This window comes from Azospirillum sp. UENF 111221, assembly GCF_058780625.1.
Genome location: NZ_JBSNCH010000003.1, coordinates 7,501 through 118,795 on the forward strand (window position 1 = coordinate 7,501; position 111,295 = coordinate 118,795).

At 67.7% G+C, this 111,295-nt stretch carries 109 protein-coding genes and 2 pseudogenes (1 of these 111 cut by a window edge); 66 read left to right on the top strand and 45 right to left on the bottom strand.

Annotation, left to right across the window (positions count from 1 at the left end):
- Positions 1-53: 53 nt before the first annotated feature.
- A complete protein-coding gene (gene edd / locus ACWPN3_RS08495; RefSeq protein WP_492242971.1) occupies positions 54-1,892 on the bottom strand; it encodes a phosphogluconate dehydratase in 1,839 nt (612 codons plus the stop codon).
- A 29-nt stretch (positions 1,893-1,921) separates the two neighbouring features.
- Here edd and ACWPN3_RS08500 point away from each other — a divergent pair, with 29 nt between their 5' ends.
- From ACWPN3_RS08500 to pqqE, 10 genes are all read left to right on the top strand, one after another.
- On the top strand, positions 1,922-2,131 hold the full coding sequence (locus ACWPN3_RS08500; protein ID WP_492242972.1) for a hypothetical protein: 210 nt from the start codon (positions 1,922-1,924) through the stop codon (positions 2,129-2,131).
- Positions 2,128-3,045: an SIS domain-containing protein gene (locus tag ACWPN3_RS08505; RefSeq protein WP_492242973.1), complete on the top strand. Its 918-nt coding sequence runs from the start codon at positions 2,128-2,130 to the stop codon at positions 3,043-3,045. Before ACWPN3_RS08500 ends, ACWPN3_RS08505 begins: the two co-directional genes overlap by 4 nt.
- Before the next feature lie 238 nt (positions 3,046-3,283).
- Positions 3,284-3,745 carry a cytochrome c-550 PedF gene (gene pedF, locus ACWPN3_RS08510; protein ID WP_492242974.1) on the top strand — a complete coding sequence of 154 codons (462 nt, stop codon included), beginning with the start codon at positions 3,284-3,286 and terminating at the stop codon, positions 3,743-3,745.
- A 172-nt stretch (positions 3,746-3,917) separates the two neighbouring features.
- Entirely contained in the window at positions 3,918-4,568 is a 651-nt protein-coding gene (locus ACWPN3_RS08515; RefSeq protein ID WP_109048675.1) for a response regulator transcription factor, read from the top strand.
- Complete coding sequence (locus ACWPN3_RS08520) at positions 4,565-5,191, top strand: rhodanese-like domain-containing protein (RefSeq protein ID WP_492261254.1); 627 nt, start codon at positions 4,565-4,567, stop codon at positions 5,189-5,191. Before ACWPN3_RS08515 ends, ACWPN3_RS08520 begins: the two co-directional genes overlap by 4 nt.
- Positions 5,192-5,327: 136 nt before the next feature.
- Positions 5,328-5,408 (top strand): pyrroloquinoline quinone precursor peptide PqqA, encoded by an 81-nt coding sequence (gene pqqA / locus ACWPN3_RS08525; RefSeq protein ID WP_014249839.1) that lies wholly within the window; start codon positions 5,328-5,330, stop codon positions 5,406-5,408.
- A 113-nt stretch (positions 5,409-5,521) separates the two neighbouring features.
- On the top strand, positions 5,522-6,454 hold the full coding sequence (gene pqqB / locus ACWPN3_RS08530) for a pyrroloquinoline quinone biosynthesis protein PqqB (protein WP_492242976.1): 933 nt from the start codon (positions 5,522-5,524) through the stop codon (positions 6,452-6,454).
- Complete coding sequence (pqqC, locus tag ACWPN3_RS08535) at positions 6,451-7,227, top strand: pyrroloquinoline-quinone synthase PqqC (RefSeq protein ID WP_492242977.1); 777 nt, start codon at positions 6,451-6,453, stop codon at positions 7,225-7,227. Before pqqB ends, pqqC begins: the two co-directional genes overlap by 4 nt.
- Positions 7,224-7,520 carry a pyrroloquinoline quinone biosynthesis peptide chaperone PqqD gene (gene pqqD / locus ACWPN3_RS08540; protein WP_492242978.1) on the top strand — a complete coding sequence of 99 codons (297 nt, stop codon included), beginning with the start codon at positions 7,224-7,226 and terminating at the stop codon, positions 7,518-7,520. The genes pqqC and pqqD overlap by 4 nt, the downstream gene beginning before the upstream one ends.
- A gap of 37 nt (positions 7,521-7,557) precedes the next feature.
- Entirely contained in the window at positions 7,558-8,676 is a 1,119-nt protein-coding gene (gene pqqE, locus ACWPN3_RS08545) for a pyrroloquinoline quinone biosynthesis protein PqqE (protein ID WP_492261255.1), read from the top strand.
- Positions 8,677-8,734: 58 nt separating this feature from the next.
- Here pqqE and ACWPN3_RS08550 read toward each other — a convergent pair whose 3' ends face one another.
- Positions 8,735-8,911 (bottom strand): hypothetical protein, encoded by a 177-nt coding sequence (locus ACWPN3_RS08550; protein WP_492242980.1) that lies wholly within the window; start codon positions 8,909-8,911, stop codon positions 8,735-8,737.
- Positions 8,912-9,088: 177 nt separating this feature from the next.
- Here ACWPN3_RS08550 and osmF point away from each other — a divergent pair, with 177 nt between their 5' ends.
- The 6 genes from osmF to ACWPN3_RS08580 all read left to right on the top strand — a co-directional run bounded on the left by osmF (position 9,089) and on the right by ACWPN3_RS08580 (position 14,532).
- Positions 9,089-10,021, top strand: a complete 933-nt coding sequence (gene osmF, locus ACWPN3_RS08555; protein WP_492261256.1) for a glycine betaine ABC transporter substrate-binding protein OsmF — start codon at positions 9,089-9,091, stop codon at positions 10,019-10,021.
- A 9-nt stretch (positions 10,022-10,030) separates the two neighbouring features.
- Positions 10,031-11,215, top strand: a complete 1,185-nt coding sequence (locus ACWPN3_RS08560; protein ID WP_492242982.1) for an ABC transporter permease — start codon at positions 10,031-10,033, stop codon at positions 11,213-11,215.
- Positions 11,212-12,186, top strand: a complete 975-nt coding sequence (locus ACWPN3_RS08565; RefSeq protein ID WP_492242983.1) for an ABC transporter ATP-binding protein — start codon at positions 11,212-11,214, stop codon at positions 12,184-12,186. Before ACWPN3_RS08560 ends, ACWPN3_RS08565 begins: the two co-directional genes overlap by 4 nt.
- The gene (locus tag ACWPN3_RS08570; RefSeq protein ID WP_247873316.1) at positions 12,183-12,941 is read left to right on the top strand and encodes an ABC transporter permease; all 759 of its coding nucleotides are present in this window, start codon (positions 12,183-12,185) and stop codon (positions 12,939-12,941) included. Before ACWPN3_RS08565 ends, ACWPN3_RS08570 begins: the two co-directional genes overlap by 4 nt.
- Before the next feature lie 94 nt (positions 12,942-13,035).
- Positions 13,036-13,575 (top strand): hypothetical protein, encoded by a 540-nt coding sequence (locus ACWPN3_RS08575; RefSeq protein WP_492242984.1) that lies wholly within the window; start codon positions 13,036-13,038, stop codon positions 13,573-13,575.
- A gap of 76 nt (positions 13,576-13,651) precedes the next feature.
- Positions 13,652-14,532 (top strand): IS5 family transposase gene (locus ACWPN3_RS08580; RefSeq protein ID WP_492241211.1). Its coding sequence is split into 2 segments (ribosomal slippage): positions 13,652-14,026 and positions 14,029-14,532, totalling 879 coding nucleotides; the frame shifts between segments, so codons are not numbered across the junction.
- Here the strand turns inward: ACWPN3_RS08580 and ACWPN3_RS08585 are convergent.
- The 3 genes from ACWPN3_RS08585 to ACWPN3_RS08595 are packed head-to-tail and all read right to left on the bottom strand — an operon-like array spanning position 14,529 to position 18,185.
- Positions 14,529-15,119 (bottom strand): PqiC family protein, encoded by a 591-nt coding sequence (locus tag ACWPN3_RS08585; RefSeq protein ID WP_247873315.1) that lies wholly within the window; start codon positions 15,117-15,119, stop codon positions 14,529-14,531. The two genes, ACWPN3_RS08580 and ACWPN3_RS08585, sit on opposite strands and share 4 nt — an antisense overlap.
- Before the next feature lie 29 nt (positions 15,120-15,148).
- The gene (locus tag ACWPN3_RS08590) at positions 15,149-16,867 is read right to left on the bottom strand and encodes a PqiB family protein (protein ID WP_492242985.1); all 1,719 of its coding nucleotides are present in this window, start codon (positions 16,865-16,867) and stop codon (positions 15,149-15,151) included.
- Positions 16,860-18,185, bottom strand: coding sequence for a paraquat-inducible protein A (locus tag ACWPN3_RS08595; RefSeq protein WP_492242986.1), 1,326 nt, complete (start codon positions 18,183-18,185; stop codon positions 16,860-16,862). Before ACWPN3_RS08595 ends, ACWPN3_RS08590 begins: the two co-directional genes overlap by 8 nt.
- Positions 18,186-18,467: 282 nt before the next feature.
- On the opposite strand from ACWPN3_RS08595, the gene hutC reads away from it, so the two are divergent.
- The 13 genes from hutC (at position 18,468) to ACWPN3_RS08660 (ending at position 30,797) form a co-directional block, all read left to right on the top strand.
- Positions 18,468-19,226: a histidine utilization transcriptional repressor HutC gene (gene hutC / locus ACWPN3_RS08600; protein WP_247873313.1), complete on the top strand. Its 759-nt coding sequence runs from the start codon at positions 18,468-18,470 to the stop codon at positions 19,224-19,226.
- A gap of 65 nt (positions 19,227-19,291) precedes the next feature.
- Positions 19,292-20,122 (top strand): transporter substrate-binding domain-containing protein, encoded by an 831-nt coding sequence (locus ACWPN3_RS08605; RefSeq protein WP_247873312.1) that lies wholly within the window; start codon positions 19,292-19,294, stop codon positions 20,120-20,122.
- Between the two features lie 111 nt (positions 20,123-20,233).
- Positions 20,234-20,881: an amino acid ABC transporter permease gene (locus ACWPN3_RS08610; protein ID WP_492242987.1), complete on the top strand. Its 648-nt coding sequence runs from the start codon at positions 20,234-20,236 to the stop codon at positions 20,879-20,881.
- A 4-nt stretch (positions 20,882-20,885) separates the two neighbouring features.
- Positions 20,886-21,590, top strand: coding sequence for an amino acid ABC transporter permease (locus tag ACWPN3_RS08615; protein ID WP_492242988.1), 705 nt, complete (start codon positions 20,886-20,888; stop codon positions 21,588-21,590).
- A complete protein-coding gene (locus ACWPN3_RS08620) occupies positions 21,590-22,417 on the top strand; it encodes an amino acid ABC transporter ATP-binding protein (protein WP_492242989.1) in 828 nt (275 codons plus the stop codon). Before ACWPN3_RS08615 ends, ACWPN3_RS08620 begins: the two co-directional genes overlap by 1 nt.
- Before the next feature lie 264 nt (positions 22,418-22,681).
- Positions 22,682-23,317, top strand: a complete 636-nt coding sequence (locus ACWPN3_RS08625) for a lysozyme inhibitor LprI family protein (RefSeq protein ID WP_109451763.1) — start codon at positions 22,682-22,684, stop codon at positions 23,315-23,317.
- Between the two features lie 252 nt (positions 23,318-23,569).
- On the top strand, positions 23,570-24,244 hold the full coding sequence (locus ACWPN3_RS08630) for an energy-coupling factor ABC transporter ATP-binding protein (protein WP_109451761.1): 675 nt from the start codon (positions 23,570-23,572) through the stop codon (positions 24,242-24,244).
- Positions 24,244-24,894, top strand: coding sequence for an energy-coupling factor transporter transmembrane component T family protein (locus ACWPN3_RS08635; protein WP_492242990.1), 651 nt, complete (start codon positions 24,244-24,246; stop codon positions 24,892-24,894). The genes ACWPN3_RS08630 and ACWPN3_RS08635 overlap by 1 nt, the downstream gene beginning before the upstream one ends.
- A gap of 27 nt (positions 24,895-24,921) precedes the next feature.
- Positions 24,922-25,470: a biotin transporter BioY gene (locus ACWPN3_RS08640; RefSeq protein ID WP_109451757.1), complete on the top strand. Its 549-nt coding sequence runs from the start codon at positions 24,922-24,924 to the stop codon at positions 25,468-25,470.
- Entirely contained in the window at positions 25,463-26,974 is a 1,512-nt protein-coding gene (locus ACWPN3_RS08645; RefSeq protein WP_492242991.1) for a class I adenylate-forming enzyme family protein, read from the top strand. The genes ACWPN3_RS08640 and ACWPN3_RS08645 overlap by 8 nt, the downstream gene beginning before the upstream one ends.
- The gene (locus ACWPN3_RS08650; RefSeq protein WP_492242992.1) at positions 26,971-28,140 is read left to right on the top strand and encodes a thiolase family protein; all 1,170 of its coding nucleotides are present in this window, start codon (positions 26,971-26,973) and stop codon (positions 28,138-28,140) included. Before ACWPN3_RS08645 ends, ACWPN3_RS08650 begins: the two co-directional genes overlap by 4 nt.
- Complete coding sequence (locus tag ACWPN3_RS08655) at positions 28,141-29,376, top strand: MFS transporter (RefSeq protein ID WP_492242993.1); 1,236 nt, start codon at positions 28,141-28,143, stop codon at positions 29,374-29,376.
- 242 nt (positions 29,377-29,618) lie between these two features.
- Positions 29,619-30,797, top strand: a complete 1,179-nt coding sequence (locus ACWPN3_RS08660; protein ID WP_492242994.1) for a calcium-binding protein — start codon at positions 29,619-29,621, stop codon at positions 30,795-30,797.
- Between the two features lie 51 nt (positions 30,798-30,848).
- On the opposite strand, the gene purT is transcribed toward ACWPN3_RS08660, so the two are convergent.
- Complete coding sequence (gene purT / locus ACWPN3_RS08665) at positions 30,849-32,018, bottom strand: formate-dependent phosphoribosylglycinamide formyltransferase (protein WP_492242995.1); 1,170 nt, start codon at positions 32,016-32,018, stop codon at positions 30,849-30,851.
- 225 nt (positions 32,019-32,243) lie between these two features.
- Here purT and ACWPN3_RS08670 point away from each other — a divergent pair, with 225 nt between their 5' ends.
- Positions 32,244-32,675 carry a hypothetical protein gene (locus ACWPN3_RS08670; protein ID WP_492242996.1) on the top strand — a complete coding sequence of 144 codons (432 nt, stop codon included), beginning with the start codon at positions 32,244-32,246 and terminating at the stop codon, positions 32,673-32,675.
- A gap of 23 nt (positions 32,676-32,698) precedes the next feature.
- Here ACWPN3_RS08670 and ACWPN3_RS08675 read toward each other — a convergent pair whose 3' ends face one another.
- From ACWPN3_RS08675 to ACWPN3_RS08695, 5 genes are all read right to left on the bottom strand, one after another.
- Positions 32,699-32,974, bottom strand: coding sequence for a DUF5985 family protein (locus ACWPN3_RS08675; protein ID WP_109048699.1), 276 nt, complete (start codon positions 32,972-32,974; stop codon positions 32,699-32,701).
- The gene (locus ACWPN3_RS08680; protein WP_492242997.1) at positions 32,974-33,243 is read right to left on the bottom strand and encodes a DUF5985 family protein; all 270 of its coding nucleotides are present in this window, start codon (positions 33,241-33,243) and stop codon (positions 32,974-32,976) included. The genes ACWPN3_RS08675 and ACWPN3_RS08680 overlap by 1 nt, the downstream gene beginning before the upstream one ends.
- Positions 33,244-33,328: 85 nt before the next feature.
- On the bottom strand, positions 33,329-33,703 hold the full coding sequence (locus ACWPN3_RS08685) for a hypothetical protein (protein WP_492242998.1): 375 nt from the start codon (positions 33,701-33,703) through the stop codon (positions 33,329-33,331).
- Between the two features lie 66 nt (positions 33,704-33,769).
- A complete protein-coding gene (locus ACWPN3_RS08690) occupies positions 33,770-36,172 on the bottom strand; it encodes a response regulator (RefSeq protein ID WP_492242999.1) in 2,403 nt (800 codons plus the stop codon).
- Complete coding sequence (locus tag ACWPN3_RS08695; protein WP_492261257.1) at positions 36,169-42,063, bottom strand: HAMP domain-containing protein; 5,895 nt, start codon at positions 42,061-42,063, stop codon at positions 36,169-36,171. Before ACWPN3_RS08695 ends, ACWPN3_RS08690 begins: the two co-directional genes overlap by 4 nt.
- Before the next feature lie 271 nt (positions 42,064-42,334).
- On the opposite strand from ACWPN3_RS08695, the gene ACWPN3_RS08700 reads away from it, so the two are divergent.
- The 3 genes from ACWPN3_RS08700 to msrQ all read left to right on the top strand — a co-directional run bounded on the left by ACWPN3_RS08700 (position 42,335) and on the right by msrQ (position 44,584).
- Positions 42,335-42,748, top strand: a complete 414-nt coding sequence (locus tag ACWPN3_RS08700) for a hypothetical protein (RefSeq protein ID WP_492243000.1) — start codon at positions 42,335-42,337, stop codon at positions 42,746-42,748.
- Between the two features lie 127 nt (positions 42,749-42,875).
- Entirely contained in the window at positions 42,876-43,823 is a 948-nt protein-coding gene (gene msrP / locus ACWPN3_RS08705; protein ID WP_492243001.1) for a protein-methionine-sulfoxide reductase catalytic subunit MsrP, read from the top strand.
- A gap of 2 nt (positions 43,824-43,825) precedes the next feature.
- Positions 43,826-44,584 (top strand): protein-methionine-sulfoxide reductase heme-binding subunit MsrQ, encoded by a 759-nt coding sequence (gene msrQ / locus ACWPN3_RS08710; RefSeq protein ID WP_492243002.1) that lies wholly within the window; start codon positions 43,826-43,828, stop codon positions 44,582-44,584.
- On the opposite strand, the gene ACWPN3_RS08715 is transcribed toward msrQ, so the two are convergent.
- Together ACWPN3_RS08715 and ACWPN3_RS08720 are read right to left on the bottom strand one after the other, a co-directional pair.
- Entirely contained in the window at positions 44,496-45,173 is a 678-nt protein-coding gene (locus ACWPN3_RS08715) for a dienelactone hydrolase family protein (protein WP_492243003.1), read from the bottom strand. The two genes, msrQ and ACWPN3_RS08715, sit on opposite strands and share 89 nt — an antisense overlap.
- Positions 45,170-47,368 (bottom strand): methyl-accepting chemotaxis protein, encoded by a 2,199-nt coding sequence (locus tag ACWPN3_RS08720; protein ID WP_492261258.1) that lies wholly within the window; start codon positions 47,366-47,368, stop codon positions 45,170-45,172. The genes ACWPN3_RS08715 and ACWPN3_RS08720 overlap by 4 nt, the downstream gene beginning before the upstream one ends.
- 398 nt (positions 47,369-47,766) lie before the next feature.
- Between ACWPN3_RS08720 and ACWPN3_RS08725 the strand changes: the two genes are divergently transcribed.
- From ACWPN3_RS08725 to ACWPN3_RS08755, 7 genes and pseudogenes are all read left to right on the top strand, one after another.
- Positions 47,767-48,540: an amino acid ABC transporter substrate-binding protein gene (locus tag ACWPN3_RS08725; protein WP_423320013.1), complete on the top strand. Its 774-nt coding sequence runs from the start codon at positions 47,767-47,769 to the stop codon at positions 48,538-48,540.
- Positions 48,541-48,647: 107 nt separating this feature from the next.
- Positions 48,648-49,328 carry an amino acid ABC transporter permease gene (locus tag ACWPN3_RS08730; RefSeq protein ID WP_492243005.1) on the top strand — a complete coding sequence of 227 codons (681 nt, stop codon included), beginning with the start codon at positions 48,648-48,650 and terminating at the stop codon, positions 49,326-49,328.
- Positions 49,325-50,092 (top strand): amino acid ABC transporter ATP-binding protein, encoded by a 768-nt coding sequence (locus ACWPN3_RS08735; RefSeq protein WP_492243006.1) that lies wholly within the window; start codon positions 49,325-49,327, stop codon positions 50,090-50,092. Before ACWPN3_RS08730 ends, ACWPN3_RS08735 begins: the two co-directional genes overlap by 4 nt.
- Before the next feature lie 344 nt (positions 50,093-50,436).
- A complete protein-coding gene (locus tag ACWPN3_RS08740) occupies positions 50,437-52,299 on the top strand; it encodes a right-handed parallel beta-helix repeat-containing protein (protein ID WP_492243007.1) in 1,863 nt (620 codons plus the stop codon).
- Between the two features lie 187 nt (positions 52,300-52,486).
- Positions 52,487-52,660, top strand: a pseudogene (locus tag ACWPN3_RS08745) (CopG family transcriptional regulator); the annotation flags it as partial.
- Between the two features lie 97 nt (positions 52,661-52,757).
- Positions 52,758-52,907 carry a hypothetical protein gene (locus tag ACWPN3_RS08750; protein ID WP_492261417.1) on the top strand — a complete coding sequence of 50 codons (150 nt, stop codon included), beginning with the start codon at positions 52,758-52,760 and terminating at the stop codon, positions 52,905-52,907.
- Between the two features lie 56 nt (positions 52,908-52,963).
- Positions 52,964-54,205, top strand: coding sequence for an extracellular catalytic domain type 1 short-chain-length polyhydroxyalkanoate depolymerase (locus ACWPN3_RS08755; protein WP_492243009.1), 1,242 nt, complete (start codon positions 52,964-52,966; stop codon positions 54,203-54,205).
- Between the two features lie 47 nt (positions 54,206-54,252).
- On the opposite strand, the gene ACWPN3_RS08760 is transcribed toward ACWPN3_RS08755, so the two are convergent.
- The 7 genes from ACWPN3_RS08760 to ACWPN3_RS08790 form a co-directional block, all read right to left on the bottom strand.
- Complete coding sequence (locus ACWPN3_RS08760; protein WP_492243010.1) at positions 54,253-54,996, bottom strand: TlyA family RNA methyltransferase; 744 nt, start codon at positions 54,994-54,996, stop codon at positions 54,253-54,255.
- 106 nt (positions 54,997-55,102) lie between these two features.
- Positions 55,103-56,146, bottom strand: a complete 1,044-nt coding sequence (locus tag ACWPN3_RS08765) for a sensor histidine kinase (RefSeq protein ID WP_492261259.1) — start codon at positions 56,144-56,146, stop codon at positions 55,103-55,105.
- A 173-nt stretch (positions 56,147-56,319) separates the two neighbouring features.
- A complete protein-coding gene (gene dxs / locus ACWPN3_RS08770; RefSeq protein ID WP_109448695.1) occupies positions 56,320-58,233 on the bottom strand; it encodes a 1-deoxy-D-xylulose-5-phosphate synthase in 1,914 nt (637 codons plus the stop codon).
- 25 nt (positions 58,234-58,258) lie between these two features.
- Entirely contained in the window at positions 58,259-59,125 is an 867-nt protein-coding gene (locus ACWPN3_RS08775; RefSeq protein ID WP_109452966.1) for a polyprenyl synthetase family protein, read from the bottom strand.
- Positions 59,126-59,162: 37 nt separating this feature from the next.
- Positions 59,163-59,441, bottom strand: coding sequence for an exodeoxyribonuclease VII small subunit (locus ACWPN3_RS08780; RefSeq protein ID WP_109448697.1), 279 nt, complete (start codon positions 59,439-59,441; stop codon positions 59,163-59,165).
- A 174-nt stretch (positions 59,442-59,615) separates the two neighbouring features.
- Complete coding sequence (locus tag ACWPN3_RS08785) at positions 59,616-60,545, bottom strand: histone deacetylase family protein (protein ID WP_085086121.1); 930 nt, start codon at positions 60,543-60,545, stop codon at positions 59,616-59,618.
- A 205-nt stretch (positions 60,546-60,750) separates the two neighbouring features.
- On the bottom strand, positions 60,751-60,978 hold the full coding sequence (locus tag ACWPN3_RS08790; RefSeq protein ID WP_109448699.1) for a sulfurtransferase TusA family protein: 228 nt from the start codon (positions 60,976-60,978) through the stop codon (positions 60,751-60,753).
- A gap of 336 nt (positions 60,979-61,314) precedes the next feature.
- Between ACWPN3_RS08790 and ACWPN3_RS08795 the strand changes: the two genes are divergently transcribed.
- A complete protein-coding gene (locus ACWPN3_RS08795; protein WP_109448701.1) occupies positions 61,315-61,704 on the top strand; it encodes an ArsR/SmtB family transcription factor in 390 nt (129 codons plus the stop codon).
- Between the two features lie 70 nt (positions 61,705-61,774).
- Here the strand turns inward: ACWPN3_RS08795 and ACWPN3_RS08800 are convergent, their stop codons facing one another.
- Positions 61,775-62,182 carry a DUF423 domain-containing protein gene (locus tag ACWPN3_RS08800; protein ID WP_109448703.1) on the bottom strand — a complete coding sequence of 136 codons (408 nt, stop codon included), beginning with the start codon at positions 62,180-62,182 and terminating at the stop codon, positions 61,775-61,777.
- Positions 62,183-62,290: 108 nt separating this feature from the next.
- On the opposite strand from ACWPN3_RS08800, the gene ACWPN3_RS08805 reads away from it, so the two are divergent.
- Positions 62,291-63,058 carry a glycosyltransferase family 2 protein gene (locus ACWPN3_RS08805; RefSeq protein ID WP_492243012.1) on the top strand — a complete coding sequence of 256 codons (768 nt, stop codon included), beginning with the start codon at positions 62,291-62,293 and terminating at the stop codon, positions 63,056-63,058.
- On the opposite strand, the gene ACWPN3_RS08810 is transcribed toward ACWPN3_RS08805, so the two are convergent.
- A complete protein-coding gene (locus ACWPN3_RS08810) occupies positions 63,049-63,276 on the bottom strand; it encodes a hypothetical protein (RefSeq protein ID WP_109448707.1) in 228 nt (75 codons plus the stop codon). The two genes, ACWPN3_RS08805 and ACWPN3_RS08810, sit on opposite strands and share 10 nt — an antisense overlap.
- A 186-nt stretch (positions 63,277-63,462) precedes the next feature.
- Here ACWPN3_RS08810 and ACWPN3_RS08815 point away from each other — a divergent pair, with 186 nt between their 5' ends.
- The 9 genes from ACWPN3_RS08815 to ACWPN3_RS08855 all read left to right on the top strand — a co-directional run bounded on the left by ACWPN3_RS08815 (position 63,463) and on the right by ACWPN3_RS08855 (position 72,476).
- On the top strand, positions 63,463-63,828 hold the full coding sequence (locus ACWPN3_RS08815) for a hypothetical protein (protein WP_492243013.1): 366 nt from the start codon (positions 63,463-63,465) through the stop codon (positions 63,826-63,828).
- Positions 63,829-63,950: 122 nt separating this feature from the next.
- Entirely contained in the window at positions 63,951-64,418 is a 468-nt protein-coding gene (locus ACWPN3_RS08820; RefSeq protein WP_247872736.1) for a hypothetical protein, read from the top strand.
- A 154-nt stretch (positions 64,419-64,572) separates the two neighbouring features.
- On the top strand, positions 64,573-65,760 hold the full coding sequence (locus ACWPN3_RS08825) for a phosphoserine transaminase (protein ID WP_492261260.1): 1,188 nt from the start codon (positions 64,573-64,575) through the stop codon (positions 65,758-65,760).
- A 499-nt stretch (positions 65,761-66,259) separates the two neighbouring features.
- Positions 66,260-67,204 (top strand): SDR family NAD(P)-dependent oxidoreductase, encoded by a 945-nt coding sequence (locus ACWPN3_RS08830; protein ID WP_492243015.1) that lies wholly within the window; start codon positions 66,260-66,262, stop codon positions 67,202-67,204.
- Positions 67,205-67,292: 88 nt separating this feature from the next.
- Positions 67,293-67,853 carry a hypothetical protein gene (locus ACWPN3_RS08835; protein ID WP_492261261.1) on the top strand — a complete coding sequence of 187 codons (561 nt, stop codon included), beginning with the start codon at positions 67,293-67,295 and terminating at the stop codon, positions 67,851-67,853.
- 306 nt (positions 67,854-68,159) lie between these two features.
- A complete protein-coding gene (locus ACWPN3_RS08840; protein ID WP_109095631.1) occupies positions 68,160-69,557 on the top strand; it encodes an amidase in 1,398 nt (465 codons plus the stop codon).
- Between the two features lie 73 nt (positions 69,558-69,630).
- Positions 69,631-70,068 carry a drug/metabolite transporter permease gene (locus tag ACWPN3_RS08845; protein WP_492261262.1) on the top strand — a complete coding sequence of 146 codons (438 nt, stop codon included), beginning with the start codon at positions 69,631-69,633 and terminating at the stop codon, positions 70,066-70,068.
- A gap of 11 nt (positions 70,069-70,079) precedes the next feature.
- Positions 70,080-70,604 (top strand): EamA family transporter, encoded by a 525-nt coding sequence (locus tag ACWPN3_RS08850; protein ID WP_492261263.1) that lies wholly within the window; start codon positions 70,080-70,082, stop codon positions 70,602-70,604.
- Positions 70,605-70,682: 78 nt separating this feature from the next.
- Entirely contained in the window at positions 70,683-72,476 is a 1,794-nt protein-coding gene (locus tag ACWPN3_RS08855) for an ABC transporter ATP-binding protein/permease (RefSeq protein WP_492243017.1), read from the top strand.
- A 1-nt stretch (position 72,477) separates the two neighbouring features.
- Here the strand turns inward: ACWPN3_RS08855 and gcvA are convergent, their stop codons facing one another.
- Positions 72,478-73,383, bottom strand: coding sequence for a transcriptional regulator GcvA (gene gcvA, locus ACWPN3_RS08860; RefSeq protein WP_109095633.1), 906 nt, complete (start codon positions 73,381-73,383; stop codon positions 72,478-72,480).
- Positions 73,384-73,510: 127 nt separating this feature from the next.
- Between gcvA and ACWPN3_RS08865 the strand changes: the two genes are divergently transcribed.
- Together ACWPN3_RS08865 and amaB are read left to right on the top strand one after the other, a co-directional pair.
- Entirely contained in the window at positions 73,511-75,169 is a 1,659-nt protein-coding gene (locus tag ACWPN3_RS08865; RefSeq protein WP_492261264.1) for a thiamine pyrophosphate-binding protein, read from the top strand.
- 78 nt (positions 75,170-75,247) lie between these two features.
- Positions 75,248-76,744 (top strand): annotated as a pseudogene (amaB, locus tag ACWPN3_RS08870) (L-piperidine-6-carboxylate dehydrogenase).
- A 77-nt stretch (positions 76,745-76,821) separates the two neighbouring features.
- On the opposite strand, the gene ACWPN3_RS08875 reads toward amaB, so the two are convergent.
- From ACWPN3_RS08875 to ACWPN3_RS08885, 3 genes are all read right to left on the bottom strand, one after another.
- The gene (locus ACWPN3_RS08875) at positions 76,822-77,655 is read right to left on the bottom strand and encodes an anti-sigma factor family protein (RefSeq protein WP_492261265.1); all 834 of its coding nucleotides are present in this window, start codon (positions 77,653-77,655) and stop codon (positions 76,822-76,824) included.
- Positions 77,652-78,125, bottom strand: a complete 474-nt coding sequence (locus tag ACWPN3_RS08880; protein WP_492243021.1) for an RNA polymerase sigma factor — start codon at positions 78,123-78,125, stop codon at positions 77,652-77,654. Before ACWPN3_RS08880 ends, ACWPN3_RS08875 begins: the two co-directional genes overlap by 4 nt.
- Positions 78,126-78,333: 208 nt before the next feature.
- Positions 78,334-78,891, bottom strand: a complete 558-nt coding sequence (locus tag ACWPN3_RS08885; protein WP_492243022.1) for a tetratricopeptide repeat protein — start codon at positions 78,889-78,891, stop codon at positions 78,334-78,336.
- 203 nt (positions 78,892-79,094) lie between these two features.
- Between ACWPN3_RS08885 and ACWPN3_RS08890 the strand changes: the two genes are divergently transcribed.
- The 11 genes from ACWPN3_RS08890 (at position 79,095) to ACWPN3_RS08940 (ending at position 87,511) form a co-directional block, all read left to right on the top strand.
- Entirely contained in the window at positions 79,095-80,153 is a 1,059-nt protein-coding gene (locus ACWPN3_RS08890; RefSeq protein WP_492243023.1) for a type III polyketide synthase, read from the top strand.
- The gene (locus ACWPN3_RS08895; protein ID WP_492243024.1) at positions 80,150-80,692 is read left to right on the top strand and encodes an isoprenylcysteine carboxyl methyltransferase family protein; all 543 of its coding nucleotides are present in this window, start codon (positions 80,150-80,152) and stop codon (positions 80,690-80,692) included. The genes ACWPN3_RS08890 and ACWPN3_RS08895 overlap by 4 nt, the downstream gene beginning before the upstream one ends.
- 238 nt (positions 80,693-80,930) lie before the next feature.
- A complete protein-coding gene (gene atpD, locus ACWPN3_RS08900; protein WP_492243025.1) occupies positions 80,931-82,394 on the top strand; it encodes a F0F1 ATP synthase subunit beta in 1,464 nt (487 codons plus the stop codon).
- Complete coding sequence (locus tag ACWPN3_RS08905) at positions 82,391-82,849, top strand: F0F1 ATP synthase subunit epsilon (RefSeq protein ID WP_492243026.1); 459 nt, start codon at positions 82,391-82,393, stop codon at positions 82,847-82,849. The genes atpD and ACWPN3_RS08905 overlap by 4 nt, the downstream gene beginning before the upstream one ends.
- Complete coding sequence (locus tag ACWPN3_RS08910; protein WP_492243027.1) at positions 82,846-83,124, top strand: AtpZ/AtpI family protein; 279 nt, start codon at positions 82,846-82,848, stop codon at positions 83,122-83,124. Before ACWPN3_RS08905 ends, ACWPN3_RS08910 begins: the two co-directional genes overlap by 4 nt.
- A 1-nt stretch (position 83,125) precedes the next feature.
- On the top strand, positions 83,126-83,440 hold the full coding sequence (locus tag ACWPN3_RS08915; protein ID WP_492243028.1) for an N-ATPase subunit AtpR: 315 nt from the start codon (positions 83,126-83,128) through the stop codon (positions 83,438-83,440).
- A complete protein-coding gene (locus ACWPN3_RS08920) occupies positions 83,437-84,111 on the top strand; it encodes a F0F1 ATP synthase subunit A (protein ID WP_492243029.1) in 675 nt (224 codons plus the stop codon). The genes ACWPN3_RS08915 and ACWPN3_RS08920 overlap by 4 nt, the downstream gene beginning before the upstream one ends.
- Before the next feature lie 5 nt (positions 84,112-84,116).
- Entirely contained in the window at positions 84,117-84,356 is a 240-nt protein-coding gene (locus ACWPN3_RS08925; RefSeq protein ID WP_012977203.1) for a F0F1 ATP synthase subunit C, read from the top strand.
- Positions 84,357-84,379: 23 nt separating this feature from the next.
- Complete coding sequence (locus ACWPN3_RS08930; RefSeq protein ID WP_492243030.1) at positions 84,380-85,168, top strand: F0F1 ATP synthase subunit B family protein; 789 nt, start codon at positions 84,380-84,382, stop codon at positions 85,166-85,168.
- A complete protein-coding gene (locus ACWPN3_RS08935) occupies positions 85,116-86,672 on the top strand; it encodes a F0F1 ATP synthase subunit alpha (RefSeq protein ID WP_492243031.1) in 1,557 nt (518 codons plus the stop codon). Before ACWPN3_RS08930 ends, ACWPN3_RS08935 begins: the two co-directional genes overlap by 53 nt.
- Entirely contained in the window at positions 86,669-87,511 is an 843-nt protein-coding gene (locus ACWPN3_RS08940) for a F0F1 ATP synthase subunit gamma (RefSeq protein WP_492243032.1), read from the top strand. Before ACWPN3_RS08935 ends, ACWPN3_RS08940 begins: the two co-directional genes overlap by 4 nt.
- On the opposite strand, the gene xdhC is transcribed toward ACWPN3_RS08940, so the two are convergent.
- The 15 genes from xdhC to ACWPN3_RS09015 form a co-directional block, all read right to left on the bottom strand.
- Positions 87,462-88,331 (bottom strand): xanthine dehydrogenase accessory protein XdhC, encoded by an 870-nt coding sequence (xdhC, locus tag ACWPN3_RS08945; RefSeq protein WP_492243033.1) that lies wholly within the window; start codon positions 88,329-88,331, stop codon positions 87,462-87,464. The genes ACWPN3_RS08940 and xdhC overlap by 50 nt on opposite strands.
- Positions 88,328-90,712, bottom strand: coding sequence for a xanthine dehydrogenase molybdopterin binding subunit (gene xdhB / locus ACWPN3_RS08950; protein ID WP_492243034.1), 2,385 nt, complete (start codon positions 90,710-90,712; stop codon positions 88,328-88,330). Before xdhB ends, xdhC begins: the two co-directional genes overlap by 4 nt.
- Entirely contained in the window at positions 90,705-92,177 is a 1,473-nt protein-coding gene (gene xdhA / locus ACWPN3_RS08955; RefSeq protein WP_492243035.1) for a xanthine dehydrogenase small subunit, read from the bottom strand. Before xdhA ends, xdhB begins: the two co-directional genes overlap by 8 nt.
- A gap of 231 nt (positions 92,178-92,408) precedes the next feature.
- Positions 92,409-93,095: a hypothetical protein gene (locus ACWPN3_RS08960; RefSeq protein WP_492243036.1), complete on the bottom strand. Its 687-nt coding sequence runs from the start codon at positions 93,093-93,095 to the stop codon at positions 92,409-92,411.
- A gap of 104 nt (positions 93,096-93,199) precedes the next feature.
- Positions 93,200-93,901 (bottom strand): hypothetical protein, encoded by a 702-nt coding sequence (locus tag ACWPN3_RS08965; RefSeq protein WP_492243037.1) that lies wholly within the window; start codon positions 93,899-93,901, stop codon positions 93,200-93,202.
- A 34-nt stretch (positions 93,902-93,935) separates the two neighbouring features.
- Complete coding sequence (cydB, locus tag ACWPN3_RS08970; protein WP_492261266.1) at positions 93,936-94,979, bottom strand: cytochrome d ubiquinol oxidase subunit II; 1,044 nt, start codon at positions 94,977-94,979, stop codon at positions 93,936-93,938.
- Between the two features lie 5 nt (positions 94,980-94,984).
- On the bottom strand, positions 94,985-96,382 hold the full coding sequence (locus ACWPN3_RS08975) for a cytochrome ubiquinol oxidase subunit I (RefSeq protein WP_492243038.1): 1,398 nt from the start codon (positions 96,380-96,382) through the stop codon (positions 94,985-94,987).
- A gap of 212 nt (positions 96,383-96,594) precedes the next feature.
- Entirely contained in the window at positions 96,595-97,308 is a 714-nt protein-coding gene (locus ACWPN3_RS08980; protein ID WP_492261267.1) for a MarC family protein, read from the bottom strand.
- The gene (locus ACWPN3_RS08985) at positions 97,289-97,981 is read right to left on the bottom strand and encodes a DUF2161 domain-containing phosphodiesterase (RefSeq protein WP_492243039.1); all 693 of its coding nucleotides are present in this window, start codon (positions 97,979-97,981) and stop codon (positions 97,289-97,291) included. The genes ACWPN3_RS08980 and ACWPN3_RS08985 overlap by 20 nt, the downstream gene beginning before the upstream one ends.
- On the bottom strand, positions 97,978-98,298 hold the full coding sequence (locus tag ACWPN3_RS08990) for a CcdB family protein (RefSeq protein ID WP_492243040.1): 321 nt from the start codon (positions 98,296-98,298) through the stop codon (positions 97,978-97,980). Before ACWPN3_RS08990 ends, ACWPN3_RS08985 begins: the two co-directional genes overlap by 4 nt.
- Positions 98,295-98,486: a type II toxin-antitoxin system CcdA family antitoxin gene (locus tag ACWPN3_RS08995; RefSeq protein WP_492243041.1), complete on the bottom strand. Its 192-nt coding sequence runs from the start codon at positions 98,484-98,486 to the stop codon at positions 98,295-98,297. Before ACWPN3_RS08995 ends, ACWPN3_RS08990 begins: the two co-directional genes overlap by 4 nt.
- A 119-nt stretch (positions 98,487-98,605) precedes the next feature.
- Positions 98,606-100,759 (bottom strand): methylmalonyl-CoA mutase, encoded by a 2,154-nt coding sequence (gene scpA / locus ACWPN3_RS09000; protein ID WP_492243042.1) that lies wholly within the window; start codon positions 100,757-100,759, stop codon positions 98,606-98,608.
- Positions 100,760-101,010: 251 nt separating this feature from the next.
- Entirely contained in the window at positions 101,011-101,610 is a 600-nt protein-coding gene (locus ACWPN3_RS09005; protein ID WP_492243043.1) for a biotin transporter BioY, read from the bottom strand.
- Between the two features lie 34 nt (positions 101,611-101,644).
- Positions 101,645-103,645, bottom strand: a complete 2,001-nt coding sequence (locus ACWPN3_RS09010) for an acetyl-CoA carboxylase biotin carboxylase subunit (RefSeq protein ID WP_492243044.1) — start codon at positions 103,643-103,645, stop codon at positions 101,645-101,647.
- Between the two features lie 11 nt (positions 103,646-103,656).
- Positions 103,657-105,189 carry an acyl-CoA carboxylase subunit beta gene (locus ACWPN3_RS09015; protein WP_109095660.1) on the bottom strand — a complete coding sequence of 511 codons (1,533 nt, stop codon included), beginning with the start codon at positions 105,187-105,189 and terminating at the stop codon, positions 103,657-103,659.
- Between the two features lie 230 nt (positions 105,190-105,419).
- Between ACWPN3_RS09015 and ACWPN3_RS09020 the strand changes: the two genes are divergently transcribed.
- Positions 105,420-106,868 (top strand): helix-turn-helix domain-containing protein, encoded by a 1,449-nt coding sequence (locus tag ACWPN3_RS09020; RefSeq protein ID WP_109095661.1) that lies wholly within the window; start codon positions 105,420-105,422, stop codon positions 106,866-106,868.
- Here ACWPN3_RS09020 and ACWPN3_RS09025 read toward each other — a convergent pair.
- Entirely contained in the window at positions 106,840-108,276 is a 1,437-nt protein-coding gene (locus ACWPN3_RS09025; protein WP_492261268.1) for a diguanylate cyclase, read from the bottom strand. The two genes, ACWPN3_RS09020 and ACWPN3_RS09025, sit on opposite strands and share 29 nt — an antisense overlap.
- Positions 108,277-108,505: 229 nt before the next feature.
- On the opposite strand from ACWPN3_RS09025, the gene ACWPN3_RS09030 reads away from it, so the two are divergent.
- Positions 108,506-109,384 (top strand): response regulator, encoded by an 879-nt coding sequence (locus tag ACWPN3_RS09030; RefSeq protein WP_109095663.1) that lies wholly within the window; start codon positions 108,506-108,508, stop codon positions 109,382-109,384.
- A 27-nt stretch (positions 109,385-109,411) separates the two neighbouring features.
- Here ACWPN3_RS09030 and ACWPN3_RS09035 read toward each other — a convergent pair whose 3' ends face one another.
- From ACWPN3_RS09035 to ACWPN3_RS09045, 3 genes are all read right to left on the bottom strand, one after another.
- On the bottom strand, positions 109,412-109,963 hold the full coding sequence (locus tag ACWPN3_RS09035; protein WP_492243046.1) for a DUF924 family protein: 552 nt from the start codon (positions 109,961-109,963) through the stop codon (positions 109,412-109,414).
- Between the two features lie 113 nt (positions 109,964-110,076).
- Positions 110,077-110,838, bottom strand: a complete 762-nt coding sequence (locus ACWPN3_RS09040) for a cytochrome c1 (RefSeq protein ID WP_109095665.1) — start codon at positions 110,836-110,838, stop codon at positions 110,077-110,079.
- On the bottom strand, positions 110,838-111,295 hold the final stretch of the coding sequence (locus ACWPN3_RS09045; protein ID WP_109095666.1) for a cytochrome b. Its footprint extends 811 nt past the window's final position; 458 of the gene's 1,269 nt are visible here — the last part of the coding sequence; its start codon lies off the right edge, out of view; it ends in the stop codon at positions 110,838-110,840. The genes ACWPN3_RS09040 and ACWPN3_RS09045 overlap by 1 nt, the downstream gene beginning before the upstream one ends.

Consider the following 111,295-nt stretch of genomic DNA (forward strand, 5'->3'; position numbering starts at 1 on the left):
GGGCCGGCATGGCCCTGTGCCAGCCCGCAGTTCCAGGATTTTGTCCTGCGGGATCACCCCAGCAGGTTGAGGACGGAGGCACCGCTCTCCGCCGGGCCGGCATTGTTGCGGAACAGGGAGAACAGCTCCCGCCCGCAGCCATGGGAAGCATCCTCGCTCGGCGGCGGGGGCGCGCCACGGCTTTCCCACTCCGCCGCATCGACAATGGCGTTCAGCGCCCCGGCCTCAGCGTCCAGCCGCAGGATGTCGCCGTCGCGCACACGGCCGAGCGGACCGCCGCCCTTCACCTCCGGCGTGACGTGGATGGCGGTCGGCACCTTGCCAGACGCACCGGACATGCGGCCGTCGGTCACTAGCGCGACCTTGAAGCCCTTGTCCTGCAACACGCCCAGCGGCGGGGTCAGCTTGTGCAGTTCCGGCATGCCGTTGGCACCGGGGCCCTGGTAGCGGACGACGACGATCACATCACGGTCGAGTTCGCCAGCGCGGAAAGCGGCCTGGACGGCCTCCTGGCTGTCGAAGACGCGGGCCGGAGCCTCGACCAGGCGATGTTCCGGCTTGACCGCCGAGGTCTTGATGACGCCGCGGCCGAGGTTGCCGGTCAGAACGCGCAAGCCCCCTTCGGCGGCGAAGGGCGCCGCGGTGGTGGCGACGACCGGCGGGTCGCCGCTCTGGTCGGTGGCAGCCCTGGTCCAGGTCAGGGCACCGCCTTCGTCCAGCCCGGGCATGCTGCGGTACGGCTCCAGCCCACCGTCGCCATGGATGGTGGAGATGTCGGTGTGGAGGAGCCCGGCGTCAATCAACTGGCCGATGACGAAGGGCATGCCGCCGGCCTGATGGAAGCGGTTCACGTCGGCGCTGCCGTTGGGATAGACGCGGGCCAGCAGCGGGACGACCGCCGAAAGCTCCGAGAAATCCTCCCAGTTCAGCTCGATGCCGGCAGCGGCGGCGATGGCCGGGATGTGCAGGGTGTGGTTGGTCGAACCGCCGGTGGCCAGCAGCCCGACGATGCCGTTCACCAACGCGCGCTCATCGACGATGCGGCCGATGGGGGTGCCGGCGCCGGGGGCGGTCATCGCCACCACCCGGCGGGCGGCGGCATCGGTCAGCGCGTCGCGCAGCGGCGTGTTGGGGTTGACGAAGCTGGCGCCCGGCAGGTGCAGGCCCATGATCTCCATCAGCATCTGGTTGGTGTTGGCGGTGCCGTAGAAGGTGCAGGTGCCGGGCGCGTGGTAGGATTGGGACTCCGCCTCCAGCAACTCCTCGCGACCGACCTTGCCCTGGGCATAGAGCTGGCGCGCCTTGGCCTTGTCGGCATTCGACAGGCCCGACGGCATCGGGCCGGCGGGGACGAAGATCGTCGGCAGATGGCCGAAGGCGAGCGAACCGATCACCAGACCGGGGACGATCTTGTCGCAGATGCCCAGGCACAGGACGCCGTCGAAGGTCGCGTGGGAAAGGGCGACGCCTGTCGCCAGCGCGATCACGTCGCGGCTGAACAGCGACAGTTCCATGCCTTCGTAACCCTGGGTGACGCCGTCGCACATGGCGGGCACGCCGCCGGCAACCTGCGCCACGCCGCCGGCCGCCCGCACCGACTCGCGGATCATCGCGGGATAGCGCTCGTAGGGCTGATGGGCGGAAAGCATGTCGTTGTAAGCGGTGACGATGCCGATCGACGGCTGTGCCTCGCCGCGCAGAGCCGCTTTGTCGTTCGCACCGCAGGCCGCGAAGGCGTGGGCGAGGTTGGCGCAGCCCAGGCGATGGCGACGCGGCTTTCCACCGGCGCTTTCCAGCCGCGCCAGATAGGCGGCACGGCGGTCGCGGCTGCGCTCCGCGATGCGCTCCGTCACGCGGGCGACGACAGAATTCAGGGGAACGGGCTTGCTCATGATCGCGTCTCGACCGTTTGTGGGAGGCGATGATTTCCGGAACGGACCATACGCCTGGGAAGACGGGGTGTGAAGAAAAATTTTTTCATAAATGGGATGGCTTGGCTGGATTTCTCGCCATCTACGGCAAAAATCTTCATAGTGACGGCAGCGCCGCTTCGGACGCCGCCGCTTTCGCGACGATCAGCGGCCGGCGCCTCGCGGAATCGGCTCTTCAGGGAAGTAACTTTACGCCATGACATCCCCGGTCAACAGCACAGCCGCCCTTCCTGCACCATTGGATATACTCGATCAGATCCGGCGGTTGCGAAGCGAGCTGAAACGGTCGGAAGGGCAGATCGCCGATCTGGTGCTGGCCGATCCGCGGCGGGTGCTCGACCTGAACGTCACGTCGCTGGCGCAGGCGGCGGAGGTCAGCGAGGCGACGGTGGTGCGTTTTTGCCGCAGCGTCGGCTGTGCCGGCTTCCCTGACTTCAAGCTGCGGCTTGCCGAATCCCAGGCACGCGATGCGTTGCGCGACGAGGTGCGCGGCGGCACCCCCTATGTCAGCAAGGATGTCGCGCCGGACGACGATGTTGGAACACTGGCGCGAAAAATTTTTTCATCGAGCGCGGCGGCTTTGACCGCGGCATCGTCCACGCTGGACGATGAGGCGCTGGGGCACGCTATCGCTCTTCTTGCGGGTGCGTCGCGCGTGCTGTGCGTCGGCACCGGCGGGTCGAGCGCGCTGGCTCAGGACGCCGCGCACAAGCTGCTGCGCTTCGGTGCCGACGCCCAGCCCTGCGCCGATCCGGTGCTGGCGCGCATGCTGCTGGTCAACATGACGGCCGGCGGGGTGCTGTTGGCGCTGTCCAACACCGGGCGCAGCGGGACGATCAACGAGCTGGCGGCGGCGGCGCGGTCGCAGGGCACCGCAGTGGTGGCGATCACAGCACCACGGTCGCCTCTGGCCGCGATGGCGAGCGTCGTCATCGCCAGCCGGCCGGTGGAGGACACCGAGATGTACACGCCGATGGCCTCGCGACTGGTGCATCTGACGCTGATCGATGTGTTGTCGACAGGGGTGGCGCTGCGGCTGGGCGATCCGGCGGTGCGGCAACTGGCGAAGGTGAAGGCGGCGATCAACGCCGGGCGGCTGCCGCCGCTGACCTGACAGCGGGTTCCCGGCAGCCTGCCCTTTGCGTCATCCGACCATAGACCAAGTTGCCACGGCGCGATTCCGACCTTGCCGGCGGGTCTTGTACCATCGTCGAATAATTTAGCGAACGAACGATTGCTATCCTTGGCCGCAATCCGGCCTCGCAACCGTCAAGCACTTCCGCAAAACACGGAATCTGCGGCACGGCACAATGCGGGAGCCCAAAGACGGATGCAGGAAGAGGACGCAAGAGATGACCCAGATCCCTGCCACGCCGCCCGACCGGCTCCCCCGCCTTGCCTCCTTCGCCACGCTTGCACTGGCCGGGCTGTTGACGGCGGCGCTGTGCGGCCCGGCTCTCGCCCATGGCGACGTTGTCCCGCAGCCGGTGGACACCACCGGACTGGAGAAGCTGGGCGAGACATGGCAGGACAGCAATCCCTACCGCGGCAACCCGCGCGCCATCGAGATCGGTGCCTCGGCCTTCAACCAGAACTGCGCGCGCTGCCATGGACTGGGTGCGGTGTCCGGCGGCATCGCCCCCGACCTGCGCTACCTGGAGAAGGGCGATGGCGGCGACGAATGGTTCAAGGAGCGCGTCACCAACGGCTCGATCCGCAACGGCGTGACCTACATGCCGAAGTTCGGCGACGCCCTGGGGCAGGAGGCGCTGTGGTCGATCCGCTCCTGGCTGGAAACCGTGCACGAAGAGTGACGGCCCGCTCCAACCGAAGGGGAGTACATCCGATGGCGGTGCGACATGTTCGCGCACAAAACAATTCGGGTCGTTCGCGTTGTTGCGCCCGTCCATTTCGCTCTGACACAATGGAGGCGGGATGCTGTCCCAGTCTTCATCTTGTCTGCCGCTGTGCAGGGAACCGCAGGCCATGACCCGGATCCTGATTGCCGATGACCATCCGATGGTGCGCGACGCCCTGCGCAGCGCGGTGCTCTATTCCTGCCAGGCCACCGACGTGATGGAGGCGGACCGGCTCGACAGCGTCATGCAGGCGCTGGAGGAGCGCGGCGACCTCGATCTGGTGCTGCTCGACGTCAACATGCCAGGCATGAACGGCCTGGGTGGGCTGCGCACATTGCGCCAGCGCTTTCCGGCGACACCGGTCGTCGTCGTCTCCGCCCATGAGGAACGCCGCTGGGTGCGCGAGGCGATGGAGAGCGGGGCCGCCGGTTTCATTCCCAAATCGACCCCGCGCGACGCCATCGCCGCCGCCCTGCGCCAAGTCCTGAACGGCGAGCTTTACGTTCCTCCCCAAGCCGCGGACGAGGCGACCGCCGACGAGGCCGAGGATGCCGAGACGGCTGAGATCGCGCGGCGTATCTCCACCTTGACCGCGCAGCAACTGCGGGTGCTGGAACTTCTGGGCACCGGCAAGCTGAACAAGGAGATCGCCTTCGACCTCAGCATCACCGAGACGACGGTGAAGGCCCATGTCTCGGCGATCCTGCAAAAGCTGAAGGTCTACAGCCGCACCCAGGCGGTGGTGATCGCCAACCGTGTGCTGGCCGACCGGCGGTGAGGGCCTGTAGGCGCTTACCCCCACCCCGCCCGGCGAGGACGACCGGCTGGGGATCCAACCTCCCAGCGGCCGCCGCTCTTCTCCTCACCCTCACCCTCACCCTCGCCTTCACCACCCCCACCCTGGCCGCCGGTATTCCACAGCCGGACGGCTACCGCCTGTCCGATTACCGCTCGCCCACGCCGGACGGGGTCGTCGGGGCGGAAACGGTCGACACGCCTGCGGTGCAGGCGCTGCTGTCGCAAGGGCGCCTCATCCCGATCTTCGTCCAGCGCCTGGAGCGCAGCACGCTGCCCGGCGGCCCCTGGCTGCAATCGAAGCCCTACCGGCAAATTCCCGGCAGCGTCTGGCTGCCCAATGTGGGGGTGGGGTCGCCCGATCCGGCGACGCTGGCATGGTTCGAGTTCCAGTTGGACCGGCTGACCGGCGGCGACCGCTCGCGCGATCTTTTGTTCTACTGCCTGTCCGATTGCTGGATGTCATGGAACGCGGCCAAGCGGGCGGTGTTACTTGGCTATGCCCGTGTCCATTGGTACCCGACGGGCATCGACGGCTGGATGGAGGCCGGTCTGCCGACGGAGGAGGCGCATCCACTGCCCCCTCCCGCCACATCCACTCCCTGATTTCGGGGGCGGGTCGGCATCGAAGGAGGTGGCGGATTACACCATGGTAGCATGGCGGCCCTCCGCCCCGGACCGCTATTCTTCATCTTGCCAACCATCCTGGTAAGCAACAGTCAGCAAGCAGGAGTATCACGCGATGAAGACCTGGCGCAAACCGAAGACCACCGAAATCGCCGTCGGCACCGAGATCAACGCCTACGCCTGCGCCGGCCTCTAAGCCGGACGAGGCGGGGCCGGGGAAGCACGGCGTGACAGCTCTTCCCCGGACCTGCCTTCCCTCAGGGCCTTTTTCTCAAGGACCGCGCCCAAGACGCGCTCAAGACGGTGGCCATGAAGATTCTCGTACTCGGTTCGGCAGCCGGCGGGGGCTTCCCGCAATGGAACTGCGCCTGCGAGGGTTGCCGCCGTGCCCGTTCCGGCGATCCGGCGGCCAAGCCTCGCACCCAATCGTCGCTGGCGGTGACCGCCGACGGCGAACGCTGGCTGCTGCTGAACGCCTCGCCCGACCTCGGCGCGCAACTGCTCGCCAACACGCAGCTTCATCCCCAAAATGGCCTGCGCGGCAATCCGATCAGTGCGGCGCTGCTGACCAATGCCGACATCGACCATGTCGCCGGCCTGCTGACCCTGCGCGAATCCCATCCCTTCGCCGTCTATGCCACACCGCGCGTCCATGGCGTGCTGGCCAGCAACAGCGTATTCAACGTGTTGAATCCCGAGCTGGTCGCCCGTCGACCGATGGCGCTGGGCGAGCCCTTCCAGCCCGCCGGCGCCGACGGTCGGCCGCTGGGGCTGGAGGTCGAGGCGTTCGCGGTGCCGGGCAAGGTGGCGCTCTATCTGGAGGACGCGTCGGCCGGACCCGGCTTCGGCTCCGTCGCCGAGGACACAGTAGCGCTGCGCATCCGCTCCAGCGACGGGTCCAGCGACGGCTTCTTCTATATCCCCGGCTGCGCCGGCATGCCGGGCTGGCTAGCCGACCGGCTGCACGGGGCGCCGCTCGTGCTGTTCGACGGCACCACCTGGACCGACGACGAGATGGTCCGCAGCGGCACCGGGGTGAAGACGGCGGCACGCATGGGCCATATGCCGATGTCGGGACCGGCCGGCAGCATGGCCGCCTTCGCGCCGCTGAACGTCGGCCGCAAGATCTACATCCACATCAACAACACGAACCCCGCCCTGCTTGAGGATTCGCCCGAACGGGCGGAGGCCGAGGCGGCCGGCTGGCGCATCGCCAATGACGGGCTGGAGCTGACCCTATGACTGAGCTGATGTCCCGCGAGGAGTTCCGCGCCGCGCTCTATGCCATCGGCGAGCGGCAGTATCACGACCTCCACCCATTCCATCAGCTGCTGCACGGCGGCAAGCTGCAGAAGGGACAAATCCAGGCCTGGGCGCTGAACCGCTTCTATTATCAGGTGTCGATCCCGCGCAAGGATCTGACTATCATGTCGCGCATGGACGACCCGGTGCTGCGCCGTGCCTGGTTGCAGCGCGTGCTGGACCATGACGGGCTGACCCAGACCGGCGGGCTGGACGAGACCAAGGTCGGCGGCATCGAACGCTGGCTGCGACTGACCGACGGGCTGGGGCTGGACCGCGAATATGTGAAGTCGCTGGAGGGGCTCCTGCCCGCCACCCGCTTCGCCGTGGATGCCTATGTCAACTTCGTGCGCGACCATTCGCTGCTGGAGGCGGTGGCATCCTCGCTAACCGAGCTGTTCGCACCGTCGATCCACCGTGAACGCATCGCCGGGTTCGAGCGCAACTACGCCTTCGCCAACGACAGCACCCTGTCCTATTTCCGCAAGCGGCTGGACGAGGCGCCGCGCGACGTGGAGTTCGGTCTGGACTATGTGCTGACCAATGCCCATACGGCGGAACAGCAGCTGCAATGCCTGCGCGCCCTGCGCTTCAAGACCGAGCTGCTGTGGGCGCAGTTGGATGCCCTGCACCATGCCTATGTCACCCCGAACCTGATCCCGCCCGGCGCCTTCGTGCCGGCGGACATGGAACCGACACGGTACAGCCGGTGAACGCCATCGCTCCCAACATTGCCGAGACCGACCGGCTGCGGCTGGCCCCCGGCGTCATGCTGCGCAACGACCGCCGCCGCGGCCAGTGGATGCTGATGGGACCGGAGCGGCTTCTGGTGCTGGACGAAATGGCGCTGGCGGTGGTGCGCGCCTGCGTCGGTAGAGAGGTCGCCGACGTGGCCGCCGGCATCGACCGGCTGACCGTGGAATACGACGCGCCGCGCACGGAGGTCGCCGCCGACGTGCTGGAGATGCTGACCGACCTGCGCAACAAGGGTTATGTCGTCACATGAGATGCCCCGGGAGGTGTGTCTCCAGGAGGTGTGTCCAATGAGCTGCGCCCTGCCCGCCTTCGCGGCATCCTCGGCCGCCGAACCGGCCCCGCCCTTCGCCGTGCTGATGGAGCTGACGCACCGCTGCCCGCTGCGCTGCCCCTACTGCTCCAACCCGGTGGCGCTCGAGTCCGCCAGCGCGGAACTGGACACCGCCACCTGGAAGCGCGTGCTCGACGAGGCGGCGGATGCCGGTGCGCTCCAGGTGCATTTCTCCGGCGGGGAACCCTGCGTCCGCAAGGATCTGGAGGAGCTGGTCGCCCACGCGACAGAGATCGGGCTCTACAGCAACCTCATCACCTCGGCCGTGCTGCTCGATCAGCCGCGGCTGGAGCGGTTGCAGCGCGCCGGGCTCCAGCATGTGCAGATCAGCCTTCAGGATGCCGAGGCGACCGGCGCCGACCGCGTCGGCGGCTTCAAGGGCGGCCACGTGAAGAAGCTGGAGGTGGCACGGGCGGTGGTCCGGCAGGGGATGGCGCTGACCATCAACGCGGTCCTGCACCGCCACAACATCGACCGGGTGAATGATGTCATCGATCTGGCGATGGATCTCGGCGCCGGACGGATCGAAATCGCCAACGTGCAGTATTACGGCTGGGCGCTCGCCAACCGCGCAGCCCTGATGCCGTCGCGCGAGCAGTTGCTGGCGATGGACGCGGCGGTGCGCGCCCGGCTGCCCGAACTGGCCGGGCGGATCGTGGTCGATTACGTCGTGCCGGATTATTATGCCCGCCGGCCGAAGAGCTGCATGGGCGGCTGGGCGCGCCGTTTCATGAACGTCACCCCGCGCGGGCGGGTTCTGCCCTGCCATGCGGCGGAGACGATTCCGGGGATGACGTTCGAGACGGTGCATGACCGCAGCCTGTCCGACATCTGGCGGGACGGCCCGGCCTTTGCGCGCTACCGCGGCACCGACTGGATGCCGGAGCCCTGCCAGTCCTGCGACCACAAGGAGGAGGATTGGGGCGGCTGCCGCTGTCAGGCCCTGGCGCTGGCGGGCAGCGCCGATGCGGCCGACCCGGTTTGCGAACTGTCGCCGGCCCATGCGGAGGTCGCCGTGCTGCGCGACCGCGACGCCGCGGCGTTGGGAACGGAATGGACCTATCGGGGACTGTAGAAGAGTTTTATGTCGGGGGGAGTATCGGCCGCGATCTCCCCCTATCTGTCCACCCTCCTCACTTGTCGTGCCCCGACCCGCCCTTCTTGCCGCCGCCATCCTGCTTGTTGACGGTCGCCCAAGCGCGGCTTTCCGCCTCATCTTTGGACACGCCGCGCTTCTCGTAACTTTCTTCGATGTGCTCGGCTTTGCGCTTCTGCTTGTCGGTGTACTTGCCCTTGTCGCCCTGGGACATCGGATCCTCCTGATTGGGCTGTTGGGGTTTCCCGGTCAACAGCTTCGCCGGATGGGAAGTTCCTCGGGGAAATAGGCGAAAACTCATATCCGGGACAGGACAGACGGAAAGCGCGGCTTGCCGTAAGCGCAGCCGTCACCCATCCTTTTCCCAATGCTTTCAGGGGGAGGTTCCGGGGTGTTCACGATCTTCAACAAGAGCCGCGCCTTCATGGGTGCGGCGGTTCTGGCATTGGGCCTCGCCGCCGGGTCGGCACAGGCGGCGGATGCGGTCCGCGTCGGCTCCAAGCTCGATGCCGAAAGCGGCCTGCTCGGCACCATGATCCTGCAGGTCTTGCAGGCGGGCGGCATCCCGACGGAAAACAAGATCCAGTTGGGCCCGACCAAGATCGTGCGCGGTGCCCTGCTGTCCGGCGAGATCGACATCTATCCCGAATACACCGGCAACGGTGCCTTCTTCTTCAACGTCGACAGCGACCCGGTTCGGAAGAATGCAGGTGCCGGCTATGACAAGGTCCGGCAGCTCGACCAGGAGAAGAACAGCATCGTTTGGCTGAAGCCGGCCCCGGCCAACAACACCTGGGCGCTGGCCGTGCGTCGCGACGTGGCCGATGCCAACAAGCTGAAGACCATGGAGGATTTCGCCAAGTGGGTCGGCAGTGGCGGCAAGGCCAAGGTCGCCGCGTCGGCCGAGTTCGTGGAGAGCCCGGCCGCCCTGCCCTCCTTCCAGCAGACCTACGGATTCGCGCTGAAGCCCGACCAGATGCTGATCCTGGCCGGCGGCGACACCGCGGCCACCATCCGCGCGGCGGCCGAACAGACGTCCGGCGTCAACACCGCGATGGTCTACGGCACCGATGGCGCCATCGCGGCGCTCGACCTCGTCGTGCTGGCCGATACCAAGGGCGCGCAGATGGTGTATGAACCGGCACCGACCGTCCGCGCCGCCGTGCTGACCGCCAACCCGAAGATCGCCGATCTCCTGAACCCGGTGTTCGCCAGCCTCGATGCCGAGACCCTGCGCGGGCTGAACGCCAAGATCTCGGTGGACGGCCAGGACCAGAAGCAGGTCGCCACCGACTACCTGAAGTCCAAGGGCTTCCTGAAGTAAGCCGGCGACGTGACCAGCCGGCTTCTCCTGCACAACCGCGTCGCCCTGCTTATGGTGCTGGCCGCGGCGGTCGCCGCCGTGGCCTTGCCCTTTCTCGGCTTCGCCCCCAACCGTCTGCTGTCGGGACGGCCGGTGCCGCTGTGGGCGGCGGCGCAGGGGTTTGACGGAGCGATAGCCCTGCTGCCGGGGCTGGCGCTGCTGGCGACGCCGTTCCTGCGGCCCACCCGTACCGGGCTCGGCCTGACCGTCGTGGCGGGAGGACTGTTCACCGCCGGGCTGGTCTGGCTGGCGGGCGCGCAGGCGGCGGCACTGGCTCAGGGAGCGTCCGCAGCGGCGCGGACCTCCTTCGCCTCCGGCTTCTGGGTGATGGCGGCGGCGGGCCTGCTGACCGCCATCGACGCGGCGCGCCGGCTGGGACTGGGCGCCATCGGCCGGATGGCGGTCGGCGGGGCGGTCGCCGCACTGGTGGCGCTGCAACTGGCGTCCGGCCATCTCGACGCGCTGTCGATCCTCAAGGAATACGCCAACCGCCGCGAGATTTTCGCCGACGCCGTGCTGCGCCACGCCATGCTGGTGGCGGCGGCGCTGGTCCCGACCCTGCTGATCGGCATTCCTCTCGGCGTCGCCGCCCACCGGGTGCAGGCGGTCGGACGCGCGGTGTTTCCGGTGCTGAATGTGGTGCAGACCGTGCCGTCCATCGCCCTGTTCGGCCTGCTGATGGCACCGCTGGCGGCGCTGGGCGCGATGCTGCCGGGGTCGGGGATCAGCGGGGTCGGACCGCTGCCGGCGGTGATCGCGCTGACGTTCTATTCGCTGCTGCCCATCGTCCGCAACACCGCGGTCGGGCTGGACGGCGTTCCCGCCCCGGTGCGGGAAGCCGCCCGGGGCATGGGGCTGACGCCGCGCCAGATCTTCCTGCGCGTCGACCTGCCGCTGGCTCTGCCGGTTTTCCTGTCGGGACTGCGCATCACCGTCGTCCAGGCGGTCGGGCTGGCGGCGGTGGCGGCGCTGATCGGGGCAGGAGGGCTGGGCGCCATCATGTTCCAAGGGCTTTTCGCCAACGCGCTGGACCTTGTGCTGCTGGGCGCCGTTCCCGTCATCCTGCTGGCGGTGGCGGCCGACGCCCTGCTTTCCATCGGCATTGCCGCCGCCACACACAGCATCGGCGTCCTGCCGGGAAGGAGTGCGCCATGATCGACTTTGAGCGCGTGACCAAGCGCTTCGGCTCCTGGACAGCGGTGGATGCCGTGTCCTTCACCGTGGCGGAGGGGGAGTTCCGCGTGCTGATCGGGCCGTCCGGCTCCGGCAAATCGACGGTGCTGCGGATGATCAACCGGCTGATCCCCGCCGACGAGGGCGCCATCCGCATCGACGGCGTGGACATCGCGTCCTTGAAGCCGGAGGAGCTGCGCCGGCGCATGGGCTACGTCATCCAGTCGGTCGGTCTGTTTCCGCATTGGACGGTGGAACGCAACATCGCCACTGTGCCAGGCCTACTCGGCTGGCCCAGGGCGCGCATCCGCGACCGGGTGACGGAACTGCTGGAATTGCTGAACCTCGATCCCCGCCGTTATCGCGGCGCCTATCCGCACCAGTTGTCCGGCGGACAGCAGCAGCGCGTCGGCGTTGCCCGCGCCCTGGCAGCAGAACCGCGCATCCTGCTGATGGACGAACCGTTCAGCGCGCTCGACCCGATCACCCGCGCCAGCCTGCAAACGGAACTGTCGGCCATCCACCGCCGCACCGGCACCACCGTCGTCTTCGTTACCCACGACATGGATGAGGCTCTGCGGCTTGGCGACAGCATCGCGGTGATGGACCATGGCAGGCTGATCCAGTGCGCCCCCCCGCTGGACATCCTGACGCGTCCGGCCAGCCCGCTGGTGCGCGACCTTGTCGGGCGCGAGGAATGGGGGCTGAAGCGGCTGGCGGTGGAAACCGTCGGCGACCGCGCCCGTCGGCAGGAGAGCGTGACCGGCGAGCCGCTGGCCGCCGGGACGCCGCTGCACCGCGCCCTGTCCGAGATGGTCGTCCGCGGCACCGAACGGCTGCCGGTGGTGGACGGCGACGGCCGGCCGGCCGGCGTGCTGCATCTGTCCGACCTCGTCCGCCCCACCTCCGCCGGAACGGTCTCCGGCGGCCCAGCCGCCAGTGGAACGGCATGACCGGCGTCGGCATGGCCCCACGGGATTTCCTGACCGACCGGCTGATGCTGGGTCTGGTGGTGCTGGTGGCGCTGGTGCTGGGCATGCCGTCGCTGAAGCCGCTGTTCGCGACGCTGTTTCCCCGCCTGGACCGGCCACTGTACGAGGCGGAGAGCTTTGTCAGCCTGACGCTCGACCACATGGCGCTGGTCGGCGTCTCCAGCCTCGCCGCGATCCTGCTGGGCGGCGGCGCCGGCATTGCCGTCACCCGTCCGTGGGGGCGGGAATTCCGTGGACTTCTGGAAACCGTCGCCACCATGGGCCAGACCTTCCCGCCGGTGGCGGTGCTGGCGCTGGCGGTTCCGGTGATGGGATTCGGCCCCGAACCGGCGCTGATCGCCCTGACGCTCTATGCCCTGCTGCCGGTGGTGGAGAACACGGTCGCCGGGTTGGACGGCGTCCCGGCCCCGGTGCTGGACTCGGCCCGCGGCCTCGGCATGGGACCGGCGGAGATGCTGTTCCGCGTCGAGCTGCCGTTGGCCGCCCCGGTGATCCTGGCCGGCATCCGCACCGCCGTCATCATCAATGTCGGCACCGCCGCCATCGCCTCCACCGTCGGCGCCAAGACCTTGGGGCTGCCGATCATCGTAGGGCTGAACGGGTCCAACCAGGCCTATGTCATCCAGGGGGCGCTGATCGTCGCCGCACTCGCCGTGGTGATCGATGCCGGCTTCGACCGGCTCGCCGGCTGGCTGACCCGCTGGTCGCAACGCTGAAGCTGGACCGGACCCAGTCATTTTTGCGAATGACTTGCATTCGCAATTTCGGCGTCCTACTCTCCGCTGACCCATCCCCCAAGCGGAGTCCGCCATGTCCAGCATGCAGTCCCATCGCCGCGCCGCCCCGTTCCGGGAACGCTTCCAGGATCTGTGCAGCGCAGAGATGCTGGTCATCTCGGTGCTGCGGCTGTGGGCGGAGCCTCTGCGCGAACCGGAGCGGCAGCATCCTCATTGGCAGGATGGAATGACCGCGGCCGGGCTGTCGAACGATGCGGCGGTGGCGTTCGACACGCTGATGCGCATCGTGCTCGCCGCCACCACCCGCCCGCTCGACCTCCATCGCCCGCCCTGCCCGGCCTTGGGCACCGACGAGGCGTTGCTGCTCGACATGGTGCGGTTGGCCCAGCAAGGGCTGCATGGCGAGGCCGGGGTGCTGATGAACGACTGGCTGTCGCTGACCGCCGTGCGCATGGCGATGGCGCCGCTGTGCGTCCTGGCCGCGGCCCTCGCCCGCGCCGGCCTGACGCTGCCTGACCCTGCGAAGACGTCGCATATGCCAGGCCGGCCGACCACCGGTCATATGGACAGGCCGCGCCCCACCGCCGACCGCGGCGCCACCCTGCTGCATTGAGGAGGAGCCGCGCGCCTGCCTAGGTCCTGTCTGACGAGCCTATTGACGTTGTGGTTTAGAGCCCAAGGTCAGTTTGATGGCTTACGATGCGACAGGGCTGCGACGCTACGAACTGAGCGATGCGCAGTGGGATCGGATCGCGGATTTGATGCCGCGGTCGAATCCGCGAGGTGGCGGTGTGTGGCGGGATCACCGTCAAGTGGTTGATGGGCTGATGTGGAAGCTGAACACCGGCGCCCAATGGCGGGACATTCCCGAACGCTACGGCCCCTGGCAGACGATCTACGAACGCTTTGTGCGATGGCGTTGCGACGGGCTGTTCGAGCGGATCCTCGACCGGCTGCGCTTGCAGCTTGATGCGGATGGTCGGATCGATGTGGACCTCTGGTGCATCGACGGCACCAGCATCCGGGCCAGTCGCTCGGCGGCTGGGGGCGGAAAAAGGGGGGCTCGGACGAGCCGGCCGACCACGCACTCGGCCGCTCCCGCGGGGGCTTCGGGACCAAAATCCATTTGGTGACCGATGGCAACGGCCTGCCGCTGGCCGCCGTGCTGAGCGCAGGTCAGCTTCAGGAAATCTCCTTCGCCGTCGCCGCCTTGGAGGCGGTCAGCTTGCCCACCCGCCGAGGGCGCCGACGCACCAAGCCTCGAAAGCTGGCTGGCGACAAGGGCTACAGCGCCAATCGCTTTCGTCAGTACCTGCGACGCCGCCACATCGAACCGGTCATTGCCATGCGCAAGGACGAACGCAGGCGAACCCACCGCGGCAGGCCGCCTCGGTTCGATCGGGAGGCATACCGGCGACGAAACGTCGTCGAGCGTGGCATCGGATGGCTCAAAGGATGCCGATCCGTTGCCACGCGACATGACAAGCTTGCCGTCAACTACATGACCTTCATCAGGCTCGCCATGATCCAGCGATGCCTGCGCGTCAGTAGGCCGTCAGACAGGACCTAACGCCGCAAGCCCGCGGCGATACGATCCGCCAGGGTCGCGACCGCCTGGCTCATCTTACGCACCTGCGCATCGGGATCGGCACCCGCCTCCGGCACCTCCACCGTCTCGCGCGTCGGCCCGATCTTGCGCCCGCCGGCGCCGCTGCCGGGCGACAGGGTCCATTGCGCATCCAGAACCACGCGCCCCGAGGCGTCGGCGTCGAAGCGCAGCACAGTGACGGCCAGCACCGGAGTGTTCTCTGCCACCGTACTGCCGGCCACCGGAAGCATCGTCGTGCCCGGCAGCCGAGCCGCAAGGTCGCCGGCGAGGGTGGAGCGCAGGCCGTCGGCCAGCGGCTCCGCCCAGCGGTCATACTCCAGAGCCTCCACCCGGTTGCCGTCGATGCGGCGGACGATCTGCGGCCGGTCGATCAGCATCGGCAGGTCGAGCGAGCCCAAGGCCAGGGTCCGGGGCATTGTCGCTGCCGGCTGCGCCGTACCGGCCGGCGGGATCACCGCCAGCGTGTAGAGCCGGCTGTCCGGCGTCGACTGGCAGGCTGCCAGCACGAAAAGCGGCAGCGCCAGCGCAGCATTCCGGAATCCGCACATCACCTTCATCCCCTCTGCTCCCCATCCCATTATTTCTTGCCTTGCAGCAGCGCTTCCGGATGGCGTTCCAGATAGTCTGCCAGCACGCGGAAGGACCGCGCGGCGTCGTTCAACTGCCGCATCACGCCCGGCAGGTCGGCCTGTCCACTCCCACCGCCCAGCAGCCCGCTGGCATTCTTCAGTGTACCTTCCGCCGCGGTCGCCACCCCTCGTAGGCTCGTCAGCAGTTGCGGCAGTTGCCGGTTGGTGTCGCGCATCAGCGCATCGGCGCTACCCAGCGCCTTGGCGAGTGCGGCCAGCGACCGCGCGAGGTCCGGCGAACCAGCGAGGCCGCCAACCGACTGCAAGGTGCCGCGCAGGTCGGCGATCAGCCCGTCCAGCGGCAGTGCGGAAACCTTCTCCATCACCACCCCGGCCGAGGCCATGATCGCATCGAGGTCGCTGGAGGCCACCGTCGGCAGCTCCGACCGCTCCGATCCCGGCGAGGGCGGCAGGCCGGGAGCGTAGTCGAAGGAGACCAGCTTCTGCCCGGTGATCAGGTTGCCCGAGGCCAACCGGGCCCGCAGACCCTTCTCCACCTGCATGGCGACCAGCTTGCGCACCGCCGCCTCGTCCATCGGCTTGCCGTCGATCACCGCATAGGTGCGAGCGACCAGATCGGGTTCAAAATCGATGTCGACGGGGATGTGCAGTTCCTCCTTGGCCTCGTCATACACCAGCCGTACGGCGGCGACATGGCCCACCGTCAGCCCGCGCATCAGCACCGGGGCGCCGGCCTGCAGTCCCTGGACCGAACCGGGGAACTCCAGTCGATAGCGCACACGCAGCCGGTCGCGGGCGGCGGCGGCGGACGCCTGATCCTCGTAAAGCGTGAAGCTGGCCCAATCCAGCGCCTGGGCTCCGGCCTCGGGATCCGCCGGGGTTTCCAGCACCACGCCGCCCAGCGCCAGCGACTTCAGCGATTCCGTCTGAAACTTGATGCCGTCGGCCCCGGCTGAGAACTGGATGCCCGACGACCGCCAGAAGCGGCTTCCCTCATGCACCAGCCCCTCATAGGGCGCACGGACAAAGATCGCCACCGACACGCTGCGGTCCTGCGGCGACAGGTTGTAGCCCATCACCTCGCCCACCTGGACACCGCGGAAATAGACGGGAGACCCCTGGGCCAGCGACCCCAGCTGCTCGGTCTTCAGGTTGAAGCTGCGGCCCGGCACGTCGGCGCGGACCACCGGCGGCTCGTCCAGCGCGTCGAACTCCCGCCGGTCATCGCCGCCGCCGGGCTCCATTTCCACATAGGTGCCGGACACCACGGTGCTGAGCCCCGACACACCGCCGAGGCCGAGGCGCGGCGCCACCACCCAGAAGCGGGTGCCGTCCTTCAGGTGGCGGGCGGCGGCGCGGTCCATCCGCGCCGTGGCGATCACCTGGGACAGGTCATCGGACAGCCGCACCGATTCGATCACGCCCAGATCGACGTTCTTGTGCTTGATGCGGGTCCGCCCGGCCTCCAGCCCGTCGCCGGACTGGAAGGTGATGACGATCTGCGGCCCGCGCTCCTCGAACCAGCGCCAGCCGAGCCAGCCGGCGATCAGCGCCGCCACCAGCGGCAGCAGCCACAGGGGCGACAGCCGCCGGCGCGGCGGTGTCGCGACCTCGGGCGGATGATCGGCAGGCGGATGGCCGCCAGACGGGTGGCTTTCCGGCGAATGGGAGGCCGGCCGGTCGTTGTCTCGGATCTCGTCAGCCATGCCGCGTCATTCCAGCCTGTTCGTTCTGCGCCGCATCGGGCGCTCCCTCTTCCGCGCGGTCCCACATCACCCGCGGGTCGAAGATGTGGCTTGCGATCATGGTCAGCACGACCACGCCGGCGAAGGCGATGGCGCCGGGATCGGCGCGGACGGAGGCGACGGCGCCGAACTGCACCAGTGCCGTGAGGATGGCGATCATGAACACGTCGATGTTGGACCAGCGCCCGATGGCGTCGATGATGCGGTACAGCCGCGTCCGGGCGTGCAGCCTGGCGGCCGAACGCCGCCACGCGGCCAGGAGGAACCAGCCGAGCCCCGCCAGCTTCAGCACCGGCACGGCGACGCTGGCAACGAAGACCAGCAGGGCCAGCGGCCACAGCCCGGCCTCCGCCAGCTCATGCACGCCACTGAGGATCGTGCTGGGGGCCCCTTGGCCGAAATTGACGACGGTCATCACCGGCAGCAGGTTGGCCGGGATGTAGAGCACGGCGCCGGCGGACACCAGCGCCGCGGTCCGCTCCAGGCTGTTCGGCTCACGCGGGTGCAGGCGGCTGTGGCAGCGGGTGCAGCGGTCCGGTGCCGGCCCATGGTCGCAGCCATGGACCCGCTGGCAGACGGTGCAGGCGACCCAGCGCCTGGGCGCCGGCGCATCGCCGGGCGGTACATGGTCGATTGCCTGCCAAACCCGGCGGCTGTCGAGCGCCAGGTCCATCAGCGTGCCGGCCAGCACGAAACCGCCCAGCGCCAGCCCGCCGGCCAGGAACTCCGCGTTGGCGAAGCCCTTCAGCCGCGAATAGCCGACCAGCAGCCCGAGCAGGAAGACGTCCAGCATCGCCCAGGGCCGCAGCTTCTCGGCCCAGGCGAACAGCCGCGCCGTCTCCCGCACGTGGGCGGGAGGGCGACCGTCATGCAGCCGCTGCAGCACGGCGATCACCGCCATGATGCGGGCGAAGGGGGCGGCCAACACCAGCACACCGACCAGCAGCGACAGCGGCCACATGCCCTGGTCGGCCAGGATCTCGACCCCGGTGGTGACAAGGCTTGTGCGGTCGTTGCCCTGGATGTTCACGCCCATCAGCGGGTTGGCGGCGATGAGCATCAGCATCAGGGCGCTGGCGACCGCCATGGGCAGCGCGTGACGGACGCCGCCGCGCCCATTCCGGAACAGCACCGCGCCGCAGCGCGTGCATTCGGCCCGGCGCCCCGGCGTCGGCAGGCGGACGCGGTGCAGGCGGCCGCAGTCGGGACAGGCGACGAGATCGTCACGACTCTCCGCCGCCGGCACCCTCAACCCTTCCTTGCCCGTTCCAACCGACATGCACGCACGCAAACCTTCCAGCCGACGAAACCCGCCCTCCAATTGGCTTTTATTAGCGTTGGCGCAAGCCCCTGCGAAGCGGATAGGCGGAATTCCGCCGCATTGCAACATGGGTTGTGTCACGTTCGGGAATTCACGATTGACCGAAAGATTATGTACATACATTATCGCCGAAACGTCACATCGCAACGCGGCGCGGAGAGCGGGGTGCAGGGGTTGGCACGGCAAGGCCTGACCGGACAGAACCGCGGTAACGGACCGGCGTCCCCGCCGGACCATCCGTTGCAAGCCGGCCTGACGCCTGACAGCACCCTCGACGGCCGCGGCCCCCTGTTCGACCAGATCAAGCGCGCGGTCGCCGGGCAGATCCTGCGGGGACGCTGGCAGGCGGGCCAGCGCCTTCCCAACGAGGCTGAATTGTCCAGCCTCTACGGCGTTTCCCGCCAGACCGTACACAAGGCCATTGCCCTGCTGGCGCGGGAGGGCTTCCTGGTCCGCCGCCGCCGTGCCGGAACCTTCGTCGCCACCAGCCGCCGCGACCGATTCGCCCTGCCCATCGAGGACATCGGCGACGTGGTGGCGCGGGATGGGCGTGTCTACGAATTCCGCATCCGCGACCGCAAGATTTTTCGCAACGGCGAGGGCATCCGCTGGCCCGACCTGCCCGACGGAACGCCGATCCTGACGCTGGAATGCCTGCATTTCAGCGACGGTACGCCGATCCAGCACGAACGCCGGCTGGTCAATCTCGACGTCGTGCCGGAGGTGGTTGACGAATCCTTCGATGTCGTGGCACCCAGCCGATGGCTGGTCGACCGGGTTCCCTGGTCATCGGCCGACCACACCGTGCGCGCGGTCAACGCGACGGCGGAGATGGCGGCCTTGCTGGGGGTGGAAGCCGGTGCGGCCTGCCTGTCGATCCGGCGGCAGACCATGCATCTCAGCAGGCCGGTGACGCTGGTTCACTTTCTCTCGGTCGGAGACCGCTTCAGCCTCAGCGGATCGTCGATCACCGACAGCGCGACCGAGTTGAATTTGTAAACACAAAAGGACCGGTGACAGGCGCCGGCCGCAACAGGGGTGACTTCATGATGGAGAGCAAGGCTATGGTTCGGACGATGTTCAAGACGGCACTGCTGGGCGCCACCCTGCTGGTCACCGGTGCCGCCGCCGGGACGGCGATGGCCGACACGCTGGCCGACGTGAAGAAGGCGGGCGTCTTCACCGTCGCCACCGAGATGCAGTTCCCGCCCTTCGATTTCCTTGAGAACAACGAGTACAAGGGCGTCGACAAGGACCTGTTCGACGAGGTGGCGAAGGAGCTGGGCGTCAAGGCCAAGTACATGGACCTGCCCTGGACCAGCGTGCTGCCGGGTCTGGAAGCCAAGAAGTTCGATCTGGTCATCGCCCCGGTCACCATCACGAAGGAGCGCATGAAGCGCTATTCCTTCACCGTTCCGATTTCGGAAGCGACCGCTGCCCTGATGAAGCGCGCCGACGACAAGACCATCAACAAGCCGGAAGACATCGCCGGCAAGAAGGTCGGCGGCGGCAAGGGCACCTCGCAGCTGGCCCAGGTGAAGGAGTTCGGCCAGACGCTGCCGACCCCGCCGGACGTTCGTGAATATGTCGACAGCAACCAGTCCTACGCCGATCTGGCCGCCGGCCGCGTCGACGCCTCGGTCAACTCGCTGCCGAACCTGAACTTCGCCGCCGCCCAGCGCAAGGAGACCTTCGCCGTCGTCCTGCCGCCCTTCGGCAAGCCCTCCTACTTCTCCTGGGTCGGCCGTCCCAGCGACGACGACAAGAGCCTGATCGAGGCGGTCAACGCCGCCCTGGTCAAGATCCAGAAGGACGGCCGCATGGCCGCCATCCAGAAGAAGTGGTTCGGCGTCTCGCAGGAGCTGCCGACCACCGTTCCGGAACCGCAGCTCTAAGGCAAACCTGCCTATTCCCTCTCTCCCGCCACCACGACTGGCGGCTCCAAGGCTCCGCCGGAGGCGGGGAGAGGGAAACAGGCTCCGGCACCGCCGACGAAGGCCCACACGATGAAGTTCAGCGTCATCATCGACGCCTTTCCCTATCTGCTGGGAGCGGCCGTCACGACCATCTGGGTCTCTCTGCTCGGCGTGCTGCTGGGGCAGGTGATCGGCGTTGTCGTCTGCGTCGCGCGCCAGTCCGGCGGCCGGGCGGCCGACATTGCCGGCGGTGTCTATGTCAGCTTCTTCCGCGGCGTTCCGCTGCTGATCCAGCTTCTGCTGATCTACTACATGCTGCCGCTGATCGGCATCGACGTGCCGCCGCTGGTCGCCTCCATCGCCGCACTCGGCCTCGCGTCCGGCGCCTATGTGTCGGAGATCTACCGCGGCGCGCTGAACGCCGTCCCGCACGGCCAGTCGGAAGCGGCGCTGGCGCTGGGCTTTCCCGGATCGTCGATCTGGACGCGCATCCTGCTGCCGCAGGCTTTCCGCATCTCGGTCCCCGCACTGGTCAACGAGCTGATCCTGCTGCTGAAGGCATCCTCGCTGATCTCCGTCGTCGGGGTGGCGGAGCTGACGCGGACCAGCCAGACCATCTCGGCCAGCAACTACCGCCCGCTCGAGATTTATCTGGCGGCCGGCATCATCTATCTGGCGATCAACGGCGCGCTGGCCCTGTTCGGCACGCTGGTCGAACGCCGCCTTCAACAGGCCTGATCCGATGTTGGACCTTTCCCTTCTCGTCCAGTACGGCCCGGCGCTGCTGCGCGGCTTCGGCATCACCATCCTGTGCTGGGGCGCCGGCTGCCTCATCGGCATGGTGCTGGGCTTCGCGCTCATGCTGCTGCGGCAATTGCCGGTGAAGCCGCTGCGCTGGGTCATCCGCGTCTATATCGAGGTGATCCGCGGCACGCCCTTCCTGATCCAGCTGTTCCTGCTCTACAGCGGCGGCCCGTCCATCGGACTGCGGCTGGAGGCGACGACCGCCGGCATCCTCGGCCTCGGCATCTACGGCAGCGCCTATTTCGCCGAGATCTTCCGCGCCGGCTATCAGGCGGTGCCGAAGGGGCAGGTGGAGGCGGCGCTCAGCCTCGGCATGTCCTATGGCGCCATCCTGCGACGGGTGATCGTGCCGGCGATGCTGGTGTCGACCATCCCGGCCATCGTCAACATGATGGCGATCCTGACCAAGGAGACGGTGGTGCTGTCCATCATCACCGTGCCGGAACTGATGTACGAGATGCAGACGATGGCGGCGGAGACCTTCGCCACCTTCGAGACCATCCTCGGGATGGCGCTGTTCTACTGGCTGCTGGTTGAGGTGGTGTCGCGCCTGGGCCGCCGGCTGGAGGCGCGCGTCACCCGTTTCCTGACCCACGCCTCGCCGCAAGGGTCTTCGTCCGAGACTGCAACCGCGAGGGCGTGATGACTGCCGTTTCCCAAACCGCCACCCCGTCGCGCAGCATGGCCCAGGGCGAGACCACGCCGATGGTCTCCATCCGCGGCGTCGGCAAGAGTTTCGGCACCAACGAGGTGCTGCGCGACATCGACCTGACCGTCAACAAGTCGGAGGTCGTCTGCCTGATCGGTCCCAGCGGATCGGGCAAGAGTACGCTCCTGCGCTGCATCAACTTCCTGGAGGTCTACGACCGCGGCGAGATCCGCATCGAAGGCAAGCTGGTCGGCTACAGCGAGGACACGCCGCGCCGCCGCCTGTCCAACCGCGACCTGCGCGATCTGCGCCGCAACGTCGGCATGGTGTTCCAGCAGTTCAACCTTTGGCCCCACATGACCGCGCTGGAGAATGTGGCCGAAGCCCTGGTGCAGGTCCGCGGCATGGACAAGGCCGCAGCATCCGCCCATGCCCGCCGCATGCTGGACCGGGTGGGTCTCGCCGCCAAGGCCGACAGCTACCCCGCCCGCCTCTCCGGCGGCCAGCAGCAGCGCGTCGCCATCGCCCGCGTCATCGCGATGGAACCCCACCTGATGCTGTTCGACGAGCCGACCTCGGCACTCGACCCGGAACTGGTGGGCGAGGTATTGCAGGTGATGCGCGATCTGGCGGCCGACGGCATGACCATGGTGGTGGTGACCCACGAGATGGGCTTCGCCGCCAACGTCGCCGATAAGGTGGCCTTCCTCGACCGCGGCCGGATCGCCGCCTTCGGCACTCCGCGCGAGGTTTTCCACGAGTCCACCGAACCGCGGGTGCAGCAGTTCCTTCAGACCTATCATGAGCGGAACAGCTTCTGATTTTTGCAACATGCGGGACGCTGACCAGCCAGCGGGCTGGCGATCCATTTCGCCAGATCGTCGCCGATGGCTGGCTCGCCCGGTTGCAGATCATCTCTGAACCAGAGCCGGCGGCCATACGTCCGGAATGCGGCAATTCCCTTGCGGCAAGCAGATGAATGCGCTTGCCACCGCACATGTATCTATAGTTGATCTGAGCCACAGCCTTCTCCGCTTCTGTAACGGTTGCGTGAGCATGCATGCTCGTGACTCAATGAGGTCGATATGCGGGTTCTAATACTGACCGCTGCCCTGACTGCAATTGGCGGCGGCAGCAGCTTCGCGGCAAGCTTCGACTGCGGTAAAGCCGGCACACCTGTGGAAAAGGCGGTTTGCTCCGACGAACGGTTGTCAAATCTCGACAGCGAGCTTGGCCGCGCCTACAAGGCTGCACTTCAGAACAGCACCGCTCCGGCGGATCTCAAGACCGAGCAGAAGAACTGGATCGCGCAGCGAAACCGTTGCACGGATGTGACTTGTCTTGCATCGGCTTATCAAACGCGGTTGGCAGCCTTGAGCGCCCCGCAGCACGCCACCCCTGCGGCAGCAACTGTTTCCGGCACCTATAAAGCCGCCGGCGGAGAGCTTCTTGTCGCTCAAGAATCCGTCAGCACCATCAAATTCAGCCTGAGCGCCATGTACAAAATGAACACGGGCGAAGTTGAGGGAGTAGCAATTCTCAACGGAAATCATGCGATATTCGCATCGAATGATGAAAGCGACTATGGAGACTGTAAAATTGAATTCACCTTTACCGAAAGCGCCGTCAACGTGAGGCAGGATGGCATTTGTGGGATGGGGTTCAATGTCAACGGAACTGGAAACTACAAACGCCAGAGCAAAGCCGCTCCCACCTTCTGATCCGCGATGCGGCGTCCAAGTACAATCAGTCCAGAAGTCGGTTTGAAGCGACGCCGATTGACCGTACCGCTCGAAGAGCCGATCACAGCGGACAACGAGGCGGCAGAATAGGGCGAGCGCGCAGTCGACCATGGATGGGAATCCAATCGAAGCCGCCACGGCCACGCTCTTCCCTGGAACGCCGCCCACAAACCGGCTAAGAACCTTTCGCACACGCAACAGAACTGCACCGCGAAGGCCCTGGCTCCGTCGATGATCGAACTCCGGTCCGTCACCCACGCCTATGGCGACCGCCCCGTCCTGCACGACCTGTCGCTGCGGCTGGCCGAGCGGCGCATCGCCATTCTCGGCGGCAACGGCTCGGGGAAGAGCACGCTGGCTCGCCTGCTGAACGGGCTGATCGTGCCGGCCGCCGGCACCGTCACGGTCGATGGTCTGGATACCCGCAGCGACGGCCGGGCCGTGCGGCAGCGGGTCGGCTTTGTCTTCCAGAATCCCGATACACAGATCGTCTACCCGACGGTGGAGGAGGACCTCGCCTTCGGGTTGAAGGCGCGCAAGCTGCCGAAGGACGAGATCGCCCGCCGCGTTGCCGGGGCGCTGGAACGCTACAACCTCGACCGCTACCGGCACCAGCCCGCCCACCAGATGAGCGGCGGCGAGAAACAGCTGCTCGCCATTGCCGGGGTGCTGGTTCTGGAGCCGGCCTACGTGATCTTCGACGAACCGACCACGCTGCTCGACCTGCGCAACCGCCGCAAGGTGATCGACCTGCTGCGCGGCCTGCCGCAGACGGTGATCGTCGTCACTCACGACCTCGACATGGTCAAGGATTTCGACCGGGCGCTGGTGCTGGAGGATGGCCGCATCGTCGCCGACGGCCCGCCGGCGGAAACCGTGCCGGCCTACATCGAGCGGCTCGGCTGATGCTGGGCCTCTACCTGCATCGGGAGTCGGTCGTTCACCGCCTGCCGGCAGGGGCGAAGCTCGGCGGCCTGCTGCTGGTGACCATCCTGGTGCTGGCCATGCCTGGTGGCTGGGGGGCGCTGGCCGCCGGACTGATCGGCGCCGCGGTTCTGGTGGCGGCAAAGCTGCCGGCCGGACGAGTCTTGTCGGAGCTGCGGGCGCCGGTGCTGATGCTGACCCTGCTGTTCGGTTTCCAGGCGCTGCTGGCCGGCGGCGGCTGGGAGGAGACGGCGGTCGCCGTCGCCCGTTTCGCCGCCCTGATCCTGCTGGCGACCCTGGTCACGCTGACCACCCGCGTCATGGACATGGTCGATCTGTTCGAGCGGCTGTTCGGCCTGCTGCGTCCGGTCGGGGTCAACCCGGCGAAGATGGCGCTGATGCTGGCCCTGACCATCCGCTTCATCCCGCTGCTGGGCGAACAGGTGCGCGAGGTGCGAATGGCCCAGCGTGCCCGCGGCGTGGAGCGCAACATAGCCGCCCTGTTCGTTCCGCTGCTGGTCAAGATCCTCACCATGGCCGATGATCTGACCGCCGCACTGGAAGCGCGCGGTTACGACCCGGCCGATGCTGGGACGAACGACAGCAAAACCAAAAACAATACTCAACGATAACGTCACCAGCCGAAGGAAGCGTCCGCCATGTTGTCCACCCGCGACCTCGTCCTCTGCGCCCTGTTCGCCGCCCTGCTGGGCGGGCTCGGCATGGCCCCGCCGATTCCGCTCGGCTTCCTGCCGGTGCCGGTCACCGCGCAGACGCTGGGCGTCATGCTGGCCGGCACCATCCTGGGCGCCAAGCGCGGCGGCATCGCGGCATTGCTGTTCGTGCTTCTGGTCGCGGCCGGCCTGCCGCTGCTGGCGGGAGGTCGCGGCGGCATCGGCGTCCTGCTGGGGCCGACCGGCGGCTTCGTGCTGTCCTGGCCGGTCGGCGCCTTCGTCACCGGCTGGCTGGCGGAGCGTTTCGCCACCACCGCCAACCCGATCCGCCTGTTCGCAGTCAGCGTACTCGGCGGCATCCTGGTCGTCTATGCCGGCGGCATTCCCTGGCTGTGGCTGGTCGCCGGTCTGCCGATCGACAAGGCCGTGTTCGGCTCGCTGGCCTTCGTGCCGGGCGACCTGATCAAGGCCGGGATCGCCGCTGTCGCCGCCTCGGGCGTCCGCCGCGCCGGCATCCTGCCCATCCATGCCTGAGAAAATGATTCCGGAGCAGCCATTGGCGACCGGCGGCTATCTGGGGGCGGACAGCCTCGTCCGCCCCTTCGTGCTGGCCACCGAACGGACGCCTGACCATCCGGCCCTGATCTTCGGTGACGAAACGCTGTCCTACGGCGCACTGCTGGAGCAGGTGCGGCGGACCGGTGCCGGTGTGGCTGCCCTGCGCCGGGATGGAGCGCCGCCGCGCGTGGCGCTCAGCCTGGGCAACCGGCCGGAACTGCTGGCGCTGTTCTTCGGCATCGTCGCGGCCGGCGGCATCGTCGGTCTGCTCGACCCGAAATGGAGCGCCGCGCAGACCGCCGCGGCCATCGAGACCTTCCGCCCCGATCTGCATCTGACGACCGAGACCGCCGCCGGCTGGATCGCGGCGCAGCCGGCGGGCTGGACCATCCCCGCCATCGATCCGAAGACGCCATTCCTGGTCGGCTTCACCTCCGGCACCACCGGCCGGCCCAAGGCCTTCATCCGCAACCAGGGCTCCTGGCTGGCGACGCTGGAGGCGAGCCGGGTGGAGTTCGGCATCGGCGCCGAGGACGTCGTTCTCGTGCCGGGTCCGCTGGTCCATGGCCTGGGCCTCTATGGCGCGGTGGAAGGGCTGTCGGCCGGCGCCACGGTGCGGGTGCAGCCGAAATTCGACGGAACCGACGCGGCGGCGCAGTTGGCGGAGTGCGGCGTCACCACGCTGGTGCTGGTGCCGACGATGCTGGTCGGCATCCTCGACGCGGCCGAGCGCGACGACCGACGCTTCCCTGCCCTTCGCCGGGTGGTCTGTTCCGGCGCCAAGCTGGCGCCCGCAGTGCATGACCGGCTGGCCGCCCTCTGCCCCGACGCCGCCGTGCTGGAATATTACGGCGCGTCCGAGCTGAGCTTCGTCAGCCTGCGCTCGTCCCGCGAAGGTGCCCCCGCCGACAGCGTCGGCCGCCCCTTCCACGGGGTTGAGCTGAGCCTGCGCGACGATGACGGCCTTCCGGTGCAGCGCGGCCGGCCCGGCACCGTCTGGGTGCGCAGCCTCATGCTGAGCGACGGCTATCTCGGCGTCACCGACGGTGCCGGCTACCGCGAGCGGGACGGCTGGGGCACGGTCGGCGATTACGGCTGGATCGACGGCGAAGGCTGGCTGCGGCTGGTCGGGCGGGCCGGCGACATGGTCATCACCGGCGGCCTGAACGTCTACCCGGCGGAGGTCGAAGCGGTCCTGCGCGCCCATCCCGCGGTGGCGGAGGCGGTGGTGTTCGGTCTGCCCGACCCCTATTGGGGCGATGCCCTGTCCGCTGTGGTGTGGTGGCGCGGGAGCGCGCGCGCCTCGCTCGCCGACCTGCGCGGCTGGTGCCAGGACCGGCTGGAGGGCTACAAGGCGCCGCGGCTGGTCTTCGCCGCGTCAGACATGCCCCTGACCGGCAGCGGCAAGATCGCCCGCGCCGATGTGCGCGAGCGGGCGAAGCTCGGCGGACCGGACGGCGGGCTGGAGGTGGTGGCGTGACCAGCCGCCCCATCATCGTCGCCGCCCGGCGGACCCCGGTCGGCCGCATCGGCGGCAGCTTGCGCGAGCTTCCCGTCGAGGATCTCGCCGCCCCGGTCATCCGCGCCGTGCTGGCCGACGCTACACTGGACCCCACGGAGGTGGATGAGGTTCTGCTGGGCAATGCGGTCGGTCCCGGCGGCAATGTCGCACGGCTGTCGGCTCTGGCGGCCGGGCTGCCGGTGTCGGTGCCCGGCGTCACGGTGGACCGGCAATGCGGATCGGGGCTGGAGGCGGTCAATCTCGCCGCCCGGCTGGTACAGTCCGGGGCCTGCGACGTCGTCCTGGCCGGCGGGGTAGAGAGCACCAGCACCGCCCCCTGGCGCATCGCCAAACCCTCCAGCCTCTACCGCAGCCCCAGCTTCTACGACCGCGCCCGCTTCGCCCCCGACGAGGTCGGCGACCCGTCGATGATCGAGGCGGCGGAGACTGTCGCCACTGTCCACGGCATCGACCGCACCCGCCAGGACCGCTACGCGCTGGACAGCCACCGCAAGGCCTTGGCTGCGCAGGCCGCCGGGCGCTTCGACCGCGAGATCGTTCCGCTGCACCTCCGCGACGGCCGCGTCGTCGCCCTCGATGAATGCCCGCGGGCCGAGACCAGCCTTGAAAAGCTGGCGGCGCTGCGCCCGATCCTCCGGCCCGACGGCACGGTCACGGCAGGCAACGCTTGCCCGGTCAATGACGGTGCCGCCGTGGTGGCGGTGGTGTCGGAGCGGAAGTTCCGCACGCTCGGCCTCACCCTTGGGTTGGCGGTGGTCGACAGCACCGCGGCGGGGGTGGATCCGAAGCTCCTCGGCACCGGCCCTATTCCGGCGGTGACCAGGCTGCTGGCCCGCAACCCCGGCCTAACAATCGCCGATATCGACCTCGTCGAATTCAATGAAGCCTTCGCCGCCCAGGTGCTGGCGAGCCTCGATGCGCTTGGCATCGACCAATCGCGCGTTTCGGTCGGCGGCGGCGCCCTGGCGCTCGGCCATCCTTATGGCGCATCCGGGGCGATCCTGGTGACGCGCCTGTTCAGCGAAATGCTGTTCCCGGCTGCGGGCCGTGCGCCCCGCCGGGGCCTCGCCACGCTCGGCATCGGCGGCGGGCTGGGGCTCGCCACACTTCTGGAGCCAGTTTGAATGACCAGCGCCCCTGCGGCCGGGGATAGTTTCCGGTCGGCCTTCCGTCATCGTGCCTTCGCCCTGTTCTGGAGCGCGCGGGTCTGTTCGATGCTTGCGATCCAGATGCAGGTGGTGGCGGTCGGCTGGCAGGTCTATGCCATGACCGGCGACCCGCTCGATCTCGGGCTGGTCGGGCTGTTCCAGTTCCTGCCCTCGCTGGCGCTGGTTCTGGTGGCCGGCCATGTGGTCGACAACAACGACCGCAAGACGGTCCTGTTTGGCGCCCTGTCGGTCGAGATGATCGCTGTCGCCGCCCTGTTCCTGCTGACCATGGCGGGCGCCCTGTCGCCCCACGCCATCTTTGCCGTGGTGGCGCTGATCGGCCTCGCCAAATCCTTCGAGGGTCCGGCCAACCAGGCGATCCTGTCCGCGACCGTTCCGGTGGAGGATTTGCCGAACGCCGTCGCTTGGCAGTCGTCGGGCGTCCAGGTGGCGCAGATCTCCGGACCGGCGCTGGGCGGCCTGCTCTACATCGCCGGTCCGGCGGCGGTCTATGGCGTCAGCACGGCGATGCTGGCGCTGTCGGTCCTGCTGATCGCCGCCTGCCGGCCGCGCCCCGTCACCATGACCAAGCGCGCCATGAGCCTGACCAGCATGCTGGCCGGCGCCGCCTTCATCCGCAGCCGGCCGGAAATTCTGGGCGCCATCTCGCTTGACCTGTTCGCGGTTCTGCTGGGCGGGGCGACGGCGCTGCTGCCGATCTATGCGCGCGATGTGCTGCATGTCGGGCCGTGGGGGCTCGGCCTGCTGCGCTCCGCCCCGGCATTGGGAGCGCTTGCCATGGCGATGGTCATCACCCGCTGGGGCGTGAAGCGCCATGCAGGGCGCTGGATGCTGATCGCGGTGGCCGGCTTCGGCGTCGCCACCGTCGCCTTCGGTCTGTCGGCCGATCCGGTTCTGTCCTTCATCGCCCTGCTGGCGGTCGGCGCCACCGATCAGGTCAGCATGTTCGTGCGCCAGACGCTGGTCCAACTGTCCGCCCCCGACGAGATGCGCGGCCGGGTCGGCGCCGTCACCTCGCTGTTCATCGGCGCGTCCAACCAGTTGGGCGAGTTCGAATCCGGGAGCGTCGCGGCGCTGGTTGGTGCGGTTCCGGCGGTGGTGCTGGGCGGCGTCGGCGCGATCGGGCTCGCCGGACTGTGGGCGGCGATGTTCCCGGCGCTGCGGCGGGTGGACAGGTTGCTGGGGAGGTAGCGTGAGGCGAGTCCTCCACACATCACTGCATATGCCCAGAAGCCGATGGGCTCAACTCTAGACTTTTTGAGAGATTCCTGCATATACTTAAAGGTGCATTCAGGTTACAAAATCCTCTTTCTGCACGATGACTGGAAATAAGGGCAGCTTTCCTCTGGATGCGACTTGGGCTGTTTTCTCGCGGAATACGGAAGTGAATGCCGACCGCGCGATGGAATCAGAAAATAGAAAGAGAGATTGATATGAGCATCGTCGTTGGAAACGTACCCTTGCATTTATGGGATGGCGGAAGTGGTACCGGTATCGATTATGACAACTCTTTTCTGTATTCAATAACTCCATCGCAGATCGTTGCCCGATTTACAAAAAACGGCGCGACCGTGATGGACGCTACAGTAAATGGCAATATCAATATAACCGGAAATAACATATCAGGAAGAATTACGTCCCTCACAGCGACGCAGCCCAGTGGAAATATCCTGCTGTCGATCAGCAATGCAAATCTGAGCTTTTCAAACGCATATGATTTTTCTAATGTATTGACAGTCCCGTCGATGCTGTCAGGTGACGACCAAATATTTGGCTCATCCCAGACGGACTATTTACAGGGATACGCGGGAAACGATTACATCAGCGGTGGTGGAGGTGACGATCAGATCTATACCAGCCCTGGTTTCGATACCATCGATGGCGGAGAAGGTATCGACACCGTCATCAATCTCCAATATACGAGCACCGCGAGGCTGATCGCCTTCAATGGGCAGGTTGCCATTCTTGATCGCAGCAATGGCAGCGACGTTCTGATGAATGTCGAATACGTCAGATATTACGACGGGATGGTGCCGACTTCGAGTGCCGCTGGTTTCGATGCCCTGGGGTATCTGGCGGCAAACCGGGATCTGGCCGCCGTTTTCGGCACCAATCAGGCCGCTGCCTTCACTCACTACATTCGGAGCGGCTATACTGAGAGCCGCGCGACCAGCTTCGATGCCGCCGGTTATCTGGCCGCCAACGCGGATCTGGCCGCGGCCTTCGGGGTGGACACTGTCACAGCGACCCGTCATTACATCACCAACGGTCGGTTGGAGGGGCGAAAGACCTCCTTCGATGCGACGAGTTATCTGGCGGCAAACCCGGATCTGATCCAGGCCTTCGGATCCAGCACAACGGCAGCGGCCCTCCATTATGCCACCACGGGACGGCTGGAAGGACGGACGACGACGTTTAACGCGGCTGCCTATCTGGCGCGGAATCCCGATCTTCAGCGTCGGTTTGGCAACAGCGAAGCGTCGGCGGCAGCCCATTACGTGAATTTCGGCTACCGGGAAGGACGATCCACCACCCCGCTGGCAACAACCGGCCGGGCCGCACCGGTGCTCGGGTCGGATCCCTCGGCTGGCATGCTCGCCGCCACTGTCTGACACGGCTCCTGCAGGCGGGGTATCCCCGCCCGCAGGATCGAACTCAACGGCTCACAGATACCGGATCGTCACCTTGTCTGCCGCCTGCTTGGCCCGCGCCCGTGCATCGTCGGTGTCGGTGCCGGTTGCAAGCGCCACACCCATGCGGCGGTTCTTGCGGGTGGTCGGCTTGCCGAACAGGCGGACGTCGACCTCCTGCTCGACCGACCCAAGGCGCAGCGCATCCGCCAGCCCCTCGATACGGAAATTCTCCGCCTCGCGGTCGGCCAGGATGACGGCGGAGGCCGACGGGGCACGGCACAGAATGTTCGGGATCGGCAGGCCCAGGATGGCGCGGGCGTGCAGTTCGAACTCCGACAGGTTCTGCGACAGCAGCGTAACCATGCCGGTGTCATGCGGGCGCGGCGACAGTTCGGAGAAGATCACCTCGTTGGCGGTGACGAAGAATTCGACGCCGAATATGCCGTAGCCGCCGAGATTATCGACGACGCGCGCCGCCATCGCCTTGGCGTCGTCCAGCATCGCCTGCGGCATGGCGACCGGCTGCCAGGATTCCTGATAGTCACCGCGCTCCTGCCTGTGGCCGATCGGCTCGCAATAGAGGATGCCGTCGCGGGTGCGGACGGTCAGCAGCGTGATCTCATAGTCGAAGGGGACGAACTCCTCGACGATCACCTTGCGGCGGTCGCCGCGCATGTTCGCCACCGCATAGTCCCAGGCGGCCTCCAGCCCGGCGGAACCCTGCACCGTGCTCTGCCCCTTACCGGAGGACGACATCACCGGCTTGACGACGCAGGGGAATCCGGTGTGTTCCGCCCCGGCGCGTACCTCCTCCAGGCTCTCGGCATAGCGGTAGCGCGAGGTGCGCAGACCGAGTTCCGTCGCCGCAACCTCACGAATGCGGTCGCGATTCATCGTCATCGTCGCGGCGCGGGCCGACGGCACGACCGTGGTGCCGGCATCCTCGAATTCGTGCAGCACCTCGGTTCGGATCGCCTCGACCTCCGGCACGATGTAATCCGGGCGGTGCTTGGCGATGGCGGCGCGCAGGGCGTCGGCGTCCAGCATGGAGAACACCTCCGCCTGATCGGCGACCTGCATCGCCGGCGCGTTGGCGTAGCTGTCGCAGGCGATGACCTCGCAGCCCAGCCGCTTGGCGGCAATGACGAATTCCTTGCCCAGCTCCCCGGAGCCGAGCAGCAGGATCCTTGCGGTGAACATCGACGCACTCCCGATATTGGCGACAACTGGCGATATTGGCGACAGCTGGCCGACCATAGGGCTTCCGGCCAGCCGGGCCAAGCCCCGCCGTAGGCCTCCCGTATGCAGCAGCCAAACGGAACCGGGGCCACGCAAATATTTCTAAAAAGAAATTATAATGGTAGCGGATGAAAAACTCCGCTCATGTGTTCATGTCTAAATGAACCCCTGTTTCGGGAGGCGGCGATGGCAACGACCACACAAGCGGCGGCAAGGCGCGGGTTCTTCGGCGGCAGGACCCTGATGGCCGTCTGCCTGGCCGGCTCGCTGGCATTGCCGGGCTGTGCCGGCAACGGCAACGACGACATGGCCGGCGCCCTGCTGATCGGTGCCGCGGTGGTCGGGCTTGGCGTGCTGGCCGCCACCGCCGGCGGTGACGACGACGATGGCGACCGCAACCGCGGTCGGCATCAGCGCCATCGCGGCGGCTACGACAACAGCGGCTATTACGGCAATGGCTATGCGAGCGGCTATGAGGGCCGGGGTCGCGGCGGCTACAGCCGCTATGCCGGCAACGGCCAATGCGACGATTCGCGCTACCGCACCTCCAATGGCGGGCGGGCCGAAGCCGGGACCGACGAATGGGACTGCCGCCGCTTCGGTGACGGCCGCAAGTAAAAGGCGGACGTCACCGAAGCGGTTCAGCGCCGCCGCCCCTCCAGGTTCTTGCGGACGATGGCGCCGATGATCAGCAGGAAGGCCAGCAAGCGCAGCACATAGACCCAGCTCTGCTCCTCGCGTTCCAGCCCGCCAAGCGCCAGCACGATCTGATTCAGCGCCAGCAGCAGGAAGGCGAGCGCGAAGCTGACGAACAGCGCGTCCCTCGTCCGTTTCCAGAAACCGAGGAAGAACAGCCCGGCCACCGCATAGAGCGCTGCAAGCACGCCGGTGAAGAAGCTGGAGGTGGTGGGCAGCATCACTCGGCATCCCAGATGAAGCCGTACAGCAGCACGCCGACGCCTGCCATGGCGGAGGACTGGCGCAGCGGCAGCAGGTCTACCTGCGTCGGCAGAACGACGACATCGATGAACAGCAGCAGATTGTTCACCGCCAGCCCGACGAAGCACAGCGTGCTCCACAGCAGAAGCCGGCTGCGGGAGCGCAGCCAGCTGCGCAGCAGCAGCACCATGCACAGCAGGCTGGTGGCAAAGCACAGCAGATAGACGGCTGATTTCACGACATCCATGTCGCCGCTCCCACCCCGCTCTCCCCCCGCAGAGGACGGCACGCATTCCCGACTATGTAGTCCGCGGTCATTTCAGTCACTGAGATCAATCGTTGAGGCGGAAACGGAAGGAATCGGCAAAGATCTGCACCTTGTTGCCGGGAGCCGCGAAGATCTCCCGGATGATGGCGGACGGACGGGTGGCATAGGCCTGCTCGATCTCCTCCACCCACTGGTCCAGAAGCGGGGAGGCCGGGCGGTAACGGTGGCAGCCGTCGGTCTGCGCCACCAGCAGGCCGGCGCCGAGGAACCCGGCCAGCGCCTCCTGCACCACCACCTCGCTGCCACGCAACTCTCTGACCAGATCGCCATTCGACCAGTCCCGATCGGGAGTCCGCCGCAGAAGAAGAAGAAGCTCCAACGCCCAGACAGACCGGATCGAACCTCGCAACAGCGTAAGCGCATCATCGGACAAAACCATGAACCAGAACCTGACCTGATATGCACAACCGGCGGCGTGGGGCAACGCCGCCCTCGATTCCCCTCATCACCCCCGGATGGCCTCCGCCGGGGCAAGAGGGGTCTGCAGATCCAGCGCGCGCCGCAGGGCACGGGCCAGATCGCCGTCACGGTATGGCTTGGACAGCGTTTCCGCCCGGCTCATCACAGCCCCCAAAACGGCGCCGGGATCGGCGGTGCCGCCGGCGTCGGCAGGCGCGCCGGCCTCCGGTTCCGGCGCAGACGTTCCGTTGGCATAGCCCGAGGCGAACAGCACCCGCAAGGAGGGATGGCGGCGCAAGCCCTCCAGCGCCAGTTCGCGGCCGTTCAGACCGCCGGGCATGACGATGTCGGTGAACAGAAGATCGACCGGCTGGCGGTCCAGCAGGGTCAGCGCCGCCTCGGCGCCATCGGCCTCCAGCACGCGGTATCCCAGAGCCGTAACCGCCTGCACCGCAACCGACCGCACGTCGGCATCGTCATCGACCACGAGCACGGTCTCGCCACGGCCGGCGAAGGCTTCATGGCCGTCCTCCTCGTCGGTAGGCCCGCCATGGGCGGCGTCCATCGCCGCCCGCGGCAGATAGAGACGGAAGGTGGTGCCGCTGCCGGGCTTGCTGTCGATGCCGATCAGACCGCCCGACTGCTTGACGAAGCCATGGATCATGGCAAGGCCGAGACCGGTGCCCTTCCCTGTCTCCTTGGTGGTGAAGAAGGGCTCGAAGGCGCGCTCCAGCACGTCTGGCGGCATGCCGCATCCGCTGTCCGCCACCGACAGCAGGATATAGTCGCCGGCCGCCACCGACATGCCGTTTCCGGTCTGCGGCTCCGCAAACCGGGTGTTCGCCGTGCTGATCCGCAGCGTACCGCCGCCTGGCATGGCATCGCGGGCGTTGATGACCAGGTTCAGCAGGGCCGATTCCGCCTGGGAGCGGTCGACCGAGGCGATCCACAGCGGCTCGGCATCGGCGGACGGCGCCTCGATTGCGATGGCGACACCGCCGCCCAGCGTGCGCTCCATCAGTTCACCCATGCCGGCGACGAGGTCGCCGAGATCCACCGGTTCCGGGTGAAGCTGCTGCCGCCGGGCGAAGGTCAGCAGCCGCCGCGTCATGTCGGAGCAGCGCAGCGCCGCCTGCAGTGCCATCTCGGCCCGGCGCGCCGCCTTGGGATCGTCGGCAAGGCCGGGGACCAGCCGCTCCAGACTGCCGATCACCACCATCAGCATGTTGTTGAAATCATGGGCGATGCCGCCGGTCAGCTGGCCGACCATCTCCATCTTCTGCGCATGGGCCAGCTGCTGCTGGGCCTGGCGCGTCTCGGTCACGTCCATGATGGTGCCGAACAGTTCGGCCGGCCGGCCGTCCTCGTCGCGCACGACCACCGCCTGGTCCAGCAGATGACGCTCGCCGCCGTCCGGTCCGCGCCAGCGATATTCCACCGTGGTCAGCCCGGCATCGTGGATCGACGCCAACTGGCGCATCACGCGGTTGCGGTCGTCCGGATGCAGCCCGGATTCCCAGAAATTCGGATCCTCGATGAAACGGGCGGCGGGACAGCCCAGCACCGTCTCAGTCGTGTCGGACAGGTAGCGGAACGGAATGCCCGGCGTCAGGTCGGCCGTGTAGAGCACGATGGGAAGCTGGCCCAGGATCAGGGCCTGCCGCTCCTCCGACCGGCGCAGCGCCTGTTCGGCCTGCCGCATCTCGCGCCGCACCCGCTCGTTCTCGTCCAGCAGGCGCTGCTTGGCCTCGACCTCGCGCTTGACTTCCTCCGTCTTGCGGTAGAGGTCGACGAAGACCGACACCTTGCATTTCAGGATCTGCGGGTCGACCGGCTTGAACATGTAATCCACGGCGCCGGTGGCATAGCCGCGGAAGATGTGCGTCTCGTCCTTGTTGATGGCGGTCAGGAAGATGATCGGGATATGGCGCGACTTCTCGCGCAGACGGATCAGCCCCGCCGTCTCGTAGCCGTCCATCCCCGGCATGTGCACGTCCAGCAGGATCAGGGCGAAGTCCTGGCGCAGCAGATGCTTCAGCGCCTCCTCTCCCGACCGGGCGAGCACCAGCTGCGCCCCCAGATCCTCCAGCGTCTCCCGCACGGCGAACAGGTTCCGCGGGTCGTCGTCGACGATCAGGATAGCGACGTCCGCCTTGTCGGGCTGCGGGTGTGAGTCGGAGGTCATGGTTCCGCTTTCGCATCCCGCAGCAACGGTGGCCGGCGGTGGCGTCACAGTGGCGGGAGGAACGGCCGCAGGAGCAGCCAGCGCCGCTTCCGCCGTGGTTGCCGCCGGCGGAATCGGATGACGGACGGCGTCCCCGCCGGTCGGCTGAGCGCTGGCGGTGCCGAGCAGCCGCGACCGGCGGGCCGCCGGCACCGGGCTGGCGGCCGACGGGACGAACGGCGCGCGCCGCACCGCGCGAACGGGCTGCAGCTTGCGCCGGGTCATGCCTGCACCCCGCCGCGCGGTTGCTGCCGGTTGTTCTTGGCGGTCCAGATCCGCAGCAGCGACAGCAGATGGTCAATGTCCACCGGCTTGGCGATGTAGTCGGTCGCGCCGGCTTCGATGCACTTGTCGCGGTCGCCCTTCATCGCCTTGGCGGTGACGGCGATCATCGGCAGCGCCCGGAACTCGTCGATGCTGCGGATCGTGCGCATGGTCTCATAGCCGTCCATCTCCGGCATCATGATGTCGACCAGAACCACATCCACGCCGGGGTCGGCGCGCAGCCGCTCGATGCCTTCGCGCCCGCTCTCGGCATGCAGGACCTCGATCTTGTGGGCCTCCATCACGCTGGCCAGCGAGAAAATGTTGCGGATGTCGTCGTCGATCACCAGCACCCGCTTGCCGGCCAGCGACGGGTCGTGCTGGCGCAGATCCAGGATGCTGCGCCGCTTCTCGTCGGGCAGCCGGTCGACGGCGCGGTGCAGGAACAGCGCGGTTTCATCCAGCAGCCCGGCCGGCGAGCGGGCGCTCTTCAGAACCACGGTCTCGGCCAGCCGGCGCAGCCGCGCCTCGTCCTCCGCCGCGATGTCGGCGGCGACATAGATCACCACCGGCATCCAGGCGAGCGTGTCGCGGGTGCGCAGCCATTCGATCAGCTCGAAATCCACCGTCACCGGACCGGGCAGGGTCGGGCTCGACAAATCCAGAACCATGCAGTCGAAGTGGTCGGCGCTCAGCGCCGCCATCGCGGCCTCGATCGAGGTGACGGTGTGCGTCTCCACATCGCCGTTGCCGATCAGGGCGGCGACGCCGCCCGGCTGCGGGCTGTCCTTCTCCACCACCAGAAGCCTTCGGTGGTCGCGCTCGCGGAAGCTCTTGACCCGGTTCAGGGCGTCAAAGATCGCCTCGCGCTCCACCGGCTTTTCCGAATAGTCGAAGGCGCCCATCGCCAGGCCGCGCCGCCGCTCGTCCTTGGCGGAGATGACGTGGACCGGGATGTGCCGGGTCTGCGGGTCCCGCTTCAGCAGATCGAGCAGCGCCCAGCCATCCATGTCCGGCAGCCCGATGTCGAGCAGGACGGCATCCGGCCGGTATTTGCGCGCCAGCGGCAGCGCCGCAGACCCTCCGCTGGACAGGATGGTGCGGAAGCCCTTCTCCCGCGCCAGATCGATCAGGATGGAGGCGAAGGTGTTGTCGTCCTCCACGATCAGCACCACCGGCTCACCGGGGCGCAGGCGTTCGCGGTCGTCGCCGGACGGCTGCTGCATGTCCAGGAGCGCCAGCCCCTCCTGCGGGCCGGAGGCCACCACCGGGCGGGTCGCCGTCTCGGTCCGCTTGGGCAGCAGTGCGGTCGGCGGCATGGCGGCACTGGCCGCGGCGATGACGGGCGTGCCGAGCTGCGTGACCGGTTCGGCAACGATGTCGTAGCTGCGCGGGACGAACAGCGTGAAGGCGCTGCCCCGGCCCGGTGTGCTGGCGACGCGGATCTCGCCGCCCAGCAGACGGGCGATCTCGCGGCTGATCGACAGGCCGAGGCCGGTGCCGCCATATTTGCGGCTGGTGGTGCCGTCGGCCTGCTGGAACGCCTCGAAGATGATGCGCTGCTTGTCCTCGGGGATGCCGATGCCGGTGTCGATCACGGTAAAGGCCAGCACCGAGGATGCGGCGTCCAGCGTCGGATGGGCGGCACTCCAGCCTTCCGTCGCCTGGGCGACCCGGAAGGTGATACCGCCGCTTTCGGTGAACTTGAAGGCATTGGACAGCAGGTTGTTCAGCACCTGGGCCAGCCGCTTCTCGTCGGTCTGGATGCTGGCCGGCAGCGCCTCGTCCATCTCGATGGCGAAGTCCAGCTTCTTCTCCTGCGCCAGCTGCGAGAAGGTGCGTTCCACATGGTTGCGCAGGTCGCCCAGCACGACCTCGCCGATCTCCAGCGTCACGGTGCCGGATTCGATCTTCGACAGATCAAGGATGTCGTTGATCAGGCCCAGCAGATCGGAGCCGGCGGAGTGGATGGTGCGGGCGAATTCCACCTGACGGTCGGACAGGTTGGTGTCGGGGTTGTCGGCCAGCAGTTTCGACAGGATCAGCAGGCTGTTCAGCGGCGTGCGCAGCTCGTGGCTCATGTTGGCCAGGAACTGTGACTTGTATTTGGAGGTCAGGGCAAGCTGTTCGGCCTTCTCCTCCAGCGCCGCCTTGGCGAACACGACCTCGCGGTTCTTGCGCTCCACCTCGATGTTCTGCTTCTCCAGCTGCTCGGCCTTCTCCTCCAGCGCCTCGTTGGTGGTGGTCAGCTTTTCCTGCTGGGCCTTGAGCAGCTCTTCCGACTTGCGCAGCGAGGCGGCCTGCTGTTCCAGCCGCTCGTTGGTGGTCTTCAGCTCCTCCTGCTGACTCTGCAGCTCGGTGGTCAGGCGCTGCGACTGCTTCAGCAGCCCCTCAGTGCGCATGTTGGCGGCGATCGTGTTCAGCACGATGCCGATGCTCTCGGTCAGCTGCTCCAGGAAGCTCTGGTGCGTCTCGCTGAAGCGGCCGAAGCTCGCCAGCTCGATCACCGCCTTCACGTCATCCTCGAACAGCACCGGCAGGACGATGATGTTCAAGGGCGGCGCCTCGCCCAGGCCGGAACTGATGGCGACATAGTCGCGCGGCACGTTGGTCAGCAGGATGCGCTTCTTCTCGTAGGCGCACTGCCCGACCAGGCCTTCCTTCAGGTGGAAGCGGTTGGACAGGTTCTTACGCTCCTTCAACGCGTAGCTGGCGACCAGTTCCAGCAGCGGCTCGTCGCGGTCGCGGGTGGCGACATAGAAGACGCCGTGCTGGGCGTTCACCAGCGGCGCGATCTCCGACAGGATCATGTTGGAGACGGTGACCAGATCGCGTTCGCCCTGCAGCATACGGGTAAACTTGGCGAGGTTGGTCTTGAGCCAATCCTGCTCCGCATTCTTCAGCGTGGTGTCGCGAAGGTTGCGGATCATCTCGTTGATGTTGTCCTTCAGCGCCGCGACCTCGCCCATCGCCTCCACGGTGATGGAGCGGGTCAGGTCGCCCTTGGTCACCGCGGTGGCGACCTCGGCGATGGCGCGGACCTGGGTGGTCAGATTCGCGGCCAGCTGGTTCACGTTCTCGGTCAGGTCCTTCCACAGGCCGGCAGCACCCGGCACGCGGGCCTGACCGCCCAGCTTGCCTTCGATGCCCACCTCGCGCGCCACGTTGGTGACCTGATCGGCGAAGGTCGCCAGCGTGTCGATCATCCCGTTGATGGTGTTGGCCAGCGCCGCGATCTCGCCCTTGGCGTCCACCGCCAGCTTGCGCTTCAGGTCGCCGTCGGCGACCGCGGTGACGACGCTGGCGATGCCGCGCACCTGTCCCGTCAGGTTCGCCGCCATCATGTTCACATTGTCGGTCAGATCCTTCCAGGTGCCGCCGACGCCCTCCACCTTCGCCTGACCGCCCAGCTTGCCTTCAGAGCCCACCTCGCGCGCCACGCGAGTCACCTCGGAGGCGAAGCTGTTCAGCTGGTCCACCATCGTGTTGATGGTCGACTTCAACTCAAAGATTTCGCCCTTCACATCGACGGTGATCTTCTTCGACAAATCGCCCTTCGCGACCGCGGTGGTGACTTCGGCGATGTTGCGGACCTGACCGGTCAGGTTCGCCGCCATCATGTTCACATTGTCGGTCAAATCCTTCCAGGTACCGGCAACGCCCTTCACCTGGGCCTGACCGCCCAGCTTGCCCTCGATACCGACCTCGCGCGCCACGCGGGCGACTTCGGAGGCGAAGCTGTTCAGCTGGTCCACCATCGTGTTGATGGTCGATTTCAGCTCAAGGATCTCACCCTTCACGTCGACGGTGATCTTCTTCGACAAATCGCCGTTTGCGACCGCCGTCGTCACCTCGGCGATGTTGCGGACCTGCCCTGTGAGGTTGGTCGCCATCGCGTTCACGTTGTCGGTCAGATCCTTCCAGGTGCCGCCGACCCCCTTCACCTGGGCCTGACCGCCCAACTTGCCTTCCGAGCCCACCTCGCGCGCAACGCGCGTCACTTCCGAGGCGAAGCTGTTCAGCTGATCCACCATCGTGTTGATGGTGGATTTCAGTTCCAGAATCTCGCCCTTCACGTCGACGGTGATCTTCTTCGACAGGTCGCCATTCGCGACCGCCGTCGTTACCTCCGCGATGTTTCGCACCTGCCCGGTCAGGTTGGTCGCCATCGCGTTCACGCTGTCGGTCAGATCCTTCCAGGTGCCGCCGACGCCCTTCACCTGGGCCTGACCGCCCAGCTTGCCTTCCGAACCCACCTCGCGCGCAACGCGCGTCACCTCCGAGGCGAAGCTGTTCAGCTGGTCCACCATCGTGTTGATGGTGTTTTTCAACTCCAGAATCTCGCCCTTCACCGGCACGGTGATCTTTTTCGACAAATCGCCGTTGGCGACCGCCGTCGTCACATCGGCGATGTTGCGGACCTGACCGGTCAGGTTCGCCGCCATCAGATTCACGCTGTCGGTCAGGTCTTTCCACGTACCGCCGACACCTTCCACCCGTGCCTGACCACCCAGCTTGCCCTCCGAGCCCACCTCGCGCGCAACGCGGGTCACTTCCGAAGCGAAGCTGTTCAACTGGTCCACCATCGTGTTGATGGTCGATTTCAGTTCGAGGATCTCACCCTTAACATCGACGGTGATCTTCTTCGACAGGTCGCCCGTCGCGACCGCGGTGGTCACGTCGGCGATGTTGCGGACCTGACCGGTCAGGTTGGCCGCCATCATGTTCACGCTGTCGGTCAAGTCCTTCCAGGTGCCGCCGACGCCTTCCACCTTCGCCTGACCGCCCAGCTTGCCCTCCGAGCCCACCTCGCGCGCAACGCGCGTCACCTCCGAAGCGAAGCTGTTCAGCTGGTCCACCATCGTGTTGATGGTGGATTTCAGCTCGAGGATCTCGCCCTTCACATCGACGGTGATCTTCTTCGACAGGTCGCCCTTCGCGACCGCGGTGGTGACTTCAGCGATGTTGCGGACCTGGCCGGTCAGGTTTTCCGCCATCATGTTCACATTGTCGGTCAGATCCTTCCAGGTGCCGCCAACACCTTCGACCTTCGCCTGACCGCCCAGCTTGCCCTCCGAGCCCACCTCGCGCGCAACGCGCGTCACTTCCGAGGCGAAGCTGTTCAGCTGGTCCACCATCGTGTTGATGGTCGATTTCAGCTCGAGGATCTCGCCCTTCACGTCGACGGTGATCTTCTTCGACAGGTCGCCCTTGGCGACCGCCGTCGTCACTTCGGCGATGTTGCGGACCTGACCGGTCAGGTTCGCCGCCATCACGTTGACGTTCTCGGTCAGGTCCTTCCAGCTGCCGGCAACGCCCTTGACCTGGGCCTGGCCGCCAAGCTTGCCTTCGATCCCCACTTCGCGCGCCACTCGCGTCAGCTCGGTGGTGACGGTGACCAGCTGGTCCACCATGGTGTTGACGTTGCGGGCGGTGCGCAGGAACTCACCCTGCAGCGGCCGGCCCTCGATCTCCAGCGCCATGGTCTTGGACAGGTCGCCCTTGGCGACCGCGCCGATGACGCGGGCGATTTCCGTCGTCGGCTGGATCATGTCGCCGACCAGCGTGTTGATGCTGTCGACACAGGTTTCCCACCCGCCGGACGCATTGTTCAGCTTGGCGCGCTGGCTGATGCGGCCTTCCTTGCCGATGGCGACGCTGAGTCGGCTGACCTCGGTGGTCAGGTTCTGGTTCAGTTCGACAACGTCATTGAAGGCGGCGGCGATTTCGCCATCGATTCCGGTGAGGTCCAGCGGCAGCCGCACTGAGAATTCACCCTTGCGCAATTGCCGCAAGGCCATCAGCAGAACCTTCGGATCCAACGCGTCCGCCGTCTCGACCATCGCCGTCATGCCGTTCCCCAATCCGCGCGCCGTGCCCACCATGGACCGCGCTCTGCCCATCCCCAGAACCGCTCCACTGCGCGGTCGAAGAAAACATAGGCCAACACAACCGGGATTCCGAACGTCCGCACCGACAGTGTGCGCACTCCATCCTCATCCGGAGCGTGACTGCGCAGTCCTACAGCCCCGCACGATGAAGTAAAGGCTATTCGGGTCAACTTGGCCTTTCGTAGGCACTCCGCCTTCCGGCATAAGGACTATGCCTATAACTTAGGATGAGGTGAGCATTTTCTTGAGCTTGGCCGGCCTTGTCACCGCCTTAACTCAGCTGACCGTCCATTATCAGAAGCTCAGGCTTCGGAACGATTCGATGACGGACATCGTTATGGATCCAGCCATGGCGGGACATTTCGGCGCCGGCCGCCTTCCGCAGGGCAAGACGACCCAACACATCACAGCCTGGGGCTTGGCGATGACTCTTTGGACGTTTTCCATGCAGGCTTCGATGTGCTGCATGCTCTCTTGGATGCGCGCCTGTCAGCAGGGCGCTGCCCTTGCCCATTCCTTTGCCGGAATGCCGCGCCTGCCTCCGCCGCGCCCGCCGGCCGACGTGCTGCCCTTTCCCACACGGCGCATGACGCGTGGTGGTGGTTTCGGTGGTCCGGCCGTGGTGATCCCGCTCGGCCGCCGCTGATCGCGCAACGCGCAGATCCGTTCACGCAGCAGCTCTGTTCACGCAATTGTGTAGACCCTGTGATTTGCCGATGGCCAACCGCCGACCTATGGTTAGTGGCAGGAATGGTCCGTTCGGGAGAGGGTCGATGCTGTTCAAGTTTCCCACCGCGTCGCAGGCACGCGAAGATGAGGTGACGCCGCGGGAGTTGTTCCTGTCGCGCCGCAGCCTGATCGCCGGTGGCGCCGCCGCCATGGCGCTGGGCAGCCTGCCGGGATGGAGCCGCAGCGCGCTGGCAGGCCCCTTCCAGGCGGCAACCACGATCAAGCCGGCCGATCCGAAGTTCGATCCGACGACGCCGATGAAGTCGGCCACCACCTACAACAACTTCTACGAATTCGGCACCGGCAAGAGCGATCCGGCCGAGAATGCAGGCACGCTGAGGACCCGCCCGTGGGAAATCGCCATCGGCGGCGAAGTGGCCAAGCCGATGACCATCGGCATCGAGGATCTGCTGAAGTTTCCGATGGAGGAGCGCGTCTATCGCCTGCGCTGCGTCGAGGGCTGGTCAATGGTGATCCCCTGGGTCGGCTTTTCGCTGGCGGAATTGCTGAAGCGGGTGGAACCGACCGGCAACGCAAAATACGTCGCCTTCCAGACCCTGAACGACCCGAAGCAGATGCCGGGCCTGCGCTCCTGGGTGTTGGACTGGCCCTATACCGAAGGGCTGCGGCTGGATGAGGCGATGAACCCCCTGACCATGCTGGCCGTCGGCATGTATGGCGAGGTGCTGCCCAACCAGAACGGCGCCCCGATCCGGCTGGTGGTGCCGTGGAAATACGGCTTCAAGTCGATCAAATCGATCGTCAAGATCTCGCTGGTGAAGGACCAGCCGGCCACCGCCTGGAACAAGTCGCAGCCGCGTGAGTACGGCTTCTATTCCAACGTCAATCCGGACGTCGACCATCCGCGCTGGAGCCAAGCGACCGAGCGGCGTGTCGGCGAATTCTCGCGCCGCAAGACCCTGCCCTTCAACGGCTATGGCGAAGAGGTCGCGTCGCTCTATGCCGGCATGGACCTGAAGGCGAATTACTGACCATGGCCGCCCCCCTCGCCTCCGCCGGCGGCGTCGATGTGCGCGCCGCCACGAATGCCGCCCTCACCTCGCGCTGGGCCAAGCCCGTCGTCTTCACCCTCGCCCTGGTTCCACTGGTCTGGACCGTCTGGCTCGCCTACAGCGGCGAGCTGGGGGCGGAGCCGGTGCTGGAAAGCGTCAAGGCCAGCGGGCTCTGGGCCTTGCGTTTCCTGCTGATCGCGCTGGCGCTGACACCGCTGCGCATGCTGACGGGGGTGGCCGGGCTGGCACGGTTCCGGCGGATGCTGGGACTGTTCGCCTTCTTCTATGCGCTGGTCCATTTGTCCACCTACGTCGGGTTGGACCAGTTCTTCGATTGGCCGGCGATCTGGAAGGAGATCGTCAAGCGGCCCTATATCACGGTCGGCATGGGGGCCTTCCTGATCCTGACGGCGCTGGCCGCCACCTCCACCGACGGCATGGTGAAGCGGCTGGGCGGCAAGCGCTGGCGTGCCCTGCACAAGGCCGTCTTCGTCGCCGGGCTGGCCGGCTGCTTGCACTTCATCATGCTGGTGAAGGGATGGCAGACGGCGCCGCTCGTCTATGCGCTGATCTGTATCGGGCTGCTCGCCTTCCGCCGCTGGCCGATCCGGCTCGGGCAGCGGAAGGACGGGCGGCGGAAGGAGGCCCCGGTCAGAACACGGCCCGCAGCAGCCCCACGGTCCGGCGAAGCGCCAGCACCGCACTTTCCGGATGGAAGCTCCCCCGTTCGTCGCAGTTGAATCCGTGGCCGGCCGGATAGACATGCACCGGCACCCACGGATAGCGGGCCTTCACCCCCTCGGCGACCGACAGCGGGATGGCGTGGTCCTGCTCGCCGAAATGCAGCAGGGTCGGCACCCGCGGTGCACTGTCCAGCGACTTGCCGATCTCGCCGCCGTAATAGCCGATGGCGGCGCGCACCGGCAGCGCCGCTGCGGAAGCCCAGGCGATGCTGCCGCCCCAGCAATAGCCGACGATGGCCGCAGACCCGTCACCGCCGAGATGGGCCAGCGCCGCAGCGACGTCCTGCAAGGCGTCTGCGGTTGCCACTGCCCCCTTCAGCGCGATGCCCCGCTGAATGCCTGCATCGTCATAAGGCAGTTCGACTCCGCGCTCGGCCCGGTCGAACAGGTCGGGCGCCACCGTGGTGAAACCCTGCTGGGCGAAGCCGTCGCAGACACTGCGGATGTGATGGTTGATACCGAAGATTTCCGGAGCCACGATCAGGCGCCCGATCTCCTCGCCCTTGGCCGGCGCGCGATAGGCGCGCATCCGGTGGCCGTCCGCCGCCGTGAGTTCGATCCAGCCGGCAGTCGTTGCGTTACTCATGTCCTGAACCCTCTTCCTTGCGGGACCGCTCCCGGATCGTCCGGGCGGTGGTTGCGGACAATCATAAGGGTCCGAAACGTCAGGGCAACTGGCGACAGGGCAGCGCAAGGCTTCCTTCGACATATCCCCCTTCCCTTCGCGGCGGGGAATCGCTTCGTCACCCTATGGAGCGCGTCCGCCGAAACGGACCTCAGGCCGCGCGGATGCCGGCCAGGAAGGTCTCGATCTCCCGCCGCAGAATCCGCCGCCTGGCGGGTCAGGCCGGTGGAGGCGTCGAGCACCTGCGATGCCGCCTGCCCGGTCTGTGCGGCGGCCTCATGCACCTGGGCGATGTTGCCGCTGACCTCGCCGGTGCCCTGGGCCGCCTGTTGGACGTTGCGGGAAATCTCCGCCGTGGTGGCGCTCTGCTCTTCGATGGCGGCGGCGATGGTCGCAGCGATCTCGTTCATTGCGCCGATGGTTCCGCCAATCTCCTCGATGGCGCTGACCATCCCCCGGGTGGCGTTCTGGACGCTGTCGATCTGGGCGGAGATATCCTCCGTCGCCTTGGCTGTCTGGTTGGCCAATTGCTTCACTTCGCTGGCGACGACGGCGAAGCCCTTGCCGGCCTCCCCCGCACGCGCGGCTTCGATGGTGGCGTTCAGCGCCAGCAAGTTGGTCTGGCTGGCGATGGACTGGATCAGCTTCACCACCTCGCCGATGCGCGCGACCTCTCCGGCCAGATTGCGGACGGATCCGGTGGTGTCCTGCGCCTCCCGCACCGCACGGGCGGCAACGCTATTGGAGCGGGAGACCTGCTCGCCGATCTCGTGGATCGACGCCGTCATCTCCTCGGTCGCGGAGGCAACCGTCTGCACGTTCACCGAGGTCTGCTCCGCCGCCGCGGTGGAGGCTGAGGCCTGCCGGCTGGTCTCCTCCGCCAGCGCCGCCATCGACCCGGCGGTGTCGCTCAACTGGGCGGAGGCGCCGGAGACGCTGCTGAGGATGGCCGACACGGTGCGGTCGAAGCCCTGCACCATCCGTTCGACCACGGCGGTGCGCTTCTCACGGGCCGCGCGCTGGGCTTCCTGATCGGCTTCCAGCCGCACGCGCTCCATGGCACTTTCCTTCAGCACCTGGATGGCCCGCGCCATGGCGCCGATCTCGTCCGGCTGCTTGGAATAGGCAATGTCGACGCCTATGTCACCATCGGCCAACCGAACCACGGTGGAGGTCAGCGATCCCAGCCGCCGCGTCACCTGCACCGACAGCATTATCAGCACGATGCCGAAGGTGATGCACACCGCGGCCAGAACCAGGCCGGCCAGGATTAACTGTGTCCAGGCTTCGGTGATGCTTTCCTCGTTCAACTGATGGGCCACGGCAAGCGCCCCATCGCGCATCACCAGGACGTTGTTCAGCATCGGCGTCACCCAGGGACGCCAGTCAGCCAGCGCGACCGGCGGCGGCGCGCCCTTCCGCGCCGCGTCGATCACGCTTTGGAAGCGCTGCTCGCCCTCCGTCATCATGGTGGAGCGCACATGGTCCAGCGCCTTGGTCAGTTCCGGCGGATTGCCAAGATTCAGCACCGCCTGCTGCATCATCTGCCACAGGACGGCAACCTTGCCCGTCATCTCCGTGGCGGCCTGCAAGCGGTCCAGCCCGAACGCCATGCCGGCGACGAACAGCCCGACCGACGCGGAGCGGGTGCCGCCGATGTCGCGCATGTCCTGCGCCAGACGCGCCAGATTGACATGCCCGAACAGGTCGGAACTGTTGACGATGGTGGATCGGTAAGTGTCGTCGATCGCCTTGCCGACGCTCTGGTTGGCTGCCGTGATGGCGTCCACGGTGGTTGCCGCGATGGTCGCCGGGCGGGCGGTTTTGGCCTGCTCCGCCGCCTGCCGGGCTGCCATCCGGGCGGCTTTCATCTGGCTCGCAGCGTTCAGGATCGGGCCGGCGGACAGACCGGCGGCCTCGATCCGCACCCGGGCCTTCTCAATGGCGGCGTCGGAGACCGCGACGGCATCGTCCAGCGGCTTGGCGGTGGCGGCCTCCAGCGGCTTCTCGCTGTCGAACGCCACCGCCCAGCGCCCACGCTCGCTCGCCAGCAAAGGGCCGATCTGCAAAGTCGCTTCGAAGGCATAGAGCGAGCGTTCGGTCCGGTGGCGCTGCTGCAAGGCCCCGACCGCGTCCCATGCGAGGACAACAGCCATGCAGATCGGGAAGGCGGCAATCAGGATATTCGCGCACAGAATTTTCGTACGAATATTCATGCGTATCCCCCAAGGAGGCTCACTCCGGATTCTGCTGTGTCCGGTAGCCATCGGGAGTCTAAATATGTTTCGTCGCCCGGTCACTTAGGGGACATCCGTACACCGGCGTGACCGGTTCCCGGCCTGCACCGCTCCGCGCCTATTTCCCGCCGGGACCCGAATGCGGTACGCAGTATGTACAGTTGTTGTGTGCTAAATATATATGATATTCCCTTGTTAGGGAATATTCATTCATGTAGCGTGACCCGAGCCGTCCAACGCCGGAACAAGCGTCGGCCGCAACGTGCCGAAGGCGGCGAACCAACCCAACCCATTCAAGAAACACCGGGCATCAACCGATGAAATGGCTGAAATCGCTTCTCGTCGCCGGCCTTATGCAGGTCGCCGCCGTCTCTGCCGCCCACGCTCAGGCCGACCTGGACCGCATCAAGGCCGATGGCGTGCTGAAGATCGGCACGGAGGGGACCTACGCCCCCTTCACCTACCATGACGCCTCGGGCGCGCTCGTCGGCTTCGATGTGGAGATCGGGCGCGAGATCGCCAAGCGCATCGGCGTGAAGGCCGAGTTCCTCGAAGGCAAGTGGGATGGGCTGATCGCCGGCCTGGACGCCCGCCGCTACGACGCCGTCATCAATCAGGTCGGCATCACCGAAGCACGCAAGGCCAAGTACGATTTCTCCGACCCCTACATCACCAGCCGCGCCGTGCTGATCGTGAAGGGCGACAACAGCGCGATCAAAGGCTTCGCAGACCTGAAGGGCAAGAAGTCGGCCCAGTCGCTGACAAGCAACTTCGGCAAGCTGGCCGAGGCGTCCGGTGCGCAGCTGGTCGGCACCGACGGTTTCGACCAGTCGATCCAGCTGGTCCTGAACGGCCGGGCCGATGCGACGGTCAACGACAGCCTGTCCTTCCTGGATTTCAAGAAGCACAAGCCCGACGCCAACGTGAAGATCGCCGCGACCCAGGACAATGCCGACCAGTCCGGCATCATCGTCCGCAAGGGCGAGGCCAAGCTGGTCTCCGCCATCAACGAGGCGTTGACCGCCATGAAGGCCGACGGCACCTATGCGACGATTTCGCAGAAGTATTTCGGCGCCGACGTTTCCAAGTGACGTTTTCAGACTAGTTTCCCGTCTCACGTCAACGCCCGCCACAATGCCCCCAGCCCCATCCGGGCCGGGGGCATTGTCGTTCCATCTTCACGAGAGGCACCTTCCCCGTGCTGCACTGGCTTACCCTGATGGCGGACTCGCTTCCGTCGCTGCTGTGGGCGGCGCTGGTCTTCACCGTTCCGCTGACGCTGGCCTCCTTCGCGTTCGGCTTGGTCGTCGGGCTGGCGGCGGCGGTGGTCCGGCTGTTCGGGCCGGCTCCGCTGGCCGCCATCGTCCGCTTCTATGTCTGGATCATCCGCGGCACGCCGCTGCTGGTGCAGTTGTTCCTGATCTTCTACGGCCTGCCCAGCGCCGGCATCGTGCTGGACGCCTTTCCGGCGGCGCTGATCGGCTTCACACTAAATGTCGGCGCCTACACCTCCGAGATCATCCGCGCCGTCATCGGATCGGTGCCGAAGGGCCAGTGGGAGGCCGCCTATTCCATCGGCATGAGCTGGTCGCAGGCGATGCGCCGTACCATCCTGCCGCAGGCCGCCCGCGTCGCCGTGCCGCCGCTGTCCAACAGCTTCATCTCGCTGGTGAAGGACACCTCGCTCGCCGCTGCCATCACCGTGCCGGAGCTGTTCCAGGCCGCCCAGCGCATCGTCGCCACCAGCTACGAACCTCTGATCCTCTATGTGGAGGCGGCGCTGATCTATCTCGCGCTCAGCTCCGTGCTGTCGGCGTTGCAGGTCCGGCTGGAAAAGCGGCTCAACCAGTATGGCGGTTTTCTGGAGGCCAAGTCGTGATCCGGCTGTCGAACATCGAAAAGCGCTTCGGCGACCTCACTGTGCTGAAGGGCGTGTCGGTCACCGTGGCCGAAGGTCGCGTCACCGCCCTGATCGGTCCGTCCGGCGGTGGCAAAAGCACGCTTTTGCGCTGCATCAACCTGCTGGAAATCCCGACCTCCGGCAGCGTGCGCATCGGCGAGGAGGAGCTGTCCTTCCAGCCCGGCGGCAAGCCTGGATGGAAGGACATCCAGCGGCTGCGCCGGCAGACCGGCATGGTGTTCCAGAACTTCCAGCTTTTCCCGCACCGCACCGCGGTCGAGAATGTGATGGAAGGTCTGGTGACCGTGCAGAAATGGCCGGCGGAGAAGGCGCGCGACCGCGCCATGGCACTGCTGCGCAAGGTCGGCATGGACCACAAGGCCGATGCCTGGCCGGCGACCCTGTCGGGTGGGCAGCAGCAACGCGTCGCCATCGCCCGCGCCCTTGCCCCGTCGCCACGCGTCCTGCTGTGCGACGAGCCGACCTCGGCCCTCGACCCCGAGCTGTCGGGCGAGGTGGTGGAGGTGCTCGGCACCTTGGCGGCCGAGGGCACCACCATGGTGATGGCGACCCATGACCTGCGCCTCGCCTCGCGCATCGCACACGAGGTGGTGTTCCTCGACGCCGGGCAGGTGGTAGAATCCGGACCGTCGCAGACGCTGTTCACCCATCCGACCCGCGAACGCACCCAGCGCTTCATTGCCACCCTGACCCAGCAGGGACAGCAGGGCGAGGGCGTTTGAGCTTTGCCTTCGGGCATCTCGGGATGGCGGTGCAGGCGTAATTCGACAGTGGAATGCCCCTACACCGCCTTCCACGATGACAGTTCAGAAGATGTTCGGACCAAATCCGCAGCTGAGTGTTCATGACCACTCAGGAGAGTGATAGCATCAGCTGGTCTACAGTGGTGACCCATACTGAAAACGTCTGGCCTTATACGTACTATAACCAAAGATACTTTATATCTGGTCGCAGGATTATAACGGATTTTACCACTTATTCGCCGAATCTGTGAAAATGCCTCACTATTGCCCCAGCTGTCTTGACCATCTTGGCGCCGCATCAAAACCGCTAAGGATACGGACCAATGGCCACGACCTCCGGGAACTCGACCATCACGGTGAGCGCGAAGGGCACCCTCGACGCGCATTTCAACCTGCTGGTCGACGGCAAGAAGATCGGTGAGGGCACCACGGATGCCACGGCCAAGGATTTCGTCTTCAAGACGGACATCGTCGAGGGCCAGGGTCACAAGGTGCAGGTCCAGTACGACAATGATGGCATCTTTCACGGGACCGACCGCAACCTGATCGTCAACGAGATCACGATCAACGGCAAGTCGGTCCTGCCGACCGACGACCATGTCACCTATGACAAGGGTGCCCTGGACGGCCGCGACGTCGCCGACGGTCAGGCCGGCATGTGGTGGAACGGCACGCTGGTCGTCGATGCCGACAAGAGCTATTTCCCCACCTCCAGCGTGACGCCTCCCACCATTCCGCCGGTCAGCGAAGTGCCGTCGACCGACCCGACGCCGTCCACCCCGGCGCCGACCGTGCCGAAGCCGACCGATCCGGGATTCTATGTCGCCACCAACGGCAAGGACAGCTGGTCGGGCAAGCTGGCCGCCCCGAATGCCGACGGCACCGACGGCCCGTTCGCCTCGCTGCAGAAGGCGCAGGCCGCGATGCGCGCCGACCCCAATATCGACACCACCTACATCCGCGGCGGCGACTATCACCAGAACGGGATGTGGCTGGACGGCCAGGATTCCGGCGTGACCTTCACCAGCTACGGCAGCGAGAAGGCGGTGATCCACGGCGGCTCCAACGCCACGGTTTCCTTCGGCCTCGGCGGCGCCAAGAACGTCACCATCGAAGGCCTGACCTTCGCCGATGGCGTCGTGGGCGGCCACTATGTCTTCGCCGACAACGCGTCCGGCCTGACCTTCGCCAACAATGCGGTCAAGGGCGGCGGCTACGGCATCACGGTGCAGAACAGCGCCGACAGCAAGGTCGTCGGCAACCAGTTCGACAGCACCGGTGCTGAGGCCATCTTCGTCAAGGCCGGCTCCAACTCAACGGTCGTCTCCGACAACCACATCACCCACCCGAACGCCGCCGACCGCGGCGATGCCGGCATCTGGATCAACGGCAGCTCGGACGTGCAGGTCACTCACAATCTGGTCGAGGATTCGCCGGAGAAGGCCATCGCCGTCGGTTCGGTCCAGACGGACGGCAGCGATGCCACCCACCGGGTCACCATCGCCAACAACAAGGTGGTCGACGCCAATCTGGAGTCCAACGACGGCGGCGGCATCTACCTGATCAACCGCCAGCAGGATTTGACCGACCACACCGTCATCAACAACGAGGTGACAGGCACCACCGCGACCAACCCGTCGGGCGATGTCGCCAGTTGGGGCATCTATCTGGACGACTGGACCAGCGGCGCCACGGTGAAGGGCAACATCGTCCACGGCAACATCGGCGGCGTGTTCCTGCATGGCGGCTGGGACAACAAGGTCACCGAGAATGTGATCGCCGACAACAGCGGCGCCCAGATCGGCCTTCAGCAGCCGGTCGCCTGGAGCGGCTGGCAGGGCCACCAGATGAGCGGCAACGACATCTCCGGCAACGTCGTCGATGTCCGTGACGGCACCGCCGTCCACATCTACGGCCCGGCCGATGTCGGCAACATCCACAACAACTTCTACAGCAACCTCGACACTTCCAAGGACATGTTCGACGTCTGGCCGCAGGTGATGTCGGGCGGCGGCAAGGGCGATCTGGCGGAATGGAAGGCCGCCGGCTACGACAACGGTTCGGTGCAGCTGGACCCGAGCTTCGTCAATCCGGGTGCGCACGATTTCAGCCTGGCATCGGACTCCGCGGTGTATGGGCTGGGCTTCGACCATATCCCGACCCACGACATCGGGTTGCTAGGCTGATCGCAGCCGGTCGCTTCCGAGCATAACGATCCGATCAAGCGCGGTCCTTCGGGGCCGCGCTTTTTTCTTGCCGACTTTGTGGCCGACACCGGGCAGCAGTCCGCCGAATTGATTGGGGACACCCTTGAATGCGTCGCGCTCTCCATCTATCTACCATCCACACGGATGGTGAATGGATGGCGTAGCGATGGGCGAAATTGAACAGAGCGTGAAACCGAGGACCGGCGACAGCGAGAAGATCACGATCAATCTCGGCTATATCGACCTCGGCCACATCGACCTGCTGGTCGAAGAAGGCTTTTATTCCAACCGCACCGACTTCATCCGCACCGCCATCCGCAATCAGGTCGACCGGCACGCCGATGTCGTCCGACAGACGGTGGCACGCAAAAGCGTCGATCTCGGCCTGCGCCACTTCACCCGAGCGGAATCTCGAAGCGGCTCAGGCGGCGGGACAGATGCTGGAAATCCGTGTCCTCGGACTCGCCACCATCGCCCAGGACGTGACCCCCGAACTGGCCCGCTCCACCATCTCCTCGCTGAGCGTGCTGGGCGCGCTGCATGCGCCCACCGCGGTCAAGGCGGCCCTCGCCGACCGCATCCGCTGAAAGTCTTTCGGCTCGGGCCACCGCCTGTGCCCGCTGCGAACCAGGAAAGTATGGACATGCGCCACACCAATCCATCCGGCATGCTTCCCGGCATGGCCGAAGCCGCCCGCCTGACCCGGGCCGGCAAGCTCGACGAGGCGACGACCCTCCTCCAGCGCCTGCTGCGGGGGGAAGGCAAGGGCGAGACGGCACCGGTGTCTGCACCGGACACAACCGCCGCCGGGGCCACCCTGGAGGGGGAGTTCGTAAGGCTCGACCCGACGCCATCGGCAAAGGACGCCGGCCCGCCGCCCGCCAACGGCAGTGCGAGGCAAAGGTCCGGAGCCAAGCCGCGCACCGGACTGGGCGAGACCCTGCGCGGCCTCGCCGCCCGCTTCACCCCGAACGGTCTTCATGGCGGCGCCCCGCGTCCGGCACCCGACCCACTGCCGGACGGGGCATCCTTCGCAACGCTTTCCTACAGCGGACCGGCCGGGACACGGGCCTACAAGCTCTATGTGCCGGCCGCGGCAGGCGACGGACCGCGCCCGCTGGTGGTGATGCTGCACGGTTGCACCCAATCGCCCGACGATTTCTCCGCCGGGACCCGAATGAACGCCTTTGCCGAGCGGCATGGCATCCTCGTCGCCTATCCCGAGCAGCCGGCTTCGGCCAACGCACAGCGCTGCTGGAACTGGTTCAAGCCTGAAGACCAGCGGCGCGACCAGGGCGAACCGTCGCTGCTTGCCGGCATCACGCGACAGATCATGCGAGACCATCGGGTCGATCCGGAACGGGTCTACATCGCCGGACTATCGGCCGGCGGTGCAGCGGCAGCGACCATGGCGGTGGCCTATCCGGACCTCTACGCCGCAGTCGGCGTGCATTCCGGCCTGCCGGCCGGTGCCGCGCAGGATCTGCCGTCCGCCCTCGCCGCGATGCACCAGGGCGGCAGCCGAAGCCCGCGGGTGGCGATGCGGGGTGACCGCAGGGTGCCCACCATCGTCTTTCACGGCGACCGCGACCATGTCGTCCATCCCAGCAACGGCGACGGCGTTGTCGCGCAGACGACCGGTGGAACTCCTCTGCAATCGGAGGCGCGGCAGGGCCAAGCACCGGGCGGCCACGTCTTCAGCCGCAACATCCTCCGTGCCCCCGATGGCCGGACCCAGTGCGAGCACTGGACGATCCATGGCGCCGGGCACGCCTGGGCCGGCGGCAGCCCATCCGGCTCCTATACCGACCCGAGCGGTCCGGACGCGTCGGCGGAAATGCTGCGCTTTTTCCTGGAGCATCGGCTAGAGACGCCCCCGCGCTGAGCAGCGTCGCAACCGATACAGCCACCAACGCGATGCAGAGACCGGGGTCAGCCCCGGTCCTTCACCGCGCCGATCAGGAACTCCTTGTTTCCTTCCGGCCCGGTGATCGGGCTTTCGGTGATGTCCAGCACCCGCCAGCCGGGCAGCGCATCCAGCCAGCCACGGATACGGTCGCAAACCTCCTGGTGCAGTTCGGGTTCGCGCACGACGCCGCCCTTGCCGACGCGGCCTTTGCCGACCTCGAACTGCGGCTTGATCAGGGCAACCAGCCGCCCGCCCGGCACCACCAGATCGAGCGCGGCCGGCAGCACGATCTCCAGCCCGATGAAGCTGGCGTCGCACACCACGAGGTCGATGGGGTCGGGGATTTCGGCGGCGGTCAGGTGGCGGGCATTGGTCTTTTCCAGAACCGCCACGCGCGGGTCGGTGCGCAGCTTCCAGGCCAACTGGCCGTGGCCGACATCGACGGCATAAACCTTTGTGGCTCCGCGGGTCAGCAGCACATCGGTGAAGCCGCCGGTGGAGGCGCCGACATCGACCGCGGTCAGGCCGGTGGGGTCGATGGCGAAGACATCCAGCCCTTTGACCAGCTTCAGCCCACCGCGCGACACCCAGGGATGGTCCTGTCCCTTCACCGCCAGCGGGGCCTCCGCCGCGATCTGGTCGCCAGCCTTGTCGATGCGCCTGGTATCGGAATAGACCAGCCCGGCCAGGATCAGCGCCTGCGCCTTGGCACGGCTTTCCGCCAGCCCGCGCTCCACCAGCGCCACATCAACCCTCACCCGTGCCATGCCGCCGCCCTTCGCAATCCCGCAATGGCGCATTCCTGACGCGGAACGGCCGGAAGGGCAAGCCCCGCCTCCCGGAAGGCACGTCGGACACCCAATCAGGCGAAGGTCAGGCGGGCGGGAACTCCACCACCACGCGCGTGCCGTAGGGGCTGCTGTCCGCCGTCAGTTTGCCGCGCAGCTGGCCGACAAAGGCACGAACCACCTTCAACCCCAGCGTGGTCGCACGGGACAGGTCGAGGCCGGGCGGCAGGCCGGCGCCGCGGTCGACCACCTCCAGCCGGATGCTGCCCCCGTCGCCGCGGCCAAGCCGCACGTCGATGGCTCCGGGCGTGCCGGCGGGAAAGGCATGGCGCGCCGCGTTGCTGACAAGCTCGCTGACGATCAGGCTGAAGGGAATGACCGCCTCGGCCGGCATTTCGGTGGCGTCGGCAGTGACCTGAACGCGGTGGGTACCGGGCAGCGTCGCCTCAAGCTCCTGGCACAGCTCGCGCAGATGGGCCGCCATGTCGATGGTGGCGGCGCGCAGGGAGCCATGGGTGCGCTGATGGGCTTGGGTGACGATGCCGACGCGGCCACCGGCGCTCTGCAAGGCCCGCCGCACCTCCGGATCCTTGCTGGACAAGGTCTGAAGGGTCAGCAGGCTGGAGACCAGCTGCAAGGTGTTCTTCAGGCGGTGGCTGACGTCGCGCAGGCGTCGGTCATGCTCGGCCACCAACTCCGGCGTTTCCTCCGCTGTGACGATCAGGCCGCGGACGACGCCGTTGACGCCCAGCATCGGGGTGACGCGGACATCCCAGAAGCGTTCCCCCTCGGTCGAGCGGTCGCCGGCGGCGCGGTGGCGCTGGGGCTGTGCGGTCCGCCGCGCCTCGGCGAGCATGGAGGCGGCCAGGGCCGGGAAGCGCTCGGTCAGGCTGGTCCCAGCAACAACGCCCAGCGCCCGGAACGCGGCATTGGCAAAGGCGCAGCGATCGCCATCTCCTTCCACCAAAGCGGTGGGCGTCGGCGTCTGATCCAGCAGACAGCGTAGCATCGCAGGATCGTCGATGCCGGCACCACCGGCCGCAACGTCGGTGCCGACCACCCGTTCCGCTCCCGGATCGGCGCCGAACTCCGCGTTACGGAATGCCGTGACCGCCATGATATGCGCCATCGCCCCTGACCCCGTAGCCATCCTGCCGTTGGCTCGTCCCTCCGGTGTCGGCGGGCTACCATTTCAGCCTGGATAGTGTAAGGCGTGGCTTGCGCTCCGCACCAGCCCAACAACCCGAAACCTTGCTAGACAAATGGCATTACGACGTTCGGAAGGCGTAACACCATTGAAGGTCACGCGCGGGCGGCAGCGCTCTCGATTCCCAACGCCTGCAGCGCCGTATGGACAATGTGCTGGGCGCTCAGGCCGGCGGTCTCATACTGCTTGGCCGGCGAGTCGTGGTCGAGATAGACATCGGGTAGAACCATCGGCCGGATTTTCAGCCCGCCGTCGAGCAACCCGCTCGTGGCCAGGAATTGCAGCACGAAGCTGCCGAATCCACCGACCGACCCCTCCTCGATGGTGATCAGAACCTCATGCCCCAGGGCAAGGCGGCGGACCATATCCTCGTCCAGCGGCTTGGCGAAGCGGGCATCGGCCAGCGTCGTCGACAGGCCGCGCGCCGCCAGCTCCGCCGCCGCGCGCCGGGCTTCGCCCAACCGGGTGCCGTAGCTGAGGATGGCGATCTTGGTGCCTTCCTGAAGAATGCGGCCCTTGCCGATTGGCAGGATGCTGCCGCGGTCAGGCAGTTCCAGCCCCACACCCTCGCCGCGCGGATAGCGCAGGGCCGAGGCGCGGTCGTCGATGGCGGCCTGGGTCGCCACCATGTGCATCAACTCCAGCTCGTCCGCCGCCGCCATCAGGACGATGTCGGGCAGGCAGCCGAGATAGGCGGTGTCGAACGACCCGGCATGGGTCGCCCCGTCGGCGCCCACCAGACCGGCGCGGTCCAGCGCGAAGCGCACCGGGAGATGCTGCAGCACGACGTCATGGATGACCTGATCGTAAGCGCGCTGGAGGAAGGTGGAATAGATGGCGCAGAAGGGCTTGAACCCCTCCGTCGCCATGCCGGCGGCGAAGGTCACTGCATGCTGTTCGGCAATGCCGACGTCGAAGCAGCGGTCGGGGAAGCGCTCCCCGAACAGGTCCAGCCCGGTGCCCGACGGCATGGCGGCGGTGATGCCGACGATGCTCGGATCGACGGCTGCCTCGGCGATCAGGCTCTGGGCGAAGACGCGGGTGTAGGTCGGGGCGTTCGACTTCGGCTTGGACTGGGCGCCGGTCACCACGTCGAACTTGGCGACGGCGTGCAGCTTGTCGGCTGACTCCTCCGCCGGGCCGTATCCCTTGCCCTTCTTGGTGACGACATGGATCAGCACCGGCTTGTCGTCGTCGGCATCGCGGACGTTCTGAAGCACCGGCAGCAGATGGTCCAGATTGTGCCCGTCGATGGGACCGATGTAGTAGAAGCCCAGTTCCTCGAACAGGGTGCCGCCGGTGACCATGCCGCGGGCATATTCCTCCGCCCGGCGGGCGGCGTTGCGCAGCGGGCGCGGCAACTGGTCGGCGATCTCCTTCGCCAGATGGCGCAGGGACAGGTAGGGCTTGGACGAGATCAGCCGCGACAGATAGGCGCTCATCGCACCGACTGGCGGGGCGATGGACATGTCGTTGTCGTTGAGGATGACGATCAGACGCGACTTGGTCGAGGCGGCGTTGTTCATCGCCTCGTACGCCATGCCGGCGCTCATCGAGCCGTCGCCGATGACGGCGATGACGTTGCGTCGCTCGCCCTTGATCTTGCTGGCGACCGCCATGCCGAGGCCGGCGGAGATGGAGGTGGAGCTGTGACCGGCGCCGAACGGATCGTATTCGCTCTCCGACCGCTTGGTGAAGCCGCTGAGGCCCCCGCCCATGCGGAGCGTGCGGATGCGGTCGCGCCGACCGGTCAGGATCTTGTGCGGATAACACTGGTGCCCGACGTCCCAGATGAGCCGGTCGTAGGGCGTGTCGAACACGTAATGCAGCGCCGCCGTCAGCTCGACCACCCCCAGCCCGGCGCCGAGATGCCCGCCGGTCACCGAAACGGCGTCCACCGTCTCGGTGCGCAACTCGTCTGCGAACTGGCGGAGCTGCTCGGGCTTGAGAGCCCGCAGCTTGGCTGGCGTCGGACAAAGGTCGAGCAGCGGGGTCTTGGTGGCGGTCACGTCGTGATGGTCCTCAAAGCTCTGGTCAGGCGCGGCGCGCGACGACGAAGTCGGCGACGGCCTTCAACATATCGGCACGCCCATCGAAAATGTCCAAGTGCTGCGAAGCCTGATTGGCAAGCATTTCCGCCTGGGCACGGGCGCGGTCGCGGCCGAGGATCGACACGAAGGTCGCCTTGCCCGCCTGGGCGTCGCGGCCGACGGTCTTGCCGGTCTCCTCCGCCGTGCCTTCCACATCGAGCAGATCGTCGACGATCTGGAAGGCGAGGCCGAGATCGTGGGCATAGGCACGCAGGGCGGTGCGCTGCGGCGGGTTCGCCTTGCCCAGGATGCCGCCGGCCTCGCAGGAGAAGGCGATCATCTCGCCGGTCTTCATGCGTTGCAGCCGGGTGGTGGTCCCCAGGTCGAACGTCTCATGCTCCGCGATCAGGTCCAGCATCTGGCCGCCGACCATGCCGTGGCCGCCGGCCGCCTTGGCCAGCGCCGTCACCAGCTGGCAGCGGATGTTGGGGTCTTCGTGCGTCGCCGGATCGGCCAACACCTCGAAGGCGAGCGTCAGCAGCCCGTCGCCGGCCAGGATGGCGGTCGCCTCGTCGAACTGGCGGTGGCAGGTCGGCCGGCCGCGCCGCAACTCGCCATCGTCCATCGCCGGCAGGTCGTCGTGGACCAGCGAATAGCTGTGGACCATCTCCACCGCCGCCGCGGCGCGGATGGCGCAGTCCGGGTTCACCCCGAACAGGGCGGAGGACTGCATCACCAGGAAGGGGCGCAGCCGCTTGCCGCCATTCAGGCAGCCATAGCGCATGGCGTCGAACACACGCGCCTCAGCCAGATCGGTGGTCGGCAGCAGGGCGCCGATCTTCATCTCGACGGCCTGGGCGATCTCCGCCATGGCGGACTTCAAATCGGATTGGGGAATGGTCTGCACGTCAGTCGATCCGGGCGGGTTCGGTGCCGATGGAGCCGTCGGCGCTTACGGTGATGCGGTCGATCTTGGCCTGCGCCTCGCGCAGTTTCATCTCGCAATGACGCTTCAGCGCCGTGCCCCGCTCGTAGGAGGAGATGGCATCGTCCAGCTTGCCGCGACCTTCCTCAAGCTGGCGAACGATCCGCTCCAGTTCGGCGAGCGCATCCTCGAAACTGAGGGCGGCGATGTCGGGCGGAATGGGAACAGAAGCGGCGGAAGGGGGCATGTCGGGCAGAACCATCGATGGAACCTCAAGCCCGCGAAGGTATGCCCCGCCCTCGTCGGGCGCAAGGCCCGAGGCACTCCCGTACCCCGGCCCTTGCGGACTATGTTCGGCCGCTGGGCAGCCTATGCGTTCGGGCAGAGCTACCCCTTTCGGGAGACAAAGCCTGCCGTCCCATGGGGAACGCTCCGGTCAGCAGTACATCAGTTCCCGCACATGGGCCGCACTCGCCGAGGCCAGGGCGCGAAGGTTGTAGCCCCCCTCCAGCACCGAGACGATGCGTGCGCCGCAATGGGTGCGGGCCAGTTCGCCCAGCTTGCGCGTGGCCCAGACGAAATCGTCGTCGATCAGGTGCAGGCCGGCCAGCGGATCGCGCGAATGGGCGTCGAACCCGGCCGAAATGATCAGCAGGTCGGGCTTGAAATGGTCGATGGCCGGCAGGATGACGTGCGTCATCGCGTGGCGGAACTCGGGCGATCCCGCCATGGCAGGCAGCGGCGCGTTGACGCAGTTGCCGTACTCGCCCTTCTCGCCGGCATCGCCGGTGCCGGGATAGAGCGGCGACTGGTGGGTCGAGCAATAGAGCATGTCGGGATCGAACTGCAGGATGTCCTGCGTGCCGTTGCCGTGATGGACGTCGAAGTCCATCACCGCCACGCGCTGCAACCCATGGACGGCGCGGGCATGGAAGGCGCCGACGGCGGCGTTGTTGAACAGGCAGAATCCCATCGCCTTCTCCCGCTCCGCATGGTGGCCGGGCGGGCGGACGGCGCAGAAGGCGTTGCGCGACTGGCCGGTCGCCACCGCATCGACCGCGGCGCAGACGGCGCCGGCCGCGCGCAGCGCCGCCTCCCCCGATCCGGGCGAGACGACCGTGTCGGCATCGACGCCCGCATGCTCCACATCGGGGATCAGGGACAGCACGCGGTCGATGTGCGACTGCGGATGCGCCCGCAGAAGCTGTTCAACCGTGGCGCGCGGCGCCTCCTGCCGTTCCAGCATGTGGAACTCCTCCGTCTCCAGTGCGGCGAGCACGGCGCGCAGGCGGTCGGAGCATTCGGGATGACCGAGACCCGTGTCGTGCTCCAGGCACGCCGGGTGGGTGAACAGGGTGGTGAACATCGATTTTTCGGTCGTTATCGTTGGTTTTCGGGCGGTAAAGGCGGCGTTTCCGAAAACCATTCTTCCCGCATCGCTAATGAAAGTACAGGCTGAATCCAGGACGATTTGTCACAGCCCACTTTCGGGAGCGGAGGCAATCCGTGACACGGCAAGATTGGGGTACGAACGGATGCGATGCCAGCGGCGCCGCGGCCGGCCGTTCGGGTCAGGCCGCGCGCTCGATGACGAAACGCAGGATGCCGTCCTCCTCCACGACCGACAGCAGGCGGTTGCCTGTCGCCTCGCAAAAGGCGGGAAAATCCTTGCGGGCACCGGGATCGGTCGCCTCCACCGTCAGGGTGTCGCCGATGGCGATGGCCTTGATCGCCTTGCGGGCACGCAGGACGGGGAGCGGGCATTGCAAGCCCTTGGTATTCAACGGATGGTCGGTCATGGGAAAAATGCTACCCGACCAGCCATCTGCTGTCACGATGCATGGTGGGAGGGCTGCAAAGCCCAATGCGGTTGATTATCGATCACAACCGGTGGCTGATACAGCCCCATCGCCTTTGCTTCGCGATGCGAGAAAAAGCTGGAGCACAGTGAGGATCGCGACGCTCAAGCCTACGGTGGCACCAAGCAGCGGCATGTTCCGCATGCTGGATTCCCACAGGTGGACAAATCCCGTGAGGTACGAATATACTAGGATACGAGCATTTTTCTTTGCCAAGCCGCGCAACGACGGCTCGGGCGCAAAACGAATTGGAACGGACAGGGCGACGGTAAAGCGATGAAGATCGAGGATTTGCAGGCCAACGCCCGCCGGGCGAGTGCGCTGTTGAAGGCGATGTGCAACGAGCGGCGCCTGCTCATCCTGTGCCATTTGAGCCAGGGCGAGCGGTCGGTGGGCGAACTGGAGGATCTGGTCGGCCTCAGCCAGTCGGCGCTGTCCCAGCATCTGGCCCGGCTTCGCAACGACAATCTGGTCCGCACGCGGCGCAGCGCCCAGAACATCTACTACTCGCTGAACGGGCATGAGGCGCAGACCATCATGACCACGCTGCACGGCCTTTACTGCACGCAGGCCGCCGAGGATGTCGCCGAAACGTCGGACGACGAGGAGCGCGACCTCGACCAGACCACCGGCCGTTCCGACCTGCGCGCCGCCGCAGCCGGCTGACCGCCCGAGACCGAACGGGCGCCGCCGATCGAGCGCCCCATCGAGCGCTCTCGACTGTAAGCTGCGGGCCTCAGCCGCGCGACCGCAGCGCCGCGGTCGCCAGCGCCACCCAGCCCAGCATGAGGCACCATCCACCGGCCGGCGCTGTCATCGGCACCGGCAGCGGGCCGACCGTCGCCAGCGCATAGAGCGTGCCGCAGAACAGCAGGATCCCGGCGACGAACAGCCAGCCGGCGATCCGCAGAGCCAGACCTCCCGTCCCGCCGCCCTCCATCCGTCCGCTCCCCATCCGCCCACCGAGCGCCACCAACAGGACGAGCGCCAGCGCATGGGCCAGCTGGTACTGCCCGGCGATGCGGAACCATTCCTGGGCCTGCGATTGGGCGGCCAGCGCGTGGCTGGCATAGGCGCCGGTGCCGACCGCCACGGCGCCATTCAGCGCGGCGAAGACGATCCAGATGCGGTCGATCAGTCCCAAGGGGCGTCCTTCCCGTTCCCATGCCCCCGGCCCATGTGCAGGGCCGGGAGGCGGTGCTATCCTGTCGCCTGTCTACACGCAGGCCCTGCGCCCGAGCAAGGAAGCACAATGTCCTCTCCTGCATCCGCTTCCCTGGTCAGCGCGCCCCTGGTCAGCATCGTCACGCCCACTTGGCAGCGGGAGGAGTTTCTGCCCCGCCTGCACGCCTGCATCCAGGCGCAGACCCATGGCGAGATCGAGTGGCTGGTGTTCGACGACAGCCCGCGTCCCTCGGCCTATCTGAAGCCGCTGGCGAATCCGCGGCTCAAATATTTCTACTCTCCCAGCCGCTACGCCATCGGCGAGAAGCGCAACATCCTGGCCGAGCATGCCAGGGGATCGGTGATCGTCCACATGGACGACGACGATTTCTACGCTCCGGTCTATGTGGAGCGCATGCTGGGCTGGCTGGAACAGGGGTACGATCTCGTCAAGCTGTCGGGCTGGTTCCTCTACAGCGTGCCGCACCGGCGCTTCGGCTATTGGGATACGGCGCGCGGCGGATCGCACCATCGCTGGGGCCGGCAGACTTGCGACCATGTCGAAGCGCCGGATGCACCTGCCTCGCCCGACAACCTCGACGGGTATGGCTTCTCCTACGCCTACCGCCGGCCGGTCTGGGAGACGGCGCGCTTTCCGGCGGTGAACGCCTGCGAGGATGCGCCTTTCGTGAAGGCCGCCCGCCAGCGCTTCCGCGTCGGCGCCTTTCCGGATGCGGAGGGGCTGTGCCTGCACACGCTACATGCCCGCAGCACCAGCCTGTGCCTGCCGCAATACGAGCTGCCGCCGCTGCTGGTCGAGCGGCTGTTCGGCCCGGAGGCGGCCGCCTACACCTGAACGTCGAGGAACATGCCGCGGCGGTAGTTGCGCGGCAGGGTCAGCACGCCGTTGACCACCAGGGCAGCGAGTTCGCGCAAGGTCGGAACCCGCTGACGCCCCTGCTGGACAACGCCCTCCGCACGGGCGCGCGCACCGGATGCGGGAACGCGCCCGCCACCGGAGTCGGGGCGGATCGGCTCGTTCGAACGGTCGCCGGTGCGTCGGGTCTCTACCATGCCCGATCATTTACCATAAATGCCCGGAGCGGAAAAGAGGGGCCACGGTGACATTCGCGCGCCCGCCCCTCATAACCAAAGCGATATGACGAAATCTTTTGCGACCGGGTGGAATGAAAGCGGGAGGGGCGACGTTCATCGGCTCATGAGGGGACAAGATACCCCCGACACCAGGAGGACGCCGGAATGACTGGCCGCATTGGTACTGGATTGAAAGCCGTGGTTCTGGGCGCTCTGGTCGCCGGATCGATGCTGGGTGCTTTCGTCGGCACGGCCGCCGCCCATGATGGCTGGCGTGACGGCTGGCGGGGCGATCGTGGCCGCGAATGGCGCGGCGGACCGCCGGACTGGCGTGGCGGGTGGGACCGCCCGCATCACCGCCACTGGCGGGAGCGCGGCGGTTATTACGCCCCGCCCCCGGTGATCTATGCGCCGCCGCCCGTGGTTTACGCACCGCCCCCGCCGCCGCGGGTGATCTATGCCCCGCCGCCCGTCGTCTATGCGCCGCAGCCGGTGGTTCCGGGCTTCGGTCTCAGCGTCAACATCCGCTAATCCGCCGCTGACCGCACACCGGCACCGAAAAGGACGGCTTCCGGCGGAGCGCCCACCGCATTAAGGTGCGCGCCGTTCGGTAAAGCCGCCCCGCCGGGGCGCAGCAGCCAGGGAGACGGCATTTGCGGGTTCTTAGTGTGTGCGCCGCGGTGGTGGGCAGCCTTTCGATCGCCTGCGGGATCGCGACCTCCGCCAGCGCGGCCGAGCCGCGCCTGATGGCGGCGCTGGGCAACACCGTGCTGACGATGACCGACATCGGGCCGAAGCACACCCAGGTGGCGGTGAACGACAAGCCGGTGTTCGACGACAAGGAAAGCGACCTGCTGTCCTTCGTCGGTGCCTATTCGATGAAGGACCGCTGGATCGCCCTGTTCCAGTCCGACACCGGCGCCAAGGACTGCCCGACCCGCTTCCGCATCCTGGAGGTCGGCGGCCCGCAGCCGACGGTCTCCTATCCCTTCGGCTCCTGCAGCGACGCCGCCCAGGTCACCATCGACAACGACACTCTGACGGTTTCCATGCCCCAGCCGGGTGGTGGAGCTGACGCCGCCTGGACCTACCGCAACGGCAAGATCGGCCGCAGCAAGTAGACGGCGACCGGTGCGGGACCTGCGGCCGAGGCCATGCTGGGTCCCGTATCCTTCGCCACACCCTCGATTGACGACGACAGGCGCAGCTTTTAAGGTCCGGACCTCCGCACATTCCCGTTCCGGGACAGGAAGTTCGCCCCAGAAAGTTCGCCCCATGACTTCCAGCAGCGCCAGCCGGCCGAGCCGCCGGCCCAACACTCCGCTCTTCTCCTCGGGTCCCTGCGCGAAGCGTCCGGGCTGGTCGCTCGACGCGCTCGACGGCGCGCTGCTCGGCCGCTCCCACCGCTCCAAGCCGGGCAAGGCCAAGCTGAAGGAGGTCATCGACCTCACCCGCGCGGTGCTGGGCATTCCCGGCGACTACCGCATCGGCATCGTCCCGGCTTCCGACACCGGAGCGGTGGAGATGGCGCTGTGGTCGATGCTGGGCGCCCGCGGCGTCGACATGCTGGCCTGGGAAAGCTTCGGCAAGGAATGGGTGACCGACGTCGCCAAGCAGCTGAAGCTGCCGGACGTCCGCAACCTGATCGCGCCGTATGGCGAGTTGCCGGATTCGTCGACGGTCGATTTCAGCCGTGACGTCGTCTTCACCTGGAACGGCACCACCGCCGGCGTCCGGGTGGCCGACGGCGACTGGATCGCCGACGACCGTGAGGGGCTGACCATCTGCGACGCCACCTCGGCCGCCTTCGCGATGGCACTGCCCTGGCACAAGATCGACGTCGCCACCTGGTCCTGGCAGAAGGTGCTGGGCGGCGAAGCCGCGCACGGCATGCTGGTGCTGAGCCCGCGCGCGGTGGAACGGCTGGAGAGCTATCAGCCCGACCGGCCGCTGCCGAAGATCTTCCGCATGACCAAGAACGGCAAGCTGATCGAAGGCATCTTTGAAGGCGACACCATCAACACCCCGTCGATGCTCTGCGTCGAGGATGCCATTGACGGCCTGCGCTGGGCCCTGTCGCTGGGCGGCCTGACCCAATTGGTTCTCCGGTCGGAGCAGAATTTGCGGATCGTCTCCGAATGGGAGGAGGCCAGCAGCTGGGCCGGCTTCCTGGCGAGGATTCCGGCCAACCGCTCCTGCACCTCGATCTGCCTGCGCTTCACCGATCCGGAGGTGACCGCCCTGTCGGAGGAGGCCCAGGCCGCTTTCGCCAAGAAGCTGTCCGCCCTGCTGGAGAAGGAGGAGGCCGCCTTCGACGCCGGCTCCTACCGCGATGCGCCCCCCGGCCTGCGGCTGTGGGGCGGCGCCACCGTGGAGAACGAGGATATGGAGGCGGTCCTGCCCTGGCTCGACTGGGCTTTCGCCACCGTGAAGGCCGAGACGATCGGTCCCAAGCAAGGCTGACGCCGGAACGGGCATAGTCGGGCCAAGCGCAAGCCGGACTGTCGTCCACAGCATCTTCCGCAGCCATCGAACGGCCCTGCCGTGGCACAACCGCCACAGCGGGGCTTTTCGTGTGGGCTGGCGTTGTGCTTTGCAGCAAAGGATCCGGCCAAGCAACCGTTCGTACACAGCAGCATTTCTGCACCAGTGTGACCGGCGTGACTCGCGTTCGAACCTCACAAGCTTGACCATGGTTATCCACAGAACCGTGGACAAGGTGGTGGATAACCCTGTTGAACCATCGGTCCCGCCTGTCCGGAAACTGTCATGGAGGAAGCGCTGCCGATTCGCCCTCGCCGTCGCCGGACGGAGCACGCCGCTTCCCCTGTTGGGGGGTCACCCTATCCCGAAGATGGTCTGGCAAGCTGCCGGTTGTCTCCCGACTTCTCGAAGGGGATTTCCGGCGACCCTGCTGCAACGCGGCAAAGCCGGTGCAACGAAGGAAGGGCTTGGACCGACCATGGCGCATTACCTCATCACCGGCGGCTGCGGTTTCATCGGCTCGCATCTGGCCGACCGGCTGCTGGCCGACGGGCATCGGGTGACGATCCTCGACAACCTGTCGAGCGGCAGGCTGGAGAACAAGCCAAGCGCCGCGAAGCTGGTGGTGGGCGACGTGGCCGATCCCGACGCGGTGCGCGAGGCAATGGCCGGCGATGCCGGCGAGGGGGTTGACGGCGTCTTCCATCTTGCCGCCGTGGCGTCGGTCCAGAAATCGCGGGAGCTGTGGGCGGAAACCCACCGCACCAACCTGCTGGGCACCGTCACCGTGTTCGAGGCGGCGCGTGACGCCAAGCGCGGCGGTCCGATCCCGGTGGTCTACGCCTCCTCTGCCGCCATTTACGGCGACAACAGCAACACCCCGCTGAATGAAGACGAGCTGCCGCGCCCGCTGTCCGCCTATGGCGTCGACAAGCTGGGATGCGAGATGCACGCCCGTGTCGCCTGGACGATCCAGGGGGTGCCGACGGTCGGCTTCCGCTTCTTCAACGTCTACGGCCCGCGCCAGGATCCGATGTCGCCCTATTCCGGCGTGATCTCCATCTTCGCCCGCCGGGTCGCCCGCGGCGAGGATGTGGAGATCCATGGCGATGGCCAGCAGGTCCGCGACTTCGTGTTCGTCGGCGACGTGGTGCGCATCCTCGCGCTGGCGATGGAGCGGCGCTTTGCCGGCGCGCAGGTCTACAACCTCTGCACCGGACGCGCGACCTCGCTGGTTATGCTGCTGGAAGTGTTGCAGGAACTGTGCGGCAGCAAGGTTCGCCGCAGCCACACCGAACCGCGGGCCGGCGACATCCGCGTGTCGATCGGCGACCCGTCGCTGCTGCGCTCCACCTTCGACACCGTGTGCCAGGTCGGCCTGCTCCAGGGACTGAGCGCCACCCTGACCGGCCGCATGCCTTGAGGTTGGATCCGATACCGGGGTATGAGGGGGCGGATTAAACTCCATCTCCCGCCCCGGGAGAGGACGCCGCCATCAGGATGAGCGCACCATGGCCCGCCGCCGATCCCTTCCCATCCGGGCGCTGCTGATCGTCCTCGCGATCCTCGCCGTCGTCGCGGTGGCCGAGCGGCTCCACATCATCCCGCCCGGCACCCTGGACCGTCTGCTGGGCGAGGAAACCCACCGCCCGCGCCAGCCGCGCAAGCAGGAGCCCGCCGAACCTCCGCCGTCGGTCGTCGCCCGCCCCGCCGACCGGATCGACTATGCCGAGGTCGCCCGCCAGCTCGACGGCATCCGGGTGGAACCCGAAAAGCGCAAGGGCTATCAGCGCGAGGAATGGCCGCACTGGCTGGCGCTCGACGGCGGCTGCCTGAATGCCCGCGAGAAGGTGCTGATCCGCGATTCCCGCCGCCCGGCGACGCTCGACGCCAAGGGCTGCGGCGTGAAGTCCGGCGACTGGCTCGATCCCTACACCGGCGAGCGCTACACCGACCCGCAGATGGTCGACATCGACCACCGCGTGCCGCTGGAGGAGGCCTATGCCAGCGGCGGCTATGACTGGAGCCGGAGAAGCGCGCCGCTTACGCCAACGACACCAGCGATCCGCTGACCCTGCTGGTTTCCAGCCGCGAGGCCAACCGCGCCAAGGGCTCCAAGGGGCCGGAGGAGTGGCTGCCGCCCAAGCGCGACGGCATCTGCCTCTATGTCGCCGACTGGGTCCTGGTGAAGGCACGCTGGAGCCTGACCATGGATGAGCGGGAACGGGTGACTGTCGGCAACATCCTGAACGACTGCCGCGCCTCGGCCGGGCAGCAGCGCTGACGCAGCCCTGCCCTGTCCGACGCTTCGTTGGGCAAACCACCGGTTTCGCGCTACCGTCGGCCCAAAAGTTGGAAGGCGGGAAACGGGAAGACGCATGACCGGAGAAGACACCCCGCTGTGGCGGGAAGGCGCCGTCGCCCTCGCCGCGCGGCTGGCCCGGCGCGGGCTGTCGGCCCGCGAGGCGGTCGAGGCGCATCTGGACCGCATCGCCGCGGCCGAGCCGGCGCTGTCCGCCTTCCTGACTGTCGCCGCCGACGATGCCCTCGCCCGCGCCGACCTGCTGGACGCCCTGCCGTCGCCCGTCGGACCACTGCATGGTATGCCGGTCGCAGTGAAGGACCTGACCGACACCGCCGGCATCCGCACCACCTACGGCTCCGCGCTTTATGCCGACCATGTGCCAGCCCATAGCGACATCGCGGTCGCCCGGATCGAGGCGGCCGGCGGCATCGTCATCGGCAAGACCAACACGCCGGAGTTCGGTTTCGGCGCCATCTGCGGAAATAGCCTCTACGGTCCGACCCGCAACCCGGCCGACCCGAACCTGACCTCCGGCGGGTCGAGCGGCGGATCGGCGGCGGCGGTCGCGGTCGGCATGGCGCCGTTGGCGCATGGCACCGACTATGGCGGATCGGTGCGGATTCCGGCGAGTTTCTGCGGCATCGCCTCCATCCGGCCGACGCCGGGACTGATCCCGGCACCGGGGCGGGCGTTGGGCTGGGACACGCTGGCGACCCATGGCGTTCTGGCCCGCGACACGGCCGACTGCGCGCTGCTGCTGTCGGCGATGGCCGGCAGCGATCTCCGCGACCCGACCTCCCTGTTCGGCGGCCGCGATAAAGGGTCGGAAACGCGTCTGGGTGCCACCGTCGATTTCGGTGCCGCCACCGTTTCCCAGGCTGTGCGCGAGCGCTTCGCCGAGGCGATCGACCGGCTGGAGCGGGTCGCCGGTCCGGTGACGCACTGCCATCCCGACTGCGGCGACGCCATGGCGACCTTCCGGACGCTGCGTGCCGCCCAGACCCGCCATGCCTTCGGTCCGATGCTGGCCAAGCATGGCGAGGCGCTGACCGACACCATCCGCTGGAACATCGAGGCTGGGGCGGGCATCACCGCCGATGCCTATCTGGAAGCGCAGGCCGCCCGCACGGCACTGTACCGCCGCTTCGTCGCGCTGTTCGAGGAGATCGACGTGCTGGCGGCCCCGGCCTGCGGCGTGCTGCCCTGGCCGAACGAGGAAGGCGAGGTGACCGTCATCGACGGGCAGCCGGTGGGGTCGATCCTGGACTATCTCGGTGTCACGGCCATCGTCACGCTGATCGGTTTTCCCGTGCTGACCCTGCCGGTTGCCGGAGACGGGCTGCCCTTCGGCATCCAGCTGATCGCCCGGCCGGGTGAGGAACGGCGCCTGATCCGCCTGGGCCTGATGCTGGAGCGCGAGGCGGGCTTCGTTCACCGCTGGCACCGCTGGCCCACCGGCTGGGCCGGTTGACGGGAATCGGGTGACAAGACGCCGCTCCCGACAGCCATTGCGGGCGGCTGACCCATAGGCTATGCACCCCCGCATGAGCGCCGACACCCTTCCCAATTTCGCCCTGCCCAGCCCTGTCCTGTCCCGGTCATCCGCCGCCATGCCATCGATGGTGGAGGTGCGGCGTGCCACCGGAATCGGCTCCATCGCCATCCTGCTGTGGGCGACGGCAGCGCTGCTGACCTCTATGTCCAGCGCCATGCCGCCGCTGCAACTGGTGGCGGTCACCTTCGGGCTGGCCTTTCTGACCGGCAGCAGCGTCGCGGTTCTGCGCGGCCGCAGCGTGATCGCGGCCCTGCGCCAGCCGCTGCCCGTCTGGCTGGTCGGCGTCGGCGGATTGTTCGGCTATCACGCCTGCCTGTTCCTTGCCTTCCATCTGGCGCCATCGGCGGCGGTGGAGGTCAATCTCATCAACTATCTCTGGCCGCTCTGCATCGTCCTGTTCTCCGCCCTGCTGCCGGGGAGCGGCTGAAGGCCGCGCATGTGGCCGGCGCGCTGTGCGGGCTGGCCGGCACCGCGCTGATCGTTTCAGGGAGAAGCGGCGGACTGCACCTGGACGCCGGCACCCTGGGCGGCAACCTGCCCGCCTACGGTGCGGCCTTGGCGGCGGCGCTGCTCTGGGGCGCCTATTCGGTCCTGTCACGCCGTTTCGGCTCCGTCCCGACCGAAGCGGTCAGCGGCTTCTGCCTCGTCACCGCCCTGCTGGGCCTGACCGGGCATCTGCTGTTCGAGGATGCCACCGTCTGGCCGAATGAGGCGCTGGGATGGCTGGTCCTGCTGGCCCTCGGCATCGGTCCGGACGGGCTGGCCTTCTTCGTCTGGGACCATGGAATGAAGCGCGGCGACATCCGGGCGCTGGGCGTGCTGTCCTATGCCGTGCCGCCAGCCTCCACCCTGCTGCTGATCCTGTTCGGGCAGGCCAGCGGCGGCTCGGCCGTCTGGGCCGCCTGTGCGCTGATCGCCGGCGGGGCGCTGATGGCGAGCTGGGACATGATCCGCGGCAAGTGACAGCGATTTCATGCCTCAGCTGCGGCAAAGGGTGGTAATCGGCAAGCATCGTCCCGACCGCTTGCGAGTGCCCAACCAATGCCCGCGCGTGCGTATTCCCCACCGTCCTCTTCCGGACGCCTGTCCGCCGCCCGCCAATTCCTGTCCGATGTCTGGCGGCTGACCAAGCCCTATTGGTCGTCGGACGAAAAATGGGCGGCGCGCGGCCTGCTGGCGGCGATCGTCGTCCTCAATCTGGCGGCGGTGTTCATGGAGGTCTGGTTCACCCAGATCAACGCCGACATCTTCAATGCCTTGCAGGAGAAGGATCAGGCTGGATTCATCCAGGCCCTGCTGGTGTTCGGCGGCCTGGCGCTGTTTTTCATCGCGGTGGCGGTCTATCGCCTTTACCTCAACCAGATGCTGCAAATCCGCTGGCGCCGCTGGCTGACCGAGCGCTATCTCGGTGACTGGCTGGAGAACCAGACCTATTACCGCCTGCAATTCGCCAACACTGGCACCGACAACCCCGACCAGCGCATCGCTGAGGATCTGCGCAGCTTCGTCCAGCTGACGCTGAGCCTGTCACTTGGCTTCATGACCAATCTGGTCTCTCTGGTCTCCTTCCTCGCCATCCTGTGGAGCCTGTCGGGATCGGTCACCATCCCCTGGCTGGGCATCGACCTGCCCGGCTATATGGTGTGGGTGGCGCTGGTCTATGCCGTCGGCGGCACCTGGATCACTCACAAGATCGGCAAGCCGTTGGCCCGGCTCAGCTTCGACCAGCAACGGTACGAGGCCGACTTCCGCTTCTCCCTGGTCCGCCTGCGCGAGAATGCCGAGAGCGTCGCCCTGCAACAGGGCGAGGTGCAGGAGGCGCGCGGTTTCGGCGACCGCTTCGCCCGTGTCGTCGCCAACTGGTGGTCGCTGATGCGCACGCAGAAGCGGCTGGTCTGGTTTACTTCGGCCTATGGGCAGATCGCCATCATCTTTCCGCTGCTGGTCGCCGCTCCACGCTATTTCAGCGGCGCCCTGCCGCTGGGATCGCTGATGCAGACCTCGCAGGCCTTTGGGCAGGTTCAGGGGGCGATGTCCTGGTTCATCGACGCCTATGTAAACCTCGCCGACTGGCACGCCACCACCAGCCGCCTGACCGGCTTCCACCGTGCCGTGGAAGCTGTCCGCGCCGATGCCCGCGACCATGCCGGGGTGGAGCGCATTGCGGCGACCGACGGCGCCCTCACTTTGGACGGGCTGGCGCTGACCCTGCCGGACGGCGGCACGCCGCTGGTCCGCGCCGACCTGACGGTGCAGCCGGGCGAGTCCCTGCTGATCACCGGCCCGTCGGGGTCGGGCAAGAGCACCCTGCTGCGTGCCATCGCCGGCATCTGGCCCTTCGGCCGCGGCCGGATCGCGCTGCCAGGGGGCATTATGGCGGCCGGCGGTACCACCGCGGCCAACGGCAGCATGGTCCTGCCACAGAAGCCCTACCTGCCCATCGGATCCCTGCGCGCCGCCGTCACCTACCCCGCCACTCCCGACGCCTTCCCGGACGAGGCGGTGCGCGAGGTGCTGGACGCCGTCGGCATGGCCGGTTTCGCCGACCGTCTGGCGGAAGAGGACCACTGGTCGCAACGCCTGTCCGGCGGCGAGCAGCAGCGCATCGCCATTGCCCGCGCCCTTCTGCACAAGCCCGACTGGCTCTATCTCGACGAGGTGACCTCGGCCTGCGATCCGGAGACGGAGGAGCGGCTCTATGGCCTGCTGCGCACCCGCCTGCCCGGAACGACGCTGGTCAGCATCGGCCACCGTCCCAGCCTCGCCGCCTTCCACGACCGGCGGATGACGGTCCGGCGCAACGGAGACGGGGTTGGGGAGTTGGCGGCGGTGTGAACTACGCCTGAGGCTGCTCCCCCCGCGCCTCGGCCAGCAACCATTGCCGGAAGGCGGCAAAGGGCGGGTGGTTGGCCTTGCCGCGGGGATGGACGAGGTAATAGGCCCGTGCGCTGCGGTGGGGCCGGTCGATGGCGGGGAGCAGGGTACCGTCGTCCAGCTCGGCACGGACCAGCAGGGTCGGCAGCAGGGCCACGCCCAGCCCGGCCTCGGCCGCCTGGGCAGTGGTGGCGAACTGTTCGAACACCATGCCGGCACCGGGCCGCGGGGGAAGCCCCTGTGCCGACAGCCACTCGTTCCACGCATCGGCGCGCGTGCTCGTGTGCAGCAGCGGCAGGGACAGCAGGTCCCCCGGTTCCGCCACCGGATGCGCCTTGAGGAATGCGGGGGAGCAGACCGGCAGCACCTCCTCGTCCAGCAGATGGTCGCAGACGGCGTCGGGCCAGTCGCCGAAGCCGTAATGGATGGCCGCATCCAGATCGTGCAGACGGAAATCGAAGGGTGCCAGCTTGGTGGTGAAGTGAATCGTCACCTGCGGATGCGCCGTCTGGAAGGCCGGCAGCCGCGGCACCAGCCAGCGCGTGCCGAAAGTCGGCAGGATGGCGAGGTTCAACACGCCGCCCTTGGGGGCTGCGATGGTCCGCACCGTGGCCGCCGCGATCTGGCGCAACGCGTCGCGGATCGGATCGGCATAGAGCGCGCCGGTCGGGGTCAACGTCACCCGCTGGCCCTTGCGAATGAACAGGGCGGTGCCGATCTGCTCCTCGAGCGCCTTGATCTGCCGGCTGACCGCTCCCTGGGTCAGCGACAGTTCGGCCGCCGCGGCGGTGAAACTGCCGGTGCGGGCCGCCGCTTCGAAGGCGGACAGCATGCTCATGGACGGAAGAAGGCGGCGCTGCAGATCCATGGCCGCTTCATTACCAAAGCTCATGACCTGTGGAAAGAAAGTCGTTTGCACCCTGGCGCGCGGCACGGCACGCTCGATATCCTGGAGATCCGGGAATTTCCCATAGGCAGGGCGGGGCGGGTTCGCGATGAAGACCGGTGGTCAATTGATCGTCGAGGCGCTGGAGGCGCAGGGCGTGCGGCGGGTGTTCGGCGTTCCGGGCGAGAGCTATCTCGCCGTGCTTGACGCCCTGCACGACAGTCCGATCGAGATGGTTGTCGCCCGCCACGAGGGCGGCGCGGCCATGATGGCAGAGGCGCAGGCCAAGCTGACCGGGCGTCCCGGCGTCTGCCTCGTCACCCGCGGCCCCGGCGCCACCAACGCCGCGTCGGGCATCCATGTCGCCCAGCAGGACGAGACCCCGCTGGTCGTGCTGGTCGGCCAGATCGAGCGCGGCATGCGCGGCCGCGATGCCTTCCAGGAGGTGGATTACGGCAAGCTGTTCGGCGGCATGTGCAAATGGGTCGCCGAGATCGACAGCGCCGACCGCGTGCCGGAAATGATCTCCCGCGCCTTCCACACCGCGATGGCCGGCCGCCCCGGCCCGGTCGTGCTGGCCCTGCCGGAAGACACGCTGACGGAAACCGCGGACGTCCCCGTCGCCCCGCGGGCGGAGACCGTGGATGGGGCCCCCACGCCGGCGCAGGTGGCGTCGTTCGGCGCCCTGCTGGACAAGGCGGAACGGCCACTGCTGGTCGTCGGCGGCTCCCGCTGGACCGGGGAATTGGTCGCTGAACTCCAGCGTTTCGCGGAACGGCTGGCCCTGCCGGTGGCCGTGACCTTCCGCCGCCAGATGCTGTTCGACCATTGCCACCCGCTTTATGCCGGCGACATCGGGCTGGGCATCAACCCCAAGCTTTCGGCGCTGGTCAAGGACAGCGACCTGCTGATCCTGCTGGGCGACCGTTTCTCCGAAGTGCCGTCGCAGAGCTACGACCTGCTGGGCATTCCCAATCCGGCCAAGGCGGTGGTCCACATCCACCCCGGCGCCGAGGAGGTCGGCCGCGTCTATCGCCCGACGCTGGGCATGGTCGCCACGCCGGCCGCCTTCCTCGAGGCGATGGCCGAGCTGAGCGTGACGGCGAAGCCCGGCTGGGCCGCCCGCGCCGAAACGGCCCATGCCGCTTACGACGCCTGGAGCACCCCGCCCGACGCCATCCCCGGCGACGTGCAGATGGGCCGCATCATGGCGTGGCTGGACGAACGGCTTGAGCATGACGCGATCTTCACCAACGGTGCCGGGAACTACGCCACCTGGATCCACCGTTTCCACCGCTTCCGCCGCTTCGGCACCCAGGCGGCACCGGTCTGCGGCTCGATGGGCTACGGCCTGCCGGCCGCCATCGCAGCCAAGCTTCAGCATCGCACCCGCGATGTCCTGTGCTTTGCCGGCGATGGTTGCTTCCAGATGACGGGGATCGAGTTCGGCACTGCCGTGCAGGAGGGCGCCGCCGTGATCGTGCTGGTCGTCGACAACGGCATGTACGGCACCATCCGCATGCATCAGGAACGCGAATATCCCGGCCGCGTGTCCGGCACCCGCCTGCAGAATCCCGATTTCGCCGCCTTCGCCCGCGCCTATGGCGGTCATGGCGAGACGGTGGAGACCACCGCGCAGTTCGCCCCGGCCTTCGAGCGCGCCCGCGCGTCCGGCCTGCCGGCGATCATCCACATCAAGCTCGACCCCGAGGCCCTGACCCCCAGCCGGACGCTTTCCGAGATCCGTGCCGCCGGGAAGGGAAAGTGATCTGAGAGAATACACCCTCTCCCGGCATGGGACAGGGAACATCAAATGCCTCGCTTTTTGACCCAAGGAGCCACCCCGGTGCAGCACAGCGACATCCTCTCCCGTTTCGGCCTGACCTCCAGCGGAGCCGGGCTCACCGCCCGTTCGCCGGTCGACGGCGCCACCCTCGCCACGGTGGCGGAGACCGCGCCGTCGCAGGTTTCGGACATCGTCGCCAACGCCGCCCGCGCCTTCGAGGCGTGGCGCTCGGTGCCGGCCCCGCGCCGCGGCGAGCTGGTCCGCCTGCTGGGCGAGGAACTCCGCGCCGCCAAGGAGGATTCTGGGCCGTCTGGTTTCGCTGGAAGCCGGCAAGATCTACCAGGAAGGCCTGGGCGAAGTGCAGGAAATGATCGACATCTGCGACTTCGCCGTCGGCCTGTCGCGCCAGCTCTACGGCCTGACCATCGCCTCGGAGCGTCCGGGCCATACGATGCGGGAGACCTGGCACCCGGCCGGCCCCTGCCTTGTCATCTCCGCATTCAACTTCCCGGTGGCGGTGTGGTCGTGGAACGCGGCGCTGGCGCTGGTCTGCGGCGACCCGGTCGTCTGGAAGCCGTCGGAAAAGACCCCGCTGACCGCCGCCGCCTGCCAGGTGATCTTCGACCGTGCCGTCGCCCGCTTTGGCGACGCGCCGGCCAACCTGTCCCAGGTCGTCCAGGGCGGCCGTGAGATTGGCGAGGCTCTGGTCGCCCATCCCGGTTTCCCCATCGTCTCGGCCACCGGCTCGACCCGCATGGGCCGCGAGGTCTCCAAAGTGGTGGCGGAGCGCTTCGGCCGCTCGATCCTGGAGCTGGGCGGCAACAACGCTATGATCGTGGCGCCGTCGGCCGATCTCGACATGGCGCTGCGCGCCATCCTGTTCTCCGCCGTCGGCACCTGCGGCCAGCGCTGCACCACGCTGCGCCGCCTGATCGTCCACCGCTCGGTCAAGGACCAGCTGCTGCCGCGCCTGAAGGCGGCCTACGCTTCCGTGTCGATCGGCAGCCCGCTGGAGACCGGCGTGCTGATGGGTCCGCTGGTCGACGCCGACGCCTTCAAGGCGATGCAGCGCGCCCTGGAGTTCCGCCAAGGCCGAGGGCGGCACGGTGGCCGGCGGCGAGCGCACATTGACCGACCGCTTCCCCAACGCCTATTACGTCACCCCGGCCATCGTCGAGATGCCGGCCCAGACCGAGGTGGTGCGGCACGAGACCTTCGCGCCCATCCTCTATGTCCTGACCTACGACACGCTGGAGGAGGCCATCGCGCTTCAGAACGCCGTGCCGCAGGGCCTGTCCTCCTGCATCTTCTCCACCGACCTGCGTGAGACGGAGCGCTTCCTGTCGGCCGCCGGGTCCGACTGCGGCATCGCCAACGTCAACATCGGCCCGAGCGGTGCGGAAATCGGCGGCGCCTTCGGCGGCGAGAAGGAGACCGGCGGCGGTCGTGAGTTCGGGGTCGGATTCCTGGAAGGCTTATATGCGCCGCCAGACCGCGACGGTGAACTACTCCTCCGCCCTGCCTCTCGCCCAGGGGATCAAGTTCGAGATCGGCTGAGGGTTCATGGGCTGAGGCGTTCCGGCCGGGACGGCGCCGCCATCGGCGAGCCCGTCCCGGCCGGATCGACAAGCGTATCAGATCGCCAGCCTCCCCCGGACCGCTTCGGCTTTGGCCGTCAGATCCTGGGGAGGCAACCGGCCGATCAGAAGGGCGGCATGGTCAGGCCCGCTCCAATAGGCGATGGACAGCCCTCCGCGCATTTCCTGCTCCACCCCGCGCACGCTGCCGGGACGGCGCAGGATGCACAGAGCCAGCGGACCGCTCCGCGGATCGAGATAGGTGATCTGGGCCAGCGGCATGTCGTCATAGGACAGAATTTGCGCCCTGCGGAATTCCGCTCCGGCGACCTCCACCGCCTCCGGGGTCAGGGACAGGTTGAGCGGCCGGTTCAGGGCAGCGAGCTGTGCCGCCTGGATGTCGTGGACGGGCGTGGACCCGCCCAGCGTTTCCCGCGTGTACAACCCCATATATTGCGCGACCACGCCATGCCAGTGGCGCTCCCGGTCCGGTCCGCCGCCATCGTCGGCAAAGTCGTCGCCGTTGGCGGCTCCGAATAGCCGGACCAGCATCCGGTCCCCCAGCACGCCCGCCGCCACCGACGCGGCGATGGCGCCAAACAGACGGCGGCGGGTCAGCGGAACGGCCGCGTTGGCGGCAGCCGGCGGCGCGGACATACCGTCAAGCATGCGTTGCAGGTCCGCCGTCGGAGCGGTATCCAGCAAGGTTTGGAAGGCCTCGCCGTAGGGCAGGCTGGCGCGGGAAAGATGCTCCACCCTCGCGGCGACCGCCGGATCGCGCTCGATCAGGTCGAGCAGGCGGGCGCGATGCTCCTCCTCCAGTTCGCCGTCGATGAAGGCAGTCAGTTCTTCGTCGGAGGGGATCGGGAACTCGTCGCTCTCTCCGGTCATTTTGCCGCTCCGTCGCTCATCCTGTCCGCCAGCTTTGCCCGCGCCGCCGCCAGACGGCTCATCACCGTTCCGACCGGCACGTCTAGAACCGCAGCGACCTCGCGGTAGGTCAGGCCCTCCACATAGGCGAGGAATACCGCTGCCCGCTGCGCTTCCGGCAGGTCGGAGACCAGCCTCATCACCTGCCCCGCCAGAACCTTCGCCTCGGTCTCGCGCGCGCCGTCGACCTCCAGGCTCGTCTCCGCCTCGACGGTTCCCTGGCCGAAACGGACCCGCCGCGCCCGGACCTCGTTCAGCCAGACCGAGTTCAGGATGGCGAACAGCCAATGGTCGATGCGTGACCCGGGCTGGAACTGGCGGTGCCGTTCCAGTGCCCGCAGGCAGGTCTGCTGCACCAGATCGTCCGCCCAGTCGCGCTGCCGCGACAGGACAAAGCCATAGCGCCAAAGGCGCGGCAAGGTGACGGACAAGCCGTGCCTGACTTCCGCTTCGCTTGCGATCTCACCGCTCCCTCGCATGGCATCCGGGACGATCCGGTCCTTTCGGCACTGTACCGGCCGCGACCGACCATATGCCTCACGGCCGCTCTCGACGATAGCCATCATCCGCCTTCCCGATGACCGGACAAAGCGGCGGGAACGCCCCCGCCTGGGGCGGGAAGCGCCTCCGCCGGTGGCGTCAGCCCTTGGCCGGCGTGACGATGGCCTCTTCGAGGTCGCGGTACTCCTCGCATCCGGTGCCGCAGATCGCGCGGATCGCCGCCAGCTGTTCACGCGCCAGATCGGAACGCCCCTTGAGCATGTAGGCTTCCCCCAGATATTCCCGGACCTTGGCGTAGGAGGGGTCGGCCGCCACCGACTTCAGGTAATAGCCGATGCCCTCGTCGATGCGGCCCAGCTTGCGGGTGGCGTAACCGCGGTAATTCAGCACGACCGGGCTGTCCTGGTTGCGCGCCGTCGCGAGAATGCCCAGCGCCTCCTGATAGCGCTCTGCCTTCGCCAGCGAATAGGCGTAGTCGGCGATATTGTCGTCGGTGAGGTTGGCACCGCTCTGCTTCACGCATTGCTTCGCCTTCTTGTCATAGACCTCCCCCGGCTTGCAGGTCGGGGTGGTGTCGTCGCCCATGGCGCGGGCGGCGACGGGAGCCAGCAGGCCGGTGCCGAGAACGGCGGCGCACAGCAGACCGACCAGCACGGTGCTTCCTGCCCTTCCGGGCTTGGAACGAACGCTCATCATGACTTCTCCTGGATTTCGAGGGGCGGCTCGCCGTATCGCGGCGCTGGCGGACAACACGCCACCCCCGGCGGCTATTCGGTCGCAGATAAGTTTTTTCGGCCCCTTCGCGGCACCGAATAGGCAGTCCCACCGGCGTGTTCCCCACCCGCCGCGCCGCCAGCATCCCGCATGCGCCCGCGATGTCCCGAATGGAGCCGCCCCCCGTGTTCCCACCCGTGGCTTTGCTTGGCTTGGGCCTTGGCCTGCCGCCCCATCTCCTGTCCCAGGAGGAGGCCGCCCTCCTCACCACCCGCATCTTCGGCGACCGGCTTGCCGGCTTCCCGCAGTTCGAGCGGGTTTTCGCCAACACCGGCATCGCCCGGCGGCACTGCGCCCGTCCGGCCGACTGGTACACCACTTCCCATGGCTGGAGCGACCGCATGGCCGCCTACCGGCAGGCGGCGGAGGCCCTGTTCGTCCAGGCGGCGACCGCCGCCCTGGCGGATGCCGACATCGCTCCCGCCGAGGTCGATTGCGTGGTCGTCTCCTCCTCCTCCGGCTTCGCAGTGCCGAGCCTGGAGGCGCAGCTCGCCGAGGCCATGGGCTTCCGGCCGGACATCGAGCGGCTGCCGTTGTTCGGGCTCGGCTGTGCCGGCGGCGTGGCGGGGCTGGCGACCGCCGCGCGTCTGGCGGCGCCCCCCGGCCGCATTGTGCTGTTCGTGACCATGGAGCTGTGCAGCCTCGCCTTCCGACAGGATGACGGCAGCCGCGCCAATCTGGTGGCGAGCGCCCTGTTCGGCGACGGTGCTGCCGCCTGCGTGCTGCGCGGCGGTGCGGAGGAGCGCGCCTTCGCCGTCATCGAGGGTGCCGGTCAGCATCTGTTCCCGCGGTCGCAGGACATCATGGGCTGGCGCATCGACGATGGCGGCTTCGGCATCGTCCTGTCGGCGGCGCTGCCGCAATTCCTGCAAGCCCATCTCCGCCCCGCCCTTGCCCGGCTGCTCGCCCAATGCGGCGCGGAGGAGGAGCGGATCGGCCGCTTCGTCTGCCATCCCGGCGGCACCCGCGTTCTGTCGGCGCTGGAAGACGTGCTGCGGCTGGAGACCGGCAGCCTCGACCATGAACGGGCGGTGCTGGCCGATCACGGCAACATGTCCGCTCCCACGGTGCTGTTCGTGCTGGACCGGGCGCGCCGGGCGGGATTGCCGGGCCGGGCGGCGCTTCTGGCGCTCGGTCCCGGCTTTGCCGCCAACCTGATCACGCTGCGGCGGGGAATGCGGTGACAGCTCCGATCATCGTCATGCTGCTGGTGACGGCGCAGCGCCTCAGCGAACTGATCATCGACCGGCGCAACCGCGTGGAGCTGTTGGCCCAAGGTGCGCGTGAGCATGGGTGCGGCCATTACCCGTGGATGGTGCTGCTGCATGCCGGGTGGCTGGCCGGCCTCTGGGAGGCAGCACTGGGAGGCCCGTTGTGGACTCACGGTCCGGGCATCGTGCCCGTCGAACCGGCCTGGCTGGCGGTCCTCCTCGCCATGCAGGCGCTCCGCCTCTGGGTGCAGGCGACGCTGGGGTGGCACTGGACCACCAGGATCGTCGTGCTCGACGGAATGCCGCCGGTCCGCACCGGCCCATACCGCTTCACCAACCATCCCAACTATTTGGCGGTCGCGGTGGAGATCGCCGCTCTTCCGCTCGCCTTCGGCATGGCTGGCTATGCCCTTCTCTTCTCCCTCCTCAACGCCGCGATGCTCGCCGTGCGAATCCGGGTCGAGGATCGGGCGCTCGGTCGAAGACAGGACGCCGCTCTCCGCGTCGGTTAAGTCAATTTGTGGGCACAGGGTTTGATTTGACGCAATGCCGCAACGCGGCGAAGGGGTCTATCCTTGGGTCTGGTGGTCGATCTGGTTGACGCGTTGCCCTCCACCCCGACGGCGCCGCTCTCCGGCGCCCCTTCCCCCGGCCAACGGGGGAAGGTTGGGTGGGGCTTCTTCCCGCAGCGCTGCCATCGCCACCGCCATTCTGCACGGTTCCCATCCTGCCCAACCGGCCGGAGTGACCATGTCCGTCCAGTCTTCCGCCGAAGTACCATCCACCGACCGACCTGCCGCCCCGGATCCACAGCGGGAACCAGGACAGGTGGTTGCCGTCCGCGGTTCCGTCATCGACCTGCGCTTTCCCGAAGCCGCCCTGCCGCCGCTGTTCGACGCGGTGGAAATCCTGTGGGATGGACCGGAGCGGCTGGTGGCGGAAATCCAAAGCCATCTGGACGCCCGGACCGCCCGCGCCATCGCCCTCCAGGGCACCTCCGGCCTGCGGCGCGGCACGCCGGCAGGCCCGACCGGCGGCCCGCTGACCGCGCCGGTGGGCAAGGCCGTACTGGGTAGGCTGCTCGACGTGATGGGGCTTGCGCGCGACGACGGGCCGGAACTGCCGCCCGACACCCCGCGCTCACCGATCCACCGCCGGCCGCCGCCGCTGGCCCGCCGCAGTCCGCGCCGAGACTTGATGGAGACCGGCATCAAGGTGATCGACCTGCTGGCCCCGATGGCCCGCGGCGGCAAGGCGGCGATGTTCGGCGGGGCCGGGGTCGGCAAGACCGTGCTGGTGATGGAGCTGATCCGCAAGATGGTGGAGCGCCACACCGGCATCTCCGTCTTCGCCGGCATCGGCGAACGGTCCCGCGAGGGGCAGGAGCTGTGGGAGGAAATGAAGCGGTCCGGGGTGCTGGACCGCACGGCACTCGTCTTCGGCCAGATGAACGAACCGCCGGGCGCGCGCTGGCGCGTCGGCCTGACCGCCTTGACCATCGCCGAGCACTTCCGCGACGAGGAGATGCTGGACGTGCTGCTGCTGATGGACAACGTCTTCCGCTTCGTCCAGGCCGGTGCGGAGGTGTCGGGCCTGCTCGGCCGCCTGCCGTCCCGCGTCGGCTACCAGCCCACGCTGGCCAGCGAGATCGCCGAGCTGGAGGAGCGGGTCGCCTCCACCCCCGGCGCCGTGGTGACGGCGATCCAGGCGGTCTACGTTCCGGCCGACGATTTCAGCGATCCGGCGGTAGCGGAGCTGTTCAGCCATCTCGACAGCTCCATCGTTCTCTCGCGCGCCATGGCGGCGGAAGGGCTCTATCCGGCGGTCGATCCGCTCGGCTCCACCTCCAGCCTGCTCGACCCGCTGGTGGTGGGCGAGGCGCATTACCGGCTGGCCGAGGAGGTGCGCAAGACCATCGCCCATTACCGCGAATTGCAGGACGTCATCGCACTGCTGGGAATGGAGGAGCTGAGCGCCGCCGACCGGCTGGCCGTGCGCCGCGCCCGCCGTTTGCAGCGCTTCCTGACCCAGCCCTTCCTGGTGACGGAGGCCTTCACCGGCCATGGCGGCGTCAGCGTGCCGCTGGAGGAAACGCTGAAGGGCTGCCGCGCCATCCTCGACGGCGACTGCGACGACTGGGCGGAAAGCGCCTTCTTCATGACCGGGACCCTGGACCAGATCCGCGAGCGCGACCGCGCCGGGAGGACGGGATGAACGACCTTTCCCTCATCGTCACGACCCCGACCTCGGTCGCCGTGACGCTCACCGGTCTCCGCCATCTGCGGGCGGAGGACGCCAGCGGCGCCTTCGGCATCTGGCCCGGCCATGCCGATCTGCTGACCGCCCTGGCCATCTCCGTCATCAGCTGGCGCACCACCGACGGCCGGGAAGGCCATTGCGCCGTGCGCGGCGGGGTGCTGACCATCCGCGACGGCGGGCAGGTCGCCGTGGCGACGCGCGAGGCGGTGACGGGCGACGATCTGCGTGCGCTGGAGCGCGACGTGCTCGCCCGCTTCCGCCGCAATCTGGAGGAGGAGGGAGAGGCCCGCTCCGGCGCCCGCCGCATGCATCTGGCGGCGGTCCGCCACATCCTGGCCTATCTGCGGCCCGACCGGCGCCCCACGGGTCCATTCGCACCCACCGCGGACGGCAGGGAGGACAGGCCATGACCGACGACAAGGATCCGCTTCCCGGCAGCGTCCGCCGCCACCGCGAACGGCGGGAGCATTGGCAGCGCGAGGGCGAACGGCCGATGGGCCGTAACCTCGCCCTGATCGGGGCGCTCGGCTGGCTGGTGATCGTTCCGACCCTGGCCGGGCTGTTCGCCGGACGCTGGCTCGACGAGCGGGCCGGCGGCGGGATCTTCTGGACGGCGGCGCTGCTGTTTGCAGGCGTCGTGCTCGGCGGCTGGCTCGCCTGGAACCGCATCGAACAGGAACGCTGACATGACAGTGCCGCCTTATCTGCTCCCCATCATCGCCGGGGCTCTGGCCGGCCTGACGCTCGGCACCCTGTTCTTTCGCGGGCTGGCGGCGACGGCGCGGCTCTATGCGGTGGGCGGGGTGCGGCGGGCGATGCCGCTCTATCTGCTGCGGCTGGCCGGCGCCACCGCCGGCTTCACCATCGCCGCGGTTTGGGGTGGGGCGGAGGCGTTGCTGGCGATGCTGGCCGGATTCCAGCTGGCGCGCAGCGTCGTGGTCCGGCGCGAGCGGCGGATGCAGGAGGGAGCGCTGGAGGGGCCGCAGGAGAGGGTGCCATGACGGAATCCCCGCTGACGACGCCGATCGTCTTCCTGCTGGGCTCGGTCCCGGTGACACTGCCGGTCGTCGTCACCTGGGGACTGATGGCGGCGATGGCGCTGGGCTCCGCACTCGCGACCCGGCGGTTGCGGGTGGAGCGGCCCGGCCCGGCCCAGACCGTGCTGGAGCTGGTGGTGGAGACGCTGCGCCGGCAGATCGCCGAGACGATGCAGACCGATGCCACCCCCTTCCTGCCGCTGCTGGGCACGCTGTTCCTCTATCTGGCGGTCGCCAACCTGTCGGGGCTGGTGCCGGGGCTGAAGGCGCCGACCGCCTTCCTGGAGACGGCGGCGGCGCTGGCGCTGATCGTGCTGCTGGCGTCGCAGGTGCTGGGCATCCGCCGGCGCGGCCTGTGGGCCTATCTGAAGGGCTTCGCCCACCCCAGCCCGCTGCTGCTGCCGCTGAACCTGCTGTCGGAGCTGACGCGCGCCTTCTCCCTGTCGATCCGCCTGTTCGGCAATGTGATGAGCGGGGAGTTCGTCATCGCCATCGTGCTGTCGCTGGCCGGGCTGTTCGTGCCGGTGCCGCTGATGGCGCTGGAGCTGCTGCTGGGCCTCGTCCAGGCGTACATCTTCACCATCCTGGCCGCGATCTTCATCGGCGGCGCCGTCGGAACCATCGAGAAAGGGTAGCAACCATGGACGTCCATGCCATCAGCATCCTGGGGGCGGCACTGGCGGTGTCGGTCGGCGCCATCGGACCGGCGCTGGCCGAGGGCCGCGCCGTCGCCGCGGCGATGGAGGCCATCGCCCGCCAGCCCGAGGCCGCCAACACCCTGTCGCGAACCCTGTTCGTCGGGCTGGCGATGATCGAGACGATGGCGATCTACTGCCTCGTCGTGGCGCTGCTTCTGCTCTTCGCCAACCCGTTCGCCTGAGTGCGGCAACCGCGAGGTCCGTCATGCACATCGACGGTTGGACCCTTCTGCTCCAGGCGGTCAATTTCCTGATCCTGGTCTGGCTGCTGCGCCGCTTCCTCTACCGGCCGGTCCTGGCGGTGATCGCCGAGCGGCAGGCCGCCACCGAGCGCGTCCGCAGCGAGGCCGAGGCCGCGCGGGAAGCCGCCGAAGCCGCACGCCGGAGCCTGGAGGAGCAGCGCACCGCCCTGCCGGCCGAACGCGGCCGCCTGATCGCGGCCGCCCGCGCCGAGGCGGAGGCCGAACGCGCTGTCCTGCTGGAAAAGGCGAGGGGCGAGACCGACCATGCGCTGGAGGAGGCGCGCAGCCGGCTGGCCGAGGAGCGGGCGCAGGCGCTGGAGGCGTTGCAGCGCCATGCCGCCGAACTCGGCACCGAACTGGCGGCCCGGCTCCTGCGCGACGCCCCGGCCGCTGCCTTGACCGTGCCGCTGCTGGACGAGGCCTGCGCGGCGGTGGAGGCGTTGAGCGTCCCCCAGCGCCATGCCCTGGCCGATGGGATCGACCCGGTGCCGGTTCGGCTTGTCATCGCCGCTGCGCTGCCGGAAGCCGACGTCGCCCGGACACGCGACCGGCTGGCCGCGACGCTCGGCCGGCCGGTGGCCTTGGAACCGGTCGAGGACCCGTCGCTGATCGCCGGGGTGGAGCTGCATTTTGCCCACAGCGTCGTCCGCCGCAGCTGGAAACAGGCGCTGGCCGAGGCGAAGGAGGAGATGACGCGTCATGACTCCGCAAGACACACTGCCGAACGACACACTGCCGACACCGTCGCTTGAGGACGCGCTCGACGCCTGGATACCGGGCGCACTGCGGCGGCTCGATGGGCTGGAGACGGCTGCGCGGCTGGAATCGGTCGGGCGGGTGGAATCGGTGGGCGACGGCATCGCCCATGTCTCCGGCCTGCCCGACGTGAGGGTTGACGAGTTGCTGCTGTTCGCCGACGGGGTCGCCGGGCTCGCCATGGATCTGGACGGGCAGATCGGCTGCGTCCTGCTCGGCGACGCGGCGGCGGTCAGCGCCGGCGGCACCGTCCATGGCACCGGCACGGTGCTGCGCGTGCCGGTCGGCGACGGGCTGATGGGCCGGGTGGTCGATCCGCTCGGCAACCCGCTCGATGACGGCCCCCCGGTGGAGGCCGAACGGTGGGAGCCGGTGGAGCGCCCCGCCCCGACCATCGCGGAGCGCGCGGCGGTGTCCGCCCCTTTGCTGACCGGCACAGCGGTCATCGACGCCATGTTCCCGCTCGGCCGTGGTCAGCGCGAGTTGCTGATCGGCGACCGCGCCACCGGCAAGACCGCCATCGCGGTGGATGCCATCCTCAACCAGACGGATGGCGACGTATACTGCGTCTATGTCGCCATCGGCCAGAAGGCGTCGGGCGTCCGCGCGGCCATCGAGGCGGTGCGCCAGGGCGGGGCGGCAAAGCGCACCCTGTTCGTCGTCGCCGCCGCCGATGCCGCCCCCGGCCTGCAATGGCTGGCTCCCTATGCCGGGTTTACGATGGCCGAACATTTCCGCGACAGCGGCCGCCACGCCCTGGTCATCGTCGACGATCTGTCCAAGCATGCGGCGGTCCATCGCCAATTGTCGCTTCTGCTGCGACGCCCGCCGGGGCGGGAGGCCTATCCGGGCGACGTGTTCTACCTGCACAGCCGCCTGCTGGAACGGGCGGCCAAGCTCAGCCCGGCCAGGGGCGGCGGGTCGCTGACGGCGCTTCCCATCGCCGAGACCCAGGGCGGCAACCTGTCGGCCTACATTCCGACCAACCTGATCTCGATCACCGACGGCCAGGTCTGCCTGGATGCCAAGCTGTTCTACGAAGGGCAGAAACCGGCGGTCGACATCGGCCGCAGCGTGTCGCGCGTCGGCGGCAAGGCGCAGCCGCCGGTGCTGCGCACGCTGGCCGAGCCGCTGCGGCTCGACTACGCCCAGTTCCTGGAGCTGGAGGTCTTCACCCGCTTCGGCGGTCTGGTCGACGAGCGGACGCGCAAGGCGGTGGCGCATGGCCGGCGCATGCGCGCCCTGCTGGCCCAGCGCCACCTGTCGTCCCGCCCGCTCGCGGTCCAGGCGGCGCAATTGCTGGCGCTCGTCGACGGCACGCTGGACGGGCTGCCGCTGGAGGCGATCCCCCGCTTCCAGGCGGCGCTGGCCGGGCTGGTCGCCGTCCGCCCGCCCAAGATCGGCGAGGCGCTGGACGACGCCACGAAGACCGCGCTGCGCGACCTGATCGCCCAGGCCGCCGCCGGGCTTGGCGGAGAGGCGGGCGGAGAGACGCCATGAGCGAGCGGCTGGCCGATGTCGAGGCCCGGCGGGCCAGCGTGCAGGAGCTGGAGGCGGTGACCGACGTCATGCGCTCGCTGGCCGCCATGCGGCTGCAGCAGGCGCTCGGCACGCTGGCCGGCACCCGCGCCTATGCCGAGGTGATCGCCGGGGCGCTGGCCCAGGCGGCGGCCCTGCTGGACGACGCGCCGGTCCAGTGGCCGGCGGACGGGCATGACGGCCGGTCGGCGCTGGTGCTGTTCGCGCCGGAGCACGGCTTCGTCGGTGCCTTCGTCGAAAGGCTGGTCGATGCCGCGCTGGCCGCCCCGGATGGGTGTGCGCTGTGGGTGGTGGGTGCGCGCGGCGCCGCCCTGCTGGAGGAGCGCGGACGCCCGCCGGCCTGGAGCACGGCGATGGCGACCAACACCGATGCCGTCACCGCCACCGCCCGGCACATCGCCGACGCGCTCTATCAGGCGGCGGCGGAGGGGCGGCTGGGCCGGGTGGAGCTGCTCTACGGCCGGACCGAGGGCGGCGCGCCGCCGGAACCGGTGCGCCGGCCGCTGCTGCCGCTCGGTCTGCCGCAGGGCGGCGCCCGGCCGGTGCCGCCGCTGATCAACATGCCGCCCCGCGAGCTGATCGCCCGGCTGGTCGACGAGTATGTCTTCGCCCTGCTGGCCGACGCCGCGATGGAGAGCTTCGCCGCCGAGAATGCGGCGCGCCTCTCCACCATGATGACGGCCCGCCACAACATCGAAACCACGCTGGACGGGCTGACCGCCACGGCACGCCACCTGCGCCAGGAACAGGTCACGAATGAGCTGATCGAGCTGGTGTCGGGGGCGGAGGCGATGGGGTGAAAGGGGGGCTGAGAGGGCGCGCGAAGGCCACCAGCAGTTCCGCCGCGACGAGGGCCGCGATCACCTCCGGCCGCTTGTCGCCGGTCAGCGCGGCGCCAATGGGGCAGGTCAGCCCCGCCAGGGCGTCCACCTCCCGCCCGCGCGCCCGGAACCAGCGCTCGAACTTCGCCCGCTTCGTCGCCGAGCCGATCATGCCGACATAGGCCGCATCGCCGCGCCGCAGGGCCACCTCGGCGATCTCGAAGTCCAGCGCATGGCTGTGGGTCAGCACCAGATAGCCGGACCCGGCGGGAGCCGCCGCCAGCGGGTCGAGCGGGCTGTCGGTCAGGATGCGCTCAACCCCGGCCGGGATCGTTTCGGGAAACTCCTGCGCCCGGCCGTCGATCCAGACGAGGCGCAGCGGCAGCGGGGCGAAGGCGGTCGCCATCGCGCGTCCGACATGGCCGGCACCGAACAGCAGCAGGGTCGGCCGCGCCGCCCGCGCCCGACGTTCAAGGTCCTCAAGGGCGGCAACGGTGCCGGCATCGGCGCGCTCCAGCCGCAGCACCACATGCCCGCCGCAGCACTGCCCGGTCGCCGGCCCCAGCGCAAGGTCGAGCGTTTCGGCGGCGCGGCCATCCTCCAGCATCCGCCGCGCCGTGGCGATGGCGGTCCATTCCAGCCGGCCGCCGCCGACGGTGCCGGCACAGGCCTCCCGCCCCACCAGCATGCCGGCCCCCTCCTCCCGCGGGGTGGAGCCGCGCGCCTCGGCGACGGTCACCAGCACGGCGGGTTCATCGCGGGAGAGCCAGTGCGATAGGGTGGCGGACAGCGGCGTCATGGTTGGGAAGACGCCGTCTCCCGCTCCCGCAGGGCGGCGATGCAGGCCAGCACCCGCTCCGGCGTGGCCGGCGCGTCCAGCCGCGGGCAGAGCCGGTGCCCGGCGAGGCTCGCCACCGCGTCGGACAGGGCGTGCAGGACCGACATGCCGAGCATGAAGGGGGGCTCGCCCACCGCCTTGGAACGGAAGATGGTGTCCTCGCGGTTCGGTGCGTTCTCCAGAAGCGCCACGTTGAAGATGCGCGGGCGGTCCGAACAGGCCGGGATCTTGTAGGTGCTGGGGGCGTGGGTGCGCAGGCGGCCCTGCCCGTCCCACCACAGCTCCTCCATGGTCAGCCAGCCCATGCCCTGGACGAAGCCGCCCTCGATCTGGCCCTTGTCGATCACCGGGTTCAGCGAGCGGCCGCAATCGTGCAGGATGTCCACCCGGTCGACGACATATTCGCCGGTCAGCGTGTCCACCGTCACCTCGGCGCAGGCGGCGCCATAGGCGAAGTAGTAGAAGGGCGTGCCGCGCCCGGCCGCCCGGTCCCAATGGATCTTCGGCGTCTTGTAGAAGCCGGTGGCCGACAGCTGCACCCGCGCCATGTAGGCGGCGCGGACCAGATCGGCGAAGCTCATGTCGCGGTCGCCGACCCACACCCGGTTGCGCTCGAACCGCACCGCGTCCGGCGCCACGCCCCAATTCTCCGCCGCGAAGGCGACCAGCCGCTCCCGGATGGTCCGGGCCGCCGCCTGCGCCGCCTTGCCGTTGAGGTCGGAGCCGGAGGAGGCCGCGGTGGCGGACGTGTTGGGCACCTTGCCGGTGTTGGTGGCGGTCGGGCGGATGGTGGCGATGTCGACCTGGAACTCCTCCGCCACCACCTGGGCGACCTTGGTGTAGAGCCCCTGCCCCATCTCGATCCCGCCATGGTTCAGCTGGATGCTGCCGTCGGTGTAGACATGGACCAGGGCGCCGGCCTGGTTGTAATGGCTGGCGGTGAAGGAGATGCCGAACTTCACCGGCGTCAGGGCCAGCCCCTTGCGCAGGATGCGGCTGCCGGCGTTGAAGGCGCGGATCTCCTCCCGCCGCGTCCAGTAACCACTGCTCTCCTCAAGCTGCGCCACCAGTTCGGGCAGGATGTTGTCGGTGACGGTCTGGTGGTAGGGCGTCAGGCTGCGGCCGTCCGTCCCGGGATCGGTGCCGTAGAAGTTCCGCTTGCGGATCTCCAGCGGGTCCTTGCCCAGGGCATAGGCGATCTCGTCGATCACCCGTTCCGCCGCCACCATGCCCTGCGGGCCGCCGAAGCCGCGGAAGGCGGTGTTGGACACCGTGTTGGTCTTCAGCGGCAGAGATTGCAGCCGCACCGCCGGGTAGAAATAGCCGTTGTCGGCATGGAAGAGCGCGCGGTCGGTCACCGGGCCGGACAGGTCGGCGGCATAGCCGGCGCGGGCGGCGAACAGCATGTCGACGCCCTGGATCAGGCCGCTGTCGTCGAAGCCGACCCGATAGTCGACCTCGAAATCATGGCGCTTGCCGGTAATCTGGAAATCGTCGTCGCGGTCGGGGCGCAGCTTGGCGGCGCGGCCGGTGCGCTTGGCGACCAGCGCGGTGCAGGCGGCGAACAGGTTCGACTGGGTTTCCTTGCCGCCGAAGCCGCCGCCCATGCGGCGCACCTCCACCGTCACCGCGGCGCTGGGCAGGTCCAGCACATGGGCGACGATGTGCTGGACCTCCGTCGGGTGCTGGGTCGAGACGTGGATCAGCACCTCGCCATCCTCGCCCGGCACCGCCATGGCGATCTGGCTTTCCAGATAGAAATGCTCCTGCCCGCCGATGGCGAGCCGGCCCTCCACGCGGTTCGGTGCGGCGGCCAGCGCCGCGTCGGCATCGCCGACCCGCAGCGTCATCGGCGGGGTGACGAGCGTGCGCTCGCCGTCGCGGGCGGCGGCGATGGTCAGGATGGCGGGCAGATCCTCATACTCGACCACCGCCAGCCTGGCGGCGCGGCGGGCCTGGTCGCGGGTCTCGGCGGCGACGGCGAAGATCGGCTGGCCGACATGCTCGACCAGGGTGGAGGCGAACAGCGGCTCGTCATGCTTGCCCATGCAGCCGATGTCGTTGACCCCCGGCACGTCGTCGGCGGTGAAGACGGCGACCACGCCGGGCGCCTGCCTAACCGGCGACAGGTCGATGGCGCGGATGCGCGCATGGGCCCGGCTGCTGAGGCCCAGATAGACATGCAGCAGACCGGCCGGTTCGGCGATGTCGTCGACATAGACCGCCTCGCCGCTGACATGCTTATGGGCGCTCTCGTGCCGGCGGGAGTCATGGACGGCGCCCTGGATGCGATCCGGGGTGCGCTCGGGGGCGGGTGCGATGGGCGTCGTCACGTCAGGCATGTGCAAGCCTCCGGTCGCCGACCAGACGGGTCTCCGCCGCCGGGTCGCTGGTCTCGACATACAGCTTCATCAGCAAATTCGCGGCCACCGTGGAGCGGTAGGCGGCGCTGGCCCGCCAGTCGGACAGCGGCGCGTAGTCCCCCGCCAGCGCCTCCATCCCCAGCCGCACGGTTTCCTCGGTCCAGTGGCGGCCCAGCAGCACCGCTTCGGCCCCGGCGGCGCGTTTGGGCGTGCCGGCCATGCCGCCGAAGGCGATGCGGATGTCGGCGACCCGGCCCTCGCCATCCAGCGTCAGGCGGAAGGCGCCGCAGACGGCGGAGATGTCCTGGTCGAAGCGCTTGGCGATCTTGTAGGCACGGAACCGCTCCCCCGCCGCCGGCTTGGGCAGGATCACCGCCTCGACGAACTCGCCCTCGCGGCGGTCCTGCTTGCCGTATTCGACGAAGAAGTCCTCCAGCGGCAGTTCGCGCGTCTCCTCGCCGCGCCGCAGCCGCAGGGTGGCGGCGCAGGCGATCAGTGCCGGCGGGCTGTCGCCGATGGGGGAGCCGTTGGCGATGTTGCCGCCGATGGTGCCCATGTTGCGCACCTGCTCCGCCCCGATGCGGCGGATCAGCTCGCCGAAATCGGGATAGAGTGCGGCGATCCGCTCCACCGCGTCGCTGTAGGTGACGCCGGCCCCGATCGCCAGCGCGTCGCCGCGGTCCTCGATCCGCCGCAGGGCACGGACCCGGCCGGTGTAGACCACCGTCGCCAGCACGCGCTGGAACTTGGTCACCCACAGCCCGACATCGGTCGCCCCGGCCACGATGGTGGCGCCGGGGTTGTCGAGCAGCAGCTGCGCTAGCTGCGGCACGGTGGCGGGGGCCAGGAAGCGGCGCCCGGCGGATCCCACGCTGAGGATCTCCTCGTCGCGCAGGGCCTTGAGCTTTTCCGCCATGGCGGCGCGGTCGGCGAAGCGGTCGCTCCTGCGGTCGCCGATCCCGTACATGGCGTGGGCGGCGCGGACGATGGGCTCGTAGCCGGTGCAGCGGCAGAGGTTTCCGGCCAGCGCGTCGTCGATGCGCTGCCCGTCGGGCCGGTCCTCGTTCAGGTAAAGCACCAGCAGCGACATGACGAAGCCGGGCGTGCAGAAGCCGCATTGCGAGCCGTGGCAATCGACCATCGCCTGCTGCACCGGGTGCAGCGCGCCGTCCGGACCCTTCAGATGCTCCACCGTCAGCAGGCGGCAGCCGTCCAGCGTGGCGAGAAAGCGGATGCAGGCGTTCACCGCCTCGTAGCGCAGGCTGTCGCCGTCCAGCCGGCCGACCACCACGGTGCAGGCGCCGCAATCGCCCTCGGCACAGCCTTCCTTGGTGCCGACCCGCCGTTCCGACAGCCGCAGCCAGTCGAGCACCGTCAAGGTCGGATCGACCGCGTCGATCTCCCGAAGCTCGTCCCCGAGATAGAAGCGGAGGCGCTGGCGCATGGCTGCTCCCGTTGAACTGGTGACGATGTGACGCAGTATTTCACTGACGTTAACTCTGTCACCAGATCGGCAGCACGGGAAAGAGTTTCAAACGATTTGCAAAAGAGCGGCGGGGCGAAGGCCTCCTCAGGGGACGATGCGAAGCGTAGCCGGCGGGGTGGGGGTGGAACAACGTGGAACGGTTTTTGGCGGATGTTCCATCGTCTCCGGCTCGCCTCGCAGACGGGCGCCTTACAAACGATCGAAGGCGGCCTTGCCGCGGCGTTCCAGTGCCGAGCCGAGGGTGGGATAGGGATCGTCGGGGTTGAGGGTATAGGGATAGACGCCTTTCGGCCCCGCCGCCTCCGGACGGGCGAGGATGGCGGCGACAGCGCGCGGATCGGGCGGGGTGCGTTCGCGGAAGGCGCCGGGAATGCTGTCGTCGTCGAGGTCGGCAATCAGGTCGGCAGCAGGGTCGGCAGCAGGCATGGCAGACGGGTCTTCCAACGGCTGAGATATTTGCGGCCGTTGCGCCGGCTGGTCGGCGAGCCCGTCGAGGATGCCGAGCCGGTCGGCCAGCCAGCGCACCGTGGAAGGATCGCCGGAGGAGACCAGCCGTTCGATCTGCTCGACGACCAGACTGCGCAGCGAGGACAGGCGGAGGTCGGCCTCGCGTCTCAGCGCCTGCCGCTCCCACCACACCCTGTGACGGAAATCCTTGGAGCCGTAATAGGCCCGCCACAGCGTTGTCCGGCTGCACCCCATGGCGCGGGCGACATAAAGGAAGCTGCTGCCGCGCGCCAGCATGCCGGCGGCCATGATCCATTGCTCCTCATGGAACTGCGAACCGGGGACCAGCGAGCCGTCCGACGGCACCGGCGGCTCTTCCGCCCAACGGGGGAAATGGTCGTTCTGAAAGGTACGGCTGTCGAGAGGCATGGCGTCGCTCCGCAGGAAAGGGGATCCCACGGAGATTATAGGAATTATTTCTTGTTTCGGTGGACTTTGTGCAAAAGCAGGAGCAGAGGCTGCCCCCGGTGCCTTTACGCATTCCCCTCCGGCGTCATCCCGGCCAATCCCCCGGCCGCACCCCCGGCGGCGCGCACCGACGCCCCAGCGCCGCCTGCGGCGCGCACCGACGCAAGGGTCAGCGCATGCCAGTAAAGGTCCAGCAGGGCCGCCGGCATGCCGCCCTGCTCATGGCCCTCCATCGGCAGGATGGCGGCGGCATGGGCCAGCGCCGCGGTGGCCGCATTCGGGCTGCGCGACACCGCATCGCCCAGCAGCCCCAGCGTTTGGCCCAGTGCGGCGGCGTCGAAGCGCAGCAGGGCGGGTGGCACGGTGATCTGCGCCTCGCCGCCGCGCAGGCGGCCGACGGCGATGTAGACATGCAGCAGGTCGGGCCGCTCCTCCGGCCGCAGCAGGGCGGCGACGATGCGGTTGCCGGTCAGCGGGCCGGTGCCGTCGAACTCGTACATGGTGGCGCGCTCGCCCTGGCGGGTGGCGGCAAGACCGGCGAGGCGGGCGGTCAGCGGCTCGCCCGCGCGGCGGCTGGCCTCGTCGAACAAAGCGGGGTGGCTGCCGCCCTCGCTCAGCACCACCAGCGGCGCGTCGGTCGCAGCAGCGGCGGCCAGCAGGCGGGCCAGCACGGCGAAGGGGTCGCCGCCCGGCGCATCCGCCTCCGCGTCCAGCAGGCCGGCACCACGGCGCAGCATGGCCTCGGCGAAGCTGATGTCGTTGTCCATGGCGGATCCCTTTTCCCGTCCGAAGGCGCCCTTTTTAGGCCGGGGCGCCCCCTCCGCTCAATGGTATCCGAAGGCCCCCGTCACCTTTCCGCGGAAAACCCAGTAGGAATAGGCGGTGTAGCCCAGGATCGACGGGATCAGGAAGGCCATGCCGACCAGCAGGAAGACTTGAAGTCTTGGGCGGGGCCGCCGCCTCCCAGACGGTGACGCCGGGCGGGATCAGATGCGGCCACAGGCTGATGGCGAGCCCGAGGTAGGACAGGGCGAACAGCGCCATCGACAGCACGAAGGGTGCCACGTCCCGGCTGTTGTCGAGGGCCCGCCACAGGGCGAAGGCCAGCACCGCGGTGACGATGGGCACCGGCGAGAGGAAGAACAGGTTGGGCAGCGAGAACCAGCGCTCGGCGATCTGCGGCAGCAGGAAGGGCGTCCACAGGCTGACCGCGGCGACGCCGACGAGAACCACCAGCATCAGCCGCCGCGCCATGCGGAAGCACCAGTCCTGCAACGGCCCGATGGTCCGCCAGATCAGCCAGGTCGCCCCCAGCAGCGCATAGCCGACCACCAGAGCCGCGCCGCAGAACAGGGCGAAGGGGGAGAGCCAGTGCAGCATGCCGCCGACGAACTGCCGCTCATAGACCGGGATGCCCTGGATGAAGGATCCCAGCACGACGCCCTGCGCGAAGGTGGCCAGCAGCGACCCGAGGAAGAAGGAGCGGTTCCACCAGTGCCGGCCCGCCCGCGCCTTGAAGCGGAACTCGAAGGCGACGCCGCGGAAGATCAGGGCGATCAGCATGACCAGCAGCGGGAGGTACATCGCCGGCAGGACCACCGCATAGGCGATGGGAAAGGCGGCGAACAGCCCCGCCCCGCCCAGCACCAGCCAGGTCTCGTTGAAGTCCCAGACCGGGGCCACCGTGTTCATCATGGTGTCGCGGTCCTCCTCCGTCGGGGCGAAGGGGTAAAGGATGCCGATGCCGAGGTCGAAGCCGTCCATCAGCACATACATGAACACCGCGAAGCCGACGATCCCGACCCAGATCAGGGTCAGCAGGCTTCCTTCCGCAATTTCCTGCATGGGGCTTACTCCGCGGCTTCGATGGACGGATCGGCGGCCGACAGCGGGCGCTTCGGGCTCTGCGCCTCCGGCGGCTGCCGGGCGTCATGGACATGGGTCGGGCCGGTGCGCAGCAGGCGGATGAGGTAATAGGTCCCGGCGCCGTAGATGATGGTGTAGGCGACGACGAAGGAAACCAGCGAGATCAATGCAGCCTCGACCGTCAGCGACGGGGTCACCGCGTCGGCGGTGCGCAGATGGCCGTAGACGACCCAGGGCTGGCGCCCGATCTCGGTGGTGAACCAGCCGGCCAGGATGGCGACGAAGCCGATCGGCATGCAGCCGACCAGGATGCGGTGGAACCAGCCGCTGCTGTAGAGCCGGCCGCGGAAGCGCAGCACCAGATGAACGACAGCCACCGTCAGCATCAGGAAGCCGATGCCGACCATCAGGCGGAAGGTCCAGAAGACGATGCGCGGGTCGGGGCGCTGGTCGGCCGGGAACTGCTTCAGGCCGGGAACGCTGCCGTTGAAATCGTGGGTCAGGATCAGGCTGGACAGGGCGGGGATGCCGATCTCCAGATGGTTGGTCTCCGCCTCCACGTCGGGGATGGCGAAGAGGACCAGGGGAGCCCTTGGGCCGCCCTCCCAGTTGCCTTCCATCGCCGCGATCTTGGCCGGCTGATGCTCCAGCGTGTTCAGCCCATGCTCGTCGCCGAGGAAGATCTGCAAGGGCGCCAGCACGGTGATGAGGGCGAGCGCCATGCCGAGCCCCAGCTTCGCATGGTCGAGATGCCGGCGCTTCAGCAGGTAGAAGGCGCTGATGCCGGCGACGACGAAGCTGGTGGTCAGGAACATCGCCGTCACCATGTGGGCGAGGCGATAGGGGAAGGACGGGTTGAACACCACCTGCCACCAGTCGGTGACGAAATAGCGGCCGTCCTTGATCTCGAAGCCGGCGGGGGTGTGCATCCAGCTGTTGGCCGACAGGATCCAGAAGGAGGACAGCAGCGTGCCCAGCGCCACCAGACAGGCCGCCATCAGGTGGATGCCGCGCGGCACCCGGTCGCGCCCGAACAGCAGGATGCCGAGGAAGGCGGCCTCCAGGAAGAAGGCGGTCACCACCTCGTACTGGATCAGCGGACCCAGCACGTTGCCCACCGTGTCGGACCAGCGGCTCCAGTTGGTGCCGAACTGGTAGGACATGACGATGCCGGAGACGACGCCGAGGCCGAAGGACAGGGCGAAAATGCGGGTCCAGAACTCCGACAGGCTGCGGTAGATGCCCTTGCCGGTGCCGACCCACAGCGCTTCCAGAAGCGCGATCCAGCAGGCGAGCCCGACCGTGAAGCTGGGAAACAGGATGTGGAAGGAGATCGTGAACGCGAACTGTATCCGCGACAGGATCAGCGGGTCGAGGTCCATGGCCGCCGCCTCTTGTGTGTGGGCGCGTGGATGGGCGAACGCCGGGCGAAGACCCGGCGTCAACCGTGGCAGGACCCGATGTAGGCCGGGCGACCGGGCCGGAAAGGGGGACTGGTCTTTCGGGCTTGGGCGGGACTACGGGAAGCGGTAGCGAGGAAGTGCCGGCGGCGGCGCGCTGCCACTTTGGACGATTTTGCTCGGCAGACCGGATATCAGTGGGGCGGATAGACTGCGGTGATGCCGGAAATCACCGTCTGCGCGGCGAGAGCGGCCAGCACGATGCCGAGCACCCGGCTGACCGTGTGGATCACCGTGCGGCCCAGCAGACGCCCGACCCGGTCGGCGCCCAGCAGGATCAGCGTCACCCCGCCGATCACCGTCGCCGCCGCCCCCAGGACGCTGACCTGTCCGGCCGCGGTGGTGCCGACGCGGTCCATCAGCAGCAGGATCGAGGTGATGGCGCCGGGGCCGGCGATCAGCGGCACCGCCAGCGGGAAGACGGCGATGTCGTGCGCGTCCTCATCGGTCATCGCCTCGCCGGTGTCGCGCTCCTTGCGTTCGGAGCGCTTGGCGAACAGCATCTCGAAAGCGATCCAGAACAAGAGAGCGCCGCCGGCGATGCGGAAGGCCGGCATCTCGATGGACAGGGTCTGGAGCACGACCTTGCCGAAATAGGCGAAGAAGACCAGCACCACGAAGGCAATGGCGGTGCCGCGCAGCGCGATGATCCGCTTGTGCCGGTCGTCGAAGCCGCGGGTCAGCGCGATGAACAGCGGCACCAGCCCCGGCGGATCGACGACGACGAAAAAGACGACGAGATTGCTGATGTAGTCCGACAAAGCGGGCTCCAGCCTGATGGGATCGTGGATTGGGTGGCGACGATCATAGGCTTGGCGGTGCGGAGTGTCACGCCTCCGCCAGGGCATGGGCGAACGCCTCCACCCCCTCGACGCCGGCCGGGGTCAGCGCGTAGGTGCCGCGCCCGACCCGCTCGAACCAGCCATAGACGTTGCGCTGCAACATCGGCCCGACATCCTTCGGCGCCCCGGCCTTGCGCAGCGCCGCGACGGTCAGCGGCCCACCGCGCAGCAGGCGGGCAATGCGCAGCGCGTCCTGGCGGTAGGCGGTGACGATGGCGACGCGGGTGGAGCCGCCGCGGTTGGGATCGCCGACCCGGCGGGCATGCTCGCCGAGCAGGCGGTGGGTGCGCTTTTTGTCCTTGCGCGGGGTGTAGGGGACGGGGTCGAGCAGCACCGTGACCTGCACCCCCTCGGCCAGCCCCAGATCGACCATCAGCAGGCCGAGCCCCAGCCGCCGGCAGAGCTTCTTCACGTCGCCGTCGAGGGGGGATGGCCCGGTCGCCTTGCGCCCCGGCTGCGGCACGGCGAGATAGACGCTGTCGCTGACCGCCAGCCGGTCGACTCCCTGGAGCACGAGGTCGAGGGTGAAGCGCTTCTTCAGCTCGACGATCACCGGCGGCTCGTCCCCGCGCGTGGCGACGAGATCGCAGCCGCGGATCTCCGCCTTCACGTCGTAGCCCTGGGCTTCGAGGAAGGCTTTGACGGGGGCGTAGAGGTCGGTTTCGGCGGTGACGGTCAAAAATCGCCTGTCAGGACATCGATGGCGCGGCGGATGTCGGAATGGGCGGCGGATGCGGATGCGACGACAGCGCCGATTTGCGCAATGGGCAAAGCGACAATCTGCGGCGTCACGACGACGAATTGCTCGTTCCCGACCATGATCGAGGGCATGATCTTCGGAATTGGAGATTCAACTTCGGACAACCGCATCAACGGAACGACCACACGGGTCCTGTCGATGCCGATATAATCACCCTGAACGATCAGGAGATAGGGAATAGGGTGATTCTTCTTTCCCTTCGCTGCCGGATTGAGGCAAACGTCGAGAAATCTCATTCGAAGTTCCGGTGCTCTTCACCGAAAAGGCCAAGCCGGTCCACCAACGCATCGTAGGCGGTAAACGCCGCCCGATTGTCCTCCATCCATTTCTTCTTTTCGGCATCCATGGACGACACAGGGGATGCATTTTCCAGCGTATCGGAAACGGGATTCTCATTCTTCTTGGCTGGATCGATCCTGGACATCGAACGGCTCCCGACCATGCGTCACTGTGCTAAGGATAGTGACACTGCTCTATCCTGTCCAGTTCGGGGCCGCCCGAAACAGGAACGGGAAGAGCCTTCGCCCTTCCCGCCACCATTCATCACGCCGCCGTCTTCTGCTTGCGCAGGATGCCCAGGATGTCCGACGCCGCCTTCGGGATGTTGGTGCCCGGACCGTAGATGGCCGCAGCACCCGCCTTGTAGAGGAAGTCGTAATCCTGCGGCGGGATCACGCCGCCGCAGACGACCAGAATGTCGCCGGCGCCCTGGCGGCGCAGTTCCTCGATCAGCTGCGGCACCAGCGTCTTGTGGCCGGCGGCCTGCGACGACACGCCGATGACGTGCACGTCGTTCTCCACCGCCTGCCGCGCCGCCTCGTCCGGGGTCTGGAACAGCGGGCCGATGTCGACGTCGAAGCCGATGTCGGCGAAGCTGGTGGCGATCACCTTGGCGCCGCGGTCGTGGCCGTCCTGGCCCATCTTCACCACCAGGATGCGCGGCCGGCGGCCTTCCTCGGCGGCGAAGGACGCCACCTCCTCCTGGATTTTCTTGAAGCCCTCGTCGCCCTCATAGGCCGAGCCATAGACGCCCGACACCGAGCGGATGACGGCGACATGGCGGGTGAAGGCCTTCTCCAGCGCGTCGGAGATCTCGCCGACGGTGGCGCGGGCGCGGGTGGCCTCGACCGACAGGGCCAGCAGGTTGCCGGTCTTCGCCGCCGCGGCCTCGGTAAGAGCGGCCAGCGCCGCTTGGCATTTGGCCTCGTCGCGGCTGGCGCGGATCTGCTTCAGGCGGGCGATCTGCGCCTCGCGGACGGCGGTGTTGTCGATGTCCAGCACGTCCACCCCCTCGGGGTTTTCCGGACGGTACTTGTTGACGCCGACGATCACCTCCTCGCCGCGGTCGATGGCGGCCTGGCGGCGGGCGGCGGCCTCCTCGATCAGCAGCTTGGGCATGCCGCTCTCGACCGCCTTGGTCATGCCGCCCATCTCCTCGACCCGGCCGATCAACTCAAGGGCCGCGTTGGCGAGGCTGTGGGTCAGATGCTCGATGTAGAAGGAGCCGCCGAGCGGATCGACCACCTTGGTGACGCCGGCCTCCTCCGCGATGATCAGCTGGGTGTTGCGGGCGATGCGGGCGGAGGTCTTGGTCGGCAGGCCCAGAGCCTCGTCGAAGGCGTTGGTGTGCAGCGACTGGGTGCCGCCCAGCACCGCCGCCATCGCCTCGATGGTGGTGCGGATGACGTTGTTGTAGGGGTCCTGCTCGGTCAGCGAGACGCCCGAGGTTTGGCAATGGGTGCGCAGCGCCAGCGACCGCGTGTCCTTCGGCTGGAACTTCTCCTGCATCAGGGAGGACCACAGCAGGCGCGCGGCGCGCAGCTTGGCGATCTCCATGAAGAAATTCATGCCGATGGAGAAGAAGAAGGACAGGCGCGGCGCGAATTTGTCGACCGGCAGACCCTTCGACATCGCCGCCCGCACATATTCGAGGCCGTCGGCGATGGTGAAGGCCAGCTCCTGCACCGCCGTCGCGCCTGCCTCCTGCATGTGGTAGCCGGAGATCGAGATCGAGTTGAACTTCGGCATGTGCTGGGAGGTGTACTCGATGATGTCGGCGATGATCCGCATCGAGGGTTCGGGCGGGTAGATGTAGGTGTTGCGGACCATGAACTCCTTGAGGATGTCGTTCTGGATGGTGCCGCTCAGCTTGTCCTGGGAAACGCCCTGCTCTTCCGCCGCGACGATGTAGCCGGCCAGGATCGGCAGCACGGCGCCGTTCATGGTCATCGACACCGACATCTTGTCGAGCGGGATGTCGGCGAACAGGACCTTCATGTCCTCGACGCTGTCGATGGCGACGCCGGCCTTGCCGACATCGCCGACCACGCGGGGATGGTCGCTGTCATAGCCGCGGTGGGTGGCAAGGTCGAAGGCCACCGACAGGCCCATCTGGCCGGCCTTCAGGTTGGCCTTGTAGAAGGCGTTCGATTCCTCGGCGGTGGAGAAGCCGGCATATTGGCGGATGGTCCAGGGCTTCACCGCATACATCGTGGCGCGCGGGCCGCGGGTGAAGGGCGGGAAGCCCGGCAGCGTGTCCAGCTCCAGCCCTTCCAGGTCGGCGGCGGTGTAGAGCGCCTTGACGTCCAGACCTTCCGGGGTCTTCCAGACCAGCTTGGACATGTCGCCGTCGGCGCCGAGATCCTTGGCGGCCAGCTTGTCCCAGTCGGCAAGGGTCTTTTGCGGGAACTCGGTCATCGACGCCTCCTGATGGCTTCTTATGGGCGCTGGAAAATTGGCAGTGCGGTCCCCCCGATGCCCCCTTCCACGCTCGGCGGAGCGGTGGAAGGGGGCAGGGGCGACGCTTCCTCTCGATTGCGTTTCTTATTGTTATACGGTTACGCGAATTCCACGATCTTCTGATCGACCGCCAGGCTGCTGCCCGGCGCCGCGTGGATTTTCGCGACCGTTCCGTCCTGCGACGCGCGCAGAATCTCCTTCATCGTCTTTCATCCTTGCCTCGCCGAACAGCGGGCAACGATTTTCCAGGCGGCCTGCATCAGCACCGCACCCAGCGCGGTCTTCAGCAGGGTGGCTGCCCAGAAAGGCCACAGGCCGGCCGCCAGCGCCTTGTCCAAGCCGAACAGCAGCGACAGCCACGCCACGCCCGGCACGAACAGCATCGCGTGGCCGAGCGCCATGGCGGCGACCGCCTTGGCCGGGCTGCGGTCCCAGCCGCGTTCGGCCAGCAGGCCGATCACCCCGGCCGCGAGGACGAAGCCGACCAGATAGCCGGCAGTCGGCCCCATCATGTAGGCCGGGCCGGCACCCGCCCCCGCGAAGACCGGCAGGCCGGCCAGACCCTCGGCAAGATAGAGCAGCACGGTGGCGACCGCGAGCCGGCTGCCGTAAGCCATGCCCAGCAGCATGACGACCATGCTCTGCAGCGTCATCGGCACCGGGTAGAACGGCACCTGCACCTTGGCGGAGACCGCCATCAGCACGCTGCCGAACAGGGCCGCCATCGCCATCTTGGCGAGGCCGCCCTGCGGCACCAGCGTGCCGAGCAGCGGGACCGGACGGACGACGGGCGAAACCTCGTAAGCCATGTCTGAATGCCCTTACGCCGTAAGAGTTTTCCTGTCAGGCAAATTCCACGATCTTCTGATCGACCGCCAGGCTGCTGCCCGGGGCCGCGTGGATTTTCGCGACCGTCCCGTCCTGCGAGGCGCGCAGGATGTTCTCCATCTTCATCGCCTCGACCACGGCCAGCACCTCGCCGGCCTTGACCTCCTGGCCTTCCGACACCGACAGCGACACCAGCAGGCCCGGCATCGGCGACAGCAGGAACTTCGACATGTCCGGCGGCGCCTTGACCGGCATCAGGGCGTCCAGCTTGGCCGCCTTCGGCGTCAGCACCTTGACGATGGCCTGCGACCCGCTGTGGTGAAGGCGATAGCCGATGCCGACGCGGTCGATCTGGACGCAGACAGCCGTGCCGTTGACCGTGCCGCGGAACAGCGGCTCGCCGATCCGCCAGTCGCTCCGCACCGTGTGGTGCGTGCCGCCGACATCGACGGTGTAGCCGATGCGCTGCGCAGTGCTGTCCGCCGGATGCAGGTGCACCGGATGCTGCGTGCCGTCCAGCACCACCACCCAGTCGTCGCGCACCGTCACCTTGTTGCCGGGCATCTTGCCGGAGATCTGGATGTCGCGGTCGTTCAGGCTGCGGTGGATCACCGCGCCAACCGCGACCAGCACCGCCGGGTCTTCCGGCGGCAGGTCCGAGGCGTGGAAGCCGTTCGGATACTCCTCGGCGATGAAGTTGGTGGTCAGCCGCCCGTCGACGAAGCGCTGGTTCGCCATCAGCGAGGCCAGGAACGGGATGTTGTGGCTGACGCCGCGGATGTAATACTGGTCCAGCGCCTCGCGCATTTCGGCGATGGCCTCGTCGCGCGTCTGTCCCCAGCTGCACAGCTTGGCGATCATCGGATCGTAATACATCGAGATCTCGCCGCCCTCGAACACGCCGGTGTCGACGCGGACGTGGGGGCCTGCGGCCGGCGGCCGGTAATGGGTCAGGCGGCCGGTCGAGGGCAGGAAGTTGCGGAAGGGATCCTCGGCATAGACGCGGGCCTCGACGGCCCAGCCGTTCAGCTGCACGTCCTCCTGGCGGAGCGTCAGCTTCTCGCCGGCGGCGACGCGGATCATCAGCTCGACGAGGTCGAGGCCGGTGATCAGCTCGGTGACCGGATGTTCGACCTGAAGTCGGGTGTTCATCTCCAGGAAGTAGAAGTTGCGCTCGGCATCGACGATGAATTCGACCGTGCCGGCCGACTTGTACTGCACCGCGTTGGCCAGAGCCACCGCCTGCTCGCCCATCGCCTTGCGGGTGGCGGCGTCGAGGAACGGGCTCGGCGCCTCCTCGATGACCTTCTGGTGGCGGCGCTGGATCGAGCATTCGCGCTCGTGCAGGTACAGGCAGGTGCCCTGCCCGTCGGCCAGCAACTGGATTTCGATGTGGCGCGGCTGCTGGATGTACTTCTCGACGAAGACGCGGTCGTCGGCGAAGCTGGAGCGCGCCTCGTTGGTGGCCGAGCGGAAGCCCTCGCGCGCCTCCTCGTCGTTCCAGGCCACGCGCATGCCCTTGCCGCCGCCGCCGGCCGACGCCTTGATCATCACCGGATAGCCGATGTCGCGGGCGATGGTCACCGCCTCGCTGTCGTCGGCGATGACGCCGAGATAGCCGGGGACGGTGGAGACGCCGGCGGCCTTGGCCAGCTTCTTGGACTCGATCTTGTCGCCCATCGCCTGGATGGCGTGGGCGTCCGGCCCGATGAAGGCGATGCCGGCGGCCGCCAGCGCCTCCTGGAACTCGCGCTTCTCCGACAGGAAGCCGTAGCCGGGATGGACGGCCTGGGCGCCCGTCTGTTTGCAGGCATCCACGATCCTGTCGATCAGCAGATAGCTCTGGGCGGACGGGGCGGCGCCGATGTGGACGGCCTCGTCGGCCATCTCGACATGGAGCGCGTTCCTGTCGGCGTCGGAATAGACGGCGACGGTCTTGATGCCCATGCGGCGTGCCGTGCGGATGACGCGGCAGGCGATCTCGCCACGGTTGGCGATGAGGATCTTCTCGAACATGCTGCCGGCCCTCACAGCGGAATGTTGTCGTGCTTGCGCCAGGGGGTCTGGAGCTGCTTGTTCTTCAGCATGGACAGCGCCTTGGTGATGCGGCGGCGGGTTCCGTGCGGCATGATCACGTCGTCGATGTAACCGCGCGACGCGGCGACGAAGGGATTGGCGAACTTCTGCTTGTACTCTTCCGTACGCGCCTCGATCTTCTCGGCGTCGCCGATGTCGCTGCGGAAGATGATTTCCACCGCGCCCTTGGCGCCCATCACCGCGATTTCGGCGGACGGCCAGGCATAGTTGAGGTCGCCGCGCAGATGCTTGGACGACATCACGTCGTACGCGCCGCCGTACGCCTTGCGGGTGATGACGGTCACCTTCGGCACGGTCGCCTCGGCGTACGCGTACAGCAGCTTGGCGCCGTGCTTGATGATGCCGCCATATTCCTGGCTGGTGCCGGGCATGAAGCCGGGGACGTCCACCAGGGTCAGGATCGGGATTTCAAACGCATCGCAGAAGCGGACGAAGCGCGCCGCCTTCTTGGAGCTGTCGATGTCGAGGCAGCCGGCCAGCACCATCGGCTGGTTGGCGACGATGCCGACCGTGGAGCCGTTCATCCGGGCAAAGCCGATGAGGATGTTCTTGGCGTATTCCGGCTGGAGTTCGAAGAAGTCGCCCTCGTCGACGATCTTGAGGATCAGCTCCTTCATGTCGTAGGGCTTGTTGGGGTTCTCCGGCACCAGCGTGTCGAGCGAGAAATCCTCGCGGTCGAGCGGGTCGGCGCAGGGACGGACCGGCGCCTTCTCGCGGTTCGACGACGGCAGGAAATCGACGAAGCGGCGCAGCTGGAGCAGCGCCTCGACATCGTTCTCGAAGGCCAGATCGGCCACGCCCGACTTGGTGGAGTGGGTGACGGCGCCGCCCAGCTCCTCGGCGGTCACGACCTCGTGGGTGACGGTCTTCACCACGTCGGGGCCGGTGACGAACATGTAGGAGCTGTCCTTCACCATGAAGATGAAGTCGGTCATGGCCGGCGAGTACACCGCACCGCCGGCGCACGGCCCCATGATCAGCGAGATCTGCGGGATGACGCCCGAGGCGTCGACGTTGCGCTGGAACACCTCGGCATAGCCGCCGAGCGAGGCGACACCCTCCTGGATGCGCGCACCGCCCGAATCGTTCAGCCCGATGACCGGGGCGCCGACCTTCAACGCCTGGTCCATGATCTTGCAGATCTTCTCGGCATGCGCTTCGGACAGCGCGCCGCCGAAGACCGTGAAGTCCTGGCTGAAGACGAAGACGAGGCGGCCGTTGACGGTGCCGTGGCCGGTGACCACGCCATCGCCCGGGACTTTCTGGTTTTCCATGCCGAAGTCGATGCAGCGGTGTTCGACGAACATGTCGAACTCCTCGAACGAGCCTTCGTCGAGGAACAGGTCGATCCGCTCGCGCGCGGTCAGCTTGCCTTTGGCGTGCTGGCCGGCGATGCGCTTCTCACCGCCGCCCAGCCGCGCCGCGGCGCGCTTGGACTCCAACTTGGCCAGAATGTCTTGCATCGGGCGTTCCCATTATGTGGCATCGCAGTGACGGTCCCTGCCCCGGCGCCTAGCGACGCACTCATTCACCGGAACGCCGCGGATTATTCACAAACTTCGCAGCGCTTCAAACAGCCTCTTCGCAAAAAGGTGCGAAGTTGCGAAGCCCTTTGCAAATGCCGCTTTGCGCTTGCTAAGATTGCGAAGAACGGCTGATTTCCAAGGCCTCCGCCGGGCAGGATTTTATACGCATGCAAAAGAAGCTGTTCCTTGGCTACAAGCTGCGCCGCCTGCGCGAGCAGCGCGGCCTGACCCAGGCGTCGCTCGCCAAGACGCTGGAGCTTTCCCCCAGCTATCTCAACCAGTTGGAGAACAACCAGCGCCCGCTGACCCTGCCGGTGCTGATGCGGATCGCCGCCACCTTCGAATTGGAGCTGTCCGCCTTCCTGGAGGACGAGGACAGCCGGCTGGTCTCCGATCTGCGCGAGGCGCTGGCCGACCCGCTGTTCGCCGGCGCACCCTTGACCGCGGCGGAACTGCGCAGCGTGGTGGGATCGAGCCCGGAGCTGGCCCGCCGGGTGCTCAGCCTGCATCAGGCCTATCAGAAGCTGCATGAGCGGGTGCAGTCGCTGACCGACAGCCTGTCCAACAGCGAACAGGGTGACAGTTTCGCCGGACCGCAATTTCCCTATGAGGAGGTGCGGGACTATTTCCACTACTGCAACAACTACATCGGTCCGCTGGACGAGGCGGCGGAGCGGCTGTGGGACACCGAGAAGATCCATTCCGGGTCGCTGCTGAACGAGCTGGCCGCCTATCTGAAGCGCCGCCACGACGTGCGGGTGAAGATCGTCGCCGACGAGGCGGGCGACACCGCCATGCGCAGCTACGATGCCACCACCGGCACGCTGCGGCTGTCGGCCCTGCTGACCAGCTCCAGCCGCGCCTTCCACATGGCGAACCAGATCGCGCTGCTGGAGTTCGGCGACCAGATCGACGATCTGGTGGAGCAGGCGAAATTCTCCAGCGAGGATGCGCGGTCGATCTGCCGGGTCGGGCTCGCCAACTATTTCGCCGGGGCGCTGGTGCTGCCCTACCGCGCCTTCGCCGCCCAGGCCCGCGCGCTGCGCCACGATGTGGAGCAGTTGCAGAGCCGCTTTTCCGCAAGCTTCGAGCAGGTCTGCCACCGGCTGTCCACCCTGCAACGGCCGGGCGCCCGCGGCCTGCCCTTCTATTTCGTCCGGGTCGACATGGCCGGCAACATCACCAAGCGCCATTCGGCGACGCGCTTCCACTTCGCCCGCTTCGGCGGCGCCTGCCCGCTGTGGAACGTGCATGACGCCTTCGCCCAGCCCGGCAAGATCCTGGTGCAGTTCGCCCAGATGCCCGACCGCACCGCCTATATCAGCATCGCCCGCACGGTGACCAAGCGCGGCGGCGCCTATCTGAAGCCGTCACGGCAATTCGCCGTCGGGCTGGGCTGCGAGGCGAGCCACGCGCCGGAACTGGTCTATGCCGCCGGCATCGACATCACCGACCTGAAGGCCGCCGTGCCGATCGGCGTCAATTGCCGCCTGTGCGAGCGCACCGACTGCCAGCAACGCGCCTTCCCGCCGATCGGCAGCGAGCTGCGGGTGAACGAGCATCACCGCAGCTTCGTGCCCTACCTGTTCAACCCGCCGGACATGCCGTCCGGCTGAACGCCCTGCCGGGCTGGCCACCGCCGTCGCCGCCGCTGTCGAGGACGACGCGGTCGCGCCCCTCGTCCTTCGCCCGGTACAGCGCGTTGTCGGCCCGGATCAGCAGGCGGTCGATGCTGTCGCCGTCGCGGACTCCGGCGACGCCGAAGCTGCCGGTCTGCCGGTGGCCGTTGGAGAAGTCATAGCCGCGGATCGTCCGGCGCAGCCGCTCGGCCAGGGCGAAGGCCGCTTCCGGGCTGGCCTCCGGGCACAGGATCAGGAATTCCTCGCCGCCCCAGCGGCCGACCGTGTCGGTGGCGCGCAGCGCCTTGCGGGCCAGTGCGGCGAACTCGATCAGCACCTGGTCGCCGAAGACATGGCCATAGCGGTCGTTGACCTGCTTGAAGTGGTCAAGATCGACGAGGATGATCGACATCTGCCTGCCGTAGCGGGCGGCGCGCTCCATCTCCGCACGGCAGACCTCGTTCAGATGGCTGCGGTTGGCAAGCCCGGTCAGCACGTCGGTGCGCGACTGTACCCGCAGCCGCTCGTTCACCCGCATCAGCGTCACGATCCAGAACAGGCTGGTCAGGATGACCGCCGCCGGGATGGCGAGCAGTTTCGCCAGCGTCCAAAGATCGAGCGGCGACTGCACCTGGATGGCGACATGCCGGTTGGCGATGGTGGTCCGTTCGGCGGCCGAGATCGTCCGGACGCCGCGGTCCAGCGCCGCCAGCAGCTCCGGCTCGTCCCGGCGGACGCCGATGCGCAGCAGGTTTTCATAGCCCGGCAGATGGCCGGCGACCTTCAGGTTGAACCAGCCGGCCGTCTTGATGGTGAAGACGGCGACGGTCAGCGACCGCAGCGTCATGTCGGCCTTGCCGTGGGACACCATGGCAAAGGCTTCCGCCTCGCTGTCCACCATGACGATGCGCAGCTCGGGAAAGTCGCGGCGCACCCGCTCCTCGACCGAGGTTCCCTTGGGAAGCACCATCGTTTCGCCGCCGAGGCCGGCGAGATCGGCGATGAAGTCGTGGCTTTCCCGCGTCACCAGCACATTGGGATCGACGAACATCGGCTCGGTGAAGGCCAGCCATTCCTCCCGCTTCGGCGTCCGGTTCAGGAAGCTGAGGAAGCGGCAGCGCCCGTCCCGCACCGCCGCCATGCTGTCCTCCCAGTCGCGGGTCGGCAGCGGGGTGAGCGCGACCCCGGAACGCTCCGACACCAGGGCCAGCAGGTCGGCGGCGATCCCCTGGTGCCTGCCGTCGGCGGTGATGGTTTCGTAAGGGGGCCAGTCGGGGTCGGCGCAGTAGGTCACGCTTCCGCCGGCGCTCTCGGCGCCATAGGCCGCCGCGGCAATCAGGAGATGAACCGGAACCGTCAGGACCGCCAGACCTTGCAGCAGCCGCCTTGCCGCTCTCCCCGACATCGAATTCTGCCATACAGCCACTTCTCCGGCGTCGGTCGACGCAGCCTGGTCGGCTTACCCAAGTATGTCACGACAGAATAACGCTGTTTGCCGCGCGCGGCTTGCGAAATGATGCGCCGCTGGCCCGCAACTTGCTGAGAATTGGTCGCAAGATCGGCCGGAGCACGGACCTCGGTCCTTTTCTGACCCGATCGATGCAAGCTGCTTTGCATTTTGCCAATGGCGGGCCATGAACGGTGACATTCTGCATCACGTCCCCCACCACAGGGGGACGGCATTCGCTCCGGAAGCGATGGCCCGCATGCTGGCGGTTTCCACCACGGCCCTGGCGCAGGGGCGGGGAATCACCCTGGATGTCGGCGTCCTGACCGGCACGCCGCCGCGCCTGATCGGCAATGCGGAGACCGTCAGCAGCCTGTGCAACGCGCTGGCGGCGAGCGCCATCGCCAGCGCAGCACCGGGCCGGCTCGGCCTGCGGCTGTCGGCCCAGCCGGCCGGCGAGGATTCGGTCGTCTTCCGGGCCGAGCTGCATGGCCGCTACGAGGCCAAGTGCGAGGACGGGTTCAACAAGGATTTCATGCGCCGCCTGCTCGCCGCCCTTGGCGCGCAGATGAGCGTGACCGAGGAGGCCGACGGATCGCGGCGCGCCGTGCTCGACATGCCGGCGGCCCTGCCCTCCCGCACCACCGACGGCGAGCTTCTGATGAACTGGGCGCGGTCGCGCGGCGGCCGGCTGCTGGTGGTGGACGACAGCGCCACCAACCGCATGGTGGTGGCCGGGCTGCTCGCCAAGGCCGGCTTCTCGGTCGAGACCGCCAATGGCGGGGCGGAGGCGGTGGAGGCGGTCGCCCAGGCGCCGGTGCCGCCCGAGGCGGTGCTGATGGACGTGGCGATGCCCGACATGGACGGCGCCACCGCCACCGCCACCATCCGCCGGCTGGCCGACGACCGGGCGCGCATCCCGATCATCGCCGTCACCGCCAATGCCCAGCCCGAGGACCGCATCCGCTGCCTGGCGGCCGGGATGAACGACTATCTGACCAAGCCGGTCCGCCGCGCCGACCTGCTGGCCGCGCTGGAACGCTGGCTGGCGCCGCAACCGGCCTGATGTCGCTGCCGGCCTGACCTCACATCGTCAGAACGAAGAGTCGGGCTCCTTGAGGAACGCCTCCTCCTCCGGCGTGCTCGCGCGGCCGAGAAGGGCGTTGCGGTGGGGGAAACGGCCGAAGCGTTCGATGATCTCGCGGTGGCGCTGGGCGTAGCGGATCGTCGTCTCGTCGCCCACCCGTTCGGTGAACAGCGCGACGGAGCGCTCCTGGCTGCCCATGTCCTCGTGATGCTCGAAGGGCAGATAGAGGAAGGTCCGCTCGTCGGCGGTGCATTCCAGGTCGAAGCCGTTGGCGACGGCATGCTCGCTCGCTTCCCGCGCCCTGGCGTCGGTGGCGAAGGCGCGCGGGTCGTCGCGGAACATGTTGCGCGGCACCTGATCGAGCAGCACGCAGAGCGCGATGCAGCCGTCGACATCCTCCATCCAGTGGTCGTAGTCGCCGCGGGCCGCCGCCTCGTAATGCGGGCCCAGCGTGTCGGCCACCGCGCGGTCGAAACTGGCCGACCTGCGGAACCAATAGGGCTTCATCGCCTCGTCGAACCAGAAATCGACGATCTCGTCGATCAGACTGTCCACCATTGTCTTCTCCGCCTTGCCTTGTGTCGCCCGACGACACACTCCCCGAAAAAGAACAGGGCGCCCGTCGGGGCGCCCTGTCCATGTCCTAAATCACGTCACCCGAACCGTCAGGCTCAGTGCAGCGTGCTCCACAGCTTGCGCTTGGCGGCGTACATCAGGCCGGCCAGCACCAGCAGGAACAGGATGACCTTGACGCCCATCTGCTTGCGGGCATCGAGGTGCGGTTCCGCGACGAAGGTCAGGAAGGTCGCCACGTCGTGCGCCTGCTGTTCCACCGTCGCCTTGGTGCCGTCGGCGAAGGTGACGCCGTCGGGCTGCAGGATGTTCGGCATGCCGACCTGATGGCCGGGGAACACCTTGTTGTAGTTCATGCCGGGCATCACATGGACGTCGGCCGGCGGCTCCTCGAACCCGGTCAGGAAGGCGTAGAGGTAATCCTCGCCGCCGACGCGGGCCTTCGCCATCAGCGACAGGTCCGGCGGCAGGGCGCCGTTGTTCGACGCGCGGGCCGCCTGGTCGTTGGCGAACGGCGACGGGAAGCGGTCGGCCGGGAGACCCGGACGCATGAACATCTCGCCGGCGTCGTTCGGGCCGGCCTGCACCTCGTAGCCGGAAGCGATGCCCTTCAGCTCGTCTTCCTTGAAGCCGATGCCGGCCAGCGTGCGGATCGGCACCAGACGCATGGAATGGCAGGCCGAGCAGACTTCCTTGTAGATCTGGAAGCCGCGCTGCGCCGCCGCCTTGTCGATGGTGCCGAAGATGCCCGCATGCGCCCAGGTCTGCTTGGGGATGTGCACGCCTTCGGAGGCCTGCGCGGCCCCGGCGATGCCGAGAGCCAGCGCCGCCGAGAGGATTGCAGTCTTCAACGCGCGCATCAGGCCTTCTCCATCGGCTTGGCATGGGCGCCGGCGGCGATGCTGCCCCCGCCCTTCAGAATGGACTCGGAGATGCTGTTGGGAAGCGGACGCGTGCGCTCCAGCTTGCCCAGCACCGGCAGCAGGACCAGGAAGTGGAAGAAGTAGTAGAAGGTGCCGATGCGCGCGATCACCAGCCAGGAGCCCTCGGCCGGCATGGCGCCGGCATAGCCCAGGATCAGGGCGTCGATGGCCAGGATCCAGAAGAACTGGCGGTAGACCGGGCGGAACTTGCAGCTGCGGACCTTGGAGCGGTCGAGCCACGGCAGGAAGGCCAGCAGCGCGATCGAGCCGAACATCGCCAGCACGCCGCCCAGCTTGTCCGGGATCGCGCGCAGCATGGCGTAGAAGGGCAGGAAGTACCATTCCGGCACGATGTGCGCCGGGGTCACCAGCGGGTTGGCCGGGATGTAGTTGT

Excerpts from the sequence above, each read along its gene's own strand:
- edd (WP_492242971.1), bottom strand. The coding sequence starts at position 1,892 with ATGAGCAAGCCCGTTCCCCTGAATTCTGTCGTCGCCCGCGTGACGGAG.
- ACWPN3_RS08500 (WP_492242972.1), top strand. The coding sequence starts at position 1,922 with ATGATTTCCGGAACGGACCATACGCCTGGGAAGACGGGGTGTGAAGAA.
- ACWPN3_RS08505 (WP_492242973.1), top strand. The coding sequence starts at position 2,128 with ATGACATCCCCGGTCAACAGCACAGCCGCCCTTCCTGCACCATTGGAT.
- pedF (WP_492242974.1), top strand. The coding sequence starts at position 3,284 with ATGACCCAGATCCCTGCCACGCCGCCCGACCGGCTCCCCCGCCTTGCC.
- ACWPN3_RS08515 (WP_109048675.1), top strand. The coding sequence starts at position 3,918 with ATGACCCGGATCCTGATTGCCGATGACCATCCGATGGTGCGCGACGCC.
- pqqA (WP_014249839.1), top strand. The coding sequence starts at position 5,328 with ATGAAGACCTGGCGCAAACCGAAGACCACCGAAATCGCCGTCGGCACC.
- pqqB (WP_492242976.1), top strand. The coding sequence starts at position 5,522 with ATGAAGATTCTCGTACTCGGTTCGGCAGCCGGCGGGGGCTTCCCGCAA.
- pqqC (WP_492242977.1), top strand. The coding sequence starts at position 6,451 with ATGACTGAGCTGATGTCCCGCGAGGAGTTCCGCGCCGCGCTCTATGCC.
- pqqE (WP_492261255.1), top strand. The coding sequence starts at position 7,558 with ATGAGCTGCGCCCTGCCCGCCTTCGCGGCATCCTCGGCCGCCGAACCG.
- ACWPN3_RS08550 (WP_492242980.1), bottom strand. The coding sequence starts at position 8,911 with ATGTCCCAGGGCGACAAGGGCAAGTACACCGACAAGCAGAAGCGCAAA.
- ACWPN3_RS08565 (WP_492242983.1), top strand. The coding sequence starts at position 11,212 with ATGATCGACTTTGAGCGCGTGACCAAGCGCTTCGGCTCCTGGACAGCG.
- ACWPN3_RS08570 (WP_247873316.1), top strand. The coding sequence starts at position 12,183 with ATGACCGGCGTCGGCATGGCCCCACGGGATTTCCTGACCGACCGGCTG.
- ACWPN3_RS08575 (WP_492242984.1), top strand. The coding sequence starts at position 13,036 with ATGTCCAGCATGCAGTCCCATCGCCGCGCCGCCCCGTTCCGGGAACGC.
- ACWPN3_RS08585 (WP_247873315.1), bottom strand. The coding sequence starts at position 15,119 with ATGTGCGGATTCCGGAATGCTGCGCTGGCGCTGCCGCTTTTCGTGCTG.
- ACWPN3_RS08590 (WP_492242985.1), bottom strand. The coding sequence starts at position 16,867 with ATGGCTGACGAGATCCGAGACAACGACCGGCCGGCCTCCCATTCGCCG.
- ACWPN3_RS08595 (WP_492242986.1), bottom strand. The coding sequence starts at position 18,185 with ATGTCGGTTGGAACGGGCAAGGAAGGGTTGAGGGTGCCGGCGGCGGAG.
- ACWPN3_RS08605 (WP_247873312.1), top strand. The coding sequence starts at position 19,292 with ATGGTTCGGACGATGTTCAAGACGGCACTGCTGGGCGCCACCCTGCTG.
- ACWPN3_RS08610 (WP_492242987.1), top strand. The coding sequence starts at position 20,234 with ATGAAGTTCAGCGTCATCATCGACGCCTTTCCCTATCTGCTGGGAGCG.
- ACWPN3_RS08615 (WP_492242988.1), top strand. The coding sequence starts at position 20,886 with ATGTTGGACCTTTCCCTTCTCGTCCAGTACGGCCCGGCGCTGCTGCGC.
- ACWPN3_RS08620 (WP_492242989.1), top strand. The coding sequence starts at position 21,590 with ATGACTGCCGTTTCCCAAACCGCCACCCCGTCGCGCAGCATGGCCCAG.
- ACWPN3_RS08625 (WP_109451763.1), top strand. The coding sequence starts at position 22,682 with ATGCGGGTTCTAATACTGACCGCTGCCCTGACTGCAATTGGCGGCGGC.
- ACWPN3_RS08630 (WP_109451761.1), top strand. The coding sequence starts at position 23,570 with ATGATCGAACTCCGGTCCGTCACCCACGCCTATGGCGACCGCCCCGTC.
- ACWPN3_RS08635 (WP_492242990.1), top strand. The coding sequence starts at position 24,244 with ATGCTGGGCCTCTACCTGCATCGGGAGTCGGTCGTTCACCGCCTGCCG.
- ACWPN3_RS08640 (WP_109451757.1), top strand. The coding sequence starts at position 24,922 with ATGTTGTCCACCCGCGACCTCGTCCTCTGCGCCCTGTTCGCCGCCCTG.
- ACWPN3_RS08645 (WP_492242991.1), top strand. The coding sequence starts at position 25,463 with ATGCCTGAGAAAATGATTCCGGAGCAGCCATTGGCGACCGGCGGCTAT.
- ACWPN3_RS08655 (WP_492242993.1), top strand. The coding sequence starts at position 28,141 with ATGACCAGCGCCCCTGCGGCCGGGGATAGTTTCCGGTCGGCCTTCCGT.
- ACWPN3_RS08660 (WP_492242994.1), top strand. The coding sequence starts at position 29,619 with ATGAGCATCGTCGTTGGAAACGTACCCTTGCATTTATGGGATGGCGGA.
- purT (WP_492242995.1), bottom strand. The coding sequence starts at position 32,018 with ATGTTCACCGCAAGGATCCTGCTGCTCGGCTCCGGGGAGCTGGGCAAG.
- ACWPN3_RS08670 (WP_492242996.1), top strand. The coding sequence starts at position 32,244 with ATGGCAACGACCACACAAGCGGCGGCAAGGCGCGGGTTCTTCGGCGGC.
- ACWPN3_RS08675 (WP_109048699.1), bottom strand. The coding sequence starts at position 32,974 with ATGCTGCCCACCACCTCCAGCTTCTTCACCGGCGTGCTTGCAGCGCTC.
- ACWPN3_RS08680 (WP_492242997.1), bottom strand. The coding sequence starts at position 33,243 with ATGGATGTCGTGAAATCAGCCGTCTATCTGCTGTGCTTTGCCACCAGC.
- ACWPN3_RS08685 (WP_492242998.1), bottom strand. The coding sequence starts at position 33,703 with ATGGTTTTGTCCGATGATGCGCTTACGCTGTTGCGAGGTTCGATCCGG.
- ACWPN3_RS08690 (WP_492242999.1), bottom strand. The coding sequence starts at position 36,172 with ATGACCCGGCGCAAGCTGCAGCCCGTTCGCGCGGTGCGGCGCGCGCCG.
- ACWPN3_RS08695 (WP_492261257.1), bottom strand. The coding sequence starts at position 42,063 with ATGACGGCGATGGTCGAGACGGCGGACGCGTTGGATCCGAAGGTTCTG.
- msrP (WP_492243001.1), top strand. The coding sequence starts at position 42,876 with ATGCTGTTCAAGTTTCCCACCGCGTCGCAGGCACGCGAAGATGAGGTG.
- msrQ (WP_492243002.1), top strand. The coding sequence starts at position 43,826 with ATGGCCGCCCCCCTCGCCTCCGCCGGCGGCGTCGATGTGCGCGCCGCC.
- ACWPN3_RS08715 (WP_492243003.1), bottom strand. The coding sequence starts at position 45,173 with ATGAGTAACGCAACGACTGCCGGCTGGATCGAACTCACGGCGGCGGAC.
- ACWPN3_RS08720 (WP_492261258.1), bottom strand. The coding sequence starts at position 47,368 with ATGGCTGTTGTCCTCGCATGGGACGCGGTCGGGGCCTTGCAGCAGCGC.
- ACWPN3_RS08725 (WP_423320013.1), top strand. The coding sequence starts at position 47,767 with ATGAAATGGCTGAAATCGCTTCTCGTCGCCGGCCTTATGCAGGTCGCC.
- ACWPN3_RS08740 (WP_492243007.1), top strand. The coding sequence starts at position 50,437 with ATGGCCACGACCTCCGGGAACTCGACCATCACGGTGAGCGCGAAGGGC.
- ACWPN3_RS08750 (WP_492261417.1), top strand. The coding sequence starts at position 52,758 with ATGCTGGAAATCCGTGTCCTCGGACTCGCCACCATCGCCCAGGACGTG.
- ACWPN3_RS08755 (WP_492243009.1), top strand. The coding sequence starts at position 52,964 with ATGCGCCACACCAATCCATCCGGCATGCTTCCCGGCATGGCCGAAGCC.
- ACWPN3_RS08760 (WP_492243010.1), bottom strand. The coding sequence starts at position 54,996 with ATGGCACGGGTGAGGGTTGATGTGGCGCTGGTGGAGCGCGGGCTGGCG.
- ACWPN3_RS08765 (WP_492261259.1), bottom strand. The coding sequence starts at position 56,146 with ATGGCGCATATCATGGCGGTCACGGCATTCCGTAACGCGGAGTTCGGC.
- ACWPN3_RS08775 (WP_109452966.1), bottom strand. The coding sequence starts at position 59,125 with ATGGCGGAGATCGCCCAGGCCGTCGAGATGAAGATCGGCGCCCTGCTG.
- ACWPN3_RS08780 (WP_109448697.1), bottom strand. The coding sequence starts at position 59,441 with ATGGTTCTGCCCGACATGCCCCCTTCCGCCGCTTCTGTTCCCATTCCG.
- ACWPN3_RS08785 (WP_085086121.1), bottom strand. The coding sequence starts at position 60,545 with ATGTTCACCACCCTGTTCACCCACCCGGCGTGCCTGGAGCACGACACG.
- ACWPN3_RS08790 (WP_109448699.1), bottom strand. The coding sequence starts at position 60,978 with ATGACCGACCATCCGTTGAATACCAAGGGCTTGCAATGCCCGCTCCCC.
- ACWPN3_RS08795 (WP_109448701.1), top strand. The coding sequence starts at position 61,315 with ATGAAGATCGAGGATTTGCAGGCCAACGCCCGCCGGGCGAGTGCGCTG.
- ACWPN3_RS08805 (WP_492243012.1), top strand. The coding sequence starts at position 62,291 with ATGTCCTCTCCTGCATCCGCTTCCCTGGTCAGCGCGCCCCTGGTCAGC.
- ACWPN3_RS08810 (WP_109448707.1), bottom strand. The coding sequence starts at position 63,276 with ATGGTAGAGACCCGACGCACCGGCGACCGTTCGAACGAGCCGATCCGC.
- ACWPN3_RS08815 (WP_492243013.1), top strand. The coding sequence starts at position 63,463 with ATGACTGGCCGCATTGGTACTGGATTGAAAGCCGTGGTTCTGGGCGCT.
- ACWPN3_RS08825 (WP_492261260.1), top strand. The coding sequence starts at position 64,573 with ATGACTTCCAGCAGCGCCAGCCGGCCGAGCCGCCGGCCCAACACTCCG.
- ACWPN3_RS08830 (WP_492243015.1), top strand. The coding sequence starts at position 66,260 with ATGGCGCATTACCTCATCACCGGCGGCTGCGGTTTCATCGGCTCGCAT.
- ACWPN3_RS08835 (WP_492261261.1), top strand. The coding sequence starts at position 67,293 with ATGGCCCGCCGCCGATCCCTTCCCATCCGGGCGCTGCTGATCGTCCTC.
- ACWPN3_RS08840 (WP_109095631.1), top strand. The coding sequence starts at position 68,160 with ATGACCGGAGAAGACACCCCGCTGTGGCGGGAAGGCGCCGTCGCCCTC.
- ACWPN3_RS08845 (WP_492261262.1), top strand. The coding sequence starts at position 69,631 with ATGAGCGCCGACACCCTTCCCAATTTCGCCCTGCCCAGCCCTGTCCTG.
- ACWPN3_RS08855 (WP_492243017.1), top strand. The coding sequence starts at position 70,683 with ATGCCCGCGCGTGCGTATTCCCCACCGTCCTCTTCCGGACGCCTGTCC.
- gcvA (WP_109095633.1), bottom strand. The coding sequence starts at position 73,383 with ATGGATCTGCAGCGCCGCCTTCTTCCGTCCATGAGCATGCTGTCCGCC.
- ACWPN3_RS08865 (WP_492261264.1), top strand. The coding sequence starts at position 73,511 with ATGAAGACCGGTGGTCAATTGATCGTCGAGGCGCTGGAGGCGCAGGGC.
- ACWPN3_RS08875 (WP_492261265.1), bottom strand. The coding sequence starts at position 77,655 with ATGACCGGAGAGAGCGACGAGTTCCCGATCCCCTCCGACGAAGAACTG.
- ACWPN3_RS08885 (WP_492243022.1), bottom strand. The coding sequence starts at position 78,891 with ATGATGAGCGTTCGTTCCAAGCCCGGAAGGGCAGGAAGCACCGTGCTG.
- atpD (WP_492243025.1), top strand. The coding sequence starts at position 80,931 with ATGTCCGTCCAGTCTTCCGCCGAAGTACCATCCACCGACCGACCTGCC.
- ACWPN3_RS08905 (WP_492243026.1), top strand. The coding sequence starts at position 82,391 with ATGAACGACCTTTCCCTCATCGTCACGACCCCGACCTCGGTCGCCGTG.
- ACWPN3_RS08910 (WP_492243027.1), top strand. The coding sequence starts at position 82,846 with ATGACCGACGACAAGGATCCGCTTCCCGGCAGCGTCCGCCGCCACCGC.
- ACWPN3_RS08915 (WP_492243028.1), top strand. The coding sequence starts at position 83,126 with ATGACAGTGCCGCCTTATCTGCTCCCCATCATCGCCGGGGCTCTGGCC.
- ACWPN3_RS08920 (WP_492243029.1), top strand. The coding sequence starts at position 83,437 with ATGACGGAATCCCCGCTGACGACGCCGATCGTCTTCCTGCTGGGCTCG.
- ACWPN3_RS08925 (WP_012977203.1), top strand. The coding sequence starts at position 84,117 with ATGGACGTCCATGCCATCAGCATCCTGGGGGCGGCACTGGCGGTGTCG.
- ACWPN3_RS08930 (WP_492243030.1), top strand. The coding sequence starts at position 84,380 with ATGCACATCGACGGTTGGACCCTTCTGCTCCAGGCGGTCAATTTCCTG.
- ACWPN3_RS08935 (WP_492243031.1), top strand. The coding sequence starts at position 85,116 with ATGACTCCGCAAGACACACTGCCGAACGACACACTGCCGACACCGTCG.
- ACWPN3_RS08940 (WP_492243032.1), top strand. The coding sequence starts at position 86,669 with ATGAGCGAGCGGCTGGCCGATGTCGAGGCCCGGCGGGCCAGCGTGCAG.
- xdhC (WP_492243033.1), bottom strand. The coding sequence starts at position 88,331 with ATGACGCCGCTGTCCGCCACCCTATCGCACTGGCTCTCCCGCGATGAA.
- xdhB (WP_492243034.1), bottom strand. The coding sequence starts at position 90,712 with ATGCCTGACGTGACGACGCCCATCGCACCCGCCCCCGAGCGCACCCCG.
- xdhA (WP_492243035.1), bottom strand. The coding sequence starts at position 92,177 with ATGCGCCAGCGCCTCCGCTTCTATCTCGGGGACGAGCTTCGGGAGATC.
- ACWPN3_RS08960 (WP_492243036.1), bottom strand. The coding sequence starts at position 93,095 with ATGCCTCTCGACAGCCGTACCTTTCAGAACGACCATTTCCCCCGTTGG.
- ACWPN3_RS08965 (WP_492243037.1), bottom strand. The coding sequence starts at position 93,901 with ATGGACAACGACATCAGCTTCGCCGAGGCCATGCTGCGCCGTGGTGCC.
- cydB (WP_492261266.1), bottom strand. The coding sequence starts at position 94,979 with ATGCAGGAAATTGCGGAAGGAAGCCTGCTGACCCTGATCTGGGTCGGG.
- ACWPN3_RS08975 (WP_492243038.1), bottom strand. The coding sequence starts at position 96,382 with ATGGACCTCGACCCGCTGATCCTGTCGCGGATACAGTTCGCGTTCACG.
- ACWPN3_RS08980 (WP_492261267.1), bottom strand. The coding sequence starts at position 97,308 with ATGCCCTGGCGGAGGCGTGACACTCCGCACCGCCAAGCCTATGATCGT.
- ACWPN3_RS08990 (WP_492243040.1), bottom strand. The coding sequence starts at position 98,298 with ATGAGATTTCTCGACGTTTGCCTCAATCCGGCAGCGAAGGGAAAGAAG.
- ACWPN3_RS08995 (WP_492243041.1), bottom strand. The coding sequence starts at position 98,486 with ATGTCCAGGATCGATCCAGCCAAGAAGAATGAGAATCCCGTTTCCGAT.
- scpA (WP_492243042.1), bottom strand. The coding sequence starts at position 100,759 with ATGACCGAGTTCCCGCAAAAGACCCTTGCCGACTGGGACAAGCTGGCC.
- ACWPN3_RS09005 (WP_492243043.1), bottom strand. The coding sequence starts at position 101,610 with ATGGCTTACGAGGTTTCGCCCGTCGTCCGTCCGGTCCCGCTGCTCGGC.
- ACWPN3_RS09010 (WP_492243044.1), bottom strand. The coding sequence starts at position 103,645 with ATGTTCGAGAAGATCCTCATCGCCAACCGTGGCGAGATCGCCTGCCGC.
- ACWPN3_RS09015 (WP_109095660.1), bottom strand. The coding sequence starts at position 105,189 with ATGCAAGACATTCTGGCCAAGTTGGAGTCCAAGCGCGCCGCGGCGCGG.
- ACWPN3_RS09020 (WP_109095661.1), top strand. The coding sequence starts at position 105,420 with ATGCAAAAGAAGCTGTTCCTTGGCTACAAGCTGCGCCGCCTGCGCGAG.
- ACWPN3_RS09025 (WP_492261268.1), bottom strand. The coding sequence starts at position 108,276 with ATGTCGGGGAGAGCGGCAAGGCGGCTGCTGCAAGGTCTGGCGGTCCTG.
- ACWPN3_RS09030 (WP_109095663.1), top strand. The coding sequence starts at position 108,506 with ATGAACGGTGACATTCTGCATCACGTCCCCCACCACAGGGGGACGGCA.
- ACWPN3_RS09035 (WP_492243046.1), bottom strand. The coding sequence starts at position 109,963 with ATGGTGGACAGTCTGATCGACGAGATCGTCGATTTCTGGTTCGACGAG.
- ACWPN3_RS09040 (WP_109095665.1), bottom strand. The coding sequence starts at position 110,838 with ATGCGCGCGTTGAAGACTGCAATCCTCTCGGCGGCGCTGGCTCTCGGC.